Consider the following 109,408-nt stretch of genomic DNA (forward strand, 5'->3'; position numbering starts at 1 on the left):
CCGCGGCCGGGCGTACGGCCTCCACGACGAGGGTGTTGGTGCGCGGGTCGACGTACCGGACGGGCGCGTCGGCGCCGTTCCGGCCGGTCGCCGCCCGGTCCAGGCGGGCCCGGGCCGCGTCCAGGTCGGCCAGCGAGTGACGTACGACCTTCGCCTCGGCACCCTGCGTCTCGATCGCCCGGACGTCGCCCGCGTCGGTCGTCGCCACGGTCAGCGTGCCGGACTCGGCGCCCCGCACCCAGGCGCCCGCGAAGTCCGCGCCGAGCGCCGCCCGCAGCCGGCCCGCCACGGCGCCCGCCTCGGCCTCGTTCACCAGGCGCCGTTCGGCCTGGTGCCGGTCAAGGCCGAGGTCGCGCCGCATGGCGTTCAGCAGGGCGGGCGGGGCGGCGTCGGTGCGGAGCGTCTGTGCCGCGGAGGGCGCCGACGGCCGCACGGCCCCGGCCGCCCCGGCGCTCGCGGAGCCGCTGAGCCCGGCCACGAGCAGGGCGGCCGCGGCCGTGAGGGCGGCGCCCGCGGCTCTGGCCCGGGTGTGCCGCTGGGACACGGAGGACAGGGAGGACATGGGGACTCCTCGGTCTCGGTGGGGAGGTGCCGAAACCGTAGGGAGGGCCGGGCGGCGGGCATAAGACACCGGCCGGCCCCCTCCCCGGCGTTATGGAACGCGTGCGGGCGTCGCCGGGGGCCCGTCGCTCAGCCCACGGCGGCCGCGTCGCCGTGCGCCGCGAGCCACGCGGTGTAGCTGTCGCTGCCCGCGGCGACGCCCGCATGGGCGACGCGGGCCTGGGCGAGGACCGTGGCGGCGGTGTCCTGCCGCTGGGTCCCGGCGTGCCAGCCGAGCAGGTGCCGCCAGGCCAGGGGCGTGCCGGTGAGCGGCCGGGTCACGATGCCGGGCGTGGTCGGGAACGTGGCCCGGCACAGCCCGACCGCCCGGCCCACCTGCACGAGGTGCACCAGGGAGGCGGTGTCCGTCTCGTACATGCGGTGCGGGGTGAACCCGGCGCGGGCGCAGGACGCGGTGAAGCAGTCCCCGAAGCAGCCGTCACCGGGCACGCAGGCCCACTCCTCGCCCGCCAGCTCGGTCAGGTCAACCTCGGGGCGGTGGGCGAGCGGGTGGCCGTCGGGCACCATGACGAACACCGGGTCGACGGCGACCTCCCGCCAGACCAGGCCCTCCGCGCCGGGCGGGGACGCCGACCCGCAGGTCCCGGCGAGGGCGAAGTCCAGCCGCCCCTCGGCGAGCTGCCCGGCCAGCTCCCGTTCCGACCAGGACGTGCAGGTCGTCATCCGGGCGTCCGGTGCCACGCCCGCCAGCCGGTCCACCAGCGCGCCCAGGAGGGGGCCGTGGGTGCCGCCCAGCCGGAGCCGCTCCGCGGTGCGCGGGGCCGCACGGGCGAACCGGGCCGCCTCCTGCTGGAGGTCGGTGACCGCGGGCAGCACGATCCGGCTGCGCTCCAGCACCAGTTCCCCCAGCGCGGTGACCCGCACGCCGTGCCGTCCGCGCTCGAACAGGGCGCCGCCCAGGGCGCGTTCGATCCGCTTGAGCTGTGCGCTCAACGCGGGCTGCGCGAGCCCCAGCGCCGTCGCCGCCCTGGTGAGGCTGCCGGCGTCGGCGATGGCCCGGACCGTCCTGAGATGCCGCAACTCCAGCTCCATGAGGGGAGCTTGCGACGAAGGCGGGGCGGGGGCAAGAGGCTGGTACAGACCAGTGCCGCCGAAGGGGCTCCGGGCGGTACGGCGGCACCGGGCCGGGTGCCGCCGTACGGGCGTGGCGGGTGCCTCAGATCCGGTGGACCGTGTGCAGGGTCCTCGCGTAGGTCCCGGTGCCGTCGAGGACCGACCCGCCGCCCAGGTCGGACATGGTCGGGCCGTTGACCGTCTTGCGGCTGGACAGGAACCGGCGCAGGCCCTCGGCGTCCGGGCCGAGGTAGATGCCGACGTGGTCCACGGTGGCCGCCGGGCCGTCGTCGCCGGAGTCGGCGTTGAACAGGACGAGGTCGCCGGGCTGGAGCTGCGCGGCGGCGGGCGGGTTCGTGCCGTCGGTGCGGTCGACGCGGACGCCGGGCGCGTACTCGGCCATGTCCCGGGACTTGCGCGGCAGCCGGGTACCCGAGGTGTCCGCGCCCGCGGCCATCGGTACGCCCAGGTGGTAGCCGTAGACCATGCGGGTGTAGCCCGAGCAGTCGAGGTTGCCGGCCTGCTTGGCGGACGGGCCGGTGTAGGCGCCGTCGGGGAAGGTCCAGCCGGTGTTCATGTACTCGTGGAAGTCGGCGCCCTCGTAGCGGTAGCCCCGCGGGTCCAGGTAGCCGTACCCGGCCTCGCCCAGGACCTGCCTGCCCTCGGCCGGGCCGGCACCGGCGACGACGGCCGGCGCCCCGGCGAGGAACATCGCGGCGTGGGCGAGGACGTCCGGGGCGGTGGAGCCGTACCAGCCGCGGACGGTGGTCTCCAGCTCCGGGGTCCAGACGCCGTCGAAGGGCTCGGGCAGCACCCGCACCCAGTCGGAGTGGGTGACGGCGGGCGGTGCCGCCCAGTTCGCCGCGTTCACCTGGAAGCGGCTGACCAGGAGCCGGACCGGCAGGTTCGTGGTGCCCTGGTTGGCGAGCGCGCGCAGGCCGACGCGGCCCTTGCCGAAGGTGGCGTCGGTGACGTCGGCGGTCCAAGCGGACGGCTCGGTGTCGGCGGAGCGCCAGGCCTTGGCCCGGATCCGGGTGCCCTCGCGGCGGACCCGTATCGTCCAGTCGGTGCCCGCGGGCACGCCGGTGGCCAGGGTCACCGCCGTGGCGAGCTGGGTGACGGTGTCGGCGACCTCCTTCTCCACCCGGAGCTGGACGGAGCCGGACGTGGTGAAGGACAGCCGGGCCCGGTAGCTGTTGTGCGTGTCCTGGTAGCCGAAGGACAGGGCGTACGAGCAGGCGTCGCCGGCCGGGACCTTGTCGAACCGCGCGACGGAGCTGACGTCCAGGTCGGTGATCTCGCCGTCCCGGAGGGTGGCGTGGCGGCTGGCGTAGTCGGTGGTGAGGGCGATGATCCCGGTGCCCGGGACCACCGAGTAGTCGGAGTCCGCCGGTCCGAGGGCGGACCAGCTTCCGCCGCCCGGCGAGGTGCCCCAGTACGCGCGGTCGTCCACGGGCAGCGAGGGGTCGGGCAGCGTGCGCTCGAAGTCGTCCGTGAAGGGTCTCTTGTTCTCGGTGAAGGTCCGCTCCGGTCCGGGCAGCAGGACGGTGCGCGCCCCGTGGGTCAGGAGCGCGACCCGTCTGCCGCCGGAGGTGACCTCGGTGCGGGCCGGGGTGCCGGGCAGCACGCCGGCGGTGAGCCGGGAGGCCAGGGTGAGACCGCCGAAGTGGGCGGGGCCCAGGGGCGACAGCGTCACGGCCGAGCGTGCCGCGGCGAGAGAGGCGGGCTGGGTGGGAGCGGCCACCGGCGAGGCCGCCGGGGCCGTGGCAGTGGCAGCGGCAGAGGCGGGCGAGGCGGAGGCCCTGGCGCCGAGCGGGATCGTGGCGGCCGAGGCCGCGAGAGCGGCGAGCACGCCGCGCCGTGAGGTGTTGGTCATGGCCGACATCATCGGGCCGCGCGGTGGCACGCCCGGCACCGGCTCGACCACGAGTGATCGTCAAGGGCCGGAATCGGCCTGGTCGTTCGTGTTGCCGTCGAGGAGCTCCCGGGTGCGCCGCACCAGCGCCTCCCGTACGGAGTCGGGCGCGAGGACGCGCAGGGGTGTGCCCAGGCCGAGCAGGTACGTGGCGAGCCCTTCGGCGTCGGGACCGCCGACCTCGACGACCGTGGCACCGGGACCGTCGGCGCGGTGGGTGCCGACGGTGGACGGGACGAGCCGCAGCGCCTGGTCCGGTGGCATCGGGAGGCGCACCGTCGCCCGCAGCGGGTAGGGGCCGGTGGCGACGGAGCGGGAGACGAGCAGCGCCGGGTCGGGCGGGTCGGTGATCTCCACCGGGCGTCCGGTGGGCCGGAGCCGCTGGACGCGGTCGGCCCGGAAGGTCCGCCACCGGTCCCGTTCCACGTCGCGGGCCACGAAGTACCAGCGGTGCCCCGTGTGGACCAGGCGGTACGGGTCGACGTCCCGGACCGTGGCCCGCCCCTCCCAGTCGCGGTACGACAGCCGGGCGCGCTCGGCCCGGCGGCAGGCGGCGGCCAGCTCCAGCAGCATGCCGGGCGGGACCTGCGGCCCGCCGGCCCTGGGGGTGTGGACGAAGGCGGCGTCCATGTCGCCCAGCCGGTCCGCGACCCGCCGGGGCAGCACCTGGCGCAGCTTCAGCAGCGCCGACAGGGCGGCCTGGTCACCGCCGAGCGCCCCGCTCAGCGCGGCCTCCCGCAGCCCGACGGCCACGGCGAGCGCCTCCTCGTCGTCCAGGATCAGCGGGGGCGTCCGCGTGCCGGGGCGCAGGCGGTAGCCGCCCCAGGGGCCGGGGTCGGACTCGACGGCGTAGCCGAGCTCCCGCAGCCGGGCGATGTCCCGGCGCACGGTCCGCTCGGTGACCTCGATGCGCGCGGCCAGCTCGCCGCAGGTCCAGGAGGGCCGGACGGCCAGCAGGGAGACCAGCCGCAGCAGCCGGGCGGACGTACTCAGCATGTCGGCGAAGTTTTCCACACGCCGGCCCATGACCCGGACCGAACCTGTCCTGGTCGCGTCCTACCGTTCCCGCCATGACGAACACCACGGAAAACACTCCGGCGCCCGCGCTCCGCTACTCGGCGGTCACCTTCGACTGCCCCGACCCGGCCGAGATGGCCCGCTTCTACGGCGAGGCCCTCGGTCTGTCCGTCGTCTTCTCCACCGACGACTTCGTCCTGCTCGGGCAGCGGGACGGAGCGGCCGGCCTCGGCTTCAACCGCCTGGCCGACTACCGCCGTCCCACCTGGCCGGACCCCGCGCGGGAGAAGCAGGCCCACATCGACCTCGGCGCCGACGACCTGGACGCGGCCGAGGCCCGGCTGTTGGCCCTGGGGGCGACGAAGCCCGATTTCCAGCCGGACCCGGACCGGTGGCGGGTGCTTCTGGACCCGGCCGGCCACCCGTTCTGCGTGTCGACGTTGGCGTGAGCGTTCGGTACCGCCTGGGACTCAGAAGCCGGGTTCCGGTGGGCTGAGGAGCAGTTCGGCCCACACGGTCTTGCGGGGAGAGCGGCCCTCCGTCACTCCCCAGCGGTGCGCGAACGCCTCCACGAGCAGCAGCCCGCGGCCCGACTCCGCTTCGGGGTCGGGTGTTCGCGGCTCGGGGAGCCGTTCGCCCCGGGTGTCCGTGACCTCGACGCGCAGGGTGTCGCCGACGACGTACAGGGTGAGCCGGAAATCACGGCCGGGGACGCGTCCGTGGGCCGCCGCGTTCGCGGCCAGCTCGGCGACGACGTGCCGTGCCGGGTCCAGGGGCAGCTCCCAGGAACGGAGTTGCTCGGTCGCCAGCAGGCGGGCCAGACGGGCACCGCGGGGCGTCGGGGAGAGCTGCACGCTGAAGTTGCGGACGGACGCCTGGAGTTCGGCGGATTTCTGATTCACGTCACTCAGCGTGGCGGTGCCTGCGTACCGTGAGAAGTGACTCAGCGGGTACGTACGGTCACTGTCCGGAGCTTGTCCGGTGCTGTCGGGGCTGTCGGAGGCGGACGTACGGGTAGGGCGCTGGAAGCCACAGCAGGACGACGAAGGGGCGCGGAATGACGGTCGAGGCGGAGGCGGGCCCGCTCAGGGGCGAGGCCGACGAGCCGGGCTGGGAGGTGGACCCGGACGACGAGTGGGGCGTCGCCGTCATCGCCACCGTGGGGAGGCAGTTGAAGCTCCGGCGCGAGGCGGTGGGGATGCGGGCCGCCGACTTCGGCGCCGCCGTGGGGTACGGGGAGGACCTCGTCTACAAGGTCGAGGGCGGCAAGCGGATTCCCCGGCAGGAGTACCTGGACAGGGCCGACGACGTCCTGAACGCGGGCGGGCTCATCGCGGCGACGTGGGAGGACGTGAAGAAGGTCCGGTACCCGAAGAAGGTGCGGGAGCTGGGGCAGTTGGAGGGCAGGGCCGTCGAGATCGGTGTGTATGAGTGCAGCATCGTCGCGGGGCTGCTCCAGACGCCGGAGCACGCACGGGTACTGATGGAAGCCAGGCAGCCGCCGTACTCCCCGGACGACCTGGAGCGCATGGTGGCCGCACGCTTGGCCAGGCAGTCCGTCTTCGAACGCGATCCCGCTCCCTCGATGCACTTCGTGCTCGAAGAGGCGCCGCTGCGTCGGCAGGTCGGGGGCACAATGGTGTGGCGGCAGCAGCTCGAACGTCTGTTGGAGGTGGGGCGGTTGCACAACGTCACGCTTCAAGTCATGCCGACGAACACCGACGCCCATCCAGGGCTGGACGGCAGGATCGAGCTGCTGAAGTTCCCGGACGGTACAGCGGTCGGACGCTCCGATGGTGCGTTCAACGGGCGGCCGATCACCGACCCGAAAGACCTCCGCATCGTGGAGTTGCGGTATGGCACGATCCGGGCGCAGGCGCTCTCTCCGCGGGAGTCGCTGGCATTCATCGAGAAGCTGCTGGGAGAAACATGATCCGCAAGGTCTCTGCCCGTGATGCATCCGAACTGGTGTGGTTCAAGAGCAGCTACAGCGGTGGCACCGACGGCGAGTCCTGCGTCGAGCTGGCCATCACCCCCGGCACCGTCCACGTACGCGACTCCAAGCACACCGCGGGCCCCCGCCTGACCCTCACGCCCGCCGCCTGGACGGAGTTCCTGCCGTACGCGTCGGAGCGCTGACGACCTCCTGGGTCCCTACGACCGCGAGCAGCTCCAGCAGCCCCGCGCTGTCCGTCCCGACGGCCGGGGTGAACCAGAGCAGCCGCTGCCGCCCGTCCTCGCTGAACAGGTTGAGGCAGTTGACCTCGATCACGCCGAGCGTGGGGTGGACGATGCGCTTGCGGTCGTCGCGGCGGAAGGCCACGTCGTGGTCGGCCCACAGCGCGGCGAACTCGGGGGAGACGTCGAGCAGCGTGCGGATCATCGAGCCGGCTTCCGGGTCCTTGGCGTCCCTGCGCGCCGCCGCGGCCCGCAGGTCGGCGACGAAGGCGCGGGACTGCCTCTCGTGGTCGGCCTCGGGATGCAGACGCCTGGCGTCGGGCTCGGTGAACCACCGGTGGACGAAGCTGGCCCGGGGCCCCCGGAACGCGGACTGGTCCCCGACCAGCGCCACGGCCAGCGGGTTCTGCACGAGGGTGACGTGCAGGTCGGTGATCACCTGCGCCGGGGTCGAGGACAGCCGGCCGAGCAGGTCGAGCATGCCGGGATGCACGTGCGGGACGGCCCCGCCCCGCACCGGCACCGGCCGGTCCGCGAGCCGGAACAGATAGTCGCGTTCGTCGGCGGACAGCCGCAGCGCCCGCGCCAGCGCGGCGATCATCTGCTCGGACGGCTGGGAGCCGGCGCCGCGCTCCAGCTCGTTGTAGTAGTCCACCGACGCCCCGGCGAGCTGGGCGACCTCCTCGCGGCGCAGCCCCGGCACCCGGCGCCGCGGCCCGGCCGGGAGCCCCACGTCGGCCGGACGGATCCGCTCCCGCCGCGACCGCAGGAACGCTCCCAGCTCGGCGTACTTCACAGCGCTCATGCCGTCCATTCTGCGCCGGGCGGGGACGGTGACCCAGGGGATGACATCCCCTGGCTGCGCTGGCCGCGGCGGCGCATCGTGGAGCCATGACCACGCACACGAACCAGAACGACACCGCACGGAACGGGCGCGTCGCCGTCGTCACCGGCGGATCCCGCGGCATCGGCCGGGCGGTCGCGCGGAAGCTCGCCGAGGACGGCCTCGCCGTCGTAGTGAACTACGCCCGCGGCGCGGCGGCCGCCGAGGAGAACGTGGCCGCGATCACCGAGGCCGGCGGGCGGGCGATCGCCGTACAGGCCGACGTGGCGGAGGAGAAGGAGGTCGCCGCGCTCTTCGACCGGGCGGAGGAGGAGTTCGGCGGCGTCGACGTGGTCGTGAACTCGGCCGGCCGGATGACCCTGTCGACCATCGCCGACCTGGACCTCGCGGCCATGGACGCCATGCACCGCACCAACATCCGCGGCACCTTCGTGGTCGCCCGGGAGGCGGCCCGGCGACTGCGGGCGGGCGGCTCCTTCGTGGGGTTCTCGACGTCCGTCGTCGGCGCGCAGTTCCCGACCTACGGCGCGTACTCGGCGAGCAAGGGTGCCGTGGAGGCGATGGTGCTGATCATGGCGCGTGAGCTGCGCGGCCGCGACATCACGGTGAACGCCGTCGCCCCCGGGCCCACGGCCACGGACATGTTCCTCGCGGACAAGACGCCCGAGCGGATCGAGCAGCTCGCCAAGACCCCGCCCCTGGAGCGGCTGGGCACCCCGGAGGACATCGCCGCCGTGGTCGCCTTCCTGAGCAGCCCCGCCGGCCACTGGGTGAACGGCCAGACCCTGCGCGCCAACGGAGGGCTGGTCTGACATGCCCTTCGCCCACTTCAAGGTCCCCGCGGGCACCGTCACCGCCGAGGACAAGCGGAAGATCGTCGAGCGCACCACCGACCTGTACGCGGAGATCTACGGCGAGCGGGCCCGCGCCACCACCGTCGTCCTCGTCGACGAGGTCGCCGACGGCGGCTGGGGCGTCGCCGGGAACGTCCTCACGGCGGCGATGCTCAACGGCGACGCGTGACCAGGGCGGCCCCTGCCGCCGTCTTCGTCGTCGTGCGCCCACGGGTAGCCGTTATGCGACGCACCGGTCTCACATATTGGTCAGGGCGCAGACCGAACACTGGCCAGGGTGTTTACATGCGCGTAACACTGAAGTGTCCCCGCGCGCGGCAACGGCGCCGAGCGCCCCTCACCGGACGGGACAGGAGCCACGCCGGCCGCCCCTCCCGGCCCCCCTCCCGGACCCGGTGTCAGCCGTGCCAGAAAGGGCTTCCGTGACGACGCGATCCGAATCGAAGACCACGCTCGACCACCTGCTCGCCGAGATCGAACACCGCAACCCGGCCCAGCCCGAGTTCCACCAGGCCGTCCACGAGGTGCTGGAGACGCTCGCCCCCGTGGTCGCGGCCCGCCCCGAGTACGCGGAGCCGGGCCTCATCGAGCGGCTGGTCGAGCCCGAGCGGCAGGTCATCTTCCGCGTGCCGTGGCAGGACGACCAGGGGCGGGTCCACGTCAACCGGGGCTTCCGGGTGGAGTTCAACAGCGCGCTCGGCCCGTACAAGGGCGGCCTGCGCTTCCACCCGTCCGTGAACCTGGGCGTCATCAAGTTCCTGGGCTTCGAGCAGATCTTCAAGAACGCCCTGACCGGCCTCGGCATCGGCGGCGGCAAGGGCGGCAGCGACTTCGACCCGCACGGCCGCAGCGACGCGGAGGTCATGCGGTTCTGCCAGTCCTTCATGACGGAGCTCCACCGGCACATCGGCGAGCACACGGACGTCCCGGCCGGTGACATCGGCGTCGGCGGCCGAGAGATCGGCTACCTGTTCGGCCAGTACCGCCGCATCACCAACCGCTGGGAGGCCGGCGTCCTCACCGGCAAGGGCGCGGGCTGGGGCGGCTCGCTGATCCGCCCCGAGGCGACCGGCTACGGCAACGTCCTCTTCGCCGCGGCCATGCTGCGCGAGCGCGGCGAGGACCTGGAGGGCCAGACGGCGGTCGTGTCCGGCTCCGGCAACGTCGCGATCTACACCATCGAGAAGCTGGCCGCCCTCGGCGCCAACGCCATCACCTGCTCCGACTCCTCCGGCTACGTGGTCGACGAGAAGGGCATCGACCTGGAGCTGCTCAAGCAGATCAAGGAGGTCGAGCGCGGCCGCGTCGACACGTACGCCGAGCGGCGCGGCTCCTCGGCGCGCTTCGTGCCCGGCGGGCGGGTCTGGGAGGTCCCCGCCGACATCGCGCTGCCGTCGGCCACCCAGAACGAGCTGGACGAGAACGACGCCGCCGCGCTGATCCGCAACGGCGTCAAGGCGGTCTCCGAGGGCGCCAACATGCCGACCACCCCCGAGGCCGTCCACCTCCTCCAGCGCTCCGGCGTAGCCTTCGGCCCCGGCAAGGCGGCGAACGCGGGCGGGGTCGCGGTCAGCGCCCTGGAAATGGCCCAGAACCACGCGCGTACGTCGTGGACGGCGGAGCGCGTCGAGGACGAGCTGACGCACATCATGAACGACATCCACACCACCTGCCACGAGACCGCCGAGCGCTACGGCGCCCCCGGCGACTACGTGACCGGTGCCAACATCGCCGGCTTCGAGCGCGTCGCCGACTCGATGCTCGCCCAGGGCGTCATCTGACGCACGGGTGAACACGCCGCCAACGCCGAACGGGGTGTTGGCGGCGAGTCGTCGAAAGCACTACCGCCGTCGTGAACGGTGTTCTTGGCTGGGCGGATGGTGCGTGCGGCGGACAGTGGAACACGGATACCCGAGCGGGTCGCGGGACGGCTGACGGGACGGGCGGCAGGACGGTTCAAGCAACCGCTCCCGCCACTCGCCGTGACCGTCCCGACCGGCCCGACAGCACCCACCGGACGGCCGGCGCCGGGCGGGCGCCTCTACGTCATCGACGGCATCCGGCTGCTCGCCGCCCTGATGGTGGCCGTGCACCACTACGCCGGCACCTACCGGGCCGACCGCCCCGGCAACCTGATCTGGGACCGGCCGGTGTCCGAGATCATGCCGACGGCCTTCCGGTTCGCCTCCTACGGCTGGATCGGCGTCGAGATCTTCTTCGTGATCAGCGGCTTCGTGATCTGCATGTCGTGCTGGGGCCGCACCCCGCGCCAGTTCTTCGTCTCCCGGGTGATCCGGCTCTACCCGGCGTACTGGTTCGCGGTCCTGTTCACCACGGCTGTGTTGATCGCCGTTCCGGGGGTGTGGGAACGCCTGCGCCTGCGCGAGATCCTCCTGAACCTGACGATGCTCCAGTCCGGCTCGGCCGTGCCCAACGTCGACGGCGTCTACTGGACCCTCTGGTCGGAACTGCGCTTCTACCTGCTCTTCCTCGTCGTGGTCGCCATGGGGCTGACGTACCGCAGAGTGGTCCTGTTCTGCTGCCTGTGGGGCGCGGCGGCGATGCTCGCCCCCATATCCCACCTGCCCCTGCTGGAGCTGGTCGCCAACCCGGACGGCGCCTGGTACTTCATCGCGGGTCTCGCCCTCTACCTCATGCACCGCTTCGGCCAGGACCTCCTGCTGTGGGGCATCCTCGCCATGGCCTGGCTCATGGGCCAGCTCGAGCTCGGCAACCGCATCGAGCGGATCGAGCACGTCTCCGGCTGGCGGGGGAGCGTGCTGATCTACACCGTGTTCCTGCTCTTCATGGTCGCCGTGGCGCTCGGTCACACCGACCGCGTCCGCTGGAAGTGGCTGGTCACGGCCGGCGCCATGACGTACCCCCTCTACCTGATCCACTACGCCGCCGGCACGGCCCTCATCAACCGCCTCCACGGCACGATGGACGCCCGCCTCCTGGTCGCCGCGATCATCACAGGCTTCATGGTCCTGAGCTACCTGATCCACCGCTGCGTGGAACGCCCGTTGTCCCGCCTCCTGAAGAAGGGCCTGAACACGTCCTTCGCCCGCATGCGCAACGCGGGGAACGGGGCCTGAGGCCGTGGCGGAGGACCTCCTTCGAGTGATCGACTCGTTACGCTCCGCGATGAGTGAGGTATCGTCACCCTCGGTGATGACCGGTGCCGGGAGCACCTGTCTGTCTCTGGGGGAGGCGATGCGTCGTGAGCGGTGCCGTGGTGCCGGGGCCGGTGGGCGGAGGACGGCCGGACCTGGCCTCCTCGCCCGCCCAGAAGGCGGCTGCCGTGCGGGCGATCGAGGAGCACATCCAGCCCGACACCGCCAAGGCCGGGACGTGGGCGGACGAGGACACCGGGAGTGCGGTCAAGGCGTTCGCCGCCAAGGACGGTGACGGCTGGGACACCTCCGCGGCGCTGAAGAAGGCCCACGAGACCTGGGGCGGTCAGGTGAGGAACCTGATGGACCGGCTCGACACCGAGAAGGGCGCGCTGCGTGGCGCCGGGACGGTCCTGACGGGCACGGACCACGGGGTGGGTGCCCAGGCGCTGAGGATCCGGCAGCCGTCGGCGCTGGACCGGTTCTGAGGACGCGGGGCAGGGGGAGCGGGCGCATGCCGACGTACCACGAGATCATGACCACCGACCTCGGTGCGCTCACCACCGCCGCCGACCGGTGGGACGGCATGGCGGGCGAGCTCGCCAAGCAGGAGAAGGTCTACCGGCGTGACGTCCACGGCATCTCCATGGGCACCGGCTGGGTGGGGCTGAGCGCCGACGCGGCCAACCGGCGGTTCGACGTCACGCTCCGGGAGTTCGGGTCCGCGCAGACGGAGGCCAGGGCGGTGGCCGGGCTGCTGAGGGACGCGCACACGCAGTTCGTGGAGCTGCGGGGGCGGCTGAGGGCCGCTCGGCGGGAGGCTGTCGACGCGGGCATAAGGGTCTCCGAGCAGGGCCGGGTGAGCCTGGACACCGAGCGTCTGCCGGACGCGGAACGGCGGACACTGCACGTCGACCCCGCCGGGTGGCAGGAGGCCGTCCGGTCCTGGCAGGACCGCATCGACAAGGCGGTACGGGACGTCACGGACGCGGACGCGGGCGTGCGGATCGCCCTCCACGCCGTCGTGGTCGACTCCGGCGTCGCCGCCGGGGGCAAGGGCTTCAACGGCGAGGCGAAGGACGACGTCGAGACGTACGAGGGCGAGGCGGCCGAGAAGGCGCTGGAGAAGCTCCGCGACGGCGGACGCCTGTCCGACCGGGAGATCGCCGAGCTCGAGCGGACGTTCCGCGACAACAGCGACGACCCGGCGTTCTCACGGGCCCTGCTGGACGGCCTGGGCGCCCAGGGCACCCTCACGCTGACGAACGAGCTGAACGACCTGATCCACGTGCGGGGCGGCGGCCGCGCGGGGCACTACGCGGCGATCGAGACCGGCCTGGCCGACGCCCTCGCCTCCGCGACGAGGGACACCGGGTCGTCCTGGTACCGGGGCTGGCGCGAGGACATGCGCGAGGCCGGTGTGGAGCGGCACGGCACCGACGCGCAGGGGGCCCGCCTGGACAAGGCCGTCGGGTACCAGTCGCTGGTCACGCTGATGCAGAAGGGGCACGGGTACGCGCCGGACATGCTCGGGGACCTCACCGACGACATGATCGCGGCGGAGAGGAAGGACCCGGGCATCTGGCAGCTGAAGGGCGAGTACGCCGGTAAGCGGGACGGCTGGTTCGCCAACGACCCGGTGGACGGCATGCTCGGCATCATGAGCCGCGACCCCGACGCGGCGGCGGCGTACCTCGCCTCCGACGAGAAGATGACGTACCTGTTGAAGGACCGGGACTGGGACGTCACGCTGCACGAGCGCGAGGGCGCGAAGGTCGGCACGTACGCGCCGGGCGCGGACGGCGACGACCGCGCGGGCCTCGGCGCGGCACTCCAGGCCGCGGCGACGGGCATCGACCCGGCGGACGGGAACGCGCGGTACGTGGAACACACGCGGCAGAACGACGCGGTGTTCAAGTCGGCGATCACGACCCTGTCCGCCAGAGGCGACGACTTCCCCCCGTCCCTACGAGGCCCGATGGCCAACATCCTGGTCAACCACGGGGGGACGGTGCACACGGCGATGAGTGAGATCGACGTCGCAGAGTCGCCCTTGGCGCAGCACGACCTTTTCGAGGTCGCCAAGCAGATTTCGAAAGACCAAGCCGCCTACAGCACTCTCAATGGTGGGCTGAATCAGGCGATGGTGGCTAACATCCACGAGCACGGTCAGTCTGGCTCGACCGAATCGCTCACTCGGGCGGGACGGACAGTGGGCTTTCTGGAGGAAGCTCGCGTGCAGGCACAAGGCGCCCCTGAGGTCGCGGATTTCGCCGCGAAACCACTCATCGACGAGGCGATCAGCTACATCCCGGTTGCTAGTGACAAGGTGCAGCAAGGGGTCGACCATGTCACGAACATGTGGTTGGAAGATGAGCAGAAGCGGATCGACGGTCAGCGTGCCGAGAACAACATCAAGACCGCTGAACTGAGAAACAGGCAACTCATGGCCCTTGCCGACGAATGGCAGGCAGTGCATGCAGGTGAAGTCGACGCCACATATGACGCGCAGGATGCCATTGATACGGCGGCTGGTCGCGGTGGCGTGAAGGGCAGGGACATGTCGGGACGTGATCCACGCTGATGAGAAGGATTCTATCGAGACTGAGTGCCATCATCCTTACACTGTGTTTTTCCCTTCTGGTAACGTCCTGTGGGGGTGGTAGTCATTTCAAACCGCCGAAAAGAATTTGTGGCACACCCGTCGACTGGAAGCTTGTCGACCCTTTAGTCGATTCCACCGAAGACCTATACGAGTACAGTCGCGTGGATCGATCGGAACTCATTTCAGCCCCATGTACGATTCTATCTAGCGGTAACCGGCTCATGGAGTTCCACTTCTACTGGACATCAAATGCGCCCGGGTTCGCTCAGCGATCTGAGTTTGATTCGATCTTCGTCGACGTTTCACAGTGGCGTGAAGCAAGCATCGGCGATGAGGCGATTGTCGGCAGGAACGGCGCTATCGCGAGCACTTCATGCCTCACCGCCCGTGGGCAACATTTCACGCTCAAGTTGCACTTGCCTCAGGCGAGCATCCTCGACGAGGGAAATCGTACGAAGGTTGAAGCGTTCATGCGCGTCTACTTCCCCGCCACCGTCAAGACTCTGCGTTGCGGGTGACGGGGGTGGTTGTCAGGCGGGACAGGAGCTTGGCGTAGACCGTTGTCGCCGCTGCCACGGCCGTCGTGATCGTCGACAGGGCGAGGATGCCCAGCAGCGCCGGCCACTGGCGGAGCTCGCTGTCGCAGATGCCGTCCACCCGCTGGAACGGGTCGATCAGCGGCCCCTTGCAGCGCTGCTCACCCGGGCCGGCGCCGTAGGAGTGGGACTCGGGGCCGTACGAGGAGAGCAGCAGGATCGCGAAGCAGCCCCACAGGGCCAGCGCCAGCAGGATCCACGCGATCGACCACTTGTCCGCACGCCCCGCCGCCCGGGCCCCCGCCCGTTCGGCCTCCGTCGCCCCGTCCGTGCCGGCTGCCGCCACGCGCGTCCCCTCCCGAATGTCCGGTCATGTCCCGCCGCACCCGCCCGCCCGGCGGGGCACGGTTTGACCTACGTCACGTCCGGGGTATTCTCTCCGGCTCGATTGGCCAGGCCCCCGTCGTGTATGGCAGACTAGCCGAGTTGCTCGGTCGAGTGCCGATGCTGCGCGCCTCCCGCCGGGAGGACCGGAAGCGAGTCCCACAGTACTCGTCGCCCCTGATCAGGGGCGGAAGTACGGGAATCTTCCGGGAAGTGTCAGCGGGGTGCAGACCAGGCGCCCGGTGGGCCTCTCGCCCCCGCCCGCGGTTCCGGAAGGGCCCGCACTCCCCAGCAGGGAAGTCCCGAAGAGGGACATCTGTGTCAGCGGGAGCGCGACACGCCCGACCGCGTGGGTCGGAGGTGAGGGTAGGGAACACCGGGTTCCAGAGCGTTTTCGAGAGACAGGACTACGAAGTAGCCATGGCGGGACAGAAGATCCGCATCCGGCTCAAGGCCTACGACCACGAGGTCATCGACTCCTCGGCGAAGAAGATCGTCGAGACGGTGACGCGTACTGGTGCGTCGGTCGCGGGCCCGGTGCCGCTGCCCACTGAGAAGAACGTGTACTGCGTCATCAAGTCGCCGCACAAGTACAAGGACTCGCGCGAGCACTTCGAGATGCGCACGCACAAGCGCCTGATCGACATCCTCGACCCGACCCCCAAGACCGTTGACTCTCTGATGCGACTCGACCTCCCGGCCGGTGTCGACATCGAGATCAAGCTCTGAAGGCCGGTGATCTGAGAATGGCTAAGCAGATCAAGGGCATCCTGGGCGAGAAGCTCGGCATGACGCAGGTGTGGGACGAGAACAACCGCGTTGTTCCGGTCACCGTCGTCAAGGCCGGCCCCAACGTCGTCACCCAGGTCCGTACGAACGACGTCGACGGCTACGAGTCGGTCCAGATCGCCTTCGGCGAGATCGACCCGCGCAAGGTGAACAAGCCCCTCAAGGGCCACTTCGCCAAGGCCGACGTCACCCCCCGCCGTCACCTCGTTGAGATCCGCACGTCGGACGCCTCCGAGTACACGCTGGGCCAGGAAGTCACCGCCGAGGTCTTCGAGTCCGGCGTGAAGGTCGACGTGACCGGCAAGAGCAAGGGCAAGGGCTTCGCCGGTGTCATGAAGCGTCACAACTTCAAGGGCCTCGGCGCCGGTCACGGCACCCAGCGCAAGCACCGCTCTCCCGGTTCCATCGGTGGCTGCGCCACCCCGGGCCGCGTGTTCAAGGGCCTCCGCATGGCGGGTCGCATGGGCAACGAGCGGGTCACCACCCAGAACCTGACCGTCCACGCCGTTGACGCGGAGAAGGGTCTGCTGCTCATCAAGGGCGCGGTTCCCGGTCCGAACGGCGGCCTCGTCCTGGTCCGCACCGCGGCCAAGGGGGCCTGAGGTAACCGATGAGCACTGTTGACATCCTTTCGCCTGCCGGCGAGAAGACCGGTAGCGTCGAGCTCCCCGCGGAGATCTTCGGCGTGGAGAAGATCAGCATCCCGCTGATCCACCAGGTCGTCGTCGCGCAGAACGCCGCTGCCCGCCAGGGCACGCACAAGACCAAGCGTCGCGGCGAGGTCCGTGGTGGCGGCAAGAAGCCGTACCGCCAGAAGGGCACCGGCCGCGCGCGCCAGGGTTCGACCCGTGCGCCGCAGTTCGCCGGTGGTGGCGTCGTGCACGGTCCCGTGCCGCGCGACTACTCGCAGCGGACCCCGAAGAAGATGAAGGCCGCGGCCCTGCGCCACGCCCTCACCGACCGGGCCCGCCACAACCGCATCCACGTCGTCACCGGCGTGATCGAGGGCGACAACCCCTCCACCAAGGCCGCCCGGAGCCTGTTCGGCAAGATCAGCGAGCGTAAGAACCTGCTGCTCGTCGCCGACCGCTCCGACGAGGCCGCGTGGCTGTCCGCCCGCAACCTGCCCCAGATCCACATCCTGGAGCCGGGCCAGCTGAACACGTACGACGTTCTCGTCTCGGACGACGTGGTCTTCACCCAGGCCGCTTTCGAGTCCTTCGTGTCTGGCCCCAAGGCCGCTGACACCGAAGGGAGCGAGGCCTGATGGCTACGCGTCACCCGAGCATCGCCTCGAAGGCCGCCAAGGCGGCCAAGGCCGCGCGCGTCGCCAAGGCGCGTCGCCACGAGGCCGAGGGCAAGAACACCGTCGTGACCCCGGCGAGCAAGGCGTTCACGGACCCCCGTGACGTGCTGCTCAAGCCGGTCGTGTCCGAGAAGAGCTACGCGCTGCTCGACGAGAACAAGTACACGTTCGTCGTCGCGCCGGGCTCCAACAAGACCCAGATCAAGGAGGCCGTCCAGGCGGTCTTCTCGGTCAAGGTCACCGGGGTCAACACGATCAACCGCCAGGGCAAGCGCAAGCGGACCCGCACGGGCTTCGGCAAGCGTGCCGACAGCAAGCGCGCGATCGTGACCCTCGCCGAGGGCGACCGTATCGACATCTTCGGCGGTCCGACCTCCTGACGGAGGTCCGGATCGTCCGATATCGGACGAGGACTGAGAAATGGGTATCCGCAAGTACAAGCCGACGACTCCGGGCCGTCGTGGCTCCAGCGTCGCCGACTTCGTCGAGGTCACGCGGTCCACGCCGGAGAAGTCGCTGGTCCGCCCGCTGCACAGCAAGGGCGGCCGTAACAACGCCGGTCGTGTGACCGTTCGCCACCAGGGTGGCGGACACAAGCGCGCCTACCGCGTGATCGACTTCCGTCGTCACGACAAGGACGGCGTGCCGGCGAAGGTCGCGCACATCGAGTACGACCCCAACCGCACCGCGCGCATCGCGCTGCTGCACTACGCCGACGGCGAGAAGCGCTACATCCTCGCCCCGCGCAACCTGCAGCAGGGCGACCGCGTCGAGAACGGTCCCGGGGCCGACATCAAGCCGGGCAACAACCTGGCCCTCCGCAACATCCCGGTCGGTACCACGATCCACGCGATCGAGCTCCGTCCCGGTGGCGGTGCCAAGTTCGCCCGCTCCGCCGGCGCCTCCGTGCAGCTGCTCGCGAAGGAGGGCACCATGGCCCACCTCCGCATGCCGTCCGGGGAGATCCGCCTGGTCGACCAGCGCTGCCGCGCCACGGTCGGCGAGGTCGGCAACGCCGAGCAGAGCAACATCAACTGGGGCAAGGCGGGTCGCAAGCGGTGGCTGGGCGTTCGCCCGACCGTCCGTGGTGTGGTCATGAACCCGGTGGACCACCCGCACGGTGGTGGTGAGGGCCGGACCTCCGGTGGTCGTCACCCCGTGTCCCCGTGGGGCAAGAAGGAAGGCCGTACTCGTTCGCCCAAGAAGGCGTCGAACAAGTACATCGTCCGCCGCCGCAAGACGAACAAGAAGCGCTAAGGACGGGTTGAGATGCCTCGTAGCTTGAAGAAGGGACCCTTCGTCGACGACCACCTGATCAAGAAGGTGGACGTCCAGAACGAAGCCGGTACCAAGAACGTCATCAAGACCTGGTCCCGTCGCTCGATGATCGTCCCGGCGATGCTCGGCCACACGATCGCGGTGCACAACGGCAAGACCCACATCCCGGTGTTTGTCACCGAGTCCATGGTCGGCCACAAGCTCGGCGAGTTCTCGCCGACGCGCACCTTCCGGGGTCACGTCAAGGACGACCGGAAGTCGAAGCGCCGCTAGTCAGCGGGGTGTGAAAGACGATGACAAACACTGAAGGGACAACCATGGAAGCCAGGGCCCAGGCGCGGTACATCCGCGTCACGCCCATGAAGGCCCGCCGCGTGGTGGACCTCATCCGTGGCATGGATGCCACGGAGGCTCAGGCGGTCCTGCGTTTCGCCCCGCAGGCCGCGAGCGTGCCGGTGGGCAAGGTGCTGGACAGCGCCATTGCCAACGCCGCGCACAACTACGACCACACCGACGCCGACAGCCTCTACATCTCCGAGGCGTACGTCGACGAGGGCCCGACCCTGAAGCGGTTCCGTCCGCGCGCCCAGGGCCGCGCCTACCGGATCCGCAAGCGGACCAGCCACATCACCGTGGTCGTCAGCAGCAAGGAAGGAACCCGGTAATGGGCCAGAAGGTTAACCCGCATGGGTTCCGGCTCGGTGTCACGACCGACTTCAAGTCGCGTTGGTACGCCGACAAGCTGTACAAGGACTACGTCAAGGAAGACGTCGCCATCCGTCGGATGATGACGTCCGGCATGGAGCGCGCCGGCATCTCCAAGGTCGAGATCGAGCGCACCCGTGACCGCGTGCGTGTGGACATCCACACCGCTCGTCCGGGCATCGTCATCGGCCGCCGCGGCGCCGAGGCCGACCGCATCCGCGGCGACCTCGAGAAGCTCACCGGCAAGCAGGTCCAGCTGAACATCCTCGAGGTCAAGAACCCCGAGACGGACGCTCAGCTCGTGGCCCAGGCCGTCGCCGAGCAGCTCTCCTCCCGCGTCTCCTTCCGCCGTGCCATGCGCAAGAGCATGCAGTCGGCGATGAAGGCCGGCGCCAAGGGCATCAAGATCCAGTGCGGTGGCCGCCTCGGTGGCGCCGAGATGTCCCGCTCGGAGTTCTACCGCGAGGGCCGCGTGCCCCTGCACACGCTCCGCGCGAACGTGGACTACGGCTTCTTCGAGGCCAAGACGACCTTCGGCCGCATCGGCGTGAAGGTCTGGATCTACAAGGGCGACGTCAAGAACATCGCCGAGGTCCGCGCCGAGAACGCTGCGGCCCGTGCGGGTAACCGCCCGGCCCGTGGCGGTGCCGACCGCCCGGCCCGTGGTGGCCGCGGTGGCGAGCGGCGCGGTCGCAAGCCGCAGCAGCAGTCGGCTCCGGCCGCCGAGGCCCCCAAGGCCGAGGCGCCCGCCGCTGCCGCTCCGGCTGAGAGCACCGGAACGGAGGCCTGACCGAAATGCTGATCCCCCGTAGGGTCAAGCACCGCAAGCAGCACCACCCGAAGCGCAACGGTATGTCCAAGGGTGGAACGCAGGTTGCGTTCGGCGAGTACGGCATCCAGGCGCTGACCCCGGCCTACGTCACGAACCGCCAGATCGAGGCGGCTCGTATCGCGATGACCCGTCACATCAAGCGTGGCGGCAAGGTCTGGATCAACATCTACCCGGACCGTCCGCTCACGAAGAAGCCGGCCGAGACCCGCATGGGTTCCGGTAAGGGTTCGCCGGAGTGGTGGATCGCCAACGTCAAGCCCGGACGCGTCATGTTCGAGCTGTCGTACCCCAACGAGAAGATCGCCCGTGAGGCGCTGACTCGTGCGGCCCACAAGCTGCCGATGAAGTGCCGGATCGTCAAGCGCGAGGCAGGTGAAGCGTGATGTCGGCCGGTACCAAGGCGTCCGAGCTGCGCGAACTGGGTGACGAGGAGCTTCTGGCGAAGCTCCGCGAAGCCAAGGAAGAGCTGTTCAACCTCCGCTTCCAGGCGGCGACCGGTCAGCTCGAGAACCACGGTCGGCTCAAGGCCGTCCGTAAGGACATCGCGCGGATCTACACCCTGATGCGTGAGCGCGAGCTGGGCATCGAGACGGTGGAGAGCGCCTGATGAGCGAGAGCAACGTGACTGAGAACACCGAGGCACGCGGATTCCGCAAGACCCGCGAGGGTCTGGTCGTCAGCGACAAGATGGACAAGACCGTCGTCGTCGCCGTCGAGGACCGCGTCAAGCACGCGCTGTACGGCAAGGTCATCCGCCGTACGAACAAGCTCAAGGCCCACGACGAGCAGAACGCCGCGGGTGTCGGCGACCGCGTCCTCCTCATGGAGACCCGGCCGCTGTCCGCCACGAAGCGCTGGCGCGTCGTGGAGATCCTCGAGAAGGCGAAGTAGTCGGCAGGGGCTCCGGCCCCGCTGACCCCGCCGGGGGCCCCGGCCCCCGGCGGTGGTTCGCCTCCCAGAGGCACAAGTAATTCCTGCGGAGTTCCCGCAGGACGGTTCCGCCAGGCTCTCCGGACCAACACCCGGAGGGAACCGGCAGACAATCAGGAGATAGACGTGATCCAGCAGGAGTCGCGACTGCGTGTCGCCGACAACACGGGTGCGAAGGAGATCCTCTGCATCCGTGTGCTCGGTGGCTCCGGTCGCCGCTACGCGGGTATCGGTGACGTCATCGTCGCCACCGTCAAGGACGCGATCCCCGGTGGCAACGTGAAGAAGGGTGACGTCGTCAAGGCGGTCATCGTTCGCACCGTCAAGGAGCGCCGCCGTCCGGACGGCTCGTACATCCGCTTCGACGAGAACGCCGCCGTCATTCTGAAGAACGACGGCGACCCTCGCGGCACCCGTATCTTCGGCCCGGTCGGCCGTGAGCTGCGCGAGAAGAAGTTCATGAAGATCATCTCCCTCGCGCCGGAGGTGCTGTGAGCATGAAGATCAAGAAGGGCGACCTGGTCCAGGTCATCACCGGTAAGGACAAGGGCAAGCAGGGCAAGGTCATCGCGGCCTTCCCCCGTGAGGACCGTGTCCTGGTCGAGGGTGTCAACCGGGTCAAGAAGCACACCAAGGCCGGTCCGACCGCTCGCGGTTCGCAGGCCGGCGGCATCGTGACCACCGAGGCCCCGATCCACGTCTCCAACGTCCAGCTGGTCGTGGAGAAGGACGGCAACAAGGTCGTCACGCGCGTCGGTTACCGCTTCGACGACGAGGGCAACAAGATCCGCGTTGCCAAGCGGACGGGTGAGGACATCTGATGGCGACCACCACCACTCCGCGTCTGAAGACGAAGTACCGCGAGGAGATCGCGGGCAAGCTGCGTGAGGAGTTCTCCTACGAGAACGTCATGCAGGTTCCCGGCCTCGTCAAGATCGTGGTCAACATGGGTGTGGGCGACGCCGCCCGCGACTCCAAGCTGATCGAGGGCGCCATCCGCGACCTCACCACGATCACCGGTCAGAAGCCGGCCGTCACCAAGGCCCGCAAGTCCATCGCGCAGTTCAAGCTGCGTGAGGGTCAGCCGATCGGTGCCCACGTCACGCTTCGTGGCGACCGCATGTGGGAGTTCCTGGACCGCACCCTGTCGCTCGCGCTCCCGCGCATCCGCGACTTCCGCGGCCTGTCCCCCAAGCAGTTCGACGGCCGTGGCAACTACACCTTCGGTCTCACGGAGCAGGTCATGTTCCACGAGATCGACCAGGACAAGATCGACCGCGTCCGGGGTATGGACATCACCGTGGTCACCACGGCGACCAACGACGCTGAGGGCCGCGCGCTCCTTCGTCACCTCGGCTTCCCGTTCAAGGAGGCGTGAGCGAGATGGCGAAGAAGGCTCTGATCGCTAAGGCTGCTCGCAAGCCCAAGTTCGGTGTGCGTGGCTACACCCGCTGCCAGCGCTGCGGCCGCCCGCACTCCGTCTACCGCAAGTTCGGCCTGTGCCGCGTGTGCCTTCGTGAGATGGCTCACCGTGGCGAGCTGCCGGGCGTGACCAAGAGCTCCTGGTAATCCGGTAATTCCGGGTTATTCAGACTCTCGGTAAGCATCTGGGTCGGCAGGGGCCCGTCTCCGCATGCCTTAGGCTTGTGGGGTTGGGCGTCTGCCGCCCGTACGACTTACTACGCCGTAGGTCCACCGCGCCGCACCCGTCCCGTCTCGGATCGGGGAGAGGGATGGCGCACCAGGAAACCCCGGCGAGAGAGGCCGAAGGCCAATTCATGACCATGACTGATCCGATCGCAGACATGCTTACGCGTCTGCGGAACGCGAACTCGGCGTACCACGACTCCGTGACGATGCCGGCGTCCAAGATCAAGTCTCACATCGCGGAGATCCTCCAGCAGGAGGGCTTCATCACGGGCTGGAAGGTCGAGGACGCCGAGGTCGGCAAGAACCTCGTTCTCGAGCTGAAGTTCGGCCCGAACCGTGAGCGCTCCATCGCGGGCATCAAGCGGATCTCCAAGCCCGGTCTCCGGGTGTACGCGAAGTCCACCAACCTGCCGAAGGTGCTGGGCGGCCTCGGCGTGGCGATCATCTCCACGTCGCACGGGCTCCTCACCGACAAGCAGGCCGGCAAGAAGGGCGTGGGTGGGGAAGTCCTCGCCTACGTCTGGTAGCGGAAGGGAACGGAGGAAACAGCTATGTCGCGCATCGGCAAGCTCCCCATCGCGGTTCCCGCCGGCGTGGACGTCACCATCGACGGCCGTACGGTCGCGGTCAAGGGCCCCAAGGGCACGCTGACCCACACCGTCGTCGCGCCGATCGACATCGCCAAGGGTGAGGACGGCGTTCTGAACGTCACCCGCCCCAACGACGAGCGTCAGAGCAAGGCCCTGCACGGCCTGTCCCGCACGCTGGTGGCGAACATGATCACCGGCGTGACCCAGGGTTACGTGAAGAAGCTCGAGATCAGCGGTGTCGGTTACCGCGTGGTCGCCAAGGGTTCGAACCTGGAGTTCTCCCTCGGTTACAGCCACCCGATCACCGTCGAGGCCCCCGAGGGCATCACCTTCAAGGTGGAGTCCCCGACCCGCTTCTCGGTCGAGGGCATCGACAAGCAGAAGGTCGGCGAGGTTGCGGCCAACATCCGCAAGCTGCGCAAGCCCGACCCGTACAAGGCCAAGGGCGTCAAGTACGAGGGCGAAGTCATCCGCCGCAAGGTCGGAAAGGCGGGTAAGTAAGCCATGGCATACGGACAGAAGATCCTCAAGGGCGACGCCTACAAGCGCGCCGCGATCAAGCGCCGCCACATCCGGATTCGCAAGAATCTCTCCGGTACGGCGGAGCGTCCGCGTCTGGTCGTGACCCGCTCCAACCGTCACATCGTGGCGCAGGTGATCGACGACCTCAAGGGCCACACCCTGGCGTCGGCGTCCACCCTGGACACCTCGATCCGTGGTGGCGAGGGCGACAAGTCCGCGCAGGCCAAGCAGGTCGGGGCCCTGGTCGCCGAGCGCGCCAAGGCCGCCGGTGTCGAGGCCGTCGTGTTCGACCGTGGTGGCAACCAGTACGCCGGGCGCATCGCCGCTCTGGCGGACGCCGCCCGCGAAGCCGGACTGAAGTTCTGAGCCGGTTCCGTAGCTAGCGGAAAAAGAGAGAGGTAATTCCAATGGCTGGACCCCAGCGCCGCGGAAGCGGTGCCGGTGGCGGCGAGCGGCGGGACCGGAAGGGCCGTGACGGCGGCGCAGCTGCCGCCGAGAAGACCGCTTACGTTGAGCGCGTCGTCGCGATCAACCGCGTCGCCAAGGTTGTGAAGGGTGGTCGTCGCTTCAGCTTCACCGCGCTGGTCGTGGTGGGCGACGGTGACGGCACCGTGGGCGTCGGATACGGCAAGGCCAAGGAGGTGCCGGCCGCCATCGCCAAGGGCGTTGAGGAGGCCAAGAAGCACTTCTTCAAGGTCCCCCGCATCCAGGGCACCATCCCGCACCCCATCCAGGGTGAGAAGGCTGCCGGCGTCGTGCTGCTCAAGCCCGCGTCCCCGGGTACCGGTGTGATCGCCGGTGGTCCGGTGCGCGCCGTGCTCGAGTGCGCCGGTATCCACGACGTGCTGTCGAAGTCGCTCGGCTCCGACAACGCCATCAACATCGTGCACGCGACCGTGGAGGCCCTCAAGGGCCTGCAGCGTCCCGAGGAGATCGCGGCCCGCCGTGGTCTGCCGCTCGAGGACGTCGCCCCCGCGGCTCTTCTCCGTGCGCGTGCCGGGGCGGGTGCGTAATCATGGCGCAGCTCAAGATTACGCAGGTCAAGTCCTACATCGGCAGCAAGCAGAACCACCGTGACACCCTGCGCTCCCTTGGTCTCAAGGGCATCAACACGCAGGTCGTCAAGGAGGACCGCCCCGAGTTCCGCGGCATGGTGCACACCGTCCGCCACCTCGTGACGGTCGAGGAGGTCGACTGATCATGGCGGAGCAGAACCCGCTCAAGATCCACAACCTCCGTCCCGCCCCGGGCGCCAAGACCGCCAAGACCCGTGTGGGTCGTGGTGAGGCGTCGAAGGGTAAGACGGCCGGTCGTGGTACCAAGGGTACGAAGGCCCGTTACCAGGTTCCGGAGCGCTTCGAGGGTGGCCAGATGCCCCTCCACATGCGTCTCCCGAAGCTGAAGGGCTTCAAGAACCCGTTCAAGACCGAGTTCCAGGTCGTGAACCTCGACAAGCTGGCCGCGCTGTACCCCGAGGGTGGCGAGGTCACCGTCGAGGGTCTCGTGGCCAAGGGTGCCGTTCGCAAGAACAGCCTCGTCAAGGTGCTCGGCCAGGGCGAGATCTCCGTGGCGCTGCAGGTGACGGTCGACGCCGTCTCCGGCTCCGCCAAGGAGAAGATCACCGCCGCCGGCGGTACCGTCACCGAGCTCGTCTGAGCCATTCAGGCGTCTCGATGACCTGAACGATCCCGACCGGGGATACTCCACAAAAGGGGTATCCCCGGTTGGTCGTTCCAAGGGCAGTGGTCCCGCCGGTAAGGTGGCCTGCGCTGCCCTCTTTCACGGGTGCCACACATGGGGCACCCTGAACGGCAGTTGGCCGTTATCCCCTAAGTCGTCAGTCGAACCTCAAGACCGTCACCCTTGACGCAGAAGCGCGGGGGTCGCAGGAGGCACCGTGCTCACCGCGTTCGCCCGGGCGTTCAAGACGCCCGACCTGCGCAAGAAGCTGCTCTTCACGCTCGGCATCATCGTGGTGTACCGGCTCGGTACCCACATCCCGATCCCCGGCGTCGACTACAAGAGCGTCCAGGAGTGTGTGGACCAGGCGTCCGGCAACCAGGGCCTCTTCGGTCTGGTCAACATGTTCAGCGGTGGCGCCCTGCTGCAGATCACGGTCTTCGCGCTCGGCATCATGCCGTACATCACGGCGAGCATCATTCTGCAGCTGCTGACCGTGGTGATCCCGCGCCTGGAGGCCCTGAAGAAGGAGGGCCAGGCGGGTACGGCGAAGATCACGCAGTACACCCGCTACCTGACCATGGCGCTCGCCATCCTGCAGGGCACCGGCCTGGTGGCCACCGCCCGCAGCGGCGCCCTCTTCTCCGGCTGCACCGTCGCCGGCCAGATCGTGCCCGACCGGTCCATCTTCACCACCGTCGTGATGGTGGTCTGCATGACCGCCGGTACGGCCGTCGTCATGTGGCTCGGTGAGCTCGTCACCGACCGCGGCATCGGCAACGGCATGTCGATCCTGATGTTCATCTCGATCGCCGCGACCTTCCCGTCCGCCCTGTGGGCCATCAAGAAGCAGGGCGACCTGGCGGGCGGCTGGATCGAGTTCGGCACGGTGATCCTGGTCGGCCTGGTGATGGTCGGTCTCGTGGTGTTCGTGGAGCAGGCCCAGCGCCGCATTCCGGTCCAGTACGCGAAGCGCATGATCGGACGCCGTTCCTACGGCGGCACGTCCACGTACATCCCGCTGAAGGTGAACCAGGCGGGTGTGATCCCCGTCATCTTCGCCTCGTCGCTGCTCTACATCCCGGCGCTGATCGTCCAGTTCTCCAACTCGCAGGCGGGCTGGGCCACCTGGATCACGAAGAATCTCGCGGACACGGGGGCGACCCCGCACATCATCCTGTACTTCTTCCTGATCGTGTTCTTCGCCTTCTTCTACGTGGCTATCTCGTTCAACCCCGAGGAAGTCGCCGACAACATGAAGAAGTATGGTGGCTTCATCCCGGGCATCCGGGCTGGCCGACCGACCGCTGAGTACCTGAGCTACGTACTCAACCGGATCACCTGGCCGGGTTCGCTGTACCTGGGTCTGATCGCTCTCGTCCCGACAATGGCGTTGGCTGGTTTCGGGGCAAACCAGAACTTCCCGTTCGGCGGTACCAGCATCCTGATCATCGTGGGTGTGGGTCTCGAGACGGTGAAGCAGATCGAGAGCCAGCTCCAGCAGCGCAATTACGAAGGGTTCCTCCGCTGATGCGAATCGTCCTCGTCGGGCCGCCGGGTGCCGGAAAGGGAACGCAGGCCACCCGCCTTGCCGAGACGCTGCACATTCCGCACATCTCCACGGGAGACCTGTTCCGCGCGAACATCAGCCGGCAGACCGAGCTGGGCAAGCTCGCCAAGTCCTACATGGACGCCGGCAACCTCGTACCGGACGAGGTCACCATCGCCATGGCGAAGGACCGGATGGAGCAGCCCGACGCCGAGGGCGGCTTCCTGCTCGACGGTTTCCCGCGCAACGTGTCGCAGGCCGAGGCGCTGGACGAGCTCCTCCAGACCGAGAACATGAAGCTCGACGCGGTGCTGGACCTGGAGGCCCCCGAGGACGAGGTCGTCAAGCGGATCGCCGGCCGGCGCGTCTGCCGCAACGACTCGGCGCACGTCTTCCACGTGACGTACACGCCGCCGAAGAAGGAAGGCGTCTGCGACGTCTGCGGCGGCGAGCTGTACCAGCGGGACGACGACTCCGAGGAGACGGTCCGCACGCGGCTCGAGGTCTACCACACGCAGACCGAGCCGATCATCGACTACTACAAGGCGCAGGGGCTGGTCGTCACCATCTCCGCGATGGGACCGGTGGGCGAGGTCACGACGCGGGCGCTGGAGGCGCTGAAGCGCGACAAGTAGTTCTCGCGTGGCTGCAGCCGCGGTTCCCTCTCGGGGCCGCGGCTGTGGTGTGCCCGGGGTGGGTCGCGCCCGCGGCACGACCGCCCGCGACCTGCCGCGGGGTCCGGCCCCGTATCGTTGAGTGCGTCCGTCCCTCCTCCGGTCCAGAAAGGCCGCAGCCCCCATGGTGCAGATCAAGAGCCCCGAGCAGATCGCCAAGATGCGTGAGGCGGGGCTGGTCGTGGCCGCCATCCACGCGGCGACGCGGGAGGCCGCCGTGCCCGGCGCCACCACCAAGGACCTGGACCAGGTCGCCCGCAAGGTGCTCGCGGAGCACGACGCCAAGCCGAACTTCCTCGGGTACGGCGGATTCCCGGCGACGATCTGCACGTCCGTGAACGAGGTCGTCGTCCACGGCATCCCGTCCGACGACGTCGTCCTCAAGGACGGCGACATCATCTCCATCGACTGCGGCGCGATCATCGACGGCTGGCACGGCGACGCCGCCTACACGGCCTTCGTGGGCTCCGGACACGCCCCGGAGCTGGTCGAGCTCTCCCGGGTGACCGAGGAGTCGATGTGGGCCGGCATCGCGGCGATGAAGCAGGGCAACCGGCTCGTCGACATCTCGCGGGCCGTCGAGACCTACATCCGCCGCCAGCCCAAGCCCGGCGGCGGCAAGTACGGGATCATCGAGGACTACGGCGGCCACGGCATCGGCACCGAGATGCACATGGACCCGCACCTGCTGAACTACGTCGACCGGCGCCGCGGCAAGGGCCCGAAGCTGGTGCCCGGCTTCTGCCTCGCCATCGAGCCGATGGTGTCGCTCGGCACCCCGAGGACCGAGGTCCTGGGGGACGACTGGACGGTCATCACGACCGACGGCACGTGGTCGTCGCACTGGGAGCACTCCGTGGCCCTGACGGAAGAGGGCCCCCTGGTCCTCACCGCCCCCGACGGCGGCAAGGCCAAGCTGGCGGAGCTGGGCGTCACGGCGGCCCCGGACCCGCTGGCCTGACGCGGACCCCGGGAGCGCCCGGCGGCCGGAGGCCGAAGCCGGCGATGGTGCCCCGCGGGCATGACGATCTCCCTCTTGGGGCAGACTTCCTCGTTTCGCCTTTCCGGGGGTGCTGACGTAGACTGACTCGTCGGCTCCAGTGCACCCGTATGCCTGCATCTGCTCGCAGGGTGTAGCGGAGTCGATCAAGGTAGTCGATTCGAAGGGCGAAGCGTGGCCAAGAAGCAAGGTGCCATCGAGATCGAGGGCACTGTCGTCGAGTCTCTTCCGAACGCCATGTTCAGGGTCGAGCTCCAGAACGGCCACCAGGTCCTGGCACACATCAGCGGCAAGATGCGTATGCACTACATCCGCATCCTCCCTGACGACCGGGTCGTGGTGGAGCTGTCTCCGTACGACCTGACGCGTGGCCGGATCGTCTACCGGTACAAGTAGATCTTGCCCACGTCCCGCGGCACCGTGCCGGGGGACCGCCGGCAACTGACCCGGAGAACCTCACCCCATGAAGGTCAAGCCGAGCGTCAAGAAGATCTGCGACAAGTGCAGGGTGATCCGCCGTCACGGTCGGGTCATGGTCATCTGCGACAACCCGCGCCACAAGCAGCGCCAGGGCTGACGCACGACCGTTCCCTCCGCGATTCGCAAGACTTCGCGCGACGCGAGCTGAACATGTTCATACGCAGGACCCGGGCACCCAGGTGCCCGACACCCCCGGTTCGGAGGCCGGGGACCCGGTTCGTACCTGATACGGCGACCGGGGACCGGTTCTGTGGAAGACCTCCGACAATCAACTGGAGCCATTGAATGGCACGCGTTTCCGGTGTTGACATCCCGCGCGAAAAGCGCGTGGAGATCGCCCTCACCTACGTGTTCGGCATCGGCCGGACCCTTTCGCAGCAGACGCTGGCCGCCACCGGCGTCGACCCGAACACCCGCGTTCGCGACCTCTCCGAGGAGCAGCTCGTCGCGATCCGCGAGTACGTCGACAACAACATCAAGACCGAGGGTGACCTCCGTCGCGAGATCCAGGCCGACATCCGCCGCAAGGTCGAGATCGGCACGTACCAGGGTCTGCGGCACCGCCGTGGCCTGCCCGTCCGCGGCCAGCGCACCAGCACCAACGCCCGCACCCGCAAGGGCCCGCGTCGCGCCATCGCCGGTAAGAAGAAGCCGGGCAAGAAGTAGTCCGCAGCGGACTCGCCGTCCAGCGGTCTTCGCTGTAGGACCGACCACCTCCCGTAGGAGAACGACATGCCCCCCAAGGGACGTCAGGGCGCTGCCAAGAAGGTGCGCCGCAAGGAAAAGAAGAACGTCGCTCACGGCCACGCGCACATCAAGAGCACGTTCAACAACACCATCGTGTCGATCACGGACCCGTCCGGCAACGTGATCTCCTGGGCCTCCGCCGGCCACGTCGGCTTCAAGGGCTCCCGGAAGTCCACGCCGTTCGCCGCGCAGATGGCCGCCGAGTCGGCTGCCCGCCGCGCTCAGGAGCACGGCATGCGCAAGGTCGACGTGTTCGTCAAGGGCCCGGGTTCCGGTCGTGAGACCGCCATCCGCTCCCTGCAGGCGACCGGCCTCGAGGTCGGTTCCATCCAGGACGTCACGCCCACCCCGCACAACGGCTGCCGTCCGCCGAAGCGTCGTCGCGTCTGACGCTCGGCACGCGGCGGGCGGGCCTCCGGCTGGGGGTGTGGGGGTCGTCCCCCACATGTCGCAGCACGGCTGCCGTCCGCCGAAGCGTCGTCGCGTCTGATCTCGCTTCGTCAGGGATTTCCGGGCGGTACGGCTCTTTCGGGTCGTACCGCCCGTACCCTTGCAGTACAGAGTCGGGCGTCAAATAGCGGGCGCCCCTGACTGAAGGATTCACTCCATGCTGATCGCTCAGCGTCCCTCGTTGACCGAAGAGGTCGTCGACGAGTTCCGCTCCCGGTTCGTCATCGAGCCGCTGGAGCCGGGCTTCGGCTACACCCTCGGCAACTCCCTCCGCCGCACCCTCCTCTCGTCGATCCCCGGCGCTGCTGTCACCAGCATCCGCATCGACGGTGTCCTGCACGAGTTCACCACCGTGCCGGGCGTCAAGGAGGACGTCACCGACCTGATCCTCAACATCAAGCAGCTGGTCGTCTCCTCGGAGCACGACGAGCCGGTCGTGATGTACCTGCGCAAGCAGGGCCCGGGTCTGGTCACCGCCGCCGACATCGCGCCCCCGGCCGGTGTCGAGGTGCACAACCCCGACCTCGTCCTCGCCACGCTCAACGGCAAGGGCAAGCTGGAGATGGAGCTGACCGTCGAGCGCGGTCGCGGCTACGTCTCCGCCGTGCAGAACAAGCAGGTGGGCCAGGAGATCGGCCGTATCCCGGTCGACTCCATCTACTCGCCGGTTCTCAAGGTCACGTACAAGGTCGAGGCCACGCGTGTCGAGCAGCGCACCGACTTCGACAAGCTGATCGTCGACGTCGAGACGAAGCAGGCCATGCGTCCCCGCGACGCCATGGCGTCGGCCGGCAAGACCCTGGTCGAGCTGTTCGGTCTCGCCCGCGAGCTGAACATCGACGCCGAGGGCATCGACATGGGTCCGTCCCCGACGGACGCCGCGCTCGCCGCCGACCTCGCGCTGCCGATCGAGGAGCTCGAGCTCACCGTCCGGTCGTACAACTGCCTCAAGCGCGAGGGCATCCACTCCGTGGGTGAGCTCGTCGCCCGTTCCGAGGCCGACCTGCTGGACATCCGCAACTTCGGTGCGAAGTCCATCGACGAGGTCAAGGCGAAGCTGGCCGGCATGGGCCTGGCCCTCAAGGACAGCCCGCCCGGATTCGACCCGACCGCCGCTGCCGACGCGTTCGGTGCCGACGACGATGCCGACGCCGGTTTCGTGGAGACCGAGCAGTACTGATTCGGCTGCCGGTCCGTCGTGGCTGGTCGTGCCCACGCGGCGAAGCCGCACATGGGTACAGCCCCGCGCCCCTTCGGGGCGCGGATCCTCCGGGGCGTCCGAAAGGACGCCCCGGATCTCCGACAGGCGACCGCCTGCTCGGATACTGACTCCGGTACCTGATACGGCCGGGGCAGACACCTAGGAGAAACACCATGCCGAAGCCCACCAAGGGTGCCCGTCTGGGCGGCAGCGCCGCGCACGAGAAGCTGCTCCTCGCGAACCTCGCGAAGTCGCTGTTCGAGCACGGCCGCATCACCACGACCGAGGCGAAGGCGCGCAAGCTGCGTCCGTACGCCGAGCGTCTGGTCACCAAGGCGAAGAAGGGCGACCTTCACAACCGCCGTCAGGTGCTCCAGGTCATCACGGACAAGAGCATCGTCCACACGCTCTTCACCGAGATCGGCCCCCGGTACGAGAACCGTCCCGGTGGTTACACCCGGATCACCAAGATCGGCAACCGCCGTGGCGACAACGCGCCCATGGCCGTCATCGAGCTGGTCGAGGCGCTGACCGTGGCGCAGCAGGCCACCGGCGAGGCCGAGGCCGCGACGAAGCGCGCCGCCAAGGACGCCGACGCCAAGGTCGACACGACCAAGGCCGAGGAGACCACCGAGGCCAAGGCCGACGAGGCCGCCGAGGAGTCGAAGGACGCGTAGGCGTTCTGCCCTCCAGGGCGTTGGCGGGCCCGCTCCTTTCCAGGAGCGGGCCCGCTTTTCCGTGCGGGTGAGAGGATCTCCGGTGTGAGTGACGAAGTACAGCCAGGGTTCGTACGGGTGCGGCTGGACCTTTCCTACGACGGGTCCGAGTTCTCCGGCTGGGCCAAGCAGGCCGGGGGACGGCGGACGGTGCAGGGGGAGATCGAGGACGCCCTGCGGACGGTCACGCGGTCCCGCGAGACGTACGAGCTGACCGTGGCGGGACGGACCGACGCCGGCGTGCACGCCCGGGGCCAGGTCGCCCACGTCGACCTGCCGCGCGAGGTCTGGGCCGAGCACCACGAGAAGCTGCTCAAGCGGCTCGCCGGGCGGCTGTCCCGGGACGTGCGGGTGTGGGCCCTCAGGGAGGCGCCCAGCGGCTTCAACGCCCGGTTCTCCGCGATCTGGCGGCGCTACGCCTACCGGGTCACCGACAACCCCGGCGGCGTCGACCCGCTGCTGCGCGGGCACGTCCTGTGGCACGACTGGCCCCTCGACGTGGACGCCATGAACGAGGCGGCCCGCGGGCTGCTGGGGGAGCACGACTTCGCCGCCTACTGCAAGAAGCGGGAGGGGGCCACGACCATCCGGACGCTCCAGGAGCTGAGCCTGGTGCGCGGCGACGACGGCATCGTCACCGCCACGGTCCGGGCCGACGCCTTCTGCCACAACATGGTCCGCTCCCTGATCGGGGCGCTGCTGTTCGTCGGCGACGGCCACCGCGCGCCCGACTGGCCCGCCAAGGTGCTCGCCGCCGGGGTCCGGGACTCCGCCGTGCACGTCGTACGGCCGCACGGGCTGACCCTCGAAGAGGTCGGCTACCCGGCGGACGAGCTGCTGGCCGCGCGGAACAAGGAGGCGCGCAACCGGCGGTCCCTGCCGGGGGCCGGCTGCTGCTGAGCCGCTACCCGGCCGTCGCCGCCTCCGACGCCTGGGCCTCGCCGCGCCGGCGGATCTGCCGGAAGGCGAACTCGCCCAGGTCGTCGCCGGTGCGGAACACGCCCGTGTCCTGCTGCGTCACGTTCTTGCCGTTCGTGAAGCCGGCGATCGTGAAGTAGGCGTAGCGGCCGTAGGAGTTGGTGGTGGAGCGGCAGACCGCGCCCGTGCAGAACGACTTCACGCCGCCGCCGGACAGCGAGCGCACGATGCTCTTCTTGTCGGTCTGGCCCTTGGCCTTCAGCGCCTGCGCCTCGTTGTCGAAGACGGCCACGCCGACCGTCACGGCCATGTCGCCCTTGGTGTAGGTGACGCGGAGCAGCCGGGTGCAGCCGTTTGCGGTGAGGGCCTTCGGCAGGGTGCCCTGCGCGGCGGAGGCACAGGTGCGGGTGTCCGCCGTCGGCCCCTTCTTGTACACGATGTCGCCCATGGTCAGCTGCGTGCCCGGGAAGAGCAGGTCCGGGCTCAGCGGGGCCTTGTCCTTCTTGCTGCTGGACACGAAGTCCTTGGGGTCCAGCGGCGGCGGGGCACTGGTCGGCGCGAACGACGGGGCCGCGGCCGACTGGCTGGGGATGTCCGCGGTCGACGGCAGCTGGGAGGGCGTGTTCGACGCCCGGTCGGAGCCGTTCGCGGACACCACCGCCACGGCGACGGCACTCGCGATCGCCACGGTGGCCAGCGCGCCGCCGCCGATGAACAGCAGGCGGCGCCGCTTGTTACGGGCCTCGGAGGCCTCGGCGAGAGCGGCCCAGTCCGGGGAGTCGCCGCCGCCGCTGTTCCAGGACTGCTGCTGGGATTGCGGTTTCCAGGGATCCCACTGCGACTGAGGTCCCCCCTGCCCAAAGCTCATGGGCGGCATCTTAGACGGGCCGAGAGGCGTGCTGGTGCGCCTCCGGAAGGGCCGCAGCGCCTAGCGTGCCCTTCATGCGGACGGGCAAAAACGACATCTCCGGGTGGTTGGTGCGGCCTGCGGGCGGGCACGCGTGGGCGGCGCTCGGGGCGGTGCTGGTGGCGTCCGCGCTGAGTGCGGCCCGGGTCGCTCCGGACGGCGGGATGGACAACGCGATCGTCGTGCGGGCCGCCCGGACCTGGCTGGCCGGCGGCTCCCCGTACGACGATCCGCACTTCCTCTATCTGCCGAGCGCGGTCCTGGCCGCCGTCCCGCAGGCGCTGCTGCCCGCGGCGGTGCTGCGGGTGCTGGCGCCGCTCGCGGTGACGGGGCTGCTGGTCCTGGCCTGGGGCTGCGCGCTGCGCCTGCACCGGGTGCCGTTCGGCAGCCGGCTCGGCGTCCTCGGGCCGGTCGGGCTCGCGGCGGGATTCGCGCCGTTCGGGCACCTGGTGCGGCTCGGCAACTGGACGGTGACGGCGGCGGTGGGCCTGCCGCTGTGCCTGCTGCTGGCGAGCCGGGGGCGGTGGACGGCGGCGGGGGCCGTCATCGGCGCGGCCGTCGCGCTCAAGCCGCTGCTCGCGCCCGTGGTGCTGCTCTTCGTGTTCGCCGGGCGGTGGCGGGCCCTGGCGGCGGCCGTCCTGGTGCCCGCGCTGGCCTCCGGAGCGGCGGCGCTGCTGATGCCCGACCCGGCCGGCTTCCTCACCCGTACCCTGCCGTTCCTGGCCCACGGCGACGACGGGTTCCTGCGGCTCTACGAGGCCTCCCCGGCGGCCGTCCTGCCCCGGCTGGGAGTCGCCGGGCCGCTCGCACAGGGGGTCGCGGTGGCGGCGGCGCTGGCCGGGGTGCTGTGCGCGTACCTGCGCTGGCGCCGCGCGGACGCCGGGCCGCTGCGGTACGCGGAGACCGGCGCGGGCCTGATGCTGTCGGCCTTCCTGGTCTCCAGGCCGTCGTACGACCACTACCTGGTGGTCGTGGTGCCGCTGCTGCTCGCCGGGCTGCCGTACGCCGGGGCGGTGGCCCGGGGGCCCTGGTTCTGGATCGGGCTGGTGCCCCAGGCGCCGGGGCTGACCTGGCCCTGGCTGGAGTCGGTGCGGCAGCGGGCCTTCAAGGACGCGTTCACGCTGTGCGTGCTGGCGTGGGGGGTGGCGCGACGGGCCCGGGGTGGCGCGGTGCCTGCGGCCGAGCACGGCGGCGGCGCCGGGCGCGCGCCGGACACCGCGCGGGTGCCCGCCGCTCCGTTTTGACCCGGCTAGGGCACCCCGGGTACTCTGCACAGTCGTATGTGTATTGGCTTGCTCATTCTCACGTGAGGGGCCCTTACACCGGTCCACCGGGACCGATGACCAGCGACCAGCACGCGGTTTGCGTCACCGCTGTGCGGTCAGGGCTGTCGTGATCGTCTTCGGTGACCTTGTCAGGACCATTCACTGAAGAAGCGAAGGCTACGAACCGTGCGTACGTACAGCCCCAAGCCCGGCGATGTGACGCGCCAGTGGCACGTCATCGACGCTCAGGACGTCGTCCTGGGTCGTCTGGCCTCCACCGCCGCCTCCATCCTGCGTGGCAAGCACAAGCCGATCTACGCGCCCCACGTCGACACCGGTGACTTCGTCATCATCATCAACGCCGACAAGGTGCACCTCTCCGGCAACAAGCGGACCCAGAAGATGGCGTACCGCCACTCCGGCTACCCGGGCGGTCTGCGCTCCGTGCGCTACGACGAGCTGCTGGACAAGAACCCCGAGAAGGCCATCGAGAAGGCCGTCAAGGGCATGCTCCCCAAGAACACGCTGGGCCGTCAGATGCTCTCGAAGCTGAAGGTCTACAAGGGTGACCAGCACCCGCACGGCGCGCAGCAGCCGCAGCCGTTCGAGATCACCCAGGTCGCGCAGTAAGTCCGGCCACCCCCTAAGACTGAAGAGAATCTGAGGAGCATCGTGGCCGAGACCACTGCCGAGCAGCCGCTCGAAGAGATCGACATCGACAGCTACACCACCGAGTCCGAGGTCCCCGTCGAGGGCGAGTACACCTCGGAGTCCATGGCGTCCCGCTTCGGCGAGCCCCAGCCGGCCGCCGGCCTGGGCCGTCGCAAGAACGCCATCGCCCGTGTCCGGATCGTCCCGGGCACCGGCAAGTGGAAGATCAACGGTCGCACCCTCGAGGACTACTTCCCGAACAAGGTGCACCAGCAGGAAGTCAACGAGCCCTTCAAGGTGCTCGAGCTCGAGGGCCGTTACGACGTCATCGCCCGCATCGCGGGTGGCGGTGTCTCCGGTCAGGCCGGTGCGCTCCGTCTCGGTGTCGCCCGTGCGCTGAACGAGGCCGACGTCGACAACAACCGCGGCCCGCTGAAGAAGGCCGGCTTCCTCAAGCGCGACGACCGTGCGGTCGAGCGCAAGAAGGCCGGTCTGAAGAAGGCCCGCAAGGCTCCGCAGTACAGCAAGCGCTAAGCCTCGCTGCCTGTACTCCGAACGCCCCGGCGGCACGCCACTGTGCCGCCGGGGCGTTCGTTTATCTCCGTCGTTGGGCGTATAACGGCACGAGACGTTGAGATGCTCAGACGTTCAAAGGCTTGTGTGATCGGATGGCCGAGCCGCGCGGTGCGACGCGTGACCGGTACGACGGGAGCCGACTGCGTGGGCCGCACCAGCAGCCGCTCCCGGAATGACGTTTCCTCAGGAGGACAAGTGGGACGACTCTTCGGCACGGACGGCGTGCGCGGTGTCGCCAACGCGGATCTGACGGCCGAGCTGGCGCTCGGTCTCTCCGTCGCCGCGGCGCACGTACTGGCCGAGGCGGGCACCTTCGCCGGACACCGCCCGACCGCGGTGGTCGGGCGGGACCCGCGCGCCTCCGGGGAGTTCCTGGAGGCCGCCGTGGTCGCGGGCCTGGCCAGCGCCGGCGTGGACGTGCTGCGGGTCGGCGTGCTGCCGACGCCCGCGGTGGCCCACCTCACCGGCGCGCTCGGCGCCGACCTCGGCGTGATGCTCTCCGCGAGCCACAACGCCATGCCCGACAACGGCATCAAGTTCTTCGCCCGCGGCGGCCACAAGCTCGCCGACGAGCTGGAGGACCGCATCGAGTCCGTGTACGCGGAGCACCGCACCGGCGCCCCCTGGGAGCGCCCGACCGGCGCCGGCGTCGGCCGCGTGCGCGACTACGACGAGGGGCTCGACCAGTACGTCGCCCACCTCGTCGGCGTCCTCCCGAACCGCCTCGACGGACTGAAGATCGTCCTGGACGAGGCGCACGGCGCCGCCTCCCGGGTCTCGCCGGAGGCGTTCGCGCGGGCCGGCGCGGAGCTCGTCACCATCGGCGCGGTGCCGGACGGCCTCAACATCAACGACGGCTGCGGCTCCACCCACCTGGACCTGCTCAAGGCCGCAGTCGTCGAGCACGGCGCCGACCTCGGCATCGCCCACGACGGCGACGCCGACCGCTGCCTGGCCGTGGACCACACCGGCGCCGAGGTCGACGGCGACCAGATCCTCGCCGTGCTCGCGCTGGCGATGCGGGAGCGGGACGCGCTGCGCTCCGACACCGTCGTCGCCACCGTCATGTCCAACCTGGGCTTCAAGCTGGCCATGGAGCGCGAGGGCATCCGGTTCGTCCAGACCGGCGTCGGCGACCGGTACGTGCTGGAGGAGATGAAGGCCCACGGATACGCCCTCGGCGGCGAGCAGTCCGGCCACGTCATCATCCTCGACCACGCCACCACCGGCGACGGCACGCTGACCGGCCTGATGCTGGCGGCGCGGGTCGCCCAGACCGGCCGTACGCTCCAGGACCTCGCGTCCGTGATGGAGCGGCTGCCGCAGGTGCTGGTCAATGTGCCGGACGTGGACAAGTCGCGGGTGACGAGCTCTGCCGAGCTGGCCACGGCGGTTGCGGAGGCGGAGCGGGAGCTCGGCAGCACCGGGCGGGTGCTGCTGCGTCCCTCGGGGACGGAGCCCTTGGTGCGGGTGATGGTGGAGGCTGCCGATATCGAGCAGGCCCGGGCTGTTGCCGGGCGGCTGGCGGATTCGGTGAAGTCGGCGCTGGGCTAGTTTTCCGCGCCGGGTTCGAGGTGGGGGTGCTGCGTGATGCGGGCTGCGGGTTCGTCGTGGCTTGTCGCGCAGTTCCCCGCGCCCCTCGGGGCATTGGCCCGGCCTGCGTTCAGCGGTGGCCGTCCGTCAGGAGTTCTCCGGCTTCGTCAGTCTTGAGCGCTGAGTCGACCACAAAGCCTTCTGGGCCAGCAGGGTCAAGGTTCCCGCGACCACGATTCCGGCCAGGTTCAGCACGAGCTGTTCGCTGGAGCCCACCGTCTGACCCATGTCGCCGAAGCTCAGGGCCACGGCCGCGTTCGCGGCGGCCGGGACCGTGGTGACGGAGATGGCCACGCCGACCAGCGCGCCGGACTTCGCCGAGGTCAGCGACAGCGTGCCCGCGATCCCGGCGAGGACCGCCACCACGAACGAGAAGGCGTCGGGGGCGTAGACGAAGCCGGTGTTGGGCCGGTCGCCCTCCAGCTTGCCCTCGCTGAACAGGTCGAACGCGGCCATGATCCAGCTGAAGCCGACCGTCACCGCCATCGCCGCCGCGAAGCCCACCAGCAGGGCGGTCAGCGAGCGCAGGGCCAGGCGCGGCGCGCGCTGGACGATCGCGGTGCAGATGCCCGCCAGCGGCCCGAACTCCGGGCCGACCGCCATCGCGCCCACGATCAGGACGGCGTTGTCGAGCACCACGCCGCAGGCCGCGATCATCGTGGCGAGCGTGATGAAGGCGACGTAGGTGACGGAGAGGGTCGACTCCTCGTGCGTCGCCTCCTCGAGCTGCTCCCACAGCACGGCGTCCGCGGGTTCGCCCGGGGCGTCCCTCTCCGCCTCGTCGGCGTGCCGGGAGAGCAACAGGTCGATGTTCTCGGCGGTGATGGCCCCGAGGTCGTCGACGCCCAGCGCCCGGAGACCGCCCACGAGCTCGTCGCCCGCCTCGCGGGCCACGTCGCACAGCACGACGTCGCCCTCCGGGACCCGGGCGGCGCCGGGCAGGACGACGAGGTGGGTGGTACCGACCGTCCGGTCGATCAGCCGGACCACCTCGTCGGTCAGGTCGGCCGGAGTGATCAGGCGCAGATGCAGCATCCGGTATTTCTACCGGCAAGCGGGGGCCGCCGTCACAGCTTCCGCAGGCGCAGGCGCTGCACCTTGTGGTCCGGCCCCTTGCGCAGGATCAGGGTGGCCCGGCCCCGGGTGGGGGCCACGTTCTCCACCAGGTTCGGCTTGTTGATGGTGCGCCAGGTGGTGCGGGCGTAGTCGAGGGCCTCCTCCTCCGACACCTGGGTGTACTTGCGGAAGTACGAGGACGGGTTCTGGAAGGCGGTCGCGCGCAGCTTGCGGAAGCGGCTGAGGTACCAGTGCTCGATGTCCTCGGTGCGGGCGTCGACGTACACGCTGAAGTCGAAGTAGTCGGCGAGGCCGACCCTGGTGCGGCCGTCCTTGCCGGGCAGGGCCGGCTGGAGCACGTTGAGGCCCTCGACGATCAGGATGTCGGGGCGGCGCACCACGAGCTTCTCGTCCGGGACGATGTCGTAGATGAGGTGCGAGTAGACGGGGGCGGTCACCTCGGCCTTGCCCGCCTTGATGTCGGCGACGAACCGGGTGAGCGCCCGGCGGTCGTACGACTCGGGGAAACCTTTCCGCGACATCAGGCCGCGGGCCTCCAGCTCCTTCGTGGGCAGCAGGAAGCCGTCGGTCGTGACCAGTTCGACGCGTGGATGCTCGGGCCAGCGGGACAGCAGCGCCTGGAGGAGCCGGGCGACGGTGGACTTGCCGACCGCGACCGAGCCGGCGACCCCTATGACGAAGGGCGTGCCGGACTGCGAGCCCTGTTCGCCGAGGAAGGTGTTCAGCGCGCCGCGCAGTCCGTCGGTGGCGCCGACGTAGAGGTTGAGGAGCCGGGACAGCGGGAGGTAGATGTCCCGCACCTCGTCGAGGTCGATGACGTCGCCGAGGCCGCGCAGCTTCTCCACCTCCTCGGCGGTCAGCGGCAGCGGCGTCTTGTCGCGCAGCGCGCTCCACTCGGGGCGGGTGAGGTCGACGTAGGGAGTCGCCTCCGGCCTGGACCGGTGGGCGCTCCGGGGCATCGAGGGGACCGGAGAGATCACAGTCCATTGTTAACGCTGTACGAACGGTGCGGCAGGTGGGCTGCGTCACGCCGGACGGTGCGCCGACGGTCAAGATCACGCGGGCGTCACGGTCGGGTACCGGGTGATCGTGGAGCGGTCGTCTGTGTGCTTCCTGTGCGTACAGTGCGCGCGAAGCATGCGGAGCTCCTCCGCTGCACTGGCAGAAAGAGTCACACCACGTGAGATCGACCGCTGTTCGCCGTTCCGCCCTGGCTGCCACCACCGCGGCCCTGGCCCTCCTCGTCACCGCCTGCGGCGGGTCCTCCGACGACGGCGACAAGGCCGGTGACGGCAAGACCGGCGGGGGCAAGGACGCCTCCGCCGCCCCGGCCGCCAAGGCCCTGACGGCCGCCGAGCTGGAGAAGGCCGCCCTCGCCCAGGCGGACGTCAAGAACGGCAAGGTCACCAAGGCCGCCCCGACGGACGACATCCCGCAGGACCAGGTGAAGGCCGAGAAGACCGAGTGCCAGCCGCTCGTCTTCGCGCAGACCGGTGTCGCGGCGGGCAAGCCCGCGGCCACGGTGAAGCGGTCCTGGACCGAGGAGCCGAAGAAGCCGGCCGGGGACGACGTGTCCGAGGAGGCGCTCAACGCCGCGTTCGACCTGGACAAGGTGCTGGTGACGCTGGCCTCCTACGAGGACGGCGGCGCCGAGACGGTCCTGAAGGACCTGAAGGCGGCCGTGGGCCGTTGCGCCGGCGGTCTCTCCTACACCGCGGCCGGCGAGAAGGCCAAGGTCGCCAAGGTGACCGAGGACAAGGCGCCCGGCGGTGCCGACGAGGCGGTCGCGGTGACGCTGACCATGGTCGGTGACGAGGGCGACGCCTTCCCGGTCAAGGCCGTCGTCGCCCGCAAGGGCTCCACGGTGGCGTCGTTCACCGTGCTGAACCTGGCCGCCGCCGCCACGGGCAAGGACTTCCCCTTCCCCACGGAGATCAGCGACGCCCAGCTCGCCAAGCTGGGCTGACCGAGACCGCCGGAGATTCCCATCGGGGTGTTCGTACCCCGGTGGGAATTTCCGATTTCGGGCACGTGACAACAGGTTCGTGATCGAAGCTGACCGTAGGCTGCCGGTCATGTGCGGAATTGTGGGATACGTGGGGTCGCAGTCGGCGCTCGATGTCGTGATGGCCGGACTCAAGCGGCTGGAGTACCGGGGATACGACTCGGCGGGCGTCGCCGTGCTCGCCGACGGCGGGCTGGCCACTGCCAAACGCGCCGGCAAGCTCGTCAACCTCGACAAGGAACTGTCCGAACACCCGCTGCCGGCCGCCGCGACCGGCATCGGACACACCCGCTGGGCCACGCACGGCGGACCCACCGACGTCAACGCGCACCCGCACCTCGACGACGCCGGCCGGGTGGCCGTCGTCCACAACGGCATCATCGAGAACTTCGCGCAGCTCACGACCGAGTTGGAGGAGCGCGGCCACGAGCTGGCCTCCGAGACGGACACCGAGGTCGTCGCCCACCTGCTCGCCGAGGAGTACTCCGCCTGCGCCGACCTGGCGGAGGCCATGCGGCTGGTGTGCCGGCGGCTGGAGGGCGCGTTCACGCTGGTCGCGGTGCACGCGGACGAGCCGGACGTGGTCGTCGGCGCCCGGCGCAACTCGCCGCTCGTGGTGGGCGTCGGGCAGGGCGAGTACTTCCTCGCCTCCGACGTCGCCGCGTTCATCGCCCACACCCGGGACGCCCTCGAGCTCGGCCAGGACCAGGTCGTGGAACTGCGCCGGGACGGCGTGACTGTCACCGGCTTCGACGGCGACCCCGCGGACGTGCGCTCGTACCACGTCGACTGGGACACCTCGGCCGCCGAGAAGGGCGGCCACGACTACTTCATGCTCAAGGAGATCGCCGAGCAGCCCAAGGCGGTCGCCGACACCCTCCTCGGCCGCATCGACGGCTCCGGCTCCCTCACCCTGGACGAGCTGCGGATCCCGCCGGAGGTGCTGCGCGAGGCCGACAAGGTCGTCATCGTCGCCTGCGGCACGGCCTTCCACGCCGGGCTGATCGCCAAGTACGCCATCGAGCACTGGACGCGCATCCCCTGCGAGGTGGAGCTGGCCAGCGAGTTCCGCTACCGCGACCCCATCCTCGACCAGCGGACCCTGGTCATCGCCATCTCCCAGTCCGGCGAGACCATGGACACCCTCATGGCGCTGCGCCACGCCCGCGAGCAGGGCTCCAAGGTGCTGGCCATCTGCAACACCAACGGCTCGACCATCCCGCGCGAGTCCGACGCGGTGCTCTACACGCACGCCGGTCCCGAGGTCGCCGTGGCCTCGACGAAGGCCTTCCTGACCCAGCTGGTGGCCTGCTACCTGGTCGCCCTCTACCTCGGCCAGGTCCGCGGCACGAAGTACGCCGACGAGATCCGCGGCGTCGTCCGCGACCTCTCCCGGATCTCCGGCGCGGTCGACCAGGTCCTGGAGACCATGCAGCCGGTACGGGAACTGGCGCGCTCGCTCGCCCACAAGGACACGGTGCTGTTCCTGGGCCGGCACGTGGGGTACCCGGTCGCACTGGAAGGCGCCCTGAAACTCAAGGAGTTGGCGTACATGCACGCCGAGGGCTTCGCGGCGGGCGAGCTGAAGCACGGGCCGATCGCGCTGATCGAGGAGGACCTGCCGGTCGTCGTGGTCGTGCCGTCCCCGCGCGGCCGGTCCGTGCTCCACGACAAGATCGTGTCCAACATCCAGGAGATCCGGGCCCGGGGCGCGCGGACCGTCGTCATCGCCGAGGAGGGCGACGAGGCGGTCGTCCCCTACGCCGACCATCTCGTCCGGATCCCCGCCACCCCGACCCTGCTCCAGCCGCTGGTGGCGACGGTGCCGCTGCAGGTCTTCGCCTGCGAGCTGGCCACGGCCCGGGGCAACGAGGTGGACCAGCCGCGGAACCTGGCGAAGTCGGTGACGGTCGAGTAGCCGCGGGGGGGTCCCCACGGGATGGGACGAAGGTCACCGGACACCCCCCCTGTGCGGACGCGGAGCTGATCGCTAAGGTACGGGGGTTTGCGGTTGGTTCTGCAGTGACTGCCCCTGCCTGCCGACCCGTGACCTCACGCGGATACGACTGGTGGACCGTTATGACCACAGCCCCCCCGGCACCCACGACTCCGGCCACGGAGCGGCCCGGGCTCGCGGATCGGGCCGGCACCCTGCCCACGCGTCTGGCGTCGCTGACCAGCCTGCGCTTCTTCGCGGCCTTCGCCGTCTTCGTGCACCACTTCAACGGAGTGAGCGCGGGCGGCGGGGTCTGGCGGGTGCCCGACCTCTTCCCGTACTCGAAGATCGGCGCGCACGGCGTGACGTTCTTCTTCGTCCTCTCCGGCTTCCTGCTCACCTGGAGCCACAAGCCGACCAACGGCAAGGGGACGTTCTACTGGCGGCGCTTCGGCCGCATCTACCCCGCCCACCTGGTCGCCGCGGTCGCCGCCATCGCCGTCTTCTACGGCATGGGCAACGACCACACGGACGCGGTCAGCCTCATCTCCTCCCTGTTCCTGGTGCAGGCGTGGCTGCCGAACGCGATGCCGACCCTGCCGGGCAACCCCGTCACCTGGACGCTCAGCGTCGAGCTCCTCTTCTACGCGCTCTTCCCGCTGCTCATCGGGCGCCTGCGCGCCTGGCGCACCCGGACCCTGGCGATCGTCACCGTGGCCGGCCTGGTCGCGATGTGGGCCGTGCACGTGGCGGCCGACCACTACCTCAACGCCCACGACGCCTCCTGGGTGATGCGGCACCCGGTGGTCTACCTGCCGCAGTTCCTGGTCGGTGTCACCTTCGCCATCGCCCTGCGCCGCGGCCACCGCGTCCCCCTGCGCCCCACCGCGGTGGTGGCGCTGCTCCTCGTGTACGGCGTCGCCTTCACCCGTGCTCCCGACTGGGGCAGCCGCTTCGTCGCGCACCAGATGGAGTGCACCGTGCGGCCCGTCGTCGCGGTGCTGTCGGTGCTGCTGATCGCCGCCTGTGTGCAGAACGAGGCCGCGGGCCGGGCGCGCCTGCTGACCAACCGCTCGCTGATCATGCTCGGGGCCAGCTCGTACGCCTTCTACCTGGTCCACCAGACGGTCAACCAGTTCATCCGCGAGTACTGGCCGCACCGGATGGCGCCCAGCAACGAGGCGATCGTCTTCATGCTGGGCACCTTCCTGGTCTCCCAGGCCCTCGCCTGGCTGCTGTACCGCTGGGTCGAGGAACCGGCCCAGCTGTGGTGGTCCAAGCGCGCCCCGAAGTCCCGGGCCGCCCGGGCCGCCCGCGCCGAGAAGGAGACGGCGCCGAGCGCCCCCTAGGACCTCGGCGATCCCGGCCTCGTAAGGTGCTCGGCATGAGCATCATCGGGGTCGGGATCGACGTGGCCGAGATCGACCGCTTCGCGGCGTCGCTGGAGCGCACGCCGGCCTTGGCGCGGCGGCTCTTCCTGGAGAGCGAGCTGCGGCTGCCGAGCGGGGAGCGCCGGGGCGTCGCCTCGCTCGCCGCCCGGTTCGCGGCGAAGGAGGCGCTGGCCAAGGCGCTCGGGGCGCCGGCGGGGCTGCACTGGCGGGACGCCGAGGTGTACGTCGAGGACAGCGGCCGGCCGCGGCTGCGAGTCACCGGGACGGTGGCGGCGCGGGCGGCGGAGCTGGGCGTGACGTCGTGGCACGTGTCGCTGAGCCACGACGCGGGGGTGGCGTCGGCGGTCGTGGTCGCGGAGGGGTAGGGCCCGCCCTCCGCACCGGGGCGGACCCGCGGGACCCCCTCCACGCGGTCCGGGCCGGTGCCGGGCCCGGGCGAACCGGTCCGGCGCGGCCCGTGACGTTCGCGGCGGACCGGGAAGACTCGACGACATGCGGACTGCGTACAGCGTGGAGACGGTCAGGACGGCCGAACGGGAGTTGATGGCGAGGCTGCCGGACGGGGCCTTGATGCAACGGGCGGCGGCCGGGCTCGCCGCCGCCTGCGCGGAGCTGCTCGGCCGCGTGGCCGGCCGGGTCTACGGCAGCCGGGTCGTGCTGCTGGTCGGCAGCGGCGACAACGGCGGCGACGCCCTGTACGCCGGGGCGCGGCTCGCCCGGCGCGGGGCCGGTGTGACGGCCGTACCGCTCACGCCCGGGCGCGCGCACGCCGGCGGGCTCGCGGCGCTGCGGCGGGCGGGCGGACGCGTCGCCGCCGAGGGTGACGGACAGCGGCTGATCGAGCGGGCCGACCTGGTCGTGGACGGCATCGTCGGGATCGGCGGCCGGGGCGGGCTGCGGGCGGAGGCGGTGCCGCTGGCCGCCGCGGCCGGGCGGGCACGGGCCGCCGTCGTCGCGGTCGACCTGCCGAGCGGCGTCGACGCCGACACCGGGGAGGTGCGCGGTGAGGCGGTCCGGGCCGACCTGACGGTGACCTTCGGTACGCACAAACCGGCGCTGCTGGTCGACCCGGCGCGGGAGTACGCCGGGTCGGTGCGGCTGGTGGACATCGGGCTGCCGCTGCCCGGGGACGCGGCGGAACTGGAGGCCCTCCAGCACGCGGACGTGGCCCGGCTGCTGCCGGTGCCGGGCGCGGAGAGCGACAAGTACCGGCGCGGGGTCGTCGGCATAGCCGCCGGGTCGGCGCGCTATCCGGGGGCCGCCGTGCTCGCCGTCTCCGGGGCACTGCGGGGCGGGGCCGGGGCGGTGCGCTACGTCGGACCGGCGGGGGACGCGGTGATCGCGCGCTTCCCGGAGACCCTCGTGTCCGACCGGGGACCCGAGCGGGCGGGACGGGTGCAGGCGTGGGTCGTCGGACCCGGGGCCGGGGACGACGCGGCGACCGTGGCGGAGGTGCTGGGGGCGGAGGTGCCGGTGCTGATCGACGCGGACGGGCTGCGGCTGGCCGACCCGGAGGCGGTGCGGGGGCGCGCGGCGCCGACGCTGATGACGCCGCATGCCGGGGAGGCGGCGGCGCTGCTCGGGGTGAGCCGGGAGGAGGTCGAGGGGGCTCGGCTGTCCTCGGCGCGGGAGCTGGCGGGGCGGTACGGGGCGACGGTGCTGCTGAAGGGGTCGACGACGGTGGTGGCCGCGGCGGGCGGGAAGGGGCCCGTGCGGGTCAACGCGACGGGGACGTCGTGGCTGGCCACGGCGGGGAGCGGGGACGTGCTCTCGGGGCTGGCGGGGTCGCTGCTGGCGGCGGGGCTCTCGGCGGTGGACGCGGGGAGTGCGGGGGCGTACCTGCACGGGCTCGCGGGGCGGATGGCGGCTGTAGGGGCGCCGGTGGGGGCGCACGACGTGGCGGAGGCGGTGCCGCGGGCGTGGCGGGACGTGCGGGGGGTGTGAGCGGGCGGAGGCGACGCCGGGCGCCGTGAGCCTGCGGGTGCGGGGCGCCGGTGCCGGGGGCCGGGCGCGGGGCTCGGCGCCGCGGATGCGGCTGCGCCCGCCCGTGCCGCCCCTGGGGGTACCTCCCGGGCCGTGCAGGCACCGGGAGAGGCACGACTGCCCGCGGCTGGGGCAGCGGCTGCCGTGGGGGCGGCCGGGGGCTCTGAGAGACTGGGGGCACGATGAGTGAGACTTCCGTCCAGTGGGCCGCGTCCCTGCGGGGCCGTGCAGAGATCGATCTGGCCGCACTGCGGGCCAACGTGCGCGCACTGCGTGAACGGGCGCCCGGTGCGGCCCTCATGGCCGTCGTCAAGGCCGATGCGTACGGCCACGGCGCCGTCCCGTGCGCCCGCGCGGCCGTCGCGGCCGGTGCGACCTGGCTCGGCACCGCCACGCCGCAGGAGGCGCTCACGCTCCGCGCGGAGGCGGGACTGCCGGACGACGTACGGATCATGTGCTGGCTGTGGACGCCGGGCGGCCCCTGGCGGGAGGCCGTCGAGGCCGGTCTCGACGTCTCCGTCAGCGGCATGTGGGCCCTCGACGAGGTCACCGCGGCGGCGCGCGCGGCCGGCCGGACCGCGCAGGTGCAGCTCAAGGCCGACACCGGGCTCGGCCGCGGCGGCTGCCAGCCCAGCCACGACTGGGAGGAACTCGTCCGGGAGGCCCTGCGGGCCGAGGCCGAGGGGCTGGTCCGCGTCACCGGGCTTTGGTCGCACTTCGCCTGCGCCGACGAGCCCGGGCACCCCTCCATCGCCGCCCAGCTCGCCCGCTTCCGGGAGATGACGGCGTACGCCGAGCGGCAGGGCGTGCGCCCCGACGTGCGGCACATCGCCAACTCGCCGGCCACGCTCACGCTCCCCGAGACCCACTTCGACCTCGTGCGCCCCGGCATCGCGATGTACGGCATCTCGCCCAGCCCCGAGATCGGCACCCCCGCCGACTTCGGACTGCGCCCCGTGATGACGCTGTCCGCCGCCCTGGCCCTGGTCAAGCAGGTCCCCGGCGGCCACGGCGTCAGCTACGGCCACCACTACACCACCCCCGGCGACACCACCCTCGGTCTCGTCCCGCTCGGCTACGCGGACGGCATCCCGCGCCACGCCTCCTCCACCGGCCCCGTCCTGGTCGAGGGCAAGTGGCGCACGATCGCGGGGCGGGTCGCGATGGACCAGTTCGTCGTCGACCTCGGCGGGGACCGGCCCCCGGCCGGCACCGAGGCCGTGCTGTTCGGGCCCGGCGACCGCGGCGAGCCCACCGCGGAGGACTGGGCGCAGGCCGCGGGCACCATCGCGTACGAGATCGTCACCCGGATCGGCGCGCGCGTGCCCCGCGTCCACATGAACGAGTGAGCGTCCCGGGCCCGCGTGACCAGTGACACGTGACGCGCGCCCGGCCCGGCGTGTATGACGGGCATGCCGCACGCGTTCGGGTGAATGAGGAACCAGAGGGGAATCCGCCCCGCGGCCCGGTGAGGAGGAGCGGTACGTGAGCGAGAGCAGCGCGGAGGGTGTCGCGGACGTCGCCGCGGCGGCCGTCGCCTCCGCCGCGGAGGCCGCCACCGACGTGGCCGCCGGGGGCTGGCGCCGGGCGACCGGGATCGCCGGTGCCGCGATAGGCGTGGTCGCCGCGGGCGCGGCGGCCGGCGTGGCGATAGAGCGGCTCACCGTCGGCCGCGGCATACGGCAGAAGGCGCGGCTCGCCCTCGACTCCGCGGGACCGTACGGCGGACTGCGCGGCACCCCCGGCAAGGCGTACGCCGAGGACGGCACCGAGCTGTACTACGAGGTCGACGACGTCGACCCGGAGACCGAGTCCGCGCTTACCCGGCGCCGCCGGCGGCTCTTCGGCCGCAGGACGCCCGCTCCCGTCACCGTCGTCTTCTGCCACGGCTACTGCCTCAACCAGGACTCCTGGCACTTCCAGCGGGCGGCGCTCAGGGGCGTCGTGCGCACCGTGCACTGGGACCAGCGCAGCCACGGACGGTCGGGGCGGGGCGTGGCCCAGATACGCGACGGCGAACCGGTCACCATCGACGAGCTGGGCCGGGATCTGAAGGCCGTCATCGACGCGGCCGTGCCCGACGGCCCGGTCGTGCTGGTCGGCCACTCCATGGGCGGCATGACGGTGATGGCCCTGGCCGACCGCTTCCCCGCCCTGATCCGCGAGCGCGTCGTCGGCATCGCCCTCGTCGGCACGTCGTCCGGGCGGCTCGGCGAGGTGAACTTCGGACTGCCGGTGGCAGGCGTCAACGCGGTGCGGCGGGTGCTGCCGGGGGTGCTGAAGGCGCTGGGGCAGCGGGCCGAGCTGGTGGAGAAGGGGCGGCGGGCGACGGCGGACCTGTTCGCCGGGATCATCAAGCGGTACTCGTTCGCCTCCCGGGACGTCGACCCGGCCGTGGCCCGGTTCGCCGAGCGGATGATCGAGTCCACGCCGATCGACGTGGTCGCCGAGTACTACCCGGCGTTCAACGACCACGACAAGACCGAGGCCCTCGCCCGCTTCCGCGACCTGCCGGTGCTGGTGCTGGCCGGGGTGCGGGACCTGGTGACGCCCAGCGAGCACAGCGAGGCGATCGCCGGCCTGCTGCCGGACGCCGAGCTGGTGCTCGTGCCCGACGCGGGGCACCTGGTGATGCTGGAACACCCGGAACTGGTCACCGACCGCCTGGCCGACCTGCTCGCCCGCGCGAACGAGAAGGCGCGCGGCGCGGCGGTGTGAGCGCGGCGGCGGCACGGGCGCCGCGCCGGCAGCGGCTACCGTTGAGGGCTATGGAAGCACCAGCAGCACCGCAGGGCCCGGCCGGACCCGCCCCCGCCGTCGAGATCACCGTCACCTCACCGGAGCAGATGCGGGAACTGGGCCGCAGGCTCGCCAAACTGCTGCGCGCCGGTGACCTGGTGATGCTGAGCGGGGAGCTGGGCGCGGGCAAGACGACGCTGACCCGCGGGCTCGGCGAGGGCCTCGGCGTCCGCGGCGCCGTCACCTCCCCGACCTTCGTGATCGCCCGCGTGCACCCCTCGCTCGGCGACGGTCCGCCGCTCGTCCACGTCGACGCCTACCGGCTGTCCGGCGGACTCGACGAGATGGAGGACCTCGACCTGGACGTCTCCCTGTCCGACTCGGTGATCGTGGTCGAGTGGGGCGAGGGCAAGGTGGAGGAGCTCACCGAGGACCGGTTGCAGCTCCTGATCCACCGGGCCGTGGGCGACACCACCGACGAGGTCCGCCACGTGACGCTGACGGGCGTCGGCGAGCGCTGGGCGACGGCCGATCTGAGCGTCCTCGCCGCCTGAGGCAGTCGCCGGCCCGGATTCCGACAACACGTCGGCAAGATGTTGCCAACGGGGTCCCGCCCGTGGTCACATGGTACCCAGCTCGTAGTTAGGTATGCCTAACTACGCCCGCCCCCGACCTTCAGGAGGCGTCCGTGCCGCAGCCCGTGACCCAGCCGTCCGCGCCCGCCGGGGTGTCCATGCACGACCTGCTCGCGGCCTGCGCCGCGGCGGCCGCGGTCTCCACGCCGCCGCGCGCGCCGGAACCGGAGCGGTGCCGCCCCGTCCGGGAGCACCGCGAGGCCGCCTGACCCCGCGGGCGTCAGGGGATGACGACGACGGGCTGGCCGATCGTCGCGAACCGCCACATCGCGTCGCCGTCCGCGCGGGACTCCCGGATGCCGCCGGTCCGCAGGCCCGGAGCCGGCTTCGGCGGGGAGGCGTCCACCGCCGCGCTGAAGCCGACGACCACGCCCGCGACGCTGGTGAAGCGCACGACGTGCTCGACCGGGATGCCGTCCGATCCGGTGATCCGCTTCGATCGCGACGTGACGGCGTAGGTGCCCGGCACCGGGTCGACCCTGCCGGGAGTGACCGTGAAGGTGTCCTGGACCCTGTTGTCCGGGCCGACCAGCCACACCCGGTCGTCGTCCAGCGAGTACACCACCCGCTCGCCCCGTCCCGAACCGAGGGGCAGGGCGTCCGGATGCCGCGCGTCGCGGGGCGCCTTGGAGGCACCGGGGGCGGGCTTGCCGGTCGCGTGCGCCCTGTCCGGCTCGGCCGGCAGGCGCGCCGACGCCTGGTAGGTGAGGAAACCGACCGTGCCGAGGGCCGCCGCGGTGAGCGCGGCCACCCAACCGGCGCTGCTGCTTGCCACTGGGACCACCTGGGCCTCGTACGTCGTACTCGGGAACGGGGCGTCACGACCGGTGCGGTCGTCGTCACGCTGCGTGCTTCCGGCGACCGTAGCAGCAGGCGGCCGTGCGACCCGGCCGTCCGACACGGGCCCGCGGGCGCCGTAGGCTGTTTGCGTGCTCTTGCTCGCTCTGGATACCGCCACGCCCGCCGTGACCGTCGCGCTGCACGACGGTACGGACGTCATCGCCTCGTCGAGCCAGGTGGACGCACGCCGGCACGGTGAGCTGCTGCTCCCCGCCGTCGACCGGGTCCTCGCCGAGGCCGGACTGCGACTCGACGCCGTCACCGGCGTCGTCGCCGGCATCGGCCCCGGCCCCTACACGGGGCTGCGCGTCGGCCTGATGACCGCGGACACCTTCGGGCTCGCGCTCGGCGTCCCCGTGCACGGCGTGTGCACGCTGGACGGACTGGCGTACGCGGCCGACCTGGAGGGTCCCTTCGTGGTGGCGACGGACGCCCGCCGCAAGGAGGTCTACTGGGCCCGCTACGCCGACTCCCGCACCCGTCTCACCGATCCGGCGGTCGACCGTCCCGCCGACATCGCCGAGCAGGTGGCCGGGTTGCCCGCCGTCGGCGCCGGCGCCCTGCTGTACCCGGACACCTTCCCGCGGGCGCACGAGCCCGAGCACGTGTCCGCCGCCGCCCTGGCCCGCCTGGCCGCCGAGAAGCTCGCGGCGGGTGAGGAACTGCCCGCGCCCCGGCCGATGTACCTGCGCCGGCCGGACGCCCAGGTCCCCAAGAACTACAAGGTGGTCACCCCCAGGTGACCGGGCCCGTGACCTCGACCGTGGACGCCGTGCTGCGCGAGATGCGCTGGTGGGACATCGACCCGGTGCTCCGGCTGGAGCGGGAGCTGTTCCCGGAGGACGCCTGGTCGCGGGGGATGTTCTGGTCCGAGCTGGCCCACGCGCGCGGGCCGGGCGCGACCCGGAAGTACGTCGTCGCGGTGCTGCCGGACGAGGCCGGCGCGAACGGCGACCGCATCGTGGGCTACGCGGGCCTCGTCGCCTCCGGCGAGCAGTCCGACGTGCAGACCATCGCCGTCGCCCGCGACCACTGGGGCACCGGACTCGGCGCGCGGCTGCTGACCGAACTGCTGCGGGCGGCCACCGCCTTCGAGAGCACGGAAGTGCTGCTGGAGTGCCGGGTGGACAACACCCGTGCGCAGCGGCTGTACGAGCGCTTCGGTTTTGAACCCATCGGCTTCCGGCGCGGCTACTACCAGCCGGGCAACGTGGACGCCCTGGTGATGCGCCTGACCACAGCGCCCGGCGGCGGCCCCGCCGCGGGCGCCGACCCCGTACAAGGAACCGACAACCATGGCTGACTCACGCGACGAACCTCTCGTACTGGGGATCGAGACCTCCTGCGACGAGACCGGTGTCGGTGTCGTGCGCGGCACCACCCTGCTGGCCGACGCCGTCGCCTCCAGCGTCGACGAGCACGCCCGGTTCGGCGGCGTCGTCCCCGAGGTGGCGAGCCGCGCCCACCTGGAGGCGATGGTCCCCACCATCGACCGCGCGCTGAAGGAGGCGGGCGTCAGCGCCCGCGACCTCGACGGCATCGCCGTCACCGCCGGCCCCGGCCTGGCCGGCGCCCTGCTGGTCGGCGTCTCGGCGGCCAAGGCGTACGCCTACGCGCTCGGCAAGCCCCTGTACGGCGTCAACCACCTCGCCTCCCACATCTGCGTCGACCAGCTCGAGCACGGGCCGCTGCCCGAGCCGACCATGGCGCTGCTGGTCTCCGGCGGGCACTCCTCGCTGCTGCTGTCGACGGACATCACCTCCGACGTCCGGCCGATGGGCGCCACCATCGACGACGCGGCCGGCGAGGCCTTCGACAAGATCGCCCGCGTGCTGAACCTGGGCTTCCCCGGCGGCCCGGTCATCGACCGGTACGCGCGCGAGGGCGACCCGAAGGCGATCGCGTTCCCGCGCGGACTCACCGGGCCGCGCGACCCGCAGTACGACTTCTCCTTCTCCGGGCTGAAGACGGCCGTGGCCCGCTGGATCGAGGCCAAGCGGGCGGCGGGCGAGGACGTGCCGGTGCGGGACGTGGCGGCCTCCTTCCAGGAGGCGGTCGTGGACGTGCTGACCCGCAAGGCGGTGCGGGCCTGCAAGGACCAGGGCGTCGACCACCTGATGATCGGCGGCGGCGTGGCCGCCAACTCGCGGCTGCGGGTCCTGGCGCAGGAGCGCTGCGAGGCGGCCGGCATCCGGCTGCGCGTGCCGCGGCCCAAGCTGTGCACGGACAACGGCGCCATGGTCGCCGCCCTCGGCGCCGAGATGGTCGCCCGGAACCGGGCCGCCTCCGACTGGGACCTGTCGGCGGACTCCTCGCTGCCGGTGACGGACCCGCACGTGCCGGGGCAGGGCCACACGCACGACCACGTCCACGAGACGGCCAAGGAGAACCTCTACCCGTGACCGTCGCGCTGATGTGGGAGGCGCGGGCCGTGCCCGGCCGGGGCGAGGACCTGCTGGCCTGGGCGCGGGCGCAGCCCCTGGACGGCAGGCCGCTGCGCCGGGAGACGCTGCGCGCCCCGCAGGACCGGGTCCTCGTCGTCACCTGGTGGGACGCCGCCTACGACGCCGACCTGCCCGAACTGCCGGAGCCGGACGGGAGCCTGGTCACGCGGGCGGTGCACCGGTGGCGGTTCGAGTCGGTGGCCGCGGACTGACCCGGAGCGCCCGCGCCGGCGCCGGCGGCGTCAGAGCGCCGGTGACACCTCCGCGTCGCAGCGCAGCCGCCGGTCCGGTCCGAGCACCCGTGCCGGGCCGGTGAGCGTCAGCCGCGCCGTGTGGCGGACGTCCGCACTGGACGCCGCCAACCTCAGTTCCAGGGCACCGGGTTCGACGGTCCGGCGGCCCGAGCGGTCGGTGAACGCCGAGAGGTCGGCGTGGAACCGGAACGTCACCCGGCGGGCCTCGCCGGGCGCCAGCTCCAGCCGCCGGTAGCCGATCAGGCGGACGTCCGGGCGGGTCACCGACGCCACCGGGTCGTGCAGGTAGAGCTGCACCACCTCGGCGCCGGACCGGTCACCGGTGTTGCGCACGGTCACCGACACGTCGTACGAGCCGTCCGTGCCGATCTCCACGCCGTCCTGCGGGCCGTTCTCCGTGCCGTCCTGCGGGCCGCCGGTGGGGCCCTCCCACGCGAACGTCGTGTACGAGCGGCCGTGGCCGAAGGGGTACAGCGGGGTCGGGTCGAGGTTGCTGACCTCGCCGGCCAGGCCCAGCGGAGGCTGGAGATAGGTCCACGGCTGGCCGCCGGGCAGGTGCGGCACGCTCACCGGGAGGCGGCCGGAGGGGGAGACGCGGCCCGACAGCACGCCCGCCACCGCCGGGCCGCCCTCCTCGCCGGGGAAGAACGCCTGCACGGCGGCGCCGAGCCGCCCGTGCCAGCGGCCGAGCGCGTAGGGGCGCCCGGTCAGCAGCACCAGGACCACCGGCACGCCCGTCGCGACGAGCGCGTCCAGCAGCGCGCCCTGGACCCCGGGCAGCCTGAGGTCGCTGACGTCGCAGCCCTCGCCGGAGGTGCCCCGCCCGAACAGTCCGGCCCGGTCGCCCAGGACCGCGACGCACACGTCGGCCTCGGCGGTCCGCGCCACCGCCTCCTCGAAGCCCGACGTGTCCGGCCCGGAGGTGTCGCAGCCCTCGGTGAACGTCACCTTGGCGTCGGGCAGTTCGGCCCGCAGGGCGTCCAGCACGGTCGGGATGTCGATGCCCGCAGGCACCCCGGGGTGGTGGGGGAGGACGTGGGACGGGAAGGAGTAGCAGCCCAGCATGGCCAGGGCGTCGGCGGCCCGCGGGCCGACCACCGCGATCCGGGCGTCGGGGGCGAGCGGCAGGACGCCGTCGGGATTGTCCAGGAGCACCACCGACTCCTCGGCCAGCCGGCGGGCCAGGGCGCGGTTGGCGGGGGAGTCCAGGTCGACCGGGCCGGGGCCGCCGGCCGGCTCGGGCGTCCAGTCCTCGTCCAGCAGGCCCAGTTCGCACTTCTGGAGCAGCACGCGGCGGGCCGACACGTCGATCAGTTCCTCGGGGACCTCGCCCGCCCGGACCGCCTCCAGCAGGGGCCTGCCGTAGCAGCGCACCGTCGGCAGCTCCACGTCGATGCCGGCCGCGAGGGCCAGGTGGGCCGCCTCGGCGGGGGTGCCGGCGACCCGGTGCAGGGACTCCAGGAAGCCGATGCCGAAGTAGTCGGCGACCACCGTGCCGGTGAAGCCCCACTCGTCCCTCAGCAGGCCGGTCAGCAGTGCCGGGTCGGCCGAGGCGGGGACACCGTCCGTCTCCGTGTAAGCCGCCATCACCGACCGGGCGCCGCCCTCGCGCAGCGCGAGCTCGAACGGCGGGAGCGTCACGTCGGCGAACTCCCGCACGCCCGCCCGCACCGGGGCCAGGTTGCGGGCGCCGGCCGAGGAGGCGTACCCGGCGAAGTGCTTGAGCGTGGCGACGACCCCGGCCGACTCCAGGCCCCGGACGTAGGCGCTGCCGATCGTGCCGACCAGGTACGGGTCCTCGCCGATCGTCTCCTCCACCCGGCCCCAGCGCGGGTCCCGCACGACGTCCAGGACGGGGGCGAGGCCCTGGTGGACGCCGACCGAGCGCAGGTCGTGGCCGATGCGCCGGGCCATCTCCTCGACCAGGTCGGGGTCGAAGGCGGCGCCCCAGGCCAGCGGCACCGGGTAGGCGGTGGCCCGCCAGGCGGTGAAGCCGGCCAGGCACTCCTCGTGGGCGAGCGCCGGGATGCCGAAGCGGCCGGCCTCGCGGATGCGGTGCTGGGCGCGGGCGAGGGCCCGCGCGCCGAGGGCCGGGTCGACGGGGGCGGTGCCGAACGGGCGGGTGAGCTGGCCGAGACCGTGGGTGATCAGCTCGTCCCAGTCGTGGTCGGCGGTCATCTCGTGCTGGAGCGGGGCGACGCCGTCGCCGTCCGTGGCGGCGCCCACCCACACGCCGTACAGCTGTGCGGCCTTCTCCTCCAGGGTCATCCGGGCCAGGAGGTCGTCGACGCGGGCGGCGGCGGGCAGGGCGGGGTCACGCCAGGGCGCGGTGGTCATGGAACTCCTGTCGGGGTGGACGGGACGGCTGCCCTCTCACGAACGCTTGGTCACGAACGACTGCGAATGTTTCGACGTAACCATCGAATGTTCCGGAAACCTATGGCCGGGGGAAGTCTTCGTCAAGAGGGGCAGCGGGGTTACGATCGCCGCCATGACATCCCCGCAGCCCGCCGAAACACGGCCGCAGAGGCGGTCCGCGCAGACCGCGACCCTCGCCGAGATCGCCCGCGAGGCCGGTGTGTCGGCACCGACTGTTTCGAAGGTCCTCAACGGCCGCGCCGACGTCGCCCCCGCGACCCGGGCCCGCGTGGAGGACCTGCTGCGGGCCCACGGCTACCGGCGCAGGCGGGCCGAGGCGACCCGCTCGCCCCTGATCGACCTGGTCTTCCACGAGCTGGAGAGCGCCTGGGCGATGGAGGTCATCCGGGGTGTGGAGAACGTGGCGCGGGACGCGGGGCTCAGCGTCGTGCTCTCCGAGAGCGCCGGCCGCCTCACACCCGGCAGGACCTGGGCCGACCAGGTCGCCGCCCGCCGCCCGCACGGCGTCGTCCTCGTGCTGTCGGGGCTGGACGAGTCCCAGCGGGCCCTGCTGACCAGCCGCTCCATCCCGTTCGTGGTCATGGACCCGGCCGGCGACCCGGGTGCCGACGTGCCGTCCATCGGCGCCACCAACTGGCAGGGCGGCCTCGCCGCCACCCGCCACCTGATCGACCTGGGGCACACCCGCATCGGAGCGATCAGCGGCCCCACCCGGATGATGTGCAGCCGCGCCCGCGTCGACGGCTACCGGGCCGCCCTGGAGACGGCCGGGCTGCCGGTCGACCCGGAGCTGATCGTGACCGGCGACTTCCACCACGAGGCCGGCTACCGCCAGGGCCTGGAACTGCTGCGCCGCGCCGACCGGCCGACCGCGGTCTTCGCCGGCAACGACCTCCAGGCGCTCGGGCTCTACGAGGCCGCGCGCGAACTGGGGCTGCGCATCCCGCAGGACCTGAGCGTGGTCGGGTTCGACGACCTGCCGGTGGCGCGCTGGGTGGGACCGCCGCTGACGACCGTGCGGCAGCCGCTCACGGAGATGGCCGAGGCGGCGGCCCGTCTCGTGCTGGACCTCGGCCGCGACGACGGCCCGGCCGCGGCCACCCGGGTGGAGCTGGCCACCAGCCTGGAGGTGCGCAGCAGTACGGCACGGCCGCCGGCCGCCTGAGGTGGCCGACGGCCGGCCGAACGCCGGGTCGAAACATTCGCGAAAGGTTTCGGTGCCCGTCGGCCCCCACCTCGCCGGCCGCCACTCGCCGGTCCGTTCCGGCTCGGTCCGTTCGGGCTCGGTTCGGTCACCCTCGGTCCGGTCACCTTCGCTCCGTCCGCCCACGGGGCGAGAAGTCTGAGAATTTCCGCAGAATGCCGTGCGCGTCTACCCGCCCCCGATAATTCGGACTTATGTTCCTCCTGGACGGGGCACTCGGGTGGGGACGCGAGCGGAACGGGCGGGGGCGGGCGCATGGCCGCGCGGGCGGGTCGGAACGGACGTTCGGCGATCAGGACCGCGGGCCTCGCCCTGGCGGGCGCCCTGCTGCTGGGCATCGCCGCGGCGGGCTGGGCGTACTGGCACCTGAACGGCAACATCAGAAGCGTCGACATCGACGGCGCGCTCGGCGACGACCGGCCCGTCCGGCCCCTCACCGCCCCCTCCGCCTCCGCGTCCGCGCCGCCCAGCGGTGCGCTGAACCTCCTCGTCCTCGGCTCGGACTCGCGCAGCGGCGAGGAGAACCGGGAACTGGGCGGCGGCGACAGCGAGGGCGCCCGGTCCGACACGGCGATGGTCGTCCACCTCGACGCCGGCCGGACCTCCGCCACCGTCGTCAGCATCCCGCGCGACACGCTCGTCACCCGCCCGTCCTGCCCGCTGCCGTCCGGCGGCACGAGCGCGGAGGCCGACGGCGCGATGTTCAACACCGCGTACGCCCTGGGCGGGCCCGTCTGCGCGGTCAAGACCGTCGAGTCGCTCACCGGCGTCCGCATGGACCACTACATCGAGATCGACTTCTCCGGCTTCGCCGAACTGGTCGACGCCCTCGGCGGCGTCACCGTCACCACCGACGTGGACATCGACGACGACAAGTCCCACCTCCACCTGGACGCCGGCACCCACCACCTCGACGGCACCCAGGCCCTCGGGCTGGCCCGCACCCGGTACGGGCTGGCCGGCGGCAGCGACCTCGCCCGCATCGGACTCCAGCAGAAACTCGTCAAGGCGCTGCTGGGCCGGATCTCCGACGCCGGCCTGCTCACCGACCCCGCCCGGCTGTACCGGGTCGCCGACGCGGTCACCGGCAGCCTGACCACCGACACCGGGCTGGACTCGCTGGGCGAGCTGACGGACCTCGGCCGCAGCCTCGCGGGCCTGTCGGAGGACGCCGTGCGGACGGTGACGATGCCGGTCGATCCGGCACCGTGGGACACCAACCGGGTGGTGGCCCGGGAACCGGACGCCCGGAAGCTGTGGGAGTCGCTCCGCTGAACCACCTCTGACCTGCGAGGATGCCGGTGCGGATGCGGCCGGGACGGAGGCCGGAAAAAATTCTCGGGAAAAATCCGGGGCGCTGTCGATCCACGGCCCTCCCGTTCGACGTACGGGTGAGAGGCCGGGAGCGACCCGGTCCCGGACCACCGACCGAGGAGTCACCATGCCCCGCTACCTGTCGCTCGTGCGCATCGACGAGAACAACACCCCCGCCGGCGGCCCCAGCCCGGAGCTGATGCAGCGCATGGGGGAGCTGATGGAGGAGATGACGAAGGCCGGCGTCCTGCTGGACACCGCCGGGCTGACCCCCACCGCCCAGGGCACCCGCGTCCACTACGAGGCCGGGCAGCTCTCCGTCACCGACGGTCCCTTCACCGAGACCAAGGAGGTCATCGGCGGCTACGCGCTGATGCAGGCCAAGGACATGGCCGAGGCGATCGAGTGGACCAAGCGCTTCCTGAAGGTCCACGAGGAGCACTGGACGGTGACCTGCGAGGTGCGGGAGATCATGGAGGGCTGACGTCCGCTTCGTTCCGGGCGCGCGAGGGTGTTGCATGTGGGCTGTGAAGCCACAGCCCACGGCCGCCCCGCGCGGCACCACCGCCTCCGACCGGACCACGGAGGCGATCGAGACGGTCTTCCGGCTGGAGTACCCGCGCGTGGTCGCCGGCGTCGCCCGCGTCGTCCGGGACGTCGGCATCGCCGAGGAGATCGCGCAGGACGCGCTGGTCGCGGCCCTGGAGCAGTGGCCCCGCGACGGGGTGCCCGACCGTCCGGGCGCCTGGCTGACGACCACCGCCCGGCGCCGCGCCGTCGACCTGGTCCGGCGCCGGGAGACCTACGCCCGCAAGCTGGCGGAGATCGGCCGGGACCTGCCCGTCGCCGCCCCGCCGGAGGAGCCCGCCGACCCGGACGGCATCGACGACGACCTGCTGCGGCTCGTCTTCACGGCCTGCCACCCGGTGCTGTCCGCCGAGGCGCGCATCGCGCTGACGCTGCGCCTGCTGGGCGGCCTGACCACCACCGAGATCGCCCGCGCCGTCCTGGCACCGGAACCGACGGTCGCGCAGCGCATCGTGCGCGCCAAGCGGACGCTGGCGGCACGGAACGTCGCCTTCGAGGTCCCGTACGGACCGGAGCGGACGGCCCGGCTCGGCTCGGTCCTGGAGGTCATCTACCTGATCTTCAACGAGGGCTACGCGGCCACCGCCGGCGACGACTGGCTGCGGCCCGGCCTGTGCGAGGACGCGCTGCGCCTGGCCCGTGTGCTGTCCGCCCTCATGCCGAAGGAACCCGAGGTCCACGGCCTGACCGCGCTGCTCGAGTTCCAGGCGTCCCGCACCGCCGCCCGCACCGGCCCCGACGGCGCCCCCGTCCTGCTCAGGGACCAGAACCGCCGCCGCTGGAACCGCATGCTCATCGCCCGCGGCATCACCGCCCTCGCCCGCGCGAACGCCCACGCCGCCGGTGCCCCCGGCCCGTACGCGCTCCAGGCCGCCATCGCCGCGTGCCACGCCATGGCGTTCACCTACGAGGAGACCGACTGGCCGCGCATCGCCACGCTGTACGGGCTGCTCGCGGCCCGCGCCCCGTCCCCGGTCGTCGAACTCAACCGCGCGGTCGCCGTGTCGATGGCCGAGGGTCCGGCCCCGGCGCTCGCCCTCGTCGACGCCCTCGCGGCCGAACCCGCCCTGCGCGGCTACCACCTGCTGCCCAGCGTCCGCGCCGACCTGCTGCTGCGCCTGGGCCGTACGGCGGAGGCCCGCTCGGAGTTCGAACGCGCCGCGTCCCTGACCCGCAACGAACGCGAACGCGACCTGCTGGCCCGCCGCGCACGGGAGTGCGGCTGAGACGCCGTCAGCGCACCGGGTGCCCGATCAGCATCGTCGGCGCCCCCGCGACCCGGGTCATGAACACCGTGGCCGCGTTCGGCCCCTGGGGCCTGACCTTGCGGCGCAGCTCCTCCGGCTCGACCGCCGAGCCGCGCTTCTTCACGGTGAGCGTGCCGACCCGGCGCTCCCGCAGCAGCGCCTTCAGCTTCTTGACGTTGAAGGGCATCCGGTCGGTGATCTCGTACGCCGTGGCGTACGCCGTCGGCACCAGGTCGTCCGCGGTGACGTAGGCGATGGTCGCGTCGAGCAGCCCGCCGCCCACCCGTGCGGCGACCTCGGCGACCAGATGGGCCCGGATGACGGCACCGTCGGGCTCGTACAGGTACCGGCCGGGTGTGCGGACCTCCGGGTCGGGCAGGCCGGTGCCGAGCAGGGTGCGCGGCCCCGGCAGCAGCGTCGCCCGGACCGCCCCCGGCGCGGTGCCGAACCACAGCACCGCCTCCTTCACGTCCCCGCCGTCGGAGATCCACTCGGCCTCGGCGTCGTCCGGCACCGCCTCGTGCGGAATGCCGGGCGCCACCTTCAGCGCGGCGGCGCGCGGCGCCTTACGGGCGGCCTCCACGGCCCAGGACAGCGGCGGCGAGTACGCCTCGGGATCGAAGATCCGGCCCCGTCCGCCGCGCCGCGCCGGGTCGACGAAGACGGCGTCGTACCCGCTCGTGTCCACCTCGGTGACGTCCGCCTCGCGCACCTCGACCAGGTCGGCCAGCCCGAGCGCCTCGGCGTTGGCGCGGGCGGCCCCCGCCGTCGCCGGGTCGCGGTCGACGGCCAGGACCCGGATGCCCGCGCGGGCCAGCGCGATCGCGTCGCCGCCGATCCCGCAGCACAGGTCGGCGACCGAGGTGATGCCCAGCTCCTTGAGGCGTTCCGCCCGGTACGCCGCCACGCTCGCCCGGGTCGACTGCTCCACCCCGTTCGGCGTGAAGAACATCCGCCCGGCGTCCTCGGCCCCGAACTTCGCCACCGCCCGCTGCCGCAGCCGCGCCTGCCCGAGCGCCGCCGACACCAGCCCGGCCGGGTGGTCGCGGCGCAGCCGGGTGGCGACGGCCAGCTCCCGCGCGGGGTCGGTGTCGCGGACCTCGTCGAGCAGGGCGCGGCCGTCGGGGGTGAGCAGGGCGTGGAGGGCGTCGAGGTCGTTCACCGGCCCATTGTGGGCCAGTCGGTGGATGGTGTGCCCGCGGCGCGGTGTCGGGGGCCGGCCAGCAGCCCGGGGCTGCGAGGATCCGGCACCATGCGACTAGTCGTACAAAATGACAAAAGCCGGGCGTCCGGGGTGCCCCGGGCGGCTTCCGGGACGTCTCCGGGGGCCCGGGTGCGCGGCGGCCTCGCCGTGCTCCTCGTCGCCGCCCTCGCCTCCGCCTGTGCGCAGGACACCACCGGGGTCCGGGGCGCCCCCGGGCAGCAGCCCCTCGAGGCGCCCCCGGCCCGCGCGCTCGACACCTACGCGTCCCGGCTGCGCGCGGCGCAGACCGCCCGGGTCGCCGCCGCCGAACGCTGGAACCTGCGGCAGGTCCCGCTGACGGCCCCGCCGCCCCCCGCCGAGAAGCCGCGGATCACGGCGCGGGAGGGCTTCGAGGTGGACGGGCAGGAGGACCTCCCGCCGGTCTTCACCACCGTCCCCACCGAGGAGCGGGTCGTCTTCCTCACCATCGACGACGGCGCCGAGAAGGACCCGGCCTTCCTGCGCATGATGAGCGAGCTGCGGATCCCGTACACGGTCTTCCTCACCGACGACGAGATCAAGGACGACTACGGCTACTTCGAGGAGATGCAGACCCGCGGGGTCACCCTCAACAGCCACACCCTGAGCCACCCCTACCTCCCGGCGCTCTCCTACGAGCAGCAGAGACGCGAGATCTGCGGCATGCAGGAGGTGATCGAGAAGCGTTACGGCAAGCGCCCCGCCCTCTTCCGCCCGCCCTTCGGCAACTACAACCGGGACACCCTGCGCGCCGCCAGGTCCTGCGGCGTCAGGTACGCGCCGATCTGGAACGAGGAGGTCTACGTCGACCACTGGGAGTACCGCGAGTGGGACCAGGACCTCCACCCGGGTGACATCGTCCTCACCCACTTCCGGGGCCGCGACGACTGGGACGGCACGATGACGGACATGGTCCGCCGCTTCCTGGACCGGATCACCGCCGCCGGATACGCGGTGGCCCGGCTGGAGGACTACCTGTGAGGCGCGGGCGGTTCCGGCCGGCCGGGGCCGCCCTGGCAGCCGTACTGCTCACCGGCTGCGCCCCGTTCGCCGGCCCCGCCGGCCACCCCACGGCCGGCAAGGCGGCCCGGGCGGGCGGCGGGGGACACGCGCCGCCGCCCGTCCTGGACCACGTCCGCACCGCCGACCGGGTCGTCTTCCTCACCTACGACGACGGCGCCGACCGGGACCCCCGCCTCGCGGGCCTCGTCCGCGAACGGCGGCTCCCGGTCACCCTGTTCCTCTCCGACACCGTGGCCGGGCCGGCGTACGGCCGCTTCGCCCGGCTGCGTTCCGTCGGCGCGAGCCTGCAGAACCACACCCTGGACCACCGCGCCCTGCGCGGCCTGCCCTACGCCGGCCAGCGCGCCGAGATCTGCGGCCAGCAGACCAAGCTCCACTCCCGCTTCGGCGTCCGCCCCCGCCTCCTGCGCCCGCCCCACGGGCGGTACGACCCGACGACCCTGCGGGCCGCCGCCGACTGCGGCATCACGGCCGTCGTCCTGTGGCGGGCCGAGCTGGACGCCGACGGCGACCTGACCTGGACCCGCGGCGACCACCGCCTCCACCCCGGCGACATCGTCTCGGTCACCGCCCCGTCCCGCACGGAGCACCTGCTGCGCCGGATCGAGCGGCAGGACCTCCGGGTGGGCCGCCTGGAGGACTACCTCTGACCTTCGGCGGACGGCCGGCGACTTCCCGGCCGAGGCAGCGCCTCCAGCCCCCGGGGGGCGCCCGCGCCACGCCGAGGGTGCGTCACAAACCCGGCGCTCGGACGGGAAAGTCCCACGACGCGCCGCATGCATTGGCACTCCGCTTGACCGAGTGCTAATCGCGGTCATAGTCTCGGGTCTGGCACTCCCCCCTGGAGAGTGCCAACTACGCGACGGGCAGGTCCGGCACCCGCGACGACGGATCCACCTGGTCGCCACCTCAGACAGTTAACCCCGTGAGATCTCCGAAGGGGGAGGTCGGATCGTGACGACCACCAGCTCCAAGGTTGCCATCAAGCCGCTCGAGGACCGCATCGTGGTCCAGCCGCTCGACGCCGAGCAGACCACGGCTTCGGGCCTGGTCATTCCGGACACCGCCAAGGAGAAGCCCCAGGAGGGCGTCGTCCTGGCCGTGGGCCCGGGCCGCTTCGAGGACGGCAACCGTCTTCCGCTCGACGTCTCCGTCGGCGACGTCGTGCTCTACAGCAAGTACGGCGGCACCGAGGTGAAGTACAACGGCGAGGAGTACCTCGTCCTCTCGGCCCGCGACGTGCTCGCGATCATCGAGAAGTAAGCCGTAGGTCGACTCACCTCGACTCTGCTCGACAGCTGCGCCCCTGGCCCCCGCGACCGATAAGAAGCCGGGCGCGAGGGGCGCAGTCTGTTTTCCGTTAGATCAGATTTCCGAGAGGGCTCACGCTCCCATGGCGAAGATCCTGAAGTTCGACGAGGACGCCCGTCGCGCCCTCGAGCGCGGCGTCAACAAGCTTGCCGACACGGTGAAGGTGACGATCGGCCCCAAGGGCCGCAACGTCGTCATCGACAAGAAGTTCGGCGCCCCCACCATCACCAACGACGGTGTCACGATCGCCCGCGAGGTCGAGATCGAGGACCCGTACGAGAACCTCGGCGCCCAGCTGGTGAAGGAGGTGGCGACCAAGACCAACGACATCGCGGGTGACGGCACCACCACCGCCACCGTCCTGGCCCAGGCCCTGGTCCGCGAGGGTCTGAAGAACGTCGCCGCCGGTGCCTCCCCGGCGCTGCTGAAGAAGGGCATCGACGCGGCCGTCGCCGCCGTGTCCGAGGACCTCCTCGCCACCGCGCGCCCGATCGACGAGAAGTCCGACATCGCCGCCGTGGCCGCGCTGTCCGCCCAGGACCAGCAGGTCGGCGAGCTCATCGCCGAGGCCATGGACAAGGTCGGCAAGGACGGTGTCATCACCGTCGAGGAGTCCAACACCTTCGGTCTGGAGCTGGACTTCACCGAGGGCATGGCCTTCGACAAGGGCTACCTGTCGCCGTACTTCGTGACGGACCAGGAGCGCATGGAGGCCGTCCTGGAGGACCCCTACATCCTCATCAACCAGGGCAAGATCTCCTCCATCGCGGACCTGCTGCCGCTGCTGGAGAAGGTCATCCAGGCGGGTGCCTCCAAGCCGCTGCTGATCATCGCCGAGGACCTCGAGGGCGAGGCGCTCTCCACCCTCGTCGTGAACAAGATCCGCGGCACCTTCAACGCCGTCGCGGTGAAGGCCCCGGGCTTCGGCGACCGCCGCAAGGCGATGCTGCAGGACATGGCCGTCCTCACCGGCGCCACCGTCATCTCCGAGGAGGTCGGCCTCAAGCTCGACCAGGTCGGCCTGGACGTGCTCGGCACCGCCCGCCGCATCACCGTCACCAAGGACGACACCACGATCGTCGACGGTGCCGGCAAGCGCGACGAGGTCGAGGGCCGCATCGCCCAGATCAAGGCCGAGATCGAGAACACGGACTCCGACTGGGACCGCGAGAAGCTCCAGGAGCGCCTCGCGAAGCTGGCCGGCGGCGTGTGCGTGATCAAGGTCGGCGCCGCCACCGAGGTGGAGCTGAAGGAGCGCAAGCACCGTCTGGAGGACGCCATCTCCGCGACCCGCGCCGCGGTCGAGGAGGGCATCGTCTCCGGTGGTGGCTCCGCCCTGGTCCACGCCGTCAAGGTCCTCGAGGGCAACCTCGACAAGACCGGCGACGAGGCCACCGGTGTGTCGGTCGTCCGCAAGGCCGCCGTCGAGCCGCTGCGCTGGATCGCCGAGAACGCCGGCCTCGAGGGCTACGTCATCGTCTCCAAGGTGGCGGAGCTCGAGAAGGGCAACGGCTACAACGCCGCGACCGGCGAGTACGGCGACCTGGTCAAGGCCGGCGTCATCGACCCGGTCAAGGTCACCCGTTCCGCCCTGGAGAACGCCGCCTCCATCGCCTCCCTCCTCCTGACGACCGAGACCCTGGTCGTCGAGAAGAAGGAAGAGGAAGAGCCGGCCGCCGCGGGCCACGGCCACGCCCACTGAGCGCTGCGCTGAACTGAGCTCAACCGGTGGTGCCCGGTGCCCCTGTGGGGGTGCCGGGCACCACCGCGTTTTCCGGGGCCCGCGGGCATTGCCCTGGCGAACAGTGCCACTCGGGCTCCCTTTCCGTCCGCCGAGCAGGCCCGGTGAAATCACTGCCAGCGAGGCCCGGGCCGGGCTTTTTCCGCTGATCCAGCAGGTCAACGACGACCACGAACCCGTGGAGATCACCTCCAGGGGCGGCAACGCCGTACTGATGTCGGCCGACGACTTCCGTTCCTGGCAGGAGACCGTCTACCTGCTGCGCTCGCCGGCCAATGCCGCCCACCTCATGGCGGCCGTCGCCGCGGACAAGACCGCCGACACCCCGGTGATCACCAGGAGCCCGGCGGAGCTGGAGGCCCTGGCAGAGGACGGCGAGTGAGGGACGTCAGGTTCCGTCCCAGCGGGTGGGAGGACCTTCTGTACTGGCAGGCCGCCGACAACAAGCTGTTCCGCAAGCTTGTCCGCCTGATCGGCGAGATCCAGCGGGACCCGTTCACGGGTATCGGCAAACCCGAGCCGTTGAAGGGCGACCTGTCCGGCTACTGGTCACGCCGGATCGACGACGAGCACCGCCTCGTCTACCGGGCCACCGAGAAGGAAGTCGTGATCATCAAGGCCCGGTACCGCTACTGACGGTCCGAGGGCCGTCCCCGTCTCATCGACGGGCCAGCACGGCGGGCACCACGGCCCACACCGGCCGGGGACCCGGCCGTGGGTCACGGCGTTGGCGGTCAGTTCCGCCACGATCAGCTCGACCGAGTCGTGCGCCGGTGTGCCGTAGCGCCAGCCCCAGGCGTCCATCTGGCAGGAGGCGAGCCGACGGGCCAGCCGGGCACCGCGCGGGGAGGCGGTGAAGCGGAAGGAGAACACCGTCTGATCGGCGAGCGGGAGCGGCAGCGCGGACCGCCGCTCCCGGCGGGGGGGAAGTGGTCATGCCCCGAAGATCCCGCGCCCGCACCCGCCCTCACCAGGCACGACGCCCCCACGGCGGCACCCTGTCGGGGCGACGGCCCAGGCTGCCGTGCTTGTCGGGGCGGCCTTCGAGCAGGCAGGTGGGACCCGTGCGCGGTGCGGCTTCCCTCAAGGAACCTGACGGTAGATCTCCCGTCGGTTTCCCACAGTCAGGACCCACACGACAAGCCGGCCGTCTTCGACGGTGTAGACGACCCGGTAGTCACCGACCCTGAGTCGCCACCGGGCGTCGTGTCCCCGGAGGGCCTTCACATCGAACGCCGCCGTGTCGCCCGCGTCCATCGCCTTCTGCAGTTCGGTCAGGCGGTAGAGGATGCGCAGGGCATCAGGGCGCGGGATCTTGAGCATGTCCCGCTGGGCGTGCGGGGTGAAGCGCGTGACGTACCCCATGCGGATCAGTGCTGCTGGTCGCGGAGCAGGGCGGCCATCTCTTCGAGCGAGACCGACCCGTCAGTGCCTTCGGACTCGGCTTCGTCGGCCAGTCGGTTGAGCCATGCTTCTTCGGCGTCCTCAGCGAGTTGGCGCAGTCGCTGGTACTCCTGGATGTCGATCACGACGGCTTCCTGCTTGCCGCGTCGCGTGATGATCGTCGGCGTTTCCTCACGGCGGGCGCGGTCGATGACATCGGCGAGGTGGCTACGGACCTCGGCCATGGATTCCACTACCGGCTCACTCATGTCATGAGAGTAACAGATGTACATCTCAGGTCGGCTCGCTGGGGGATCAGGCAGGCAGCCGACGTACCTCGCTGTTGTCCGTGACCTCGTACACGTCGATCCGCAGCAGCTCGCGGACGTGAGCGGGGACCCGCTCGACGGCCTTGACGGACGAGGACGGGACGACGAGCGCGTACCGTATGCGGGCGTTCCGGCTCGTCATGCGACGCAGCAGCTGCCCGTAGGCGATGTCGGCGTCGATGCCCTTCTCCTTGGTGTGGCCCTTGGCCTCGCAGATCAGCCGCTCGTCGCCGCGCACGGCTTCGAGGTCGGTCCAGCGGTCCGTGGGCTCGACCGGCGTCCACCCCTTACTGAGCAGCCAGGCGCGGAAGGCGTCGGTGACCCGGTCCTCGTCGCTTCCCCGGGCCAGGAGCTTTCGCAGCGCCGCCAGATCGGCCTCCTGGTTGCGCCGCAGCCGTCCGCGTCCGTCCGCGTCGAGGTCGGCCGGCCGGACCACGACCAGCCGGAGCCCATGGACAGGGATCTCGGTGTCACGGCGGACGTCGTACAGGGCCCGCTGCTCCCCTCGGTGGACGCCGCTCACCGTGAGCCGGTCCGGCTTGTCGAAGTGGGGCACCGGCTGGTCGTGCTGGATCTCCCGGTACTCGACCACCAGCCGGTGGCCCGGCCAGTACGCGTCGACCGGCAGCCGGACCTGACGGCCCCCTGCCCCCGGGTCGCCCAGCAGCCAGTCGAACCGGTGCTGAGTCAGGGCCTCTTCGCCCAGGACCTGGTTGCACAGGCCGACCACGTACGCCTCGTCGCTGTCGCCTCTCGAAGCCATGGCGCGCATCCTGCCAGGCGTCTCCGACAACGCCGGACGGTCGCTCCGGGGCGGGAGAGCTGTGAAGACTGGCAGCCCCGCGCCTGCCGCCGGCGAACCGCGCTGGTGCAAGGGCAGCTACAGCGCGGGAAACGGCGGTGATTGCGTCGAGGTGGCGGACGACGGTACGGCCGTACCGGTCCGTGACTCGAAGCGTCCGGATGCGGCGGTTCTGAGTGTCCCCACTGCCCAGCGGACGGCGTTCGTGCGGATGGCCGCAGGCGTCTGAGACGAACGAGGACGGTCGCGGACGGTACCCGAACCGTGATCAAGGAAGGGGCGACCTCTCCCGCGGCACCGTGAATACTGATCCGCACCGTCGACACACGAGGTTGGACATGACCGTCACCAAGGGCCTGCGGCCCGCACTCGTCGCCGTGCTCCTGGGCTCGGTCACCGCCTGCGGCGCCTCCTCCACGCCGGACGATCCGGCGCCCGCGCCGACCGGCTCCGCGTCGGCCGGGACCACCGGCCCGGCGAACGCCGCGCCGGTGGCCGCCGTCATGCCCGACGTCATCGGCGGCAACGCGGGGCGCGCGCGGGAGCAGATGGGCGCCGGGACCGACATGGCCTTCGAGGACGCCAGCGGCCTTGGCCGCCAGGTGGACGACCCGGCCGAGTGGCGGATCTGCGCCTCCCGGCCCGGACCGAACCAGCGGATCACCGACTACCCGGTGGTGTTCGACGTGGTGATGGCCTCGGAGAACTGCGAGGACACCGCGGCGGAGTGAGGCGTCCGTCACCCCGGGCGGCCCCCCTCCCGCGACCCCGTCCCCGGCCGGGCGGGCCCTACTGCGGCCCGTACTTCCGCCCCGTCCGGGACGAGATCCCGCCCAGCATCCCCCGCGGCACCAGCTTCGCCGCGCCCATCAGGGCCTTGTAGCGCGGGTCGGGGATCGACAGGGACTTGCCGCGGGACAGGTCGGCGAGGGCCGCCGCGACCAGTTTGTCGGCGTCCAGCCACATCCAGTTCGGGATGTTGTCCGTGCCCATGCCGGCCCGCTCGTGGAACTCGGTGCGCACGAAGCCCGGGCACAGGGCCATCAGGCGCACACCGCTGCCGGCCAGGTCCTTCGCCACGCCCTGCGTGAACTGCACGACCCACGCCTTGGACGCGCCGTACGTGCCGCGCGGGACGAAGGCCGCGACCGAGGCCACGTTGACGACGCCGCCGCGGCCCCGCGCCCGCATCGCCTCGGTCGCCGCCGAGGTGAGCCGCAGCACCGCCTCGCAGTGCACCTTGAGCATCGTCAGCTCGTCGGCCATCGAGACCTCGAGGAAACGGCCCTTGTTGCCGAAGCCGGCGTTGTTGATCAGCAGGTCGACGGCATTCCTGCGGTCGTCCAGCCGGGCGGCCACCGCCTCGATGCCCGCGTCCGTGGCCAGGTCGGCCGTCAGCACCTCGGCCTCGATGCCGTGCCGGTCGTGCAGCTCGGTCGCCTGCTCGCGCAGCCGCTTGGTGTCGCGCGCCACCAGCACCAGGTCGTGCCCGTCGGCCGCCAGCCGCCGCGCGAACGCGGCGCCGATGCCCGCCGTCGATCCCGTAATCAATGCCGTTGTCATGCCGCAAGGTTATGGGTCCGGGGCGGGCGTCGCCCCGGTCGCCCACCGGGACCACCCCCTGTGAAAGGGGTGTGAAGAAAAGCCTGGTGAAGGGCGGTCAGGCGCCGTGCGCAGCGGCGTACTTCCGCGCCTTCGCCAAAGCCTCGGGGTGCAGCGCGTCGCCCGCCGCGAGCAGCCGGGGGAGCAGCTCCCGCTCGGTCGTCACCGCCCGGAACTGCAGCGCCACCGTCACGTCGTGGCCGGGCCGGTGCACGATCCGCACCGGATCCCCCGCCTGTATCTCCCCGGGCCGGATCACCCGGAAGTAGGCGCCCGGCGCGGCCCTGTCCATGAAGCGCTTCATCCACCGCTCCTCGCCCAGGTGGCCCTGGAAGGTGCGGCACGGAATGCGTCCGGACGTCACCTCCAGCAGCAGCTCCGGGCCGACCAGCCAGCGCTCGCCGATCAGCGCGCCGGAGACGTCCACGCCCGTCGTGGTGAGGTTCTCGCCGAACACGCCGTGCGGCAGCGGGCGGCCCAGCTCGCGCTCCCAGTCGTCCATGTCCTCGCGCGCCATGGCGTACACGGCCTGGTCCACGCCGCCGTGATGGCGCGCGTCGCACACCGCGTCCCCGGCCAGCCCGCTCGCGCCGGTCCCCTCCGAACCGGGCGCCGTCACCCGGACGGGCCCGTCGGCCGGCTGCTTGTCGATGCCGGTGACGCCGTCCGGCTGGTCGGTGTACGGCACGGCCTTCGGACGGCCCAGGTTGACTGACAGAAGCTTCATGCCCGAACGGTAGGACAATCCATTTCAAAGTGTCGACGCAATATTCGCCGTCCGGTCAAAGAGTCGCTTATCCTCGGCGGTGTGATCGAGGCCCGTCATCTCCGTGTCCTGCGCGCCGTGGCATCCACCGGTTCCTTCTCCGCCGCGGGGCGGGAGCTGGGCTGCACGCAGCCCGCCGTCAGCCAGCAGATGAAGGCCCTGGAGGCCTCCGTCGGCACGCCCCTGCTCGTGCGCACCGGCCGTGAGATGCGCCTGACCCAGGCCGGTGAGGCGCTGGTGCGGCACGCCGCGGGCATCCTCGCCGGTCTGACCGCGGCCGAGGAGGAGGTCGCCGCCATCGCGGGTCTGCGGGCCGGGCGGGTCCGTCTGGTCTCCTTCCCGAGCGGCAGCTCCACCCTCGTCCCCACCGCCCTGGCCGCGCTGCGCGCCGCCCACCCCGGCACCCGCGTCTCCCTGGAGGAGGCCGAGCCGCCCCGGTCCGTGGAGCTGCTGCGCGAGGGCGACTGCGACGTGGCGCTCGCCTTCCGCTACGAGGGCGCGGCGGGTGCCGAGGAGTGGGACGACCTGGTGGTGCGGCCGCTGCTGACCGACCGCCTCGTGGCCCTGGTGCCCGAGCGGCACCGGCTGGCGGCCACCGGGGCCGAGGGCTCCGTGGCCATCGGGGAGCTGGCCCGCGAGCCGTGGATCGCCGGCTGCCCGCGCTGTCGCGGCCAGCTCGTCGAGGTCTGCGAGGACGCCGGCTTCACCCCCCGCATCGACTTCGCGACCGACGACTATCCGGCGGTGGTCGGTCTGGTCGGGGCCGGACTGGGCGTGGCCGTCCTGCCCCAGCTCGCCGTCGAGTCCGTACGGCCCCGGGGCGTGCGCACGGTGTCCCTGGAACCCGCGGTGCGGCGGGAGATCGTCGCGCTGACACTGCCCGACCTCGCGCAGGTGCCCGCGGTGACGGCGACGCTGGACGAGCTGGCGCGGGCCGCCTCGGGTCAGGCCGCCGTGCGCTGAGCGGCACGCCGGGCAGGGCACGGCACCGGGAGCGGCGCGGGGCGGAGCGCGCACGCGTGTGCCCTGGTCCCCGCCGGTCGCCGGCGAGAAGACGGAAAAACGTTCCTTCAGTGATGTGCGGCGGAGGTGTCGCCGCCGACCGACGCCGACGAGGGCGCGGACGCCGTCATCAGGCGGTTGCGCGCCCGTCCCATGAGCTCCTCGCGCTCGTCCTCGGTCAGTCCGCCCCACACGCCGTACGGCTCACGCACCGCCAGTGCGTGCGCCGCGCACTCCGCGCGGACCGGACACCTCATGCAGACCTCCTTGGCCGAGTTCTCACGAGCGCTTCGGGCCGCGCCGCGCTCGCCCTCCGGATGGAAGAAGAGCGAGCTGTCCACCCCGCGGCAGGCAGCCAGGAGCTGCCAGTCCCACAGGTCCGCGTTCGGTCCGGGAAGGCGGGAGAAATCTGCCATTGCGTGACCCCTTGTAACCGATCTGGGTGGACCCGGTGTCCACGACCGTACAACTACGATCTAAGGAGATGAAAATATGACTCATTGCGAATCTAGCCGCAGACACCAGTGAAGTGGAAGAAAAGCGGCTGAATGGGGCACCACATGTGAGGAATCGGGGCGGGTCACCGCGCGTGTCGGCGCTGTGAACGTCCCCTCACGTAGAGTGCCGAAGACGACACACAGCCCCGTAACTCTTTCGAGTGACCGTCGTTGAGAGTGCGGAGGCGGTTGAAGGAACAGGTGCTCGGGCGGCGTCCGGGACGGTCGACCGCACAGGTGAGATTTCGTACCAGCCTGGAGGCTCAACGTGACGCGCATCAGCTGCGGAGGACGGCCATGACTTCCGTCCTCGTCTGCGACGACTCCCCGCTTGCCCGAGAGGCGCTCCGCCGCGCGGTCGCGACCGTGCCCGGCGTCGAGCGCGTGACGACGGCCGCCAACGGCGAGGAAGTCCTCCGCCGCTGGGGCGCCGACCGCTCGGACCTGATCCTGATGGATGTGCGCATGCCCGGCCTGGGCGGCGTCGAGACCGTCCGGCGGCTGCTGTCCGCCGACCCCGGCGCCCGCATCATCATGCTCACCGTCGCCGAGGACCTCGACGGCGTCGCCCTCGCGGTCGCCGCCGGGGCCCGCGGGTACCTGCACAAGGACGCCTCGCGTGCCGAGCTGCGCGCCACCGTCACGCAGGCCCTCGCCGACCCGACCTGGCGGCTCGCCCCGCGCCGGCTGCGCTCGGCCGAGATGGGCGCCGCGCCCACGCTCACCGCGCGCGAGATCCAGGTCCTGGAGGGCATGAGCCACGGCCGCTCCAACGCGGAGATCGGACGTGAGCTGTTCCTCTCCGAGGACACCGTCAAGACGCACGCCCGGCGGCTCTTCAAGAAGCTCGGCGCCTCGGACCGGGCGCACGCGGTGGCGCTCGGCTTCCGGTGGGGCCTCGTCCGATAGGGAAACCCCGTGTGGTGGAGGCCCACAGGGCCCGACGGGGGTGCCCGGTTCCCCGCTTACCGCGAGGTGGGCGGGGGTGACAAGCCGACCCGCCGGGTGCCCGCTGCTCGTTTCGCCGCGGATGACGCATCCTTGAGGTGTGGAGTTCCTCGGGGACGAGTCGGTCGAGCGGGAGGGGAGGGCGCAGGGGATGAGTTCCGGCGCACCTGCTCATAACGCTTCGGTGCACAACAACGGGCACGGAGCCACGGATCGGACGGCCGCAAGGCACCATGGACCGATGCGTGACGACGAGGCGGCCCCTGACCAAGGGACGGTCGGCGGGCTCGTGCACCGCGCCGTCGACGGGGACGAGCAGGCCACGCACGACCTGCTCGCCCATGTCCACCCCCTGGCGCTGCGCTACTGCCGCACACGGCTGTCGCGGCTGCCCGGCGACGCCCGGCACTTCGTCGAGGACCTCGCCCAGGAGGTCTGCGTCGCGGTGCTCCTCGCGCTGCCGCGCTACAAGGACACCGGGCGTCCCTTCGAGGCGTTCGTCTTCGCCATCGCCGCCCACAAGGTCGCCGACCTCCAGCGCGCGGCGATGCGGCACGGCTCGACGGCCGTCCCGTCCGACGAGATGCCCGAGCGGCCGGACGACTCGCTCGGCCCCGAGGAGCGGGCGCTGCTCAACAGCGACGCCGCCTGGGCCAAGAAACTGCTGGCCAACCTGCCCGAGAACCAGCGCGAGCTGCTCCTGCTGCGCATCGCCGTGGGGCTCACGGCCGAGGAGACCGGGCAGATGTTGGGAATGTCACCCGGGGCCGTGCGCGTCGCCCAGCACCGGGCCCTGAGCCGGCTGCGGGCGCTGGCGGAGCAGTAGGACACCACGCCGAGGGGCGGCGCCGCGGCTTCGTGCGAAAGTACGAACGTCGCAGGGGTCCTTGATCGTGGAATGAGCCACGTCCACTTCCCGTTAGCATGGACATCCGCACCGATCAAGGCCATTTGGGGAAGGTGTCATGACTGCCAACGTCGACGGAGTGCCCGAGAAATTCGCGACACTCGGGCTGACCTACGACGACGTGCTGCTGCTGCCGGGTGCATCCGAGGTGCTCCCCAACGCGGTCGACACCTCGTCCCGCATCTCCCGCAACGTCCGGGTGAACATCCCGCTGCTCTCGGCCGCCATGGACAAGGTGACCGAGTCCCGCATGGCGATCGCCATGGCCCGCCAGGGCGGTGTCGGTGTGCTGCACCGCAACCTCTCCATCGAGGACCAGGTGAACCAGGTCGACCTCGTCAAGAGGTCCGAGTCGGGCATGGTCACCGACCCGATCACGGTGCACCCGGAGGCCACGCTGGCCGAGGCGGACGCCCTGTGCGCCAAGTTCCGCATCAGCGGCGTCCCGGTCACCGACCCGGCCGGCAAGCTGCTCGGCATCGTCACCAACCGCGACATGGCCTTCGAGTCCGACCGCGCGCGTCAGGTGCGCGAGGTCATGACGCCGATGCCGCTGGTCACCGGCAAGGTCGGCATCTCCGGTGTGGACGCCATGGAGCTGCTGCGCCGCCACAAGATCGAGAAGCTTCCGCTGGTCGACGACGAGGGCCTCCTCAAGGGCCTCATCACGGTCAAGGACTTCGTCAAGGCCGAGCAGTACCCCCACGCCGCCAAGGACTCCGAGGGCCGGCTGCTGGTCGGCGCCGCCGTCGGCGCCAGCCCCGAGGCGCTGGAGCGCGCCCAGGCCCTGGCCGCCGCGGGCGTGGACTTCCTGGTGGTCGACACCTCCCACGGCCACAACAGCAACGCCCTGAGCTGGATGTCGAAGATCAAGTCCAGCGTCGGCGTGGACGTGATCGGCGGCAACGTCGCCACCCGTGACGGCGCCCAGGCCCTGATCGACGCCGGTGTCGACGGCATCAAGGTCGGCGTCGGCCCCGGCTCCATCTGCACCACCCGCGTCGTCGCCGGCATCGGCGTCCCGCAGGTCACCGCCATCTACGAGGCCTCCCTCGCGGCCCGCCGGGCCGGCGTCCCGCTGATCGGGGACGGCGGCCTGCAGTACTCCGGCGACATCGGCAAGGCCCTGGCCGCCGGTGCCGACACGGTGATGCTGGGCAGCCTGCTCGCGGGCTGCGAGGAGTCGCCGGGCGAGCTGCAGTTCATCAACGGCAAGCAGTTCAAGTCGTACCGGGGCATGGGCTCGCTCGGTGCCATGCAGTCCCGCGGCCAGGGCAGGTCGTACTCGAAGGACCGCTACTTCCAGGCCGAGGTGGCGTCCGACGACAAGCTCGTGCCCGAGGGCATCGAGGGCCAGGTGCCCTACCGCGGCCCGCTGGCCAACGTGCTGCACCAGCTCGTCGGCGGCCTGCGCCAGACCATGGGGTACGTGGGCGCCGCCACGATCGAGGAGATGGAGTCGAAGGGGCGCTTCGTGCGGATCACCTCCGCCGGCCTCAAGGAGAGCCACCCGCACGACATCCAGATGACGGTCGAGGCACCGAACTACAGCCGCAGCAAGTAGACAGCGGGCCTTCCAGGGCGGCCCCGGGAGGATCCGGGGCCGCCCTCGGCGTGTCCGTCGGGGATACTGGAAGGCGCTGCAACGCATCAGGGAAAGGCCACAGACGTGACTGAGATCGAGATCGGGCGCGGCAAGCGCGGCCGCCGGGCGTACGCCTTCGACGACATCGCCGTCGTCCCCAGCCGCCGTACCCGGGACCCGAAGGAGGTCTCGATCGCCTGGCAGATCGACGCCTACCGTTTCGAGCTGCCGTTCCTGGCCGCTCCCATGGACTCGGTCGTCTCCCCGGCCACCGCCATCCGCATCGGCGAGCTGGGCGGCCTCGGCGTCCTGAACCTCGAGGGCCTGTGGACGCGCTACGAGGACCCGCAGCCGCTCCTCGACGAGATCGCCGGGCTGGACGCGGAGACCGCGACCCGGCGCCTCCAGGAGATCTACGCGGCTCCCATCAAGGAGGAGCTGATCGGGCAGCGCATCAAGGAGGTGCGCGACTCCGGCGTGGTCACCGCCGCCGCTCTCTCCCCGCAGCGCACCGCCCAGTTCTCCAAGGCGGTCGTGGACGCGGGCGTCGACATCTTCGTCATCCGCGGCACCACGGTCTCGGCGGAGCACGTCTCCGGTTCGCACGAGCCGCTGAACCTGAAGCAGTTCATCTACGAGCTCGACGTCCCGGTGATCGTCGGCGGCTGCGCCACCTACACCGCCGCCCTGCACCTGATGCGCACCGGCGCGGCGGGTGTCCTCGTCGGCTTCGGCGGCGGCGCCGCGCACACCACGCGCAACGTGCTGGGCATCCAGGTGCCCATGGCGACGGCCGTGGCGGACGTGGCGGCGGCCCGCCGCGACTACATGGACGAGTCCGGCGGCCGGTACGTGCACGTGATCGCCGACGGCGGTGTCGGCTGGTCCGGCGACCTGCCCAAGGCCATCGCCTGCGGTGCCGACTCGGTGATGATGGGCTCGCCGCTGGCCCGCGCGACGGACGCGCCGGGCAAGGGCAACCACTGGGGCATGGAGGCCGTCAACGAGGAGCTGCCGCGCGGCAAGAAGGTCGACCTCGGCACGGTCGGCACCATCGAGGAGGTCCTCACCGGCCCGTCCCACACCCCGGACGGCTCGATGAACTTCTTCGGCGCCCTGCGCCGCGCGATGGCCACCACGGGCTACAGCGAGCTGAAGGAGTTCCAGCGCGTCGAGGTCACGGTCGCCGACTCGCAGCACCGGCGGTAGTCACCCGGACGGCGTACCGAAAGGGGCCCGGAGCTTCGAGCTCCGGGCCCCTTCGCGTGTCCGGGCGCCGCTCAGAGGCGGTGCGCCGCCCCCGTCGGCGTCGCCCCCCGGGTGTCCAGCAGCAGCTGGGCCTTCACCGACAGGCCCTGGAGGTCGTACGTGCGGTGCTGCTGGAGGAGGATCGTCAGGTCGGCGTCGGCGGCGGCCTCGTAGAGGGAGTCGACGCGGGGGACGGGGCGGTCCAGGACGTTCCAGGACGGGATGTGCGGGTCGTGGTAGCTGATCGCGGCGCCCATGGACATCAAGCGGGTCGCGACCTCCTCGGCCGGGGTGGCCTGCTGGTCGGCCAGGTCGGCCTTGTAGGTGACGCCGAGGAGCAGGACGCGGGCGCCGCGCGCGGACTTGCCGTGCTCGTTGAGCAGGGCGGCGGCGCGCTGGACCACGTAGCGGGGCATCTGCTCGTTGACCTGCTGGGCCAGCTCCACCAGGCGCAGGCCACGGGGGGCCCGCCCGGTCAGGTCCTGGGGCACGGAATGGCCGCCGACGCCCGGCCCGGGGCGGAAGGCCTGGAAGCCGAACGGTTTGCTCTCCGCGCAGCGCAGGACGTCCCACAGGTCGACGCCCAGGTCGTTGCAGAGGACGGCCATCTCGTTGACGAGGGCGATGTTGACGTGCCGGAAATTGGTCTCCAGGAGCTGGACCGTCTCGGCCTCGCGGGGACCGCGCGCGCGGACCACCTTGTCGGTGAGGCGGCCGTAGAACGCGGCTGCCGACTCGGTACAGGCGGAGGTGAGGCCGCCGATCACCTTCGGGGTGTTGGCCGGCGTGAAGTCGCGGTTGCCCGGGTCGACGCGGCTGGGGGAGTAGGCGAGGTGGAAGTCGCGGCCGGCGCGCAGCCCGGAGCCCTCCTCGAGCAGGGGGCGCAGGAACTCCTCCGTCGTCCCCGGCTGCACGGGCGACTCCAGGATCACCGTGGTGTGGGGGCGCATGTGGGCGGCCAGGGTGCGGGCCGCGGCCTCCACCTGGCCGAGGTCGAGGCCGCCGTCCGGGCCCGGCGGGGTCGGCGCGCAGATGACCGCGGTGCGGACCCGGCCGAGCTCGGCGGGGCCCGTCGGGGTCCGGAAGCCCCCGGCGAGCATCCGGCGCAGTTCGGCGGGGCTGAGGGGCCCGGGCTCGGGGCCGGTCTTGTAGCCGAGCGTGGGGATGCCGGCGGCGACGGCGGCCTGGGCCAGGGGCAGGCCGTACGGTCCGAGTCCGACGACGGCGAGATCTGCGGGCATGGCGTGGGCCGTCCTTCCCAGTATCCGAAGCGGGACAGGCGCGCAAGCCCGGTGGACAGGATGGGCGAGCACAACGTCAGACTAGGAGTAAATATGACCGATTTGCGGGATTGATCGGCCGAGTTTCGGTGAGTGTCGACGGTGACCCGTGGGGAAGTTGTCCACAGGCTGGGGGCGTGGTGGCTGAAGTCGGGCAACACGGTCAGAATCTGGGCAGGGGGTACACGGAACCGGGCTTCGCCCGACGGGTGCGGCCGACGCGACCGACAGCGGGAGGCAGCAGTGAGGACAGCGACACTGGGGCCGGCGCAGCGCGCCGAGGCACTCGCGGCCATGGCCGAGCGTGAACTGGACGTGCTGGTGGTCGGCGCGGGCGTGGTCGGCGCGGGCACCGCGCTCGACGCCGTGACGCGCGGCCTGTCCACCGGTCTGGTCGAGGCACGCGACTGGGCGTCGGGTACCTCCAGCAGGTCCAGCAAGCTGATCCACGGCGGCCTGCGCTATCTGGAGATGCTCGACTTCGCGCTGGTGCGGGAGGCCCTGAAGGAGCGCGGGCTGCTGCTGGAGCGGCTCGCCCCGCACCTGGTGAAGCCGGTGCCGTTCCTGTACCCGTTGCAGCACAAGGGCTGGGAGCGCCTGTACGCCGGGTCGGGCGTGGCGCTGTACGACGCGATGTCGATGGCCCGCGGCCACGGCCGGGGACTGCCCCTGCACCGGCACCTGAGCCGCCGTCACGCGCTGCGCGTCGCCCCCGCCCTGAAGAAGGACGCGCTGGTCGGCGCCCTCCAGTACTACGACGCGCAGGTGGACGACGCCCGGTTCGTGGCCGCGCTGGTGCGCACGGCCGCGGCGTACGGCGCCCCGGTCGCCAACCGGGCGCGGGTCACCGGTTTCCTGCGCGAGGGCGAACGCGTGGTCGGCGCGCGCGTGCGGGACGTCGAAGGGGGCGGCGAGTACGAGATCCGCGCCAAGCAGGTGGTGAACGCGTCCGGCGTGTGGACCGACGACACCCAGTCGATGGTCGGCGAGCGCGGCCAGTTCCACGTCCGGGCGTCCAAGGGCATCCACCTCGTCGTGCCCAAGGACCGCATCCACTCCACCACCGGCCTGATCCTGCGCACCGAGAAGTCCGTGCTGTTCGTCATCCCCTGGGGGCGGCACTGGATCATCGGGACCACGGACACCGACTGGGACCTCGACAAGGCGCACCCGGCCGCCTCCAGCGCGGACATCGACTACCTGCTGGAACACGTCAACTCGGTGCTGTCCGTGCCACTCACCCGCGACGACGTGGAAGGGGTGTACGCCGGGCTGCGCCCGCTGCTGGCCGGCGAGTCGGACGCCACCAGCAAGCTGTCGCGCGAGCACACCGTCGCCCATCCGGTGCCGGGACTGGTCGTCGTGGCGGGCGGCAAGTACACGACGTACCGGGTGATGGCCAAGGACGCCGTGGACGAGGCCGTGCACGGACTCGACATGCGGGTCGCCGACTGCGTCACCGAGGAGACGCCGCTGCTCGGCGCCGAGGGCTACCAGGCGCTGTGGAACGCGCGGGCGCGGATCGCCGCGCGCACCGGACTGCACGTGGTGCGCGTCGAGCACCTGCTCAACCGGTACGGGGCCCTGACGGAGGAGCTGCTGGAGCTCATCGCCGCCGACTCCTCGCTGGGCGAGCCGCTGGGGGCCGCCGAGGACTACCTGCGCGCCGAGGTCGTCTACGCCGCCTCGCACGAGGGCGCGCGGCACCTGGACGACGTGCTGACCCGGCGCACCCGCATCTCCATCGAGACCTTCGACCGGGGCACCCGCAGCGCCCGCGAGGCCGCCGAGCTGATGGCACCGGTCCTGGGCTGGGACCAGGGCCAGATAGACCGGGAGGTCCAGCACTACGAGAAGCGGGTCGAGGCCGAGCGGGAGTCGCAGCGCCAGCCGGACGACCTGACGGCGGACGCGGCCCGGCTCGGCGCGCCCGACATCGTCTCGCGCTAGGCGGGCACCCGAGAGGATGACGCGGGGTCAGCACACCCCGCGAAGCGTCCCCGTGCCCCTCGCGCGACCCCGCGGAACGCGCCGTTCCCCGGGCCCCGGCCCGTGCCGGGCCCGGGCGCGGCCCGAGAGGCACCCTGGGCGTCGAGCACTTGTCGGGTGAGAGACAATGAAGGCTCTGTCAGGGCGGGTTGCATGAGGGGACGCATGTCGGAGGCGGAGCGGGCGGGGACATCCCGTACGGACAAGAGCGCACGTCTCCTCGCCGGGCGGTACCGGCTGGGAGACGTGCTCGGCCGCGGCGGCATGGGGACGGTGTGGCGCGCCGAGGACGAGACCCTGGGGCGCACGGTCGCCGTCAAGGAGCTGCGGTTCCCGGGGAACATCGACGAGGAGGAGAAGCGGCGCCTGATCACGCGCACGCTGCGCGAGGCCAAGGCCATCGCGCGGATCCGCAACAACAGCGCCGTGACGGTCTACGACGTCGTCGAGGAGGACGACCGGCCGTGGATCGTGATGGAACTCGTCGAGGGCAAGTCGCTCGCCGAGGTCATCCGGGAGGACGGCCTGCTGGAGCCGAAGCGCGCCGCCGAGGTGGGCCTCGCCGTCCTCGACGTCCTGCGCTCCGCGCACCGCGAGGGCATCCTGCACCGTGACGTGAAGCCGTCCAACGTCCTGATCGCCGAGGACGGCCGGGTCGTGCTCACCGACTTCGGCATCGCCCAGGTCGAGGGCGACCCGTCCATCACCTCCACCGGCATGCTCGTCGGCGCCCCCTCGTACATCTCCCCGGAGCGCGCCCGCGGCCACAAGCCCGGCCCGGCCGCCGACCTGTGGTCCCTCGGCGGCCTGCTGTACGCGGCGGTGGAGGGCACCCCGCCCTACGACAAGGGCTCCGCCATCGCCACGCTCACCGCGGTGATGACGGAGAACCTGGAGGAGCCGCAGAACGCCGGACCGCTGCGGGACGTCATCTACGGGCTGCTCACCAAGGACCCCGCCCAGCGGCTCGACGACGCGGGCGCCCGCGCGATGCTCACCAAGGTCATCCACGCGCCCGCCGTCCGCGCGGGCGAGGCGGAGCCGCTGGACGCCACCAAGGTCGTACCCCTGCCGGCGCAGCCGGACGACCGCACGCGGCGGGGCGGCACCGGCAAGCGGGAGGAGGCCGGGGAGCGGCTGCGCGGGGCGCTGCGCTCCGTGCGCAAGGCCGCCGCCGGCGCCGGCGCGGCGGGTGCCGCGGCCACGTCCGGCACGGGGACGGGCGGCGACCGGACCCGGCCGGGCACCGCGGGTGCCGCCGCCGCGCCGGGTCCCGCCGGGGCGGCGGTCCCGCCGGCCCACCCGACGGCCTCCGGCAACCGGACCGGCCGGGGCTCCGGCGCGCCGAACGCCGCCGCGGGCGGCCGCAGTTCCGGCTGGCCCGTCATGCCGCCGCCGGACCTGCCGCAGCGGTCCGCGCCCCGCGCCCCGCTCACCGACGTGGTGCCGAAGCGGACCCTCGTGATCATCGCGGTGGTCGTCGCCCTGGCCGTCCTCGGCACCGTGCTCGCCCTCACCCTCGGCGGCGGCGACGACGACACGGCCAAGGGCGGGGCGGGCGGCGACACGACCTCCGCCACCGTCTCCGCGAGCGGCGACACCGGGCAGGACGGATCCGACGGGCCGCGCACGGACGGTTCCGCCTCCGCGCCCGCCACGGGCACCTCGTCGGACGCCGCCGGCCCCGCCCCGAGCGCCTCGGGCGGCACCGGGGACGACGGCACGGACGATGACGGCAAGGACGGCGCGGCCGCCACCCACCGGGGCGGCCAGGGGTACTCCATCGGACTCCCCGCGGGATGGAAGTTCCGGTCCTCCGGATCCGCCGGCGACCGGTTCACCGGGCCCGACGGGCAGAAGCTGCTGGTCGCCTGGACGTCCACGCCCAAGGACGACCCGGTCGCGGACTGGAAGAACCAGGAGCGCTCCATGGTGCGCTCGCAGTACCGGAAGATCCGCATCGAGAAGGTGGACTACCGCGGCTGGAACACCGCCGACTGGGAGTTCACCTACAAGGACGGCGGCACCGCCTACCGGACCGTCGACCGGGGCTTCGTCGTCGACGAGCACCAGGGGTACGCCCTCATGTACACGGCGAAGGCTGCCGACTGGGACGGTGACCAGCGCCGGGACAGCTGGCGCACGCTGACGAAGACCTTCACGCCCAAGTCCTGATCTCCGCGTCCCCGGGTTTGAGCGGTCCGAGATCTGGCATCCCCTCATTGCGGGTTGCCTCCGGCACGTATCGTGAATGCCTGCGGACCGTACGCAGCCGGAACGGCCCGCCGGACGAACGGAATTGACCGACCGGTACCGAAGCGCCGGACTGCCGGGGGAGGCAACGTGGACGACTATGCGGGACGGGTACTCGCCGACCGCTACCGCCTGCCGCTGCCGCCGTCCGACGAGTACGAGCTGACCGAGAGCCGGGCCTTCGACACCTACAGCGGCCAGGAGGTCCTCGTCCGGCAGGTGCCGCTGCCGGAGGTCGTCGAGGCGGAGGTCCTCGACGCGGACGGCCTGCCCGACGGCTTCACCACCCGCGGCGGTGGCGCCCGGCGCCCCGGCGCGCGGCCACGGGCGTCCCGGGGCGGACCGGGGCGACCGGCCGACCCGGTGGTGCGGCGGGCCGTCGAGGCCGCGCAGGCCGCGGCCGCCGTGCCCGACCACCCGCGTCTGGACCAGGTCTTCGACGTCTTCGCCGAGGGCGGCTCGCTGTGGATCGTCAGCGAGCTGGTGGCCGCCAGGCCCCTGGCCGCCCTGCTCGCCGAGCAGCCGCTGACCCCGTACCGGGCGGCCGAGGTCGCCTCCGACGTCCTCATGGCGCTGCGGGTGCTGCACGGCTACGGCTGGATCCACCGGAACATCACCGCCCGCACGGTCCTGGTCTGCGACGACGGGCGCGTGATGCTGACCGGCCTGGCGGTCGGGGCGGCGGAGGAGGCGCTGTGCGGCTACGACCCGGCCCCCGCCCCCGAGGCCGAGGCGGAAGACGACGACCCCGCCGGGAGCGGCGCGCAGGGCTACGGCGGGCCCTCCGGCGGGCCGGGCCTCGACGGGCCGGGAGCGCCCGACGCCGGTCCGACGGGGCGTACGGCCGGGGCGGCGGGCCCTCTCGGGGCCCTGGGACCTGCCGGGGCGGACGCCGAGGCCGGTGCGGCGGGCATCGGCCTGCCCGGTCCCACCACCGGCGTGTACGGCCCCGGCGGTGCCGATCCCGAGGCCGCCCGGCGGGCCGCCATCGAGGCGCGCAGCGAGCGCGGGCTGCCGGCGACCGGCCCCGAGGGCCCCCGCGGGCTCCCCGCGGGCTTCACCCCCGCGCCCCTCGACACCGGCGGCGACGTCCGCGCCGCCCGCGCCGGGGCCATCGCCGCCTACCGTGCCGGCGCCCGCGCCGCGGCCCGCGTCCAGGAGGCGCAGAGCGGCCGCGCGGCCCTGCCCGGCGCCCGCCCCGCCCCCGACGACGACACCGACGGGCACGGCGGCGCGTCCGCACCGCCCGGGCAGATCGCCGACCCCTACGGCGTCCGTGCGGCCCCCTGGCACGGCGCCACGCCCCGCCCGGCCGGCGACCCGGCGGACGCCCTCGCCCCCGATCCGGCCGGCGACCGGGCCGCCCTGCCCCCGGCCCCGCGCCAGGAGACCGCCCCGGCCGCCGGCGGCTGGGACGCCCCCGACGCCCGCACCCCCGCGCGGCGCGGACCGGGCACGGCGCTCGCCGCCGAGCGCGCACGGCAGGCCCGGATGGCCGTGGTCGGGCCCGTGACCGAGCGCTGGGCCCCGGAACAGGCCGGGCCGGTGCACGAGAACTGGCAGCTCGCCGCGCCCATCGGCCCCGCCACCGACCTCTGGGCGCTGGGCGCGCTGCTCTTCCGCGCCGTGCAGGGACACGCGCCCTACCCGGAGGAGTCGACCGCCGAGCTGGTGCAGATCGTGTGCGCGGAGCCGCCGGCGTTCGCCGAGGAATGCGGACCGCTGCGGCCCGTCGTGGAGTCGCTGCTGCGTCAGGACCCCACCGAGCGCATCGACTTCGAGGAACTGGGCGGCTGGCTGCGCTCCCTGGTGCGTTCGGCACCCGAGCCGGACGCCGGGCTGCACGTCGTCCCCGCCCCGCCCGCCGACACCAGCCGGCTGCCCATCGTGCGCCGCCGGGGCGAGCTGGTGCGCAGGCGGCGCGCCGGGCTGCCCGCCCACCACGGACGGCACAAGAGGGCCCGGCAGGACCCCGACCGTTCACCGCGCAGCCTCGGCCGCACCCTGCTCCTGCTGATACTGCTCGCGCTGGCCGGAGCGGTCGCGTACGCCGTGTTCCTCATGCCGAGGAGCGACAGCGACGGGGACGGCGCCACCGGCCGGACGGGCGCCGCCGGGGAGGCGAGCCGGGCACCGTCCGGGCAGTCGCCCGAGGTCAGCAGCGAGCCCCGGCCGGAGCAGTCGTCCCCGGAGGGCGACGCCGGCGCCTCGGAGTCGTCCGGTTCGGCCGAGACGCAGACCACCGGGCCCGACGTCGCCGACGGGTTCGCGCTGCGCGAGGACCCGGAGGGATTCCGGGTCGCCGTCGCCGAGGGCTGGAGCCGCGCCCCGCGCAACGGCATCGGCCAGGTCGTCTACAGCAAGGGCGACTTCGAGCTCATCGTCGTGCCGGGCCGGGACCCCGCGAGCCGGTTCGGCACCGACCCGATGGCCTACCAGCGCGACAGGGAGAGCGAGTTGGAGCCGTACCGCGCCTCCAGCTGGGCCACGTCCAGCGGGCTGAAGACCATCGAGGTGGGCGGACGGACCATGGCCGAGGGGCAGTTCACCTGGAAGGGCACCGACGGCGGCGAGCTGTACGTGCGCAACGTCGCGATGCTGATCGACGGGCGCTACCACGTGGTGCAGGTGCGCGGCCCCGAGGCGGAGCGCGACGAGGTGTCCCGGCTGTACGAGCAGGCGTCGGCGACCTACCGGTACACGGGCTGACGGCACTTGGGGCGGGCGGGCCCGTGCACGGGGGCCCGCCGTCCGGCGCGGCGGCCGACTCGCGGACCGCCCCGATGGTTGCCTCGCGGCACGGGAAGCGACAACCGTCACAGAGCGGTCTTCGTGCCACCCCACCCGTTCCCCGAACGGGGCGCGGTCCCTAGTCTGGCCCCTGACAAGACCATTGCGGGGCAACGTGAATCAGATGCAGGGCCGGCTCGTGGCGGGCCGTTACCGGCTCGGCGAGACCATCGGCAGCGGCGGCATGGGCCGGGTGTGGCGCGCACACGACGAGGTACTCCACCGGGCCGTCGCCATCAAGGAGTTGACCGCGGCGCACTACGTCTCCGAGAGCGACCAGGCCATTCTGCTGGCGCGCACCCGGGGCGAGGCGCGTGCGGCCGCGCGGATCAACCACTCGGCCGTCGTCACCGTGCACGACGTCCTCGAGCACGACGGCCGGCCGTGGATCGTGATGGAGCTGGTCGAGGGCCGCTCGCTGGCCGACGCGGTCAAGGAGGACGAACGCGTCGCACCGCGGGAGGCGGCCCGGGTCGGCCTGTGGGTGCTGCGCGCCCTGCGTGCCGCCCACACCGCCGGTGTCCTGCACCGCGACGTCAAGCCCGGCAACGTCCTGCTCGCCGACGACGGACGGGTGCTGCTCACCGACTTCGGCATCGCGCAGATCGAGGGCGACAGCACCATCACCCGCACCGGCGAGGTCGTCGGCTCCGTGGACTACCTGGCGCCCGAGCGGGTGCGCGGCCACGATCCCGGCCCCTCCTCCGACCTGTGGGCGCTCGGCGCGACGCTGTACACCGCGGTGGAGGGCAGGTCGCCGTTCCGCCGCACCTCGCCGCTGTCCACGATGCAGGCCGTCGTCGAGGAGGAGGCCACCGAGCCCCTGCACGCCGGCCCGCTCGCGCCCGTCATCAGCGCCCTGCTGCGCAAGGACCCGGCCGACCGGCCCGACGCCACCCTGGCCGAGCAGCTGCTCGGCCAGGCGGCGGAGGGACGGCGCCCCGACGCGGCGCAGGCGTACGTTCCGACGCGGTACTCCGGCACCGGGCACGCGCCCCCTCCCGCCCACCCGGCGCCGCCGGGCACGGCCGGGCAGACGCCGTACGCGCCGGTGACCGGCCCGACGGCCGTGGGGCACGCGGCGACGGGCCCCGGGTCCGGCGTCACGGTGAGCGGCGGTACGCCGGCCATGGGGTATCCGCCCGCCGGTCACACCGGCGGCGCTCCCGTCCGGCCCCGGCGCCGCCTGCGGACGCTCGCCCTGGTGGTCGCCGTCGCGGCCCTCGTCGGCGTGGGCACGGCCGTGCTGCTCCAGGCGTGGGACAGGGGCGGGGAGACGGACCGCGGTACGGCCGTCGGCCAGTCGCCCTCCCCGTCCGCCTCCGCCTCCGGCTCGCCCTCCGCCTCCGCTTCCCCCTCCGCGGACGGAAAGCCCACGGGCTCCGTCCCGGCCGACTGGGTCCGCCACGACGACCCACTGGGTTTCAGCCTCTCCCTGCCCCCGGGCTGGGAGCGGGAGGAGCTCACCACCGACGGCACTTTCCAGCAGGTCGATTACACGCCCGACGGCGGCAAGCACTTCGTCCGCATCGCCATCGACGAGTCACCGGACTTCGCCAGTGCCAAGGCGCACCAGGAAGACCTCGAACAACAGCTTCAGGGGCTGGTCGGCTACGAGCGGGCGACCATGGAGGAGAACACCTACCGCGACTGCAAGGGGTCGCTGTGGGAGTACACCTGGACGGCGCTGGCCAAGGACCCGCCCTATGTCGCGGGGCCGCGTCACGCCGTCGAGGAGATGTACTTCTCGCGGGACGGTGCCGAGTACGCGATCTACATGTCGTCGCCCGAGCGGGACTGGGTGACGACGAACGAGCAGTTCAAATGGATCCTGCAGAGCTGGCAACAACCGGATCGGGCTGCCTAGTCCACTCCCGCCGACCTTGTGGCGCGGCGTACGCCGGGCATGCCTGAGGACGACGGGACGGGCGAGCCCGGCCGAGTTCGTGGCGGCCGGTCCTCGGACGGCGGCGGCCGGGAGCACGGCCGACCGTCCGGCCGCGCAGCGCCGCGGCGTCCGTCGGTTGTCGGCCACCCGGTGTTCCGGGCCGGAGTCGGTGCGTCCGGGTGGGGCATGATGGGTCGCATGGTGACCCAGGGGTCGGGCGGGCGTGTCGTCGCTGGCCGTTACCGTCTCCATGAGCGGCTCGGCCGCGGCGGCATGGGCATCGTGTGGCGGGCGACCGACCAACTGCTCGCCCGTCAGGTGGCCGTCAAGGCGCTCCCGCGCGACGAGACCCTCTCCGCCGCGGAGGCCCGGCGGCGCCGCGAACGCACCCTGCGGGAGGCCCGCGCGGTCGCACAGCTGCGGCACCCGCACGTCATCGTCGTCCATGACGTCGTCGAGGACGACGAACGCGCCTACATGGTCATGGAGTTCGTCGACGGGGGCTCGCTCGCCGACCGCGTCACCGGCCACGGCCCGGTCGACGCCCCCGAGGCCGCCCGGATCGGCGTCGCTCTGCTCGGTGCCCTGCGCACCGCGCACGCGGCCGGGATCCTGCACCGGGACGTGAAACCGTCCAACGTGCTGGTCGCCGAGGACGGCCGGGTCGTCCTCACCGACTTCGGCGTCGCCCAGGTCGCGGGCGCCACCACGCTCACCGAGACCGGCTCCTTCGTCGGCTCGCCCGAGTACACCGCCCCCGAGCGGATGTCCGGCGCCGGGACCGGACCGGAGTCCGACCTGTGGTCGCTGGGCGTGCTGCTGTGCGCCGTCCTCAGCGGCGCGTCGCCCTTCCACCGCGACTCGCTCGGCGGCGTCCTGCACGCCGTGGTCTCCGAGGAGATCCGCCCGCCCGCGCAGGCCGCGCCGATCCTGCCCGTCGTCCGGGGGCTGCTGGAACGCGACCCGGCCCGCCGTCTGGACGCAGCCGAGGCGGAACGGATGCTGAGCGCCTTCCTGGCCACGGGCCGCACCCCCGCACCCTCCCGCGAGAACGAGCCGCGGTACTCCACGCGCGGCGTGCTGCTGGCGGTCCTCCTGGTCGCGGCGGCGGCCGGCGCGGGCATCTCCGCGGCGGCGCTGCTCGCGGACGCCGGCGACGGCGGCGGCGGTGCGCCGGCGACGTCCGTGCCCGGGACCCCGACGACCGCGTCCCCGCCCGTCTCGACGCCCGGGCTCGGGCCCGTGCCCTCCGACGTGCCCCCCGGGGTGCCGACCGCCACGGTCACCGTGACCCGCCGGGCGACGGGGCCGGCATCGGCGAACACGCCCAAATAGGAGATAAGCGCCGACCCGCGTCACGGGTCTGTGACCGCGGTCCGCGGGCGGTGGATATCGGCGCGTCCGGCGCGATATGGATGGTCCATGAGCGACAACGGGGGAACCGGAAGCGGGCCGGACGAGCCGACGAGTTTTGCCCTGCGGCCGCCGGATCCACCCGCCGCCGTACCGCATCCCGGCAACCCGTACGCGGCGCCCGCGCAGGTCGGGCCGCCGCGGTCGCCGGCACCCTCCGGGCCGGCGCCGGAGCCGGAGCCCGCGCGGGCGCCCGCGCCGGAGCCGGGTACGGGCCGGCTGATCGCGGGCCGCTACCGGCTGGTCGCCAAGCTCGGGCACGGCGGCATGGGCACCGTCTGGCGGGCGCAGGACGAGACCGTGGACCGCGAGGTCGCCGTCAAGGAGCCCCGCGTCCCCGACCACCTCCCCGAGCGCGAACGGGCCAACGCCTTCGAGCGGATGCGCCGCGAGGCGCGCGCCGCGGCCAGGCTCGACCACCCGGCCGTGGTCGACGTGCACGACGTGGCGGTGGTGGACGGCCGGCCGTGGATCGTGATGGAGCTGGTGCGGGGCCGCTCGCTGGGCGACGCGCTGCAGGAGGGCACGCTGGGCGCGCGCGAGGCGGCCCGGATCGGCCTGGAGGTCCTCGGCGCGCTGGAGGCCGCGCACGCGGCGGGCATCCTGCACCGGGACGTGAAGCCCGACAACGTCCTGCTCGGCCGGTACGACCGGGTCGTCCTCACCGACTTCGGCATCGCCCGGATCGAGGGCGAGACCAACCTGACCGACACCGGCGGCTTCGTCGGCTCGCCCGAGTACATCGCCCCCGAGCGGGTGCTGGGCCAGCGTCCCGGCCCGGCGAGCGACCTGTGGTCGCTGGGCGTGGTGCTGTACGCGGCGACGGAGGGCGTCTCGCCGTTCCGCCGCAGCAACACCCCCGCCACGCTCCAGTCGGTGCTCAACGCCGTGCCGGCGCCGCCCGCCTCCGCGCGGGGCCCGCTGGCCGAGGTGATCACGGGGCTGCTGGACAAGGATCCGGCACGCCGTCCGGACGCCGCCCGGGTGCGGGCCCTGCTGGAAGCCGCCGCGAACCCGCCCGCGCCGCAGCCCACGCAGGTCGTGCGGGCGCCCGCGCCGGGCGGACGCGGCATCCGGTTCGGCCGCAAGACGTGGGCCGGCCTGGCCGCGGCCGTCGTCGCCGCGGCGGTGGCGGGGTACCTGGTGATCGCGGACCCGTTCGCGGGGCCGATGCCCGACGGCTGGACGACCCCGCACGAGAAGCAGCTCGCCGCCACCCTGGCGGTGCCCGACGGCTACCAGCGGACCGTGTCCGACGACGCCGCCGAGCACTGGGTCACCTACACCGACTGGAGCGGCAGCATCTGGATCGGCCTGACCCTGGACAGGAAGGCGGAGGACACCGGCGGCAACATCGCGGCCTCCGCCGCGGCCGAGATGTACGAGGACGACGGGACGTTCGAGAAGAGCGGGGAGTACCGGCTCTCCATGCCCGAGAACCCGACGACCGACCCCCGGGAGACCACGTACAGGGGGCAGAAGTCCGCCGAGAACACGGTCGTCTACACCACCACCGACAGCCAGAACCCCCGCCCGCGCGAGCTGCGGATCTTCTACTACCGGACGACCGCCGGCGACATGTACAAGCTCACCGTCGCCTATCCGGGCAAGGGTGACTTCACCGAGCGGGGGCGCGAGGTGGCGAGGACGGCCGTCGCTCATCTGGACATCGACGGAACCTGAGCGCTCCGCCCGCACAACGCCCTGATCAGCGCGTTTGTTGCCAGTGATCGCTGGCGCCGTGTGAGCACTCGGTGAATCCCCGTTACCGACGGGTACACAAAGCCCGCGCGGCGGCATACCCTGCGGCTCATGACGGACGCGCAGGCCCCGGAGACCACCGGCACCAACCCCCTCGCCCCCGCCCCGGCGGGTGCCCGCACCGCGGCCGACGTGGTGACCCCCGAGCTGGTGGCCCAGCTCACCAAGGGCGTCGCCGGCTCCGGCCGGACCGCCAACCACACGCCGTTCACCGGCGAGAAGCTGGCCGACCTGCCCGAGTCGACGCCCGAGGACGTGGCCGGGGCCTTCGAGCGGGCCCGCGCCGCGCAGGCCGTGTGGGCCAGGACACCGGTGCGGCAGCGCGCCGCCGTCCTGCTGCGCTTCCACGACCTGGTCCTGGAGCGGCAGGCCGAGGTACTCGACCTCATCCAGCTGGAGACCGGCAAGGCCCGCCTGCACGCCCACGAGGAGGTCCAGGCCGTCGCCGTCGCCGCCCGGCACTACGGCCGCCGTGCCGCCGCGTACCTGAAGGCCAAGCGGCACACCGGCGCCATCCCGACCCTGACGAAGGTCACCGAACTGCGCCACCCGCGCGGGGTCGTCGGCCAGATCGCCCCCTGGAACTACCCCCTGGAGCTGTCCGTCGGCGACGCGCTCCCCGCGTTCGCCGCGGGCAACGCGGTCGTCATGAAGCCCGACACCGAGACCTGCCTGACCGCCCTGTGGGCCCGTGACCTCCTCATCGAGGCCGGGCTGCCGGCGGAGGTCTTCCAGGTCGTCCTCGGTGACGGCCCGGTCGTCGGCCCCGAGGTCGTCAGGCACGCCGACTACGTCTCCTTCACCGGCTCCACCCGCACCGGCCGCGAGGTCGCCCAGGGCGCCGCCGCCCGCCTGGTCGGCGTCTCCCTCGAACTCGGCGGCAAGAACGCCATGCTGGTGCTCGAGGACGCCGACGTCGAGAAGGCCGCCGCGGGCGCCGTCCGCGCCTGCTTCTCCTCCGCCGGCCAGCTCTGCATCTCCATCGAGCGGCTCTACGTCCACGAGTCGGTCGCCGACGCCTTCCTGGAGCGCTTCGCCGCCCGCACGCGGGCGATGCGGCTCGGCACCTCCCTCGCCTACGGCGCCGACATGGGCTCGCTGGTGGGCGAGCGGCAGCTCGAGACCGTCGAACGGCACGTGAAGGACGCCGTCGCGCACGGCGCGAAGCTGGTCGCCGGCGGGGTCGCCCGCCCGGACATCGGCCCGTACTTCTACGAGCCGACCATCCTCGACGGGGTCGGGGCCCCCATGGCCGTGTGCACCGAGGAGACCTTCGGCCCGGTCGTCTCCGTCTACCGCTTCACGACCGAGGACGAGGCGGTCGAGCACGCCAACGCCACGCCGTACGGCCTGAACTCCTCGGTGTGGACGAAGGACGCCCGGCGCGGCCGGGACGTCGCCGCGCGGCTGCGCACCGGCACCGTCAACATCAACGAGGGGTACGCGCCCGCCTACGGCAGCGTCCAGTCGCCGATGGGCGGCATGAAGGACTCCGGTCTCGGCCGCCGGCACGGCTCCGAGGGCATCCTCAAGTACACCGAGGCGCAGACCGTCGCCCACCAGAGGCTGCTGCCGATGGCGCCGTCGCTCGGCATGGACGACGAGTCGTACGCCCGGTTCATGAGCCGCAGTCTCCGGCTCATGAAGGCGTTCCGCTTCCGCTAGCCCCCAGTCCACCCCGTTCTCGACGAGGAGAGCACGTGTCGCAGGAGAAGTCCGTCCAGACCCGGGACGAGAACGGGTACGACTACGACGTCGTCGTGGTGGGTTCCGGCTTCGGCGGATCGGTGTCCGCCCTCCGCCTGACGGAGAAGGGCTACCGGGTCGGCGTCCTGGAGGCGGGCCGCCGCTTCGTGCCGGCGTCGCTGCCCAGGAACTCCTGGGACCTCAAGAACTACCTGTGGGCTCCGAAGCTCGGCATGTACGGCATCCAGCGCATCCACCTGCTCGGCAACGTCATGGTGCTGGCGGGCGCCGGGGTCGGCGGCGGCTCCCTCAACTACGCCAACACCCTCTACGTGCCGCCGAAGCCCTTCTTCGAGGACCCCCAGTGGCGTGACATCACCGACTGGCACGAGGAACTGACGCCGTACTACGACCAGGCCCGCCGCATGCTCGGCGTCCGCCTCAACCCGACGATGACCCCCTCCGACGTGCACCTGAAGGCCGCCGCCGAACGGATGGGCGTCGGCGACACCTTCCACATGGCACCGGTCGGCGTCTTCTTCGGCGACGGCCAGGACGCCGACGGGACGGTGAAGGCCGAGCCGGGCGAGCGGGTGCCCGATCCCTACTTCGGCGGCGTGGGCCCGGACCGCAAGGCCTGCCACGAGTGCGGCGAGTGCATGACCGGCTGCCGGCACGGCGCGAAGAACACCCTCAACGAGAACTACCTGTACCTCGCCGAGAAGGCGGGCGCGGTCGTCCACCCGATGACCACGGTCGTCTCGGTCACCGACGACTCACGCGGCGGCTTCGCCGTCGCCACGCTCCCCACCGACCGGAGGAAGAAGGGCGCCGGCCGCACCTTCACGGCCCGCCGCGTCGTCATCGCCGCCGGCACCTACGGCACCCAGACGCTGCTGCACCGCATGAAGGCGAACCGCCAGCTGCCCCACCTCTCCGACAGGCTCGGCGAGCTGACCCGCACCAACTCCGAGGCCCTGGTCGGCGCCCAGACCGACGACCGGCGCTACCGCAGGGCCACCGGGGAGCCACGGGCCGACTTCACGCGCGGCGTCGCCATCACGTCGTCCGTCCACCCGGACGCCAACACCCACATCGAGCCGGTGCGTTACGGCAAGGGCTCCAACTCGATGGGCGGCCTGTCCATCCTCCAGGTCCCGTACGCCGGTGAGACCGCCTCGGGCGCCACGCGCGTCCTGGGCTTCCTGGGCCGGGCCGCCCGGCACCCGGTGCACGTCCTGCGCTCCCTGTCCAACCGCAAGTGGTCGGAGCGGACCATCATCGGCCTGGTGATGCAGTCGCTGGACAACTCCCTGACGACGCACCTGAAGCCCACGGGGGTCGGCAAGGGCCTGCTCACCGCCCGCCAGGGCCACGGCTCGCCCAACCCCAAGCAGATCAAGGCGGCGACGGACGGGGCCTCCGCCCTGGCGGCGGAGATCAACGGCTTCGCCGGCTCCAACGTCGGCGAGCTGATGGGCACCCCGCTCACCGCGCACTTCCTCGGCGGCTGCCCGATCGGCGACTCCCGGGAGACCGGCGTCATCGACCCCTACCACCGCCTCTACGGCCACCCCGGCATCTCCGTCGTCGACGGCGCCGCGGTCTCCGCCAACCTGGGCGTCAACCCGTCCCTGACCATCACGGCCCAGGCCGAGCGGGCGATGGCGTTCTGGCCCAACAAGGGCGAGGAGGACCCGCGTCCGGCGCAGGGCGCGGCGTACGAGCGCCTGGCTCCCGTCGAGCCCAGGTCCCCCGCGGTCCCGGCGGAGGCCTTCGGCGCGCTGCGGCTGCCGTTCCTCGGGATGCCGGCGGTGCCGCCGAAGAAGTAGCGCCCGCCGCGAACGAGAAGGACCTGCGCCCCCCTCCGAGCGCAGGTCCTTCCTGTCTTGCGTCAAGCCGTGTGCGTCAGCCCTTACGCCTCGGCACCGGTCTTGCGGCGCCGGACGACGAACACGGCACCGCCGCCGACGAGGACGGCGAGACCGCCGGCCAGACCGATCATCGGCATCGCGGAGCTGGAACCGGTCTCGGCGAGGCTTCCGGTGACCTCCGGCGTGGTGGTCGCCGGCTTCTGGTCGGTGACGGGCGCCTTGCCGCCTTCCTGCGGCTTGGTGCCGTCCGTGTCCGTGCCGGAGGCGACGATCTGGAACTTGTACGCCACGTCGCCGTAGCCGGTGCACTCGCCGTCGGCGTCGCCGTAGATGGTCGCGCCGAGCGTGAAGCCGGCGCCGACCGGGGCGCTCGCCTTCACGTTGACGCGCATCGGGATGTCGACCTCGTAGTCGGGCTCGAGGACGGTGGTGAAGCCGACGTACCCGGCCGCGTAGTCGGTCTCGTCCAGGTCTTCCCAGACCTTGTCGTCCGGGTCCCAGGCCTGGAGGCTGACCTGCTTGTTCTTGAACAGGTTCTCGCCGTCGGCGTCGGAGGAGGCGCCGGCGAAGTAGTCCAGGTCCTCGAGCGTGGAGTCGGAGTTGTTGGCCACGTTCAGCGAGAACTTGTGCCAGCCGCTGCCCGCAGCGATCTTGCCGGGCAGGCCCGAGATGCTGACGTCGACCTTGGTGTCCTCGCACAGGGACGGCTCGGGGGCCGGGGTCTCCGTCTCCTCGGGAGCGGAGGTGGTCGGCGCCGGCGTCGTGGGAGCGGAGGTGGTGGTCTCCGACGCGCCGGGGGTGGGAGCGGTCTCGGTGGCCGTCTGGCTGGGTTGGGTGGTGACGGGGTCGCTCGGCGCGGGCGGGGTCGCCGTCTCGGACTCCGTGGTGGTCGGGGCCGGGGACTCGGTCTCCTCGCCCGCGGGAGTGCTGGAGGAGGCGGACGGCGCCGGCGGGTCGTCGGTCGCGTAGGCGGCGGGTGCCGCGAGCAGCGCCAAGGGGGCTATCACTGCCGTGGCAGCCGCTGCGGCCATGGCGCGACGAAGCTTCATGAAGACCTCGGGATGTCCGGCGTGCCGCGTGGCGCGGCACGGAGGGCGAGTCAGGAGAGGCCTCCGCGTGTGGGGCGCGGGTCGGCCCTTGGTTCATCTGTTCGACGTGTTTGATCAGCGAGGGCGGTGAATGGTTGTCCCCGGACTCACAGAATTCTTATGTGGCCTGCGTCACGCCCTCGAAAGATCGTCCGCACCCCCGCTTTTCGGTTGAATGTGCCGGTCCACGAGGGACGACAGGGTGGGGGGATCGTGCGAGGAGTGGCAGCGGACGGGACGGGCGGCGGCGGAGCCGGCGGTGCCGGGCCGGTGGTGTGGTGGGCGGCCGCCGCGCTCACCGTCCTGTGCGTCACCGGGTGTTCGGCCGGCGGTGACACGGATTCCGGACGTCCGTCCGGCGGCGGGAGGACACCGGCGAGCGCGGCGCCGTCGGTGAGCGCCCCGGGAGCGGCCCGTTCGCCGGAGCCCGGCCCGGCCTCCGCGTCGCCCGGCCCGGTGCGGTCGACGCCCGCCGCGACGCCGGAGAAGACCGCGGCCGCGCGGCCGGCGCCGTCCTCGGGGGCGCGCGGGACGGGGTCCACCGGCTCGGGAGCGACCGGCGGCACGACGGACCGCGGCGGCTCGTCCGGTACGGGCGGCACACGCGCCACGACCGGCTCGGGCGGCTCGGGCGGTACGTCCGGCGGCGGTGCCGGAGGGGCGGAGAAGCAGGAGGACGTGCCGCAGAACCCCAACCGCGGGTCCGACCCCCCGCCCGCGCCCCCGCGCCCGACCCCCACGCCCGACTGGACGTCGGCGGAGTGGCGGCCCGGCGACCCGGTCGAGTCGGTCCCCGGGGCCATGGGGCAGTAGGGCGCGGCGGCAGGCGGAGGGCCCCGCGGGACGTGTCCGCGGGGCCCTTTCACGACCGGCACCGACGTCAGGGAAGCGCCGGTGCCCGGGTGGCGGCGCCGGGGGGTCGCGCCGCCGGTCCTCCGCCCCGCGGCCCCGGCGGTGCGCCGGTGCGGGGCGATGCGGTGGGGGAACGTACGGGGGACTCGGGGCCGTACGGAATCGTGCTCGACGGGGGGTGGGCGCCGCGACCGTCCGGCCCGGGGGTCGGGCTTTTCCCGCCGGCCGGCCCCGGGCGTCCCCGGAGCCGGCCGTTCTCATGGGTGACCGGGCTGCTGTCCCCTGCCCGTCCGGTCACTTCCTGGAGCGAGGTCCCACGGCGTACGGCGATCCGTACGCCTCATCGCCCCAGCGAGCCACGCGTGGTTCTCATCGGGCCCGCCCCTGGCTGGCACGGACACCGGGACCAACGAAGCGTTCCGCGCGGCGGTCACGCACCGTACGGGTGAGAGTGCGCCCGAACTCAGATGCGACCCCGGCACAGCTCCAGCAGCGTCATCGCCAGCGCCGTGCCCGGCTTGCCCAGCGCCTCGCGGTAGTGGCCGAGGACGTCCATCTCGCGGGAGAGGTTCACGCGCCGGCCGCCGGACGTGATCCGCGCCTCCTGGATGACCGCGGAGACGGCCATCCGTTCCTGGATCAGCCCGATGATCCGGTCGTCGAGCGCGTCGATGCGCTCACGGGCGCCGGTGATCACGCCGGCCGCCTCGGTCGTGCGGGCGCCGGTCTTGTCTGCGGTGGTGACGGTCATCTCGGGGGCTCCTCGCCGGGGTGGGCGGTGCCCCGGGGCCGGCAGGGCCCGGAAACGACAGGCGCCCCGGACCTTGTCGGCCCGGGGCGCCTGGGAAGTCGCTTGTCAGTTGCTCAAGCAGCACGACCATGGCAGCCGGTGGGCCGGTTGCCATAGGTAAAGACGAAGGTCTGGTGCGTGAGCATGGGCCCAGTATGCCCCGGGAACGGACCGTGTCCAAGCAGGTTCGCATGGTGGGACGCGGAGCCGGATGCGGCGGGGGCACCGCGGCGGGACGTCCCACCTGCCCGTCTCGGTAGACTCGGAGGCACAAGACCCCCGCCCGACCGCCGGAAGGCACCCCGTGTCATCAGCGACTCCCGCTGCCGCCGCCCCCGACACCGTCCTGGTCGTCGACTTCGGTGCGCAGTACGCCCAGCTCATCGCCCGTCGCGTCCGCGAGGCGCGGGTCTACAGCGAGATCGTGCCGAGCTCCATGCCGGTCGAGGAGATGCTCGCCAAGAACCCGGCGGCCATCATCCTCTCCGGTGGCCCGTCGTCCGTGTACGAGCCGGGCGCCCCGACCGTCGACCGCGCCCTGTTCGAGGCGGGCGTCCCCGTCTTCGGCATGTGCTACGGCTTCCAGCTCATGGCGCAGACCCTCGGCGGCACCGTCGACAACTCCGGCGCCCGCGAGTACGGCCGCACCGAGCTGTCGGTCTCCAAGCCGTCCTCCACCCTCTTCGAGGGCACCCCGGCCGAGCAGCCCGTGTGGATGTCGCACGGCGACGCCTGCTCCGCCGCCCCCGAGGGCTTCACCGTCACCGGCTCCACCTCCGTGGTCCCGGTCGCCGCCTTCGAGAACGACGAGAAGAAGCTCTACGGCGTGCAGTACCACCCCGAGGTGATGCACTCCACGCACGGGCAGCAGGTGCTGGAGCACTTCCTGTACCGGGGCGCCGGCCTGGCCCCCGACTGGACCACGGGCAACGTGATCGAGGAGCAGGTCGCGGCCATCCGCGAGCAGGTCGGCGACCGGCGCGCCATCTGCGGCCTGTCCGGCGGCGTGGACTCCGCCGTCGCCGCCGCCCTCGTCCAGAAGGCCATCGGCTCCCAGCTCACCTGCGTCTACGTCGACCACGGCCTGATGCGCAAGGGCGAGACCGAGCAGGTCGAGAAGGACTTCGTCGCCGCGACCGGCGTCCAGCTGAAGGTCGTGGACGCCGAGGAGCGGTTCCTGAAGGCGCTCGCCGGGGTCTCCGACCCCGAGGAGAAGCGGAAGATCATCGGCCGCGAGTTCATCCGCGTCTTCGAGCAGGCCCAGGCGGAGATCATCGCCGACGAGGGCCCGGCCGTGGAGTTCCTGGTCCAGGGCACCCTGTACCCGGACGTGGTCGAGTCCGGCGGCGGCACCGGTGCCGCGAACATCAAGTCCCACCACAACGTGGGCGGCCTGCCCGAGGACCTCGAGTTCAAGCTGATCGAGCCGCTGCGCAAGCTGTTCAAGGACGAGGTCCGCATGGTCGGCCAGGAGCTCGGCCTTCCCGAGGAGATCGTCCAGCGCCAGCCGTTCCCCGGCCCGGGCCTCGGCATCCGCATCGTCGGCGAGGTCACCAAGGAGCGGCTCGACCTGCTCCGCGAGGCCGACGCCATCGCCCGCGAGGAGCTGACGGCGGCCGGTCTCGACCGCGACATCTGGCAGTGCCCCGTGGTGCTGCTCGCCGACGTCCGCTCGGTCGGCGTCCAGGGCGACGGCCGCACCTACGGCCACCCGATCGTGCTGCGCCCCGTCTCCTCCGAGGACGCGATGACGGCCGACTGGTCGCGCCTGCCGTACGAGGTCCTCGGCAAGATCTCCACCCGCATCACCAACGAGGTCAAGGACGTCAACCGCGTGGTCCTCGACGTCACCTCGAAGCCGCCGGGCACCATCGAGTGGGAGTAGTCCCGGCGGTCAGGTCCGTCTGAGCTCGCGCACCGGCTCACCGGGCCTCCAGACCTGGGCGACGAGGTAGGTGTCGTCCTCGACGAAGGTCCGTACGACCTCCGTCAGCTCGGTGCGGAAGAGGTGGAACGGCTGCGGCGGTTCCACCTCTTCCACGTATCCGCCCTTGGTCGCGGGGTCCTCGACCTCGACGGCCCGCCCGCAGATCCGGACGTCGCCGCCGTCCATGCCGGTGCCCTCCCCGGGGTTCGCCTGGAGCGCGAAGCGCGGGTCGCGGCGCAGGTCGAGCGCCTTGAGCGAGCCGTGCATCATGCCGAGCCACAGCTCGCCGCCGAGGAAGCGCACCTCCAGGCCCGAGGTGCGGGGCGAGCCGTCCCGGCGCAGGGTCGCGAGCGTGTGGTGCCGGTGCGCGCCGAAGCGGGCCTCGACGAGGGCGGCGAGTTCGGGTTCGGCGGCCGTGAAGAAGGCCCAGTCCGCGGTGCTCGGTGTCATACGAGGAGTGTGGCGCCCGTCCCCGACATCCTCTGTCGGGTATTCCGCCCGGCGCGCCCGCGCCGCGGGGCTCCCGGCGGGCGTCAGGCGCCGCCCCGGAAACCCCGGAGCACGGCCGCCTTCGTCGCCGCGAACTCGTCGTCCGTGAGCACGCCGCCGCGGTGCAGCTCGCCCAGCTCGCGCAGCCGGCGCAGCAGCACGTCGTGATGTCCGGCGGGGGCCGCTCCCCGCACGGTCTCCCCGGACTCCCCGTCACCGGGGCCCGGGCGCGTCGACGGGTGCGGGAGCCGGGCCGTGACCGCGGCGGCGACCAGCGCGGTGAGCAGGTCGCGGCGGGCGTTGCCCCACAGGTCCAGGGCGTTCGGGTCCTTCTCCGGCGGCAGCCCGGAGATCCCCCCGTCCCGCGTCACGAACCGCAGGAAGCCGTCCGCGCGGCCGGAGCCGGGCAGCCACTCGACGCGGACCAGGTCGCCGACGCCGATGATCCGCGGGCCGGCGGCGCGCTTGACCCGGTCCGAGGTGTCGGCCCAGTCGATGCGCACCTCGCCGCCGTCGAAGGAGACGGTGCCGTCCGAGGAACGGACCGAGACCGGCACCGGCGGCCCCGGCAGCAGGTAGGCCCGGACGGGCTCCTCGGGGATCCGGTCGAGCAGCAGCGCGCGGCGGACCTCCTCGGCGACGTACTCGGCCACCCCGCAGCGGTCGGCGTCCACCACCAGCCGGTACGGGTCCGCCGCGTCGGGCAGCCGTCCGCCGGTCGCCTGGAGCAGCGGATCGGCGCCCTCGCGCAGCCGCAGACGCAGCCGGCCGCCTCCGCGCCCGGGTGCGAAGACGACGCCCGCGACCGCCTCCAGCGGGACGGAGACCTCCCCGTACGTCTGCCGGAACAGCGGCACCGAGCGGTGGAGACCCGGCGTGATCCGGACCGTGCTGCCGTCGAACGCCCAGGTCCCGTCGCGCTGGATGATCTCGGCCATGACGGGATTCTCGCAGCCGGGTCAACACGGCGGTTCGCGCGTCACCCGCGCTGAGCAGAGGGGACCGGGGCCGCCGGGCGCACGAGGCGTCGCGTACGGCACAATTCGCTGTCGTCACAGGGGACTTACGGGTGCCGGCGCATGCGTGAGCCGCGGGTGTTTCGGCAGGTTTCGGGAAGGCGGGCGTCGGGCGTGGCGGTGCAGGAGGCGAGACGCGGGAGCGGCTCGGGCAGGGGCGCGTACGAGGGGCCGCACGGCGGCGGCTGCACGTGCGGGGACTGCCCGCACGGAGCCCGCGAGGGACACCGCAGGGCGGTCGCCGCGTTCCTGCTCAGACGGGACGAGTTCGCCGCCGGGCAGGGGCTGCCGGCCGCGGTGGCGCACTCGGCCTCGGCCTCCCGGCAGTGGGTCTCCGAGGAGCTGTCCCAGTCCGCGGAGGCCGTCGCCGAGCGCGGCCGGGCAGAGGGCGAGGCGTGGCTCGCGGGCCTGGGGCGCCGCACGTCCGTCGCCGTGTGGGCCGCGGTCGTGGTGCTGCTGCTCGCCCAGGCGCTCACCGCGGTCGGCGCCGGCTGGTCGGCGGCCCGCACCGCCGGGCTGGCGGCGGCCGTGGTCGTGGCCGGGGCGCTGACGGCGGCGTCCTGGTTCCACCGGGCGCGGGGCGGGGCACTGGCCCCGGTGATCGGCGAGGACAACCGCCTCTCCACGTCCCGCGCCGTGGCGGCGGCCTGGGTGCTCCTCGTCGCCTACGCGGTGCTCGTCCTGGCCGGTCAGCTTGCGGTGGCCTCGACACACGGGCGGCGGGACGCGCTGATCTCCGGGCTCGAACTCGCGCGCGGCGCCGGTGTGGTGACCGTGCTCGCGGTGGTGTGCGGGATCGCGGTGCTGGTGCGGCGCGTGGTCGGGCTGCGGGTGCTGGGGCAGCGGCTCCAGAAGGTGCGCGCCGACCGGCCGCGCGCGGCCGACCTGCTGACGGACGACGCCGGCCGCGGGACGTTCGCCGACATCCAGTACGTCGTGATCAGCGCGGTCGCCCTGGTGTTCGCGGCGGTCCGGCTGGCCCGGCGGCCGGAGCAGCTGCCCGACCTGCCGTGGGGGCTCGCCGTGGTGGTGCTGGTGTCGGCGGCGACCTACGTGGCCGGCAAGTACGCGGAGGGCGGCCGGCCGGTCGTCCTGTCCGTGGTCCGGGCGCGCGAGGCCGGTGACCTGGACGCCCCGATCCGCACCGGCGACGACATCGAGATCCGCGGCGCCGGCTTCGTGCCGCCGGGCGCCGATCGCGCGGACCGCCTGTCGCGCATGGTCGTCCGCATCGGCGCCGTCAACGTGCACGTGCCCCTGGTCCCCGTGACCGGCGGCTTCAGCAACCCGACGGACGCCCTGCTGACCGTGCCGGTGCCGGCGGACGTGGAACCGGGCCGGGTGGAGGTCCAGGTGATCACGGGCGCCGGCGTGGAGACGAACCGGTACGCGATCGACGTGACGGACTGACCGCCGTCCGGACCCCCGGCGTACGGCCACCTGTCGGAACCGACAGGAAGAAAACCCACCAGGATCGAGCGCGGCCCGTCCGCCGTACGTATGGTCTGTCGGGAGTTCGGCGCGCGTGGCGAGAGGCGGCTGGCACTGATGACTCACGGCATGCGGACGGACCCGCACATGTCCGGCCTCGACGGCGGCCGGGACTGGCGCGACGTCGCCGGCCGGTACGCCCTCCTGCCCCTGCGGATCTTCCTGGGCGTCACGTTCGTCTACGCGGGCCTGGACAAGCTCACCGACAGCGCGTTCCTGAAGGACTCGGGCGCCGGGTCCATCGGGGACATGATGCGCACCGTCCGCGACTCCTCGGCCGTCCCGGCCCTGGTCGACCTGGCCCTGAAGAACCCGGCCGGCTTCGGCTACGCCATCGCCCTGGGCGAGCTGGCCGTCGGCATCGGCACGCTGCTGGGGCTGCTGGGCCGCCTGGCGGCGCTCGGCGGCGCGCTGATCTCGCTGAGCCTGTGGCTGACCGTGAGCTGGGCCTCCGACCCGTACTACTACGGCAACGACCTCGCCTATCTGATGGCCTGGCTCCCCCTCGTCCTCGCTGGCACTCCGCTGCTGTCGCTGGACGCGGCACTGCGCACCCGTCGCCGCCGGCGGACCGGCGGGTACCGGTAGGCGCCGTCTGCCCGTCGGTCCGTCGCCGCGTCGGTCCGGCCGTCAGCCCGTCGGATCCGCCCGGGGACCGTCCGCGTCCGGGGCCGTGCGCAGTGCCCGCCGGCGCCGGCGCGCCTCCCGGGCCACCACCCCGACCGCGCCGGCCAGGCCGAGGCCGCCGGAGACGACGGGGACGATCACGAACCACGGCGTCTCCCACAGGCCCCCGGCGTCTCCGGCGTAGATCACGCCCGCCAGGGTCAGGAAGGCGCCGGCGACCAGCCGGCCGGGCTGGAAGTCATGACGCAGCACGGGACACCTCCGCCTGTCCGAGGCCGACCTCGAGGTCGAGGTCGAGCGTGCCGGCACCGTCGGCGCCCTCGGCGGGGGGCAGCGTGACCTCCTTGTGCTTGCCCGGCGCCACGTCCACGTCCTTCGAGTCGTCGCCGGGCAACTGGATGTCGCCCACGCCCACGTCGACGCTCAGCCGCACGGTCACGTCCCGCGGCACGATCACCCGGATGCGCCCCACTCCCACGTCGGCCCGGGTGGTCACCGTCTGCCCCTCCGCCAGGTCCAGGCGGGACAGGTCGAGGGTGCCGGTGCCGGTGCCCACGTCGTACTGTCCGCGGACGCCCGCGGCCGTCGTCGGCGTCCAGGTGCTCCGCGTCCACTCGGTGCCGGCGTCCTTCGGCAGGGCGGCCGACCCGGCGAGCAGGCCGGCCGTGACGATCGCCAGGAAGACCGAGCCGGCTCCCGTACGGCCCAGGAAGGCGCTGACCGCGATCCCCACCCCGAAGACCGCCAGCGCGCAGGCGAGCCCCGTCTGCAGACTGATGCCGAGCGGGCGTTCGTCCCAGGTCAGGCGGGTGCCGAGGAAGCCCGCCAGCAGGGCGAGCAGGAAGATCCAGCCGCCGATGCCGTGCGCGCCGCGCGGCTGCGGGCGCCGGGAGGACCGGTCGGCCGGGGCCTCCCGGTCGCGGGGGGCACCGCGCCCCGTGGAGACGGCCGCCGCGACGTCCCGGTCGCGGGAGTCCCGGGGGCCCCACAGGTAGCCCGTGCCGCCGACGTGGGTGCCGTCCTTGACGATGGGGTCGCGCCACCATGACGGGTAGCCGGCGGCGGCCGGCGGCGCCTTGGCCTCGGGCGGGGCGTCGGCGACGGCCTGGGCGGCGAGCGGGTCGGGGCCGGGAGTGCCGCGCTGCCGCGACCAGTAGCCCGCCCCCGCGAGGAGGAGGGAGAGGATCACGGCGAAGGTGAGCACCCCGCCGTTGTTCAGCATGGTCAGGAACACCCCGCAGCCGACCAGGGCGAACAGCACGGCCGCCAGGGCCTGGCCGTCCACCCGGCCGGTCAGCAGCTTGCGCACCTCGTTCTCGTCCTCGTCGTCGTACGGGACGAAAAGCCAGGCGAAGCCGTAGAAGATGAGGCCGATGCCCCCGGTCGCGGCCAGCACCACGAGCGTGATGCGGAAGATCACCGGGTCCATGTCGCACTGCCGCCCGAGCCCGGCGCACACCCCGGCGAGCGTCTTGTGCGGCCGGTCGCGCCGGAACCTGGGGACAGGCCCCGGACCGTCCGCACCACCGCCCGCGGACCCCAGGGCGTCCCCGGCATCCGCGGCGGGCGCGGCGTCCCGCGGGCCGGTGCCCCGCGGCGGGCGGGGTCCGGAGCCGGGTCCCGGGCCCGTCGCGGCGTGCTCGTGATCTGTCATGGGTCCATGGTGACGGGCGCGACGGCGTGCCGGCAGCCGGTACGACCCTGGTCGGACCCTGATATCGGCCCCCACCCGGCGCCCGGGAAGAGCTCGCGGGGGCCGCGCGCCGAAGATCAGGGGCGTCTGGGGGACCGACCCTGATGCTCCCCCTCGGCCGGCCGTGTGACCATCGTTGACATGCCGGACGCCGCAGCACCTCCCCTCCTCGACACGCGGCCGCCGCGCAAGCTCTACCGCAGCAGCGACGGACGCTGGCTCGGTGGTGTGGCGCGGGGGCTCGCCGGGCATCTCGGGCTGCCCGTCATCTGGGTCCGGCTCGTCTTCGTCGGCCTGTTCATGGCCGACGGCCTCGGTGCGCTGCTCTACGCGGCCTTCTGGTTCTTCGTCCCGCTGGGCGTCGGCGGCGTCGACGCCCAGCGGCCGCCGTCCCTGGTCACGGCCGAGACCTCGCCGGACGGCCGCCGCAGACTCGTCGCCCGCAAGCCGGACCGGGGGCAGATCGTCGCCCTGCTGCTCATGGTCGTCGTGGCCATGGTCTTCGTGGGCAACGTGAACCTCGGCAACGGCGCCAAGGCCTACCTGTGGCCGGTGGTGCTCGTCGGCGCGGGCGTCGCCCTCGTCTGGCGCCAGGCGGACAACGCCCGCAGGGCCCGCTGGGCCGAGGTCGGCCGGGACCGGCGCACCGTCACCCTGCTGCGCTCGGTCGCCGGTGTGCTGCTGGTGACGGCCGGTGTCTCCGGCATCTTCGTCCTCCAGGGGTCGGCCGCCCACCTGGGCTCCGTCCTCCAGGCCGCGCTCGCCGTCCTCGTCGGCATCACCCTCCTCGCCGGTCCCTACCTGGTGCGCATGACGCAGGACCTCTCCGAGGAGCGGCTGATGCGCATCCGCGCCCAGGAACGGGCGGAGGTCGCCGCCCACGTGCACGACTCCGTGCTGCACACCCTCACCCTGATCCAGCGCAACGCGGAGAACGCCGGCGAGGTGCGCCGCCTCGCCCGCGCCCAGGAACGCGACCTGCGCAACTGGCTCTACAAGCCCGAGGGCAACGGCAAGGACGAGGACGACGAGCCCACCACCCTCGCCGAGGCGGTCAAGCGCAACGCCGCCGAGGTCGAGGACAAGCACGGTGTGCCCATCGAGGTCGTGGTCGTCGGCGACTGCCCGCTCGACGAGAGGATCGGCGCACAGATGCAGGCGGCACGCGAAGCCATGGTGAACGCCGCCAAGTACGGTGGCGAGGGCGGCGCGGTTCAGGTCTACGCCGAGGTCGAGGGCAGGACGGTCTTCGTGTCCGTGCGGGACCGCGGCCCCGGCTTCGACCTCGACTCGATACCCGCCGACCGCATGGGCGTCAGGGAATCGATCATCGGCCGCATGGAGCGCAACGGCGGCACGGCGCGGCTGCGCGCGGTGCCGGACGGCGGCACGGAGGTCGAACTGGAGATGGAGAGGGCGGAGAAGACGTCATGAGCTACCCGACCGAGGGCAACGGAACGGCGGGACCGGCGGACGGCGGCGCGGGGGAGCGCCGGGTGCGCGTGGTCCTCGTCGACGACCACCGCATGTTCCGCACCGGCGTCCAGGCGGAGATCGGCCAGACCGCGCAGACCGGCGTCGAGGTCGTCGGGGAGGCCGCCGACGTGGACCAGGCCGTCACCGTCATCACCGCGACCCGGCCCGAGGTGGTCCTCCTCGACGTCCACCTCCCGGGCGGCGGCGGCGTCGAGGTGCTGCGCCGGTGCGCCCCGCTGATGGCCGACGCCGAGCGGCCCGTCCGCTTCCTGGCGCTGTCCGTCTCGGACGCGGCGGAGGACGTGATCGGCGTGATCCGCGGCGGTGCGCGCGGCTACGTCACCAAGACGATCACCGGCGCGGACCTGGTCGACTCGGTCTTCCGGGTCCAGGAGGGCGACGCGGTCTTCTCCCCGCGGCTGGCCGGCTTCGTGCTGGACGCCTTCGCCTCCACCGACGCCCCGCCGGTCGACGAGGACCTCGACCGCCTCACCCAGCGCGAGCGCGAGGTCCTGCGCCTGATCGCCCGCGGCTACGCGTACAAGGAGATCGCCAAGCAGCTGTACATCTCCGTCAAGACGGTCGAGTCCCACGTCTCCGCGGTGCTCCGCAAGCTCCAGCTCTCCAACCGCCACGAGCTGACCCGCTGGGCGACCGCCCGCCGGCTGGTGTGACGGCCGGCGGACGGTCGAGGGGGCGGTCCGGCTATCCGGCGTAGGTCTCGAACTCGGCGACCTTCGGGGTGCCCGACGCGCTGGTGATGCTGAAGGTGACCTTCTTCAGCGAGGTCGCCGGGAACCCGATGACCCCCGCGCCGCTGCCCGAGGCCAGGGTGGCGCCGGTGTCACCGTTGACGACCTTCCAGGAGCCGATGGTGCCCGAGCTGCCCGCCGCCTCCCGGATGTTGACCTTCGACACCGTGGTCGCGGCGCCCCACTTCACGGAGACGGAGCCCGTCGTGCCGGCCGGCGACCAGTAGGTGCCCAGGTCGCCGTCGCGCACGTTGCCGTAACTGGTGCCGCTCGCCTTGGAGGAGCCGTCTGCGCCGGCCCCGAGGCTGAGGTTGGTGCCGCTGGGCTGGCTCGGGCCGGGGGTGGGGTCGGTCGGGTCCGGTCCCGGGTCGGTGGGGCCCGGGGACTGGACGGAGCAGCTGCCGTCCGACACCGCGAGACCCTTGTTCGCGCCGGCCGTCCGGCTCACGATGCCGGGCACGCAGGACGCGTCGTCCAGGCTGTACGCGTACGGGATGGAGACGCTGGTGTTGGACTGCGGGTTCGGCCCCGCCGGGTTGTTGTCCCCGCCGGGCGAGGACCAGGTGACGTTGTCGAAGATGTTGCCGCTGACCTGCCAGTAGCCGGCCGCGTCGGTGTAGAAGGTGCCGAGGACGTCCTTGGAGTCCTCGAAGTAGTTGCTGTCGACCCTGGCCTTCGCCCCGGCCCGCGAGTTGATGCCGGACTCGTTGAGGTGCACGTAGTGGTTGTTGTAGATGTGGGCGATGCCGCCGCGCAGGAGGGGCGCGCGGGAGTCGAGGTTCTCGTACAGGTTGTGGTGGAACGTCACGTACCCGTTGGAACGGTCGCTCTCGCTGGAGCCGATGAGGCCGCCGCGGCCGGAGTTGCGCAGGACGCTGTAGGACAGGGTCACGTACTGGGTGTTGTCCTTCATGTCGAAGAGGCCGTCGAAGCCCTCCGACTCGCCGCCGGACGCCTCCAGGGTGGTGTGGTCGACCCACACGTTGCGGACGTCGCTCTCCATGCCGATCGCGTCACCGCCGTTGGAGGTGGGCGACCCGGACTTCTTGACGTTCCGGACGGTCACGTTCTGGATGACGATGTTGCTGGACTCCCGGATGTGGATGCCCAGCTGGTCGAAGACGGCACCGCTGCCGACCCCGACGATCGTGACGTTGCTGACCTGCTTGAGCTCGATCTTGTCGGCCGCGGTGTTGCAGCTGGTGCCCGACACCTTGGTGGTGTTGCCGTGGTTGATGGTGCCCTCGACCTGGATGACGATCGGGGTGCTGCTGGAGGCCCGGTTGCACAGGGCCGCGTGGATCGCGGTGCCCGTAGTGGCGCGGACGGTCTGCCCGCCCGCTCCGCCGGTGGTCCCGCCGTTCTGTGTCGCGTAGCCGGTGGCGCCGCCGGCCGCGGCTGACGCCTCGGGCGCCGCCAGGACCGCGCCGGTCGCGGCCGCCAGGGCCAGGGTGCCCACTGCGGCCGAGAGCCGTATGGCGACTGGTCGTCTCATTCTCGCCTCGCCTTTCGTCTTCGCACAGCGGCGGTCGCCGCTCGCTGTAGAGGTGGTCCGGCGGGCCCGGGAGGTTGCCGCCCGTGACGCATGAAGCGGTTTCTCCGGGATCCGGGTGCCGAGTTCCTTGGTGCGGTGACGTGCGGGGGTGCAGGTGCTCGTACGGGTTCTCAGCTCGGAAAAGGGCGCACGGAGGGTGTATGAGCTGAGCATGACAATCGAGAAAGCGCTTTCACCGGTCGTGAGAGTAGGCCTGGACCTGAGGGGTGGCAAGGGTCCGCGCACGCATCGGTTCGCGCCCGCCGGGTCTCACACCACCCGGGCGGCCCCCGCGAAGGGCATCGAGTCGACGGGGGCCAGGCGGACCGGCGCCGAGGGGTTCGGGGCGTGGATCATCCGCCCGTCGCCGACGTAGATGCCGACGTGACTGATGCCGGAGTAGAAGAAGACCAGGTCGCCCGGGAGGAGCGCCGAGCGCGGAACGCCGCGGCCCGCGCCGATCTGGGCGTAGGTGGTGCGGGGGAGGGAGACGCCCGCGGCGCGGTAGGCGGCCTGGGTGAGGCCCGAGCAGTCGAAGGCGTCCGGGCCGGTCGCGCCCCACACGTAGGGGCTGCCGAGCTTCTGGTAGGCGTACGCGACGGCCGCCGCGGCCCGGGGGCTGGGTGCCTCGGCGGAGGCCGACAGGCCCTCGCGGTCGCCCGGGGCGCGGGTGGCGCGGTCCTGGCCGGGGCCGAGGCGGGCGCGTTCCTCCGCCGTCAGCCGGGACAGCAGGCGGCGCGCCGCCTCCAGCTTGCCGGTGACGGTGGCCCGGTGCCGCTCCAGCTCCGCCCGCCGCGACGTCAGGGAGGCCAGCTCGACCCGGGCGGCCCCGCGCAGCCGCGCGACCTCCCGCAGTTCCGCGCGTGCCCGGCCGACGGCAGCCGTCTGCCGGCTGCCCGCCCGCTCGACGAACGCGGCGCCCTCCAGATACCGGTCGGGGTCGGCGGAGAGCACGAGCTGCAGGGCCGGATCGAGGCCGCCGCCGCGGTACTGCGCCGCCGCGACCGAGCCCAGCGTCTCCCGGGTCGCGTTCAGCCGGTCCTCCCTGCGGGCCATCTCGTCCCGCAGTTCCTCCAGGCGCCGCTCGGTCGCGCCGGCCTTCTCCTTCGCGCCGTTGTACTTCTCGGTGGCGACCTCCGCCTCCCGGTACAGCCGGTCGACCGTGGCCCCGACCTGCGCCGGCGTCGGCTCCGGAGCGGCGTTCCCGGTCCCGCCCAGCCCGGCCGCGGTGGCCGCCCCCGCGAGGGTGAGCGTGACGGCGGTGCGAGCGGTCGTCCCGCCGCTCCCGAGGCGCCGGAGCGGCCTGCGATGCGCTGCCACCTGGGATCCACGTCCTTTCCGTACCGGACGCCGTCCGCCGCTCGGACCGGTCGCCTGCGGGAGGACGCTAGGCCGGTCCGTAACGGGCCGGTGACGGGTTGCCCGGAACTGGCGGTACCGGACCGGCGGCGACCGCACGTGACCGGGAGGCGGGCAGGACGCCGCCGCCTTCACGCAGAGTGATGACCGAAAACCCGGATCGGGACCCACGGGGCCGGTGGGCTGCTATGGGGCGCATGTGCGCGCCGCTGCCCCCGCGGGCCGGACGGGCCGGTGTCGGAGCGTGTCCGGCCGCTGATTAGGCTCCGGACCCATGGACGTACTCATCCACCTCTTCGTCGGTCTGCACATCGTGGGCATCGCGGCCCTGCTCGGCGGCTTCCTGACCCAGATGAAGGCGATGGGCCGGGGCACCGCCCGCTTCACCCCGGCCATGCTGCACGGCGCGCTGACGATGCTGGTCACCGGAGCGGTCCTGGTCGGCCTCAACCAGGCCCAGGACTACTCCGTCGACAACGTCAAGATCGGCGTGAAGCTGGCCGTGCTGATCGTGATCCTCGGTCTCGTCTACGTGAAGCGCGACGACGAGAAGGTGGACAAGCCGCTGTTCGGCCTCGTCGGCCTGCTGACCCTGGTGAACATCTTCATCGCCGTGTTGTGGACCTGAGGTCCGCCGCCCCCGCGGCGGCGGACCTCAGCCCGGCTCGGGCAGCGGCGACCGCACCCGCGGCGACCGCCAGCCACGCGGCCACCGCGATCCACACCATGGCCCGCCCCGGCCCCTCCAGCCACGGAACGTCCAGGACGGCGGCGACGGACAGCGCGGCCGCCGCCGTCATGCCGAGGGGGAAGACCGTCGACCAGCGGCGCACGTCGTACCGGAGC

General features: G+C 72.2%; 118 protein-coding genes and 2 pseudogenes (2 of these 120 running past the window's edge). 90 read left to right on the top strand and 30 right to left on the bottom strand.

Going from position 1 to position 109,408, the window contains the following annotated elements:
• From ACFWJB_RS05525 to ACFWJB_RS05540, 4 genes are all read right to left on the bottom strand, one after another.
• Positions 1–562, bottom strand: partial view of an alpha-lytic protease prodomain-containing protein gene (locus ACFWJB_RS05525; protein ID WP_386920411.1) — the 5' end (the start) only. It extends 830 nt beyond the left edge of the window; only the first 562 of its 1,392 coding nucleotides appear in the window; the start codon lies at positions 560–562; its stop codon lies beyond the left edge, outside the window.
• Between the two features lie 128 nt (positions 563–690).
• Complete coding sequence (locus ACFWJB_RS05530) at positions 691–1,653, bottom strand: LysR family transcriptional regulator (protein ID WP_385459701.1); 963 nt, start codon at positions 1,651–1,653, stop codon at positions 691–693.
• 124 nt (positions 1,654–1,777) lie between these two features.
• The gene (locus ACFWJB_RS05535) at positions 1,778–3,550 is read right to left on the bottom strand and encodes an NlpC/P60 family protein (protein ID WP_386920413.1); all 1,773 of its coding nucleotides are present in this window, start codon (positions 3,548–3,550) and stop codon (positions 1,778–1,780) included.
• A gap of 60 nt (positions 3,551–3,610) precedes the next feature.
• Complete coding sequence (locus ACFWJB_RS05540; RefSeq protein ID WP_386920415.1) at positions 3,611–4,585, bottom strand: helix-turn-helix transcriptional regulator; 975 nt, start codon at positions 4,583–4,585, stop codon at positions 3,611–3,613.
• Between the two features lie 74 nt (positions 4,586–4,659).
• Between ACFWJB_RS05540 and ACFWJB_RS05545 the strand changes: the two genes are divergently transcribed.
• Positions 4,660–5,055, top strand: a complete 396-nt coding sequence (locus tag ACFWJB_RS05545; RefSeq protein ID WP_385459707.1) for a VOC family protein — start codon at positions 4,660–4,662, stop codon at positions 5,053–5,055.
• A gap of 21 nt (positions 5,056–5,076) precedes the next feature.
• On the opposite strand, the gene ACFWJB_RS05550 is transcribed toward ACFWJB_RS05545, so the two are convergent.
• Positions 5,077–5,508 (bottom strand): ATP-binding protein, encoded by a 432-nt coding sequence (locus tag ACFWJB_RS05550; protein ID WP_385459708.1) that lies wholly within the window; start codon positions 5,506–5,508, stop codon positions 5,077–5,079.
• Between the two features lie 155 nt (positions 5,509–5,663).
• Here ACFWJB_RS05550 and ACFWJB_RS05555 point away from each other — a divergent pair, with 155 nt between their 5' ends.
• Both ACFWJB_RS05555 and ACFWJB_RS05560 read left to right on the top strand, forming a co-directional pair.
• Complete coding sequence (locus ACFWJB_RS05555; protein WP_386920418.1) at positions 5,664–6,539, top strand: helix-turn-helix domain-containing protein; 876 nt, start codon at positions 5,664–5,666, stop codon at positions 6,537–6,539.
• Positions 6,536–6,745 (top strand): DUF397 domain-containing protein, encoded by a 210-nt coding sequence (locus tag ACFWJB_RS05560; RefSeq protein ID WP_386920420.1) that lies wholly within the window; start codon positions 6,536–6,538, stop codon positions 6,743–6,745. Before ACFWJB_RS05555 ends, ACFWJB_RS05560 begins: the two co-directional genes overlap by 4 nt.
• Here the strand turns inward: ACFWJB_RS05560 and ACFWJB_RS05565 are convergent.
• Positions 6,696–7,598 (bottom strand): helix-turn-helix transcriptional regulator, encoded by a 903-nt coding sequence (locus ACFWJB_RS05565; RefSeq protein ID WP_386920422.1) that lies wholly within the window; start codon positions 7,596–7,598, stop codon positions 6,696–6,698. The genes ACFWJB_RS05560 and ACFWJB_RS05565 overlap by 50 nt on opposite strands.
• Before the next feature lie 77 nt (positions 7,599–7,675).
• On the opposite strand from ACFWJB_RS05565, the gene ACFWJB_RS05570 reads away from it, so the two are divergent.
• The 7 genes from ACFWJB_RS05570 to ACFWJB_RS05600 all read left to right on the top strand — a co-directional run bounded on the left by ACFWJB_RS05570 (position 7,676) and on the right by ACFWJB_RS05600 (position 14,721).
• On the top strand, positions 7,676–8,440 hold the full coding sequence (locus ACFWJB_RS05570) for an SDR family oxidoreductase (RefSeq protein ID WP_385459716.1): 765 nt from the start codon (positions 7,676–7,678) through the stop codon (positions 8,438–8,440).
• 1 nt (position 8,441) lies between these two features.
• A complete protein-coding gene (locus ACFWJB_RS05575; protein WP_189229149.1) occupies positions 8,442–8,651 on the top strand; it encodes a 4-oxalocrotonate tautomerase family protein in 210 nt (69 codons plus the stop codon).
• 253 nt (positions 8,652–8,904) lie between these two features.
• Entirely contained in the window at positions 8,905–10,263 is a 1,359-nt protein-coding gene (gene gdhA, locus ACFWJB_RS05580) for an NADP-specific glutamate dehydrogenase (protein WP_385459724.1), read from the top strand.
• Positions 10,264–10,359: 96 nt separating this feature from the next.
• Positions 10,360–11,580: an acyltransferase family protein gene (locus ACFWJB_RS05585; RefSeq protein ID WP_386920425.1), complete on the top strand. Its 1,221-nt coding sequence runs from the start codon at positions 10,360–10,362 to the stop codon at positions 11,578–11,580.
• A 125-nt stretch (positions 11,581–11,705) separates the two neighbouring features.
• On the top strand, positions 11,706–12,086 hold the full coding sequence (locus ACFWJB_RS05590; protein ID WP_386920427.1) for a hypothetical protein: 381 nt from the start codon (positions 11,706–11,708) through the stop codon (positions 12,084–12,086).
• A 26-nt stretch (positions 12,087–12,112) separates the two neighbouring features.
• Complete coding sequence (locus ACFWJB_RS05595) at positions 12,113–14,182, top strand: hypothetical protein (RefSeq protein WP_386920429.1); 2,070 nt, start codon at positions 12,113–12,115, stop codon at positions 14,180–14,182.
• Between the two features lie 242 nt (positions 14,183–14,424).
• Entirely contained in the window at positions 14,425–14,721 is a 297-nt protein-coding gene (locus ACFWJB_RS05600) for a hypothetical protein (RefSeq protein ID WP_386920431.1), read from the top strand.
• On the opposite strand, the gene ACFWJB_RS05605 is transcribed toward ACFWJB_RS05600, so the two are convergent.
• A complete protein-coding gene (locus ACFWJB_RS05605) occupies positions 14,699–15,085 on the bottom strand; it encodes a hypothetical protein (protein WP_386920433.1) in 387 nt (128 codons plus the stop codon). The genes ACFWJB_RS05600 and ACFWJB_RS05605 overlap by 23 nt on opposite strands.
• 458 nt (positions 15,086–15,543) lie before the next feature.
• On the opposite strand from ACFWJB_RS05605, the gene rpsJ reads away from it, so the two are divergent.
• The 31 genes from rpsJ (at position 15,544) to truA (ending at position 33,122) form a co-directional block, all read left to right on the top strand.
• Positions 15,544–15,852 carry a 30S ribosomal protein S10 gene (gene rpsJ, locus ACFWJB_RS05610; protein WP_003948644.1) on the top strand — a complete coding sequence of 103 codons (309 nt, stop codon included), beginning with the start codon at positions 15,544–15,546 and terminating at the stop codon, positions 15,850–15,852.
• A 17-nt stretch (positions 15,853–15,869) separates the two neighbouring features.
• Entirely contained in the window at positions 15,870–16,514 is a 645-nt protein-coding gene (rplC, locus tag ACFWJB_RS05615; RefSeq protein ID WP_004927290.1) for a 50S ribosomal protein L3, read from the top strand.
• A gap of 8 nt (positions 16,515–16,522) precedes the next feature.
• A complete protein-coding gene (gene rplD, locus ACFWJB_RS05620; RefSeq protein ID WP_385459736.1) occupies positions 16,523–17,179 on the top strand; it encodes a 50S ribosomal protein L4 in 657 nt (218 codons plus the stop codon).
• Positions 17,179–17,598, top strand: a complete 420-nt coding sequence (gene rplW, locus ACFWJB_RS05625) for a 50S ribosomal protein L23 (RefSeq protein ID WP_003974265.1) — start codon at positions 17,179–17,181, stop codon at positions 17,596–17,598. Before rplD ends, rplW begins: the two co-directional genes overlap by 1 nt.
• 40 nt (positions 17,599–17,638) lie before the next feature.
• Positions 17,639–18,475, top strand: coding sequence for a 50S ribosomal protein L2 (gene rplB, locus ACFWJB_RS05630; protein WP_003974264.1), 837 nt, complete (start codon positions 17,639–17,641; stop codon positions 18,473–18,475).
• A 12-nt stretch (positions 18,476–18,487) separates the two neighbouring features.
• Entirely contained in the window at positions 18,488–18,769 is a 282-nt protein-coding gene (gene rpsS / locus ACFWJB_RS05635; protein WP_003948639.1) for a 30S ribosomal protein S19, read from the top strand.
• Positions 18,770–18,813: 44 nt separating this feature from the next.
• A complete protein-coding gene (rplV, locus tag ACFWJB_RS05640) occupies positions 18,814–19,161 on the top strand; it encodes a 50S ribosomal protein L22 (protein ID WP_019329637.1) in 348 nt (115 codons plus the stop codon).
• Entirely contained in the window at positions 19,161–19,991 is an 831-nt protein-coding gene (gene rpsC, locus ACFWJB_RS05645) for a 30S ribosomal protein S3 (protein ID WP_009190135.1), read from the top strand. The genes rplV and rpsC overlap by 1 nt, the downstream gene beginning before the upstream one ends.
• Before the next feature lie 5 nt (positions 19,992–19,996).
• Positions 19,997–20,416 (top strand): 50S ribosomal protein L16, encoded by a 420-nt coding sequence (gene rplP, locus ACFWJB_RS05650; protein WP_009190136.1) that lies wholly within the window; start codon positions 19,997–19,999, stop codon positions 20,414–20,416.
• Positions 20,416–20,640, top strand: a complete 225-nt coding sequence (rpmC, locus tag ACFWJB_RS05655; RefSeq protein WP_003998824.1) for a 50S ribosomal protein L29 — start codon at positions 20,416–20,418, stop codon at positions 20,638–20,640. The genes rplP and rpmC overlap by 1 nt, the downstream gene beginning before the upstream one ends.
• Entirely contained in the window at positions 20,640–20,924 is a 285-nt protein-coding gene (gene rpsQ / locus ACFWJB_RS05660; protein WP_014674375.1) for a 30S ribosomal protein S17, read from the top strand. The genes rpmC and rpsQ overlap by 1 nt, the downstream gene beginning before the upstream one ends.
• 165 nt (positions 20,925–21,089) lie before the next feature.
• Positions 21,090–21,458: a 50S ribosomal protein L14 gene (rplN, locus tag ACFWJB_RS05665; RefSeq protein WP_003998823.1), complete on the top strand. Its 369-nt coding sequence runs from the start codon at positions 21,090–21,092 to the stop codon at positions 21,456–21,458.
• A gap of 2 nt (positions 21,459–21,460) precedes the next feature.
• On the top strand, positions 21,461–21,784 hold the full coding sequence (rplX, locus tag ACFWJB_RS05670; protein ID WP_003992365.1) for a 50S ribosomal protein L24: 324 nt from the start codon (positions 21,461–21,463) through the stop codon (positions 21,782–21,784).
• Positions 21,784–22,341, top strand: a complete 558-nt coding sequence (gene rplE / locus ACFWJB_RS05675) for a 50S ribosomal protein L5 (protein ID WP_019329632.1) — start codon at positions 21,784–21,786, stop codon at positions 22,339–22,341. The genes rplX and rplE overlap by 1 nt, the downstream gene beginning before the upstream one ends.
• A 5-nt stretch (positions 22,342–22,346) precedes the next feature.
• Entirely contained in the window at positions 22,347–22,532 is a 186-nt protein-coding gene (locus tag ACFWJB_RS05680) for a type Z 30S ribosomal protein S14 (protein ID WP_003948630.1), read from the top strand.
• A gap of 209 nt (positions 22,533–22,741) precedes the next feature.
• A complete protein-coding gene (gene rpsH / locus ACFWJB_RS05685) occupies positions 22,742–23,140 on the top strand; it encodes a 30S ribosomal protein S8 (RefSeq protein ID WP_007384075.1) in 399 nt (132 codons plus the stop codon).
• A gap of 24 nt (positions 23,141–23,164) precedes the next feature.
• A complete protein-coding gene (gene rplF, locus ACFWJB_RS05690) occupies positions 23,165–23,704 on the top strand; it encodes a 50S ribosomal protein L6 (protein ID WP_217143310.1) in 540 nt (179 codons plus the stop codon).
• A 3-nt stretch (positions 23,705–23,707) separates the two neighbouring features.
• A complete protein-coding gene (gene rplR / locus ACFWJB_RS05695) occupies positions 23,708–24,091 on the top strand; it encodes a 50S ribosomal protein L18 (protein WP_071373345.1) in 384 nt (127 codons plus the stop codon).
• 41 nt (positions 24,092–24,132) lie between these two features.
• Positions 24,133–24,738 (top strand): 30S ribosomal protein S5, encoded by a 606-nt coding sequence (rpsE, locus tag ACFWJB_RS05700; protein ID WP_019753099.1) that lies wholly within the window; start codon positions 24,133–24,135, stop codon positions 24,736–24,738.
• Positions 24,739–24,740: 2 nt separating this feature from the next.
• Positions 24,741–24,923 carry a 50S ribosomal protein L30 gene (gene rpmD / locus ACFWJB_RS05705; protein WP_003974250.1) on the top strand — a complete coding sequence of 61 codons (183 nt, stop codon included), beginning with the start codon at positions 24,741–24,743 and terminating at the stop codon, positions 24,921–24,923.
• Between the two features lie 2 nt (positions 24,924–24,925).
• Complete coding sequence (rplO, locus tag ACFWJB_RS05710; protein ID WP_023547373.1) at positions 24,926–25,381, top strand: 50S ribosomal protein L15; 456 nt, start codon at positions 24,926–24,928, stop codon at positions 25,379–25,381.
• Between the two features lie 241 nt (positions 25,382–25,622).
• Entirely contained in the window at positions 25,623–26,936 is a 1,314-nt protein-coding gene (gene secY, locus ACFWJB_RS05715; protein WP_385459742.1) for a preprotein translocase subunit SecY, read from the top strand.
• Entirely contained in the window at positions 26,936–27,589 is a 654-nt protein-coding gene (locus tag ACFWJB_RS05720; protein ID WP_385459744.1) for an adenylate kinase, read from the top strand. Before secY ends, ACFWJB_RS05720 begins: the two co-directional genes overlap by 1 nt.
• 163 nt (positions 27,590–27,752) lie before the next feature.
• Positions 27,753–28,589, top strand: a complete 837-nt coding sequence (map, locus tag ACFWJB_RS05725; protein ID WP_385459746.1) for a type I methionyl aminopeptidase — start codon at positions 27,753–27,755, stop codon at positions 28,587–28,589.
• Positions 28,590–28,802: 213 nt separating this feature from the next.
• The gene (gene infA / locus ACFWJB_RS05730) at positions 28,803–29,024 is read left to right on the top strand and encodes a translation initiation factor IF-1 (protein ID WP_004927214.1); all 222 of its coding nucleotides are present in this window, start codon (positions 28,803–28,805) and stop codon (positions 29,022–29,024) included.
• 67 nt (positions 29,025–29,091) lie between these two features.
• Entirely contained in the window at positions 29,092–29,205 is a 114-nt protein-coding gene (gene rpmJ / locus ACFWJB_RS05735; RefSeq protein WP_003974245.1) for a 50S ribosomal protein L36, read from the top strand.
• A 188-nt stretch (positions 29,206–29,393) separates the two neighbouring features.
• Complete coding sequence (gene rpsM, locus ACFWJB_RS05740; RefSeq protein ID WP_004984507.1) at positions 29,394–29,774, top strand: 30S ribosomal protein S13; 381 nt, start codon at positions 29,394–29,396, stop codon at positions 29,772–29,774.
• Between the two features lie 66 nt (positions 29,775–29,840).
• Positions 29,841–30,245 (top strand): 30S ribosomal protein S11, encoded by a 405-nt coding sequence (gene rpsK, locus ACFWJB_RS05745; RefSeq protein WP_003956432.1) that lies wholly within the window; start codon positions 29,841–29,843, stop codon positions 30,243–30,245.
• Between the two features lie 217 nt (positions 30,246–30,462).
• Positions 30,463–31,485 carry a DNA-directed RNA polymerase subunit alpha gene (locus ACFWJB_RS05750; RefSeq protein ID WP_003966937.1) on the top strand — a complete coding sequence of 341 codons (1,023 nt, stop codon included), beginning with the start codon at positions 30,463–30,465 and terminating at the stop codon, positions 31,483–31,485.
• A gap of 194 nt (positions 31,486–31,679) precedes the next feature.
• Positions 31,680–32,183 carry a 50S ribosomal protein L17 gene (rplQ, locus tag ACFWJB_RS05755; protein ID WP_386920442.1) on the top strand — a complete coding sequence of 168 codons (504 nt, stop codon included), beginning with the start codon at positions 31,680–31,682 and terminating at the stop codon, positions 32,181–32,183.
• Between the two features lie 84 nt (positions 32,184–32,267).
• Positions 32,268–33,122, top strand: a complete 855-nt coding sequence (truA, locus tag ACFWJB_RS05760; protein ID WP_385459751.1) for a tRNA pseudouridine(38-40) synthase TruA — start codon at positions 32,268–32,270, stop codon at positions 33,120–33,122.
• A 4-nt stretch (positions 33,123–33,126) separates the two neighbouring features.
• On the opposite strand, the gene ACFWJB_RS05765 is transcribed toward truA, so the two are convergent.
• A complete protein-coding gene (locus tag ACFWJB_RS05765) occupies positions 33,127–34,008 on the bottom strand; it encodes a hypothetical protein (RefSeq protein WP_385459753.1) in 882 nt (293 codons plus the stop codon).
• Between the two features lie 74 nt (positions 34,009–34,082).
• On the opposite strand from ACFWJB_RS05765, the gene ACFWJB_RS05770 reads away from it, so the two are divergent.
• The 4 genes from ACFWJB_RS05770 (at position 34,083) to glmM (ending at position 38,093) form a co-directional block, all read left to right on the top strand.
• On the top strand, positions 34,083–35,291 hold the full coding sequence (locus tag ACFWJB_RS05770; RefSeq protein ID WP_385459755.1) for a glycosyltransferase 87 family protein: 1,209 nt from the start codon (positions 34,083–34,085) through the stop codon (positions 35,289–35,291).
• Positions 35,292–35,498: 207 nt separating this feature from the next.
• Entirely contained in the window at positions 35,499–35,942 is a 444-nt protein-coding gene (gene rplM, locus ACFWJB_RS05775; RefSeq protein ID WP_055632362.1) for a 50S ribosomal protein L13, read from the top strand.
• 42 nt (positions 35,943–35,984) lie between these two features.
• A complete protein-coding gene (gene rpsI / locus ACFWJB_RS05780; RefSeq protein ID WP_077796742.1) occupies positions 35,985–36,497 on the top strand; it encodes a 30S ribosomal protein S9 in 513 nt (170 codons plus the stop codon).
• Between the two features lie 237 nt (positions 36,498–36,734).
• On the top strand, positions 36,735–38,093 hold the full coding sequence (gene glmM / locus ACFWJB_RS05785) for a phosphoglucosamine mutase (protein WP_385459758.1): 1,359 nt from the start codon (positions 36,735–36,737) through the stop codon (positions 38,091–38,093).
• Positions 38,094–38,219: 126 nt separating this feature from the next.
• Here glmM and ACFWJB_RS05790 read toward each other — a convergent pair whose 3' ends face one another.
• Entirely contained in the window at positions 38,220–39,167 is a 948-nt protein-coding gene (locus tag ACFWJB_RS05790; protein WP_386920447.1) for a DUF389 domain-containing protein, read from the bottom strand.
• Between the two features lie 32 nt (positions 39,168–39,199).
• Positions 39,200–40,168 carry a type I pantothenate kinase gene (gene coaA / locus ACFWJB_RS05795; protein WP_385459787.1) on the bottom strand — a complete coding sequence of 323 codons (969 nt, stop codon included), beginning with the start codon at positions 40,166–40,168 and terminating at the stop codon, positions 39,200–39,202.
• Between the two features lie 221 nt (positions 40,169–40,389).
• Here coaA and ACFWJB_RS05800 point away from each other — a divergent pair, with 221 nt between their 5' ends.
• From ACFWJB_RS05800 to ACFWJB_RS05840, 9 genes and pseudogenes are all read left to right on the top strand, one after another.
• Entirely contained in the window at positions 40,390–41,175 is a 786-nt protein-coding gene (locus tag ACFWJB_RS05800; RefSeq protein WP_385459762.1) for a hypothetical protein, read from the top strand.
• 109 nt (positions 41,176–41,284) lie between these two features.
• Positions 41,285–43,132, top strand: a complete 1,848-nt coding sequence (gene glmS, locus ACFWJB_RS05805; RefSeq protein ID WP_385459764.1) for a glutamine--fructose-6-phosphate transaminase (isomerizing) — start codon at positions 41,285–41,287, stop codon at positions 43,130–43,132.
• A gap of 161 nt (positions 43,133–43,293) precedes the next feature.
• Complete coding sequence (locus tag ACFWJB_RS05810; RefSeq protein WP_385459766.1) at positions 43,294–44,499, top strand: acyltransferase family protein; 1,206 nt, start codon at positions 43,294–43,296, stop codon at positions 44,497–44,499.
• A 35-nt stretch (positions 44,500–44,534) separates the two neighbouring features.
• Positions 44,535–44,906 carry a holo-ACP synthase gene (locus ACFWJB_RS05815; protein ID WP_385459768.1) on the top strand — a complete coding sequence of 124 codons (372 nt, stop codon included), beginning with the start codon at positions 44,535–44,537 and terminating at the stop codon, positions 44,904–44,906.
• Between the two features lie 127 nt (positions 44,907–45,033).
• Complete coding sequence (locus ACFWJB_RS05820) at positions 45,034–46,485, top strand: NAD(P)H-hydrate dehydratase (protein ID WP_385459770.1); 1,452 nt, start codon at positions 45,034–45,036, stop codon at positions 46,483–46,485.
• A gap of 221 nt (positions 46,486–46,706) precedes the next feature.
• The gene (gene alr, locus ACFWJB_RS05825) at positions 46,707–47,873 is read left to right on the top strand and encodes an alanine racemase (protein ID WP_386920450.1); all 1,167 of its coding nucleotides are present in this window, start codon (positions 46,707–46,709) and stop codon (positions 47,871–47,873) included.
• Between the two features lie 136 nt (positions 47,874–48,009).
• Positions 48,010–49,324: pseudogene (locus ACFWJB_RS05830) on the top strand (alpha/beta fold hydrolase); the annotation flags it as partial.
• Positions 49,293–49,817 carry a tRNA (adenosine(37)-N6)-threonylcarbamoyltransferase complex ATPase subunit type 1 TsaE gene (gene tsaE, locus ACFWJB_RS05835; RefSeq protein WP_386920452.1) on the top strand — a complete coding sequence of 175 codons (525 nt, stop codon included), beginning with the start codon at positions 49,293–49,295 and terminating at the stop codon, positions 49,815–49,817. The pseudogene ACFWJB_RS05830 and the gene tsaE, both read left to right, overlap by 32 nt.
• Before the next feature lie 134 nt (positions 49,818–49,951).
• Entirely contained in the window at positions 49,952–50,107 is a 156-nt protein-coding gene (locus ACFWJB_RS05840; protein WP_386920454.1) for a hypothetical protein, read from the top strand.
• 11 nt (positions 50,108–50,118) lie between these two features.
• On the opposite strand, the gene ACFWJB_RS05845 is transcribed toward ACFWJB_RS05840, so the two are convergent.
• Positions 50,119–50,673 (bottom strand): hypothetical protein, encoded by a 555-nt coding sequence (locus ACFWJB_RS05845; protein ID WP_385459778.1) that lies wholly within the window; start codon positions 50,671–50,673, stop codon positions 50,119–50,121.
• A 154-nt stretch (positions 50,674–50,827) separates the two neighbouring features.
• Between ACFWJB_RS05845 and tsaB the strand changes: the two genes are divergently transcribed.
• From tsaB to ACFWJB_RS05865, 4 genes are read left to right on the top strand one after another with little or no spacing between them, the layout of a single operon-like run.
• Entirely contained in the window at positions 50,828–51,481 is a 654-nt protein-coding gene (gene tsaB / locus ACFWJB_RS05850) for a tRNA (adenosine(37)-N6)-threonylcarbamoyltransferase complex dimerization subunit type 1 TsaB (RefSeq protein WP_385459780.1), read from the top strand.
• 41 nt (positions 51,482–51,522) lie between these two features.
• Positions 51,523–52,041, top strand: coding sequence for a ribosomal protein S18-alanine N-acetyltransferase (gene rimI / locus ACFWJB_RS05855; protein ID WP_385459789.1), 519 nt, complete (start codon positions 51,523–51,525; stop codon positions 52,039–52,041).
• Positions 52,034–53,140 carry a tRNA (adenosine(37)-N6)-threonylcarbamoyltransferase complex transferase subunit TsaD gene (gene tsaD / locus ACFWJB_RS05860; protein WP_385459781.1) on the top strand — a complete coding sequence of 369 codons (1,107 nt, stop codon included), beginning with the start codon at positions 52,034–52,036 and terminating at the stop codon, positions 53,138–53,140. The genes rimI and tsaD overlap by 8 nt, the downstream gene beginning before the upstream one ends.
• Positions 53,137–53,394 (top strand): hypothetical protein, encoded by a 258-nt coding sequence (locus ACFWJB_RS05865; protein WP_385459783.1) that lies wholly within the window; start codon positions 53,137–53,139, stop codon positions 53,392–53,394. The genes tsaD and ACFWJB_RS05865 overlap by 4 nt, the downstream gene beginning before the upstream one ends.
• Before the next feature lie 30 nt (positions 53,395–53,424).
• On the opposite strand, the gene ACFWJB_RS05870 is transcribed toward ACFWJB_RS05865, so the two are convergent.
• Complete coding sequence (locus tag ACFWJB_RS05870) at positions 53,425–55,773, bottom strand: glycoside hydrolase family 3 N-terminal domain-containing protein (protein ID WP_386920458.1); 2,349 nt, start codon at positions 55,771–55,773, stop codon at positions 53,425–53,427.
• 154 nt (positions 55,774–55,927) lie between these two features.
• Here ACFWJB_RS05870 and ACFWJB_RS05875 point away from each other — a divergent pair, with 154 nt between their 5' ends.
• The 4 genes from ACFWJB_RS05875 to ACFWJB_RS05890 all read left to right on the top strand — a co-directional run bounded on the left by ACFWJB_RS05875 (position 55,928) and on the right by ACFWJB_RS05890 (position 60,147).
• Entirely contained in the window at positions 55,928–56,980 is a 1,053-nt protein-coding gene (locus ACFWJB_RS05875; RefSeq protein ID WP_385459173.1) for a LacI family DNA-binding transcriptional regulator, read from the top strand.
• A 294-nt stretch (positions 56,981–57,274) separates the two neighbouring features.
• Positions 57,275–58,294, top strand: coding sequence for an LCP family protein (locus ACFWJB_RS05880; RefSeq protein WP_385459171.1), 1,020 nt, complete (start codon positions 57,275–57,277; stop codon positions 58,292–58,294).
• Positions 58,295–58,460: 166 nt separating this feature from the next.
• A complete protein-coding gene (locus ACFWJB_RS05885; protein ID WP_385459169.1) occupies positions 58,461–58,817 on the top strand; it encodes a YciI family protein in 357 nt (118 codons plus the stop codon).
• A 34-nt stretch (positions 58,818–58,851) separates the two neighbouring features.
• Positions 58,852–60,147: an RNA polymerase sigma factor gene (locus tag ACFWJB_RS05890; protein ID WP_386920461.1), complete on the top strand. Its 1,296-nt coding sequence runs from the start codon at positions 58,852–58,854 to the stop codon at positions 60,145–60,147.
• 7 nt (positions 60,148–60,154) lie between these two features.
• Here the strand turns inward: ACFWJB_RS05890 and ACFWJB_RS05895 are convergent, their stop codons facing one another.
• Entirely contained in the window at positions 60,155–61,330 is a 1,176-nt protein-coding gene (locus tag ACFWJB_RS05895) for a methyltransferase domain-containing protein (RefSeq protein ID WP_385459165.1), read from the bottom strand.
• A gap of 171 nt (positions 61,331–61,501) precedes the next feature.
• On the opposite strand from ACFWJB_RS05895, the gene ACFWJB_RS05900 reads away from it, so the two are divergent.
• The 6 genes from ACFWJB_RS05900 (at position 61,502) to ACFWJB_RS05925 (ending at position 66,101) form a co-directional block, all read left to right on the top strand.
• Positions 61,502–62,371 carry a polysaccharide deacetylase family protein gene (locus ACFWJB_RS05900; protein WP_386920463.1) on the top strand — a complete coding sequence of 290 codons (870 nt, stop codon included), beginning with the start codon at positions 61,502–61,504 and terminating at the stop codon, positions 62,369–62,371.
• Positions 62,368–63,063, top strand: coding sequence for a polysaccharide deacetylase family protein (locus ACFWJB_RS05905; protein ID WP_386920465.1), 696 nt, complete (start codon positions 62,368–62,370; stop codon positions 63,061–63,063). Before ACFWJB_RS05900 ends, ACFWJB_RS05905 begins: the two co-directional genes overlap by 4 nt.
• Positions 63,064–63,367: 304 nt before the next feature.
• The gene (gene groES / locus ACFWJB_RS05910) at positions 63,368–63,676 is read left to right on the top strand and encodes a co-chaperone GroES (protein WP_053135717.1); all 309 of its coding nucleotides are present in this window, start codon (positions 63,368–63,370) and stop codon (positions 63,674–63,676) included.
• Between the two features lie 130 nt (positions 63,677–63,806).
• Complete coding sequence (gene groL, locus ACFWJB_RS05915; protein ID WP_386920468.1) at positions 63,807–65,426, top strand: chaperonin GroEL; 1,620 nt, start codon at positions 63,807–63,809, stop codon at positions 65,424–65,426.
• 148 nt (positions 65,427–65,574) lie between these two features.
• The gene (locus ACFWJB_RS05920; RefSeq protein ID WP_385459181.1) at positions 65,575–65,847 is read left to right on the top strand and encodes a type II toxin-antitoxin system Phd/YefM family antitoxin; all 273 of its coding nucleotides are present in this window, start codon (positions 65,575–65,577) and stop codon (positions 65,845–65,847) included.
• Positions 65,844–66,101 (top strand): Txe/YoeB family addiction module toxin, encoded by a 258-nt coding sequence (locus tag ACFWJB_RS05925; RefSeq protein ID WP_385459157.1) that lies wholly within the window; start codon positions 65,844–65,846, stop codon positions 66,099–66,101. The genes ACFWJB_RS05920 and ACFWJB_RS05925 overlap by 4 nt, the downstream gene beginning before the upstream one ends.
• Positions 66,102–66,161: 60 nt before the next feature.
• On the opposite strand, the pseudogene ACFWJB_RS05930 reads toward ACFWJB_RS05925, so the two are convergent.
• The 4 genes and pseudogenes from ACFWJB_RS05930 to ACFWJB_RS05945 form a co-directional block, all read right to left on the bottom strand.
• Positions 66,162–66,338, bottom strand: a pseudogene (locus tag ACFWJB_RS05930) (ATP-binding protein); the annotation flags it as partial.
• A 210-nt stretch (positions 66,339–66,548) separates the two neighbouring features.
• Positions 66,549–66,830 carry a type II toxin-antitoxin system RelE/ParE family toxin gene (locus ACFWJB_RS05935; RefSeq protein ID WP_385459155.1) on the bottom strand — a complete coding sequence of 94 codons (282 nt, stop codon included), beginning with the start codon at positions 66,828–66,830 and terminating at the stop codon, positions 66,549–66,551.
• Between the two features lie 5 nt (positions 66,831–66,835).
• The gene (locus ACFWJB_RS05940) at positions 66,836–67,117 is read right to left on the bottom strand and encodes a type II toxin-antitoxin system Phd/YefM family antitoxin (RefSeq protein WP_385459153.1); all 282 of its coding nucleotides are present in this window, start codon (positions 67,115–67,117) and stop codon (positions 66,836–66,838) included.
• Positions 67,118–67,163: 46 nt separating this feature from the next.
• Positions 67,164–67,940, bottom strand: coding sequence for a hypothetical protein (locus tag ACFWJB_RS05945; RefSeq protein WP_385459151.1), 777 nt, complete (start codon positions 67,938–67,940; stop codon positions 67,164–67,166).
• On the opposite strand from ACFWJB_RS05945, the gene ACFWJB_RS05950 reads away from it, so the two are divergent.
• Both ACFWJB_RS05950 and ACFWJB_RS05955 read left to right on the top strand, forming a co-directional pair.
• Positions 67,939–68,208, top strand: a complete 270-nt coding sequence (locus ACFWJB_RS05950; protein WP_386920471.1) for a DUF397 domain-containing protein — start codon at positions 67,939–67,941, stop codon at positions 68,206–68,208. The genes ACFWJB_RS05945 and ACFWJB_RS05950 overlap by 2 nt on opposite strands.
• 109 nt (positions 68,209–68,317) lie before the next feature.
• The gene (locus ACFWJB_RS05955; RefSeq protein ID WP_386920473.1) at positions 68,318–68,710 is read left to right on the top strand and encodes a hypothetical protein; all 393 of its coding nucleotides are present in this window, start codon (positions 68,318–68,320) and stop codon (positions 68,708–68,710) included.
• Positions 68,711–68,768: 58 nt separating this feature from the next.
• Here the strand turns inward: ACFWJB_RS05955 and ACFWJB_RS05960 are convergent, their stop codons facing one another.
• Complete coding sequence (locus tag ACFWJB_RS05960; RefSeq protein ID WP_386920475.1) at positions 68,769–69,542, bottom strand: SDR family NAD(P)-dependent oxidoreductase; 774 nt, start codon at positions 69,540–69,542, stop codon at positions 68,769–68,771.
• Positions 69,543–69,639: 97 nt separating this feature from the next.
• Positions 69,640–70,308: an MOSC domain-containing protein gene (locus ACFWJB_RS05965; RefSeq protein WP_386920477.1), complete on the bottom strand. Its 669-nt coding sequence runs from the start codon at positions 70,306–70,308 to the stop codon at positions 69,640–69,642.
• Between the two features lie 81 nt (positions 70,309–70,389).
• Here ACFWJB_RS05965 and ACFWJB_RS05970 point away from each other — a divergent pair, with 81 nt between their 5' ends.
• Positions 70,390–71,310: a LysR family transcriptional regulator gene (locus tag ACFWJB_RS05970; protein WP_385459142.1), complete on the top strand. Its 921-nt coding sequence runs from the start codon at positions 70,390–70,392 to the stop codon at positions 71,308–71,310.
• Between the two features lie 107 nt (positions 71,311–71,417).
• Here the strand turns inward: ACFWJB_RS05970 and ACFWJB_RS05975 are convergent, their stop codons facing one another.
• Positions 71,418–71,765 (bottom strand): WhiB family transcriptional regulator, encoded by a 348-nt coding sequence (locus ACFWJB_RS05975; protein WP_386920480.1) that lies wholly within the window; start codon positions 71,763–71,765, stop codon positions 71,418–71,420.
• Positions 71,766–72,143: 378 nt separating this feature from the next.
• Here ACFWJB_RS05975 and ACFWJB_RS05980 point away from each other — a divergent pair, with 378 nt between their 5' ends.
• The 4 genes from ACFWJB_RS05980 (at position 72,144) to ACFWJB_RS05995 (ending at position 76,495) form a co-directional block, all read left to right on the top strand.
• Positions 72,144–72,755, top strand: coding sequence for a response regulator transcription factor (locus ACFWJB_RS05980; RefSeq protein ID WP_003948568.1), 612 nt, complete (start codon positions 72,144–72,146; stop codon positions 72,753–72,755).
• Positions 72,756–73,035: 280 nt separating this feature from the next.
• On the top strand, positions 73,036–73,620 hold the full coding sequence (locus ACFWJB_RS05985) for a sigma-70 family RNA polymerase sigma factor (protein ID WP_385459138.1): 585 nt from the start codon (positions 73,036–73,038) through the stop codon (positions 73,618–73,620).
• Positions 73,621–73,759: 139 nt separating this feature from the next.
• Positions 73,760–75,265 (top strand): IMP dehydrogenase, encoded by a 1,506-nt coding sequence (gene guaB, locus ACFWJB_RS05990; RefSeq protein ID WP_385459136.1) that lies wholly within the window; start codon positions 73,760–73,762, stop codon positions 75,263–75,265.
• Positions 75,266–75,370: 105 nt separating this feature from the next.
• Entirely contained in the window at positions 75,371–76,495 is a 1,125-nt protein-coding gene (locus ACFWJB_RS05995) for a GuaB3 family IMP dehydrogenase-related protein (RefSeq protein WP_385459134.1), read from the top strand.
• Positions 76,496–76,566: 71 nt separating this feature from the next.
• On the opposite strand, the gene ACFWJB_RS06000 is transcribed toward ACFWJB_RS05995, so the two are convergent.
• Positions 76,567–77,775 (bottom strand): nucleotide sugar dehydrogenase, encoded by a 1,209-nt coding sequence (locus tag ACFWJB_RS06000; protein WP_385459132.1) that lies wholly within the window; start codon positions 77,773–77,775, stop codon positions 76,567–76,569.
• Positions 77,776–78,057: 282 nt separating this feature from the next.
• Here ACFWJB_RS06000 and ACFWJB_RS06005 point away from each other — a divergent pair, with 282 nt between their 5' ends.
• From ACFWJB_RS06005 to ACFWJB_RS06040, 8 genes are all read left to right on the top strand, one after another.
• Positions 78,058–79,764: a glycerol-3-phosphate dehydrogenase/oxidase gene (locus tag ACFWJB_RS06005; RefSeq protein ID WP_385459130.1), complete on the top strand. Its 1,707-nt coding sequence runs from the start codon at positions 78,058–78,060 to the stop codon at positions 79,762–79,764.
• A 204-nt stretch (positions 79,765–79,968) separates the two neighbouring features.
• Complete coding sequence (locus ACFWJB_RS06010) at positions 79,969–81,978, top strand: serine/threonine-protein kinase (RefSeq protein ID WP_386920484.1); 2,010 nt, start codon at positions 79,969–79,971, stop codon at positions 81,976–81,978.
• 168 nt (positions 81,979–82,146) lie between these two features.
• Positions 82,147–84,765, top strand: a complete 2,619-nt coding sequence (locus ACFWJB_RS06015; RefSeq protein ID WP_386920486.1) for a protein kinase — start codon at positions 82,147–82,149, stop codon at positions 84,763–84,765.
• Positions 84,766–84,970: 205 nt separating this feature from the next.
• Positions 84,971–86,713, top strand: a complete 1,743-nt coding sequence (locus ACFWJB_RS06020; RefSeq protein ID WP_386920602.1) for a serine/threonine-protein kinase — start codon at positions 84,971–84,973, stop codon at positions 86,711–86,713.
• 210 nt (positions 86,714–86,923) lie between these two features.
• On the top strand, positions 86,924–88,069 hold the full coding sequence (locus ACFWJB_RS06025; RefSeq protein WP_385459179.1) for a serine/threonine-protein kinase: 1,146 nt from the start codon (positions 86,924–86,926) through the stop codon (positions 88,067–88,069).
• An 87-nt stretch (positions 88,070–88,156) separates the two neighbouring features.
• Positions 88,157–89,830, top strand: coding sequence for a protein kinase (locus ACFWJB_RS06030; RefSeq protein WP_386920488.1), 1,674 nt, complete (start codon positions 88,157–88,159; stop codon positions 89,828–89,830).
• Positions 89,831–89,959: 129 nt separating this feature from the next.
• Positions 89,960–91,573, top strand: coding sequence for a succinic semialdehyde dehydrogenase (locus tag ACFWJB_RS06035; protein ID WP_385459120.1), 1,614 nt, complete (start codon positions 89,960–89,962; stop codon positions 91,571–91,573).
• 35 nt (positions 91,574–91,608) lie between these two features.
• Complete coding sequence (locus ACFWJB_RS06040) at positions 91,609–93,426, top strand: GMC oxidoreductase (RefSeq protein ID WP_385459118.1); 1,818 nt, start codon at positions 91,609–91,611, stop codon at positions 93,424–93,426.
• Positions 93,427–93,509: 83 nt separating this feature from the next.
• Here ACFWJB_RS06040 and ACFWJB_RS06045 read toward each other — a convergent pair whose 3' ends face one another.
• Positions 93,510–94,499: an LAETG motif-containing sortase-dependent surface protein gene (locus ACFWJB_RS06045; RefSeq protein ID WP_386920490.1), complete on the bottom strand. Its 990-nt coding sequence runs from the start codon at positions 94,497–94,499 to the stop codon at positions 93,510–93,512.
• 279 nt (positions 94,500–94,778) lie between these two features.
• On the opposite strand from ACFWJB_RS06045, the gene ACFWJB_RS06050 reads away from it, so the two are divergent.
• Positions 94,779–95,369 carry a hypothetical protein gene (locus ACFWJB_RS06050; RefSeq protein WP_386920492.1) on the top strand — a complete coding sequence of 197 codons (591 nt, stop codon included), beginning with the start codon at positions 94,779–94,781 and terminating at the stop codon, positions 95,367–95,369.
• A 502-nt stretch (positions 95,370–95,871) separates the two neighbouring features.
• Here the strand turns inward: ACFWJB_RS06050 and ACFWJB_RS06055 are convergent.
• The gene (locus ACFWJB_RS06055) at positions 95,872–96,159 is read right to left on the bottom strand and encodes a chorismate mutase (RefSeq protein WP_385459112.1); all 288 of its coding nucleotides are present in this window, start codon (positions 96,157–96,159) and stop codon (positions 95,872–95,874) included.
• 343 nt (positions 96,160–96,502) lie between these two features.
• Between ACFWJB_RS06055 and guaA the strand changes: the two genes are divergently transcribed.
• A complete protein-coding gene (gene guaA, locus ACFWJB_RS06060; RefSeq protein WP_385459110.1) occupies positions 96,503–98,083 on the top strand; it encodes a glutamine-hydrolyzing GMP synthase in 1,581 nt (526 codons plus the stop codon).
• A 9-nt stretch (positions 98,084–98,092) separates the two neighbouring features.
• Here guaA and ACFWJB_RS06065 read toward each other — a convergent pair whose 3' ends face one another.
• Together ACFWJB_RS06065 and ACFWJB_RS06070 are read right to left on the bottom strand one after the other, a co-directional pair.
• Positions 98,093–98,575, bottom strand: coding sequence for a pyridoxamine 5'-phosphate oxidase family protein (locus tag ACFWJB_RS06065; protein ID WP_385459108.1), 483 nt, complete (start codon positions 98,573–98,575; stop codon positions 98,093–98,095).
• An 83-nt stretch (positions 98,576–98,658) separates the two neighbouring features.
• Positions 98,659–99,552 (bottom strand): DUF4429 domain-containing protein, encoded by an 894-nt coding sequence (locus ACFWJB_RS06070; RefSeq protein WP_386920495.1) that lies wholly within the window; start codon positions 99,550–99,552, stop codon positions 98,659–98,661.
• A gap of 192 nt (positions 99,553–99,744) precedes the next feature.
• Between ACFWJB_RS06070 and ACFWJB_RS06075 the strand changes: the two genes are divergently transcribed.
• Entirely contained in the window at positions 99,745–101,040 is a 1,296-nt protein-coding gene (locus tag ACFWJB_RS06075) for a hypothetical protein (RefSeq protein WP_386920497.1), read from the top strand.
• Between the two features lie 138 nt (positions 101,041–101,178).
• Positions 101,179–101,709 carry a DoxX family membrane protein gene (locus tag ACFWJB_RS06080; RefSeq protein ID WP_385459102.1) on the top strand — a complete coding sequence of 177 codons (531 nt, stop codon included), beginning with the start codon at positions 101,179–101,181 and terminating at the stop codon, positions 101,707–101,709.
• A 42-nt stretch (positions 101,710–101,751) separates the two neighbouring features.
• Here the strand turns inward: ACFWJB_RS06080 and ACFWJB_RS06085 are convergent, their stop codons facing one another.
• Together ACFWJB_RS06085 and ACFWJB_RS06090 are read right to left on the bottom strand one after the other, a co-directional pair.
• Positions 101,752–102,000, bottom strand: a complete 249-nt coding sequence (locus ACFWJB_RS06085) for a hypothetical protein (RefSeq protein WP_385459100.1) — start codon at positions 101,998–102,000, stop codon at positions 101,752–101,754.
• Complete coding sequence (locus ACFWJB_RS06090) at positions 101,987–103,402, bottom strand: PspC domain-containing protein (protein ID WP_385459098.1); 1,416 nt, start codon at positions 103,400–103,402, stop codon at positions 101,987–101,989. Before ACFWJB_RS06090 ends, ACFWJB_RS06085 begins: the two co-directional genes overlap by 14 nt.
• A 180-nt stretch (positions 103,403–103,582) precedes the next feature.
• On the opposite strand from ACFWJB_RS06090, the gene ACFWJB_RS06095 reads away from it, so the two are divergent.
• Both ACFWJB_RS06095 and ACFWJB_RS06100 read left to right on the top strand, forming a co-directional pair.
• Entirely contained in the window at positions 103,583–104,875 is a 1,293-nt protein-coding gene (locus tag ACFWJB_RS06095) for a PspC domain-containing protein (RefSeq protein WP_386920500.1), read from the top strand.
• Positions 104,872–105,591 carry a LuxR C-terminal-related transcriptional regulator gene (locus ACFWJB_RS06100; RefSeq protein ID WP_385459094.1) on the top strand — a complete coding sequence of 240 codons (720 nt, stop codon included), beginning with the start codon at positions 104,872–104,874 and terminating at the stop codon, positions 105,589–105,591. Before ACFWJB_RS06095 ends, ACFWJB_RS06100 begins: the two co-directional genes overlap by 4 nt.
• Positions 105,592–105,622: 31 nt before the next feature.
• Here the strand turns inward: ACFWJB_RS06100 and ACFWJB_RS06105 are convergent, their stop codons facing one another.
• Together ACFWJB_RS06105 and ACFWJB_RS06110 are read right to left on the bottom strand one after the other, a co-directional pair.
• Positions 105,623–107,164: a polysaccharide lyase family 1 protein gene (locus ACFWJB_RS06105; protein ID WP_386920502.1), complete on the bottom strand. Its 1,542-nt coding sequence runs from the start codon at positions 107,162–107,164 to the stop codon at positions 105,623–105,625.
• A gap of 309 nt (positions 107,165–107,473) precedes the next feature.
• Positions 107,474–108,523: an NlpC/P60 family protein gene (locus ACFWJB_RS06110; protein WP_386920504.1), complete on the bottom strand. Its 1,050-nt coding sequence runs from the start codon at positions 108,521–108,523 to the stop codon at positions 107,474–107,476.
• Between the two features lie 313 nt (positions 108,524–108,836).
• Here ACFWJB_RS06110 and ACFWJB_RS06115 point away from each other — a divergent pair, with 313 nt between their 5' ends.
• Positions 108,837–109,190 carry a hypothetical protein gene (locus ACFWJB_RS06115; RefSeq protein WP_386920506.1) on the top strand — a complete coding sequence of 118 codons (354 nt, stop codon included), beginning with the start codon at positions 108,837–108,839 and terminating at the stop codon, positions 109,188–109,190.
• On the opposite strand, the gene ACFWJB_RS06120 is transcribed toward ACFWJB_RS06115, so the two are convergent.
• Positions 109,168–109,408, bottom strand: the 3' end of a protein-coding gene (locus tag ACFWJB_RS06120) for a tellurite resistance/C4-dicarboxylate transporter family protein (RefSeq protein ID WP_386920508.1). 770 nt of this gene lie beyond the right edge of the window; the window shows 241 of its 1,011 coding nt (coding positions 771–1,011); its start codon lies beyond the right edge, outside the window; its stop codon occupies positions 109,168–109,170. The two genes, ACFWJB_RS06115 and ACFWJB_RS06120, sit on opposite strands and share 23 nt — an antisense overlap.

It is taken from the genome of Streptomyces sp. NPDC127100 (assembly GCF_042724095.1).
Lineage (GTDB): Bacteria > Actinomycetota > Actinomycetes > Streptomycetales > Streptomycetaceae > Streptomyces.

Excerpts from the sequence above, each read along its gene's own strand:
- rpmJ (WP_003974245.1), top strand. The coding sequence starts at position 29,092 with ATGAAGGTCAAGCCGAGCGTCAAGAAGATCTGCGACAAGTGCAGGGTG.
- ACFWJB_RS05545 (WP_385459707.1), top strand. The coding sequence starts at position 4,660 with ATGACGAACACCACGGAAAACACTCCGGCGCCCGCGCTCCGCTACTCG.
- ACFWJB_RS05540 (WP_386920415.1), bottom strand. The coding sequence starts at position 4,585 with ATGCTGAGTACGTCCGCCCGGCTGCTGCGGCTGGTCTCCCTGCTGGCC.
- ACFWJB_RS06105 (WP_386920502.1), bottom strand. The coding sequence starts at position 107,164 with ATGAGACGACCAGTCGCCATACGGCTCTCGGCCGCAGTGGGCACCCTG.
- rpsQ (WP_014674375.1), top strand. The coding sequence starts at position 20,640 with ATGAGCGAGAGCAACGTGACTGAGAACACCGAGGCACGCGGATTCCGC.
- map (WP_385459746.1), top strand. The coding sequence starts at position 27,753 with ATGGTGCAGATCAAGAGCCCCGAGCAGATCGCCAAGATGCGTGAGGCG.
- ACFWJB_RS06025 (WP_385459179.1), top strand. The coding sequence starts at position 86,924 with ATGGGTCGCATGGTGACCCAGGGGTCGGGCGGGCGTGTCGTCGCTGGC.
- ACFWJB_RS05555 (WP_386920418.1), top strand. The coding sequence starts at position 5,664 with ATGACGGTCGAGGCGGAGGCGGGCCCGCTCAGGGGCGAGGCCGACGAG.
- ACFWJB_RS06115 (WP_386920506.1), top strand. The coding sequence starts at position 108,837 with ATGGACGTACTCATCCACCTCTTCGTCGGTCTGCACATCGTGGGCATC.
- rplX (WP_003992365.1), top strand. The coding sequence starts at position 21,461 with ATGAAGATCAAGAAGGGCGACCTGGTCCAGGTCATCACCGGTAAGGAC.
- glmS (WP_385459764.1), top strand. The coding sequence starts at position 41,285 with ATGTGCGGAATTGTGGGATACGTGGGGTCGCAGTCGGCGCTCGATGTC.
- ACFWJB_RS06100 (WP_385459094.1), top strand. The coding sequence starts at position 104,872 with ATGAGCTACCCGACCGAGGGCAACGGAACGGCGGGACCGGCGGACGGC.
- rpmC (WP_003998824.1), top strand. The coding sequence starts at position 20,416 with ATGTCGGCCGGTACCAAGGCGTCCGAGCTGCGCGAACTGGGTGACGAG.
- ACFWJB_RS05770 (WP_385459755.1), top strand. The coding sequence starts at position 34,083 with ATGCGGACGGGCAAAAACGACATCTCCGGGTGGTTGGTGCGGCCTGCG.
- rplV (WP_019329637.1), top strand. The coding sequence starts at position 18,814 with ATGGAAGCCAGGGCCCAGGCGCGGTACATCCGCGTCACGCCCATGAAG.
- ACFWJB_RS05940 (WP_385459153.1), bottom strand. The coding sequence starts at position 67,117 with ATGAGTGAGCCGGTAGTGGAATCCATGGCCGAGGTCCGTAGCCACCTC.
- ACFWJB_RS06055 (WP_385459112.1), bottom strand. The coding sequence starts at position 96,159 with ATGACCGTCACCACCGCAGACAAGACCGGCGCCCGCACGACCGAGGCG.
- guaB (WP_385459136.1), top strand. The coding sequence starts at position 73,760 with ATGACTGCCAACGTCGACGGAGTGCCCGAGAAATTCGCGACACTCGGG.
- rpsK (WP_003956432.1), top strand. The coding sequence starts at position 29,841 with ATGCCCCCCAAGGGACGTCAGGGCGCTGCCAAGAAGGTGCGCCGCAAG.
- rpsH (WP_007384075.1), top strand. The coding sequence starts at position 22,742 with ATGACCATGACTGATCCGATCGCAGACATGCTTACGCGTCTGCGGAAC.
- ACFWJB_RS05935 (WP_385459155.1), bottom strand. The coding sequence starts at position 66,830 with ATGGGGTACGTCACGCGCTTCACCCCGCACGCCCAGCGGGACATGCTC.
- ACFWJB_RS05585 (WP_386920425.1), top strand. The coding sequence starts at position 10,360 with ATGGTGCGTGCGGCGGACAGTGGAACACGGATACCCGAGCGGGTCGCG.
- ACFWJB_RS05870 (WP_386920458.1), bottom strand. The coding sequence starts at position 55,773 with ATGACCACCGCGCCCTGGCGTGACCCCGCCCTGCCCGCCGCCGCCCGC.
- ACFWJB_RS05790 (WP_386920447.1), bottom strand. The coding sequence starts at position 39,167 with ATGCTGCATCTGCGCCTGATCACTCCGGCCGACCTGACCGACGAGGTG.
- rplP (WP_009190136.1), top strand. The coding sequence starts at position 19,997 with ATGCTGATCCCCCGTAGGGTCAAGCACCGCAAGCAGCACCACCCGAAG.
- ACFWJB_RS05600 (WP_386920431.1), top strand. The coding sequence starts at position 14,425 with ATGGAGTTCCACTTCTACTGGACATCAAATGCGCCCGGGTTCGCTCAG.
- ACFWJB_RS05890 (WP_386920461.1), top strand. The coding sequence starts at position 58,852 with ATGTGGGCTGTGAAGCCACAGCCCACGGCCGCCCCGCGCGGCACCACC.
- ACFWJB_RS05815 (WP_385459768.1), top strand. The coding sequence starts at position 44,535 with ATGAGCATCATCGGGGTCGGGATCGACGTGGCCGAGATCGACCGCTTC.
- ACFWJB_RS06080 (WP_385459102.1), top strand. The coding sequence starts at position 101,179 with ATGACTCACGGCATGCGGACGGACCCGCACATGTCCGGCCTCGACGGC.
- ACFWJB_RS05980 (WP_003948568.1), top strand. The coding sequence starts at position 72,144 with ATGACTTCCGTCCTCGTCTGCGACGACTCCCCGCTTGCCCGAGAGGCG.
- ACFWJB_RS05595 (WP_386920429.1), top strand. The coding sequence starts at position 12,113 with ATGCCGACGTACCACGAGATCATGACCACCGACCTCGGTGCGCTCACC.
- rplW (WP_003974265.1), top strand. The coding sequence starts at position 17,179 with ATGGCTACGCGTCACCCGAGCATCGCCTCGAAGGCCGCCAAGGCGGCC.
- ACFWJB_RS05560 (WP_386920420.1), top strand. The coding sequence starts at position 6,536 with ATGATCCGCAAGGTCTCTGCCCGTGATGCATCCGAACTGGTGTGGTTC.
- ACFWJB_RS06035 (WP_385459120.1), top strand. The coding sequence starts at position 89,960 with ATGACGGACGCGCAGGCCCCGGAGACCACCGGCACCAACCCCCTCGCC.
- ACFWJB_RS06070 (WP_386920495.1), bottom strand. The coding sequence starts at position 99,552 with ATGGCCGAGATCATCCAGCGCGACGGGACCTGGGCGTTCGACGGCAGC.
- ACFWJB_RS06090 (WP_385459098.1), bottom strand. The coding sequence starts at position 103,402 with ATGACAGATCACGAGCACGCCGCGACGGGCCCGGGACCCGGCTCCGGA.
- ACFWJB_RS05965 (WP_386920477.1), bottom strand. The coding sequence starts at position 70,308 with ATGAAGCTTCTGTCAGTCAACCTGGGCCGTCCGAAGGCCGTGCCGTAC.
- groL (WP_386920468.1), top strand. The coding sequence starts at position 63,807 with ATGGCGAAGATCCTGAAGTTCGACGAGGACGCCCGTCGCGCCCTCGAG.
- ACFWJB_RS06030 (WP_386920488.1), top strand. The coding sequence starts at position 88,157 with ATGAGCGACAACGGGGGAACCGGAAGCGGGCCGGACGAGCCGACGAGT.
- rpsC (WP_009190135.1), top strand. The coding sequence starts at position 19,161 with ATGGGCCAGAAGGTTAACCCGCATGGGTTCCGGCTCGGTGTCACGACC.
- ACFWJB_RS05750 (WP_003966937.1), top strand. The coding sequence starts at position 30,463 with ATGCTGATCGCTCAGCGTCCCTCGTTGACCGAAGAGGTCGTCGACGAG.
- rpsM (WP_004984507.1), top strand. The coding sequence starts at position 29,394 with ATGGCACGCGTTTCCGGTGTTGACATCCCGCGCGAAAAGCGCGTGGAG.
- ACFWJB_RS05955 (WP_386920473.1), top strand. The coding sequence starts at position 68,318 with ATGACCGTCACCAAGGGCCTGCGGCCCGCACTCGTCGCCGTGCTCCTG.
- ACFWJB_RS06045 (WP_386920490.1), bottom strand. The coding sequence starts at position 94,499 with ATGGCCGCAGCGGCTGCCACGGCAGTGATAGCCCCCTTGGCGCTGCTC.
- rpmD (WP_003974250.1), top strand. The coding sequence starts at position 24,741 with ATGGCGCAGCTCAAGATTACGCAGGTCAAGTCCTACATCGGCAGCAAG.
- ACFWJB_RS05975 (WP_386920480.1), bottom strand. The coding sequence starts at position 71,765 with ATGGCAGATTTCTCCCGCCTTCCCGGACCGAACGCGGACCTGTGGGAC.
- ACFWJB_RS05570 (WP_385459716.1), top strand. The coding sequence starts at position 7,676 with ATGACCACGCACACGAACCAGAACGACACCGCACGGAACGGGCGCGTC.
- ACFWJB_RS05985 (WP_385459138.1), top strand. The coding sequence starts at position 73,036 with ATGCGTGACGACGAGGCGGCCCCTGACCAAGGGACGGTCGGCGGGCTC.
- rpsS (WP_003948639.1), top strand. The coding sequence starts at position 18,488 with ATGCCTCGTAGCTTGAAGAAGGGACCCTTCGTCGACGACCACCTGATC.
- ACFWJB_RS06020 (WP_386920602.1), top strand. The coding sequence starts at position 84,971 with ATGCAGGGCCGGCTCGTGGCGGGCCGTTACCGGCTCGGCGAGACCATC.
- rplR (WP_071373345.1), top strand. The coding sequence starts at position 23,708 with ATGGCATACGGACAGAAGATCCTCAAGGGCGACGCCTACAAGCGCGCC.
- rplQ (WP_386920442.1), top strand. The coding sequence starts at position 31,680 with ATGCCGAAGCCCACCAAGGGTGCCCGTCTGGGCGGCAGCGCCGCGCAC.
- ACFWJB_RS05575 (WP_189229149.1), top strand. The coding sequence starts at position 8,442 with ATGCCCTTCGCCCACTTCAAGGTCCCCGCGGGCACCGTCACCGCCGAG.
- ACFWJB_RS05950 (WP_386920471.1), top strand. The coding sequence starts at position 67,939 with ATGGCGCGCATCCTGCCAGGCGTCTCCGACAACGCCGGACGGTCGCTC.
- ACFWJB_RS06095 (WP_386920500.1), top strand. The coding sequence starts at position 103,583 with ATGCCGGACGCCGCAGCACCTCCCCTCCTCGACACGCGGCCGCCGCGC.
- ACFWJB_RS05720 (WP_385459744.1), top strand. The coding sequence starts at position 26,936 with ATGCGAATCGTCCTCGTCGGGCCGCCGGGTGCCGGAAAGGGAACGCAG.
- ACFWJB_RS05530 (WP_385459701.1), bottom strand. The coding sequence starts at position 1,653 with ATGGAGCTGGAGTTGCGGCATCTCAGGACGGTCCGGGCCATCGCCGAC.
- rpsE (WP_019753099.1), top strand. The coding sequence starts at position 24,133 with ATGGCTGGACCCCAGCGCCGCGGAAGCGGTGCCGGTGGCGGCGAGCGG.
- rplB (WP_003974264.1), top strand. The coding sequence starts at position 17,639 with ATGGGTATCCGCAAGTACAAGCCGACGACTCCGGGCCGTCGTGGCTCC.
- rimI (WP_385459789.1), top strand. The coding sequence starts at position 51,523 with ATGCGCTGGTGGGACATCGACCCGGTGCTCCGGCTGGAGCGGGAGCTG.
- ACFWJB_RS06010 (WP_386920484.1), top strand. The coding sequence starts at position 79,969 with ATGTCGGAGGCGGAGCGGGCGGGGACATCCCGTACGGACAAGAGCGCA.
- ACFWJB_RS05885 (WP_385459169.1), top strand. The coding sequence starts at position 58,461 with ATGCCCCGCTACCTGTCGCTCGTGCGCATCGACGAGAACAACACCCCC.
- rplF (WP_217143310.1), top strand. The coding sequence starts at position 23,165 with ATGTCGCGCATCGGCAAGCTCCCCATCGCGGTTCCCGCCGGCGTGGAC.
- ACFWJB_RS05880 (WP_385459171.1), top strand. The coding sequence starts at position 57,275 with ATGGCCGCGCGGGCGGGTCGGAACGGACGTTCGGCGATCAGGACCGCG.
- alr (WP_386920450.1), top strand. The coding sequence starts at position 46,707 with ATGAGTGAGACTTCCGTCCAGTGGGCCGCGTCCCTGCGGGGCCGTGCA.
- ACFWJB_RS05810 (WP_385459766.1), top strand. The coding sequence starts at position 43,294 with ATGACCACAGCCCCCCCGGCACCCACGACTCCGGCCACGGAGCGGCCC.
- coaA (WP_385459787.1), bottom strand. The coding sequence starts at position 40,168 with ATGCCCCGGAGCGCCCACCGGTCCAGGCCGGAGGCGACTCCCTACGTC.
- ACFWJB_RS05765 (WP_385459753.1), bottom strand. The coding sequence starts at position 34,008 with ATGAGCTTTGGGCAGGGGGGACCTCAGTCGCAGTGGGATCCCTGGAAA.
- ACFWJB_RS06000 (WP_385459132.1), bottom strand. The coding sequence starts at position 77,775 with ATGCCCGCAGATCTCGCCGTCGTCGGACTCGGACCGTACGGCCTGCCC.
- rplE (WP_019329632.1), top strand. The coding sequence starts at position 21,784 with ATGGCGACCACCACCACTCCGCGTCTGAAGACGAAGTACCGCGAGGAG.
- ACFWJB_RS05680 (WP_003948630.1), top strand. The coding sequence starts at position 22,347 with ATGGCGAAGAAGGCTCTGATCGCTAAGGCTGCTCGCAAGCCCAAGTTC.
- rplD (WP_385459736.1), top strand. The coding sequence starts at position 16,523 with ATGAGCACTGTTGACATCCTTTCGCCTGCCGGCGAGAAGACCGGTAGC.
- ACFWJB_RS05875 (WP_385459173.1), top strand. The coding sequence starts at position 55,928 with ATGACATCCCCGCAGCCCGCCGAAACACGGCCGCAGAGGCGGTCCGCG.
- rplO (WP_023547373.1), top strand. The coding sequence starts at position 24,926 with ATGGCGGAGCAGAACCCGCTCAAGATCCACAACCTCCGTCCCGCCCCG.
- tsaE (WP_386920452.1), top strand. The coding sequence starts at position 49,293 with ATGGAAGCACCAGCAGCACCGCAGGGCCCGGCCGGACCCGCCCCCGCC.
- ACFWJB_RS05565 (WP_386920422.1), bottom strand. The coding sequence starts at position 7,598 with ATGGACGGCATGAGCGCTGTGAAGTACGCCGAGCTGGGAGCGTTCCTG.
- ACFWJB_RS05820 (WP_385459770.1), top strand. The coding sequence starts at position 45,034 with ATGCGGACTGCGTACAGCGTGGAGACGGTCAGGACGGCCGAACGGGAG.
- tsaD (WP_385459781.1), top strand. The coding sequence starts at position 52,034 with ATGGCTGACTCACGCGACGAACCTCTCGTACTGGGGATCGAGACCTCC.
- rpsJ (WP_003948644.1), top strand. The coding sequence starts at position 15,544 with ATGGCGGGACAGAAGATCCGCATCCGGCTCAAGGCCTACGACCACGAG.
- rplC (WP_004927290.1), top strand. The coding sequence starts at position 15,870 with ATGGCTAAGCAGATCAAGGGCATCCTGGGCGAGAAGCTCGGCATGACG.
- ACFWJB_RS05960 (WP_386920475.1), bottom strand. The coding sequence starts at position 69,542 with ATGACAACGGCATTGATTACGGGATCGACGGCGGGCATCGGCGCCGCG.
- ACFWJB_RS05945 (WP_385459151.1), bottom strand. The coding sequence starts at position 67,940 with ATGGCTTCGAGAGGCGACAGCGACGAGGCGTACGTGGTCGGCCTGTGC.
- ACFWJB_RS05535 (WP_386920413.1), bottom strand. The coding sequence starts at position 3,550 with ATGACCAACACCTCACGGCGCGGCGTGCTCGCCGCTCTCGCGGCCTCG.
- ACFWJB_RS06065 (WP_385459108.1), bottom strand. The coding sequence starts at position 98,575 with ATGACACCGAGCACCGCGGACTGGGCCTTCTTCACGGCCGCCGAACCC.